At 63.6% G+C, this 86,324-nt stretch carries 73 protein-coding genes and 3 pseudogenes; 24 read left to right on the top strand and 52 right to left on the bottom strand.

Annotated features, from left to right (window positions below; all coding sequences use genetic code 11):
- Positions 1–164: 164 nt before the first annotated feature.
- Positions 165–899 carry a hypothetical protein gene (locus tag BLW05_RS32010; protein ID WP_143044981.1) on the bottom strand — a complete coding sequence of 245 codons (735 nt, stop codon included), beginning with the start codon at positions 897–899 and terminating at the stop codon, positions 165–167.
- A gap of 333 nt (positions 900–1,232) precedes the next feature.
- On the opposite strand from BLW05_RS32010, the gene BLW05_RS32005 reads away from it, so the two are divergent.
- The 3 genes from BLW05_RS32005 to BLW05_RS31995 all read left to right on the top strand — a co-directional run bounded on the left by BLW05_RS32005 (position 1,233) and on the right by BLW05_RS31995 (position 9,914).
- Positions 1,233–2,480 carry a hypothetical protein gene (locus tag BLW05_RS32005; protein ID WP_143044980.1) on the top strand — a complete coding sequence of 416 codons (1,248 nt, stop codon included), beginning with the start codon at positions 1,233–1,235 and terminating at the stop codon, positions 2,478–2,480.
- A 316-nt stretch (positions 2,481–2,796) separates the two neighbouring features.
- Positions 2,797–9,306 (top strand): hypothetical protein, encoded by a 6,510-nt coding sequence (locus BLW05_RS32000; RefSeq protein WP_218135260.1) that lies wholly within the window; start codon positions 2,797–2,799, stop codon positions 9,304–9,306.
- A 179-nt stretch (positions 9,307–9,485) separates the two neighbouring features.
- Positions 9,486–9,914 (top strand): helix-turn-helix domain-containing protein, encoded by a 429-nt coding sequence (locus tag BLW05_RS31995; protein WP_093168380.1) that lies wholly within the window; start codon positions 9,486–9,488, stop codon positions 9,912–9,914.
- Between the two features lie 648 nt (positions 9,915–10,562).
- Here the strand turns inward: BLW05_RS31995 and BLW05_RS31990 are convergent.
- The 5 genes and pseudogenes from BLW05_RS31990 to BLW05_RS31970 all read right to left on the bottom strand — a co-directional run.
- Positions 10,563–11,585: pseudogene (locus BLW05_RS31990) on the bottom strand (maleylacetate reductase); the annotation flags it as partial.
- A gap of 48 nt (positions 11,586–11,633) precedes the next feature.
- Positions 11,634–12,653 carry a Bug family tripartite tricarboxylate transporter substrate binding protein gene (locus BLW05_RS31985; protein WP_093168377.1) on the bottom strand — a complete coding sequence of 340 codons (1,020 nt, stop codon included), beginning with the start codon at positions 12,651–12,653 and terminating at the stop codon, positions 11,634–11,636.
- Complete coding sequence (locus tag BLW05_RS31980) at positions 12,650–13,660, bottom strand: dihydrodipicolinate synthase family protein (RefSeq protein WP_093168375.1); 1,011 nt, start codon at positions 13,658–13,660, stop codon at positions 12,650–12,652. Before BLW05_RS31980 ends, BLW05_RS31985 begins: the two co-directional genes overlap by 4 nt.
- A 34-nt stretch (positions 13,661–13,694) precedes the next feature.
- The gene (locus BLW05_RS31975; RefSeq protein ID WP_093168373.1) at positions 13,695–14,699 is read right to left on the bottom strand and encodes an ornithine cyclodeaminase family protein; all 1,005 of its coding nucleotides are present in this window, start codon (positions 14,697–14,699) and stop codon (positions 13,695–13,697) included.
- A gap of 21 nt (positions 14,700–14,720) precedes the next feature.
- On the bottom strand, positions 14,721–16,199 hold the full coding sequence (locus BLW05_RS31970) for an NAD-dependent succinate-semialdehyde dehydrogenase (protein WP_093168371.1): 1,479 nt from the start codon (positions 16,197–16,199) through the stop codon (positions 14,721–14,723).
- Positions 16,200–16,499: 300 nt separating this feature from the next.
- Here BLW05_RS31970 and BLW05_RS31965 point away from each other — a divergent pair, with 300 nt between their 5' ends.
- The 3 genes from BLW05_RS31965 to BLW05_RS31955 are packed head-to-tail and all read left to right on the top strand — an operon-like array spanning position 16,500 to position 19,039.
- Positions 16,500–17,672 carry an MFS transporter gene (locus BLW05_RS31965; protein WP_256330592.1) on the top strand — a complete coding sequence of 391 codons (1,173 nt, stop codon included), beginning with the start codon at positions 16,500–16,502 and terminating at the stop codon, positions 17,670–17,672.
- A gap of 57 nt (positions 17,673–17,729) precedes the next feature.
- A complete protein-coding gene (locus tag BLW05_RS31960) occupies positions 17,730–18,668 on the top strand; it encodes a VOC family protein (RefSeq protein ID WP_093168370.1) in 939 nt (312 codons plus the stop codon).
- Between the two features lie 2 nt (positions 18,669–18,670).
- Positions 18,671–19,039, top strand: a complete 369-nt coding sequence (locus BLW05_RS31955) for a Rieske (2Fe-2S) protein (protein WP_093168368.1) — start codon at positions 18,671–18,673, stop codon at positions 19,037–19,039.
- Positions 19,040–19,061: 22 nt separating this feature from the next.
- Here BLW05_RS31955 and BLW05_RS31950 read toward each other — a convergent pair whose 3' ends face one another.
- The 6 genes from BLW05_RS31950 to BLW05_RS31925 form a co-directional block, all read right to left on the bottom strand.
- Positions 19,062–19,637: a TetR/AcrR family transcriptional regulator gene (locus tag BLW05_RS31950; protein WP_256330594.1), complete on the bottom strand. Its 576-nt coding sequence runs from the start codon at positions 19,635–19,637 to the stop codon at positions 19,062–19,064.
- A gap of 261 nt (positions 19,638–19,898) precedes the next feature.
- Complete coding sequence (locus tag BLW05_RS31945) at positions 19,899–20,840, bottom strand: MBL fold metallo-hydrolase (protein ID WP_093168365.1); 942 nt, start codon at positions 20,838–20,840, stop codon at positions 19,899–19,901.
- Positions 20,841–20,895: 55 nt separating this feature from the next.
- Complete coding sequence (locus BLW05_RS31940; protein WP_256330593.1) at positions 20,896–21,375, bottom strand: PaaI family thioesterase; 480 nt, start codon at positions 21,373–21,375, stop codon at positions 20,896–20,898.
- Between the two features lie 17 nt (positions 21,376–21,392).
- Complete coding sequence (locus tag BLW05_RS31935) at positions 21,393–22,280, bottom strand: beta-keto acid cleavage family enzyme (RefSeq protein ID WP_093168363.1); 888 nt, start codon at positions 22,278–22,280, stop codon at positions 21,393–21,395.
- Complete coding sequence (locus BLW05_RS31930; protein ID WP_093168362.1) at positions 22,277–24,679, bottom strand: efflux RND transporter permease subunit; 2,403 nt, start codon at positions 24,677–24,679, stop codon at positions 22,277–22,279. The genes BLW05_RS31935 and BLW05_RS31930 overlap by 4 nt, the downstream gene beginning before the upstream one ends.
- Positions 24,680–24,687: 8 nt before the next feature.
- Positions 24,688–26,043 carry a YCF48-related protein gene (locus BLW05_RS31925; RefSeq protein WP_256330591.1) on the bottom strand — a complete coding sequence of 452 codons (1,356 nt, stop codon included), beginning with the start codon at positions 26,041–26,043 and terminating at the stop codon, positions 24,688–24,690.
- A 60-nt stretch (positions 26,044–26,103) separates the two neighbouring features.
- Here BLW05_RS31925 and BLW05_RS31920 point away from each other — a divergent pair, with 60 nt between their 5' ends.
- The 6 genes from BLW05_RS31920 (at position 26,104) to BLW05_RS31895 (ending at position 32,898) form a co-directional block, all read left to right on the top strand.
- The gene (locus tag BLW05_RS31920; RefSeq protein ID WP_256330590.1) at positions 26,104–26,922 is read left to right on the top strand and encodes a fumarylacetoacetate hydrolase family protein; all 819 of its coding nucleotides are present in this window, start codon (positions 26,104–26,106) and stop codon (positions 26,920–26,922) included.
- 10 nt (positions 26,923–26,932) lie between these two features.
- Positions 26,933–27,934: a fumarylacetoacetate hydrolase family protein gene (locus BLW05_RS31915; RefSeq protein WP_093168358.1), complete on the top strand. Its 1,002-nt coding sequence runs from the start codon at positions 26,933–26,935 to the stop codon at positions 27,932–27,934.
- Between the two features lie 29 nt (positions 27,935–27,963).
- Positions 27,964–29,076 carry an FAD-dependent monooxygenase gene (locus BLW05_RS31910; RefSeq protein ID WP_093168356.1) on the top strand — a complete coding sequence of 371 codons (1,113 nt, stop codon included), beginning with the start codon at positions 27,964–27,966 and terminating at the stop codon, positions 29,074–29,076.
- Between the two features lie 120 nt (positions 29,077–29,196).
- Positions 29,197–30,876, top strand: coding sequence for a DUF1302 domain-containing protein (locus tag BLW05_RS31905; RefSeq protein WP_093168354.1), 1,680 nt, complete (start codon positions 29,197–29,199; stop codon positions 30,874–30,876).
- Between the two features lie 25 nt (positions 30,877–30,901).
- Positions 30,902–32,275 carry a DUF1329 domain-containing protein gene (locus tag BLW05_RS31900; RefSeq protein WP_093168352.1) on the top strand — a complete coding sequence of 458 codons (1,374 nt, stop codon included), beginning with the start codon at positions 30,902–30,904 and terminating at the stop codon, positions 32,273–32,275.
- Between the two features lie 62 nt (positions 32,276–32,337).
- Positions 32,338–32,898: a cupin domain-containing protein gene (locus tag BLW05_RS31895; protein ID WP_218135259.1), complete on the top strand. Its 561-nt coding sequence runs from the start codon at positions 32,338–32,340 to the stop codon at positions 32,896–32,898.
- A gap of 39 nt (positions 32,899–32,937) precedes the next feature.
- Here BLW05_RS31895 and BLW05_RS31890 read toward each other — a convergent pair whose 3' ends face one another.
- The 3 genes from BLW05_RS31890 to BLW05_RS31880 form a co-directional block, all read right to left on the bottom strand.
- Entirely contained in the window at positions 32,938–33,711 is a 774-nt protein-coding gene (locus BLW05_RS31890) for an ABC transporter substrate-binding protein (protein WP_256330589.1), read from the bottom strand.
- 127 nt (positions 33,712–33,838) lie between these two features.
- Positions 33,839–34,774, bottom strand: coding sequence for a PDR/VanB family oxidoreductase (locus tag BLW05_RS31885; RefSeq protein ID WP_371127001.1), 936 nt, complete (start codon positions 34,772–34,774; stop codon positions 33,839–33,841).
- 17 nt (positions 34,775–34,791) lie between these two features.
- Entirely contained in the window at positions 34,792–35,877 is a 1,086-nt protein-coding gene (locus tag BLW05_RS31880; RefSeq protein WP_093168346.1) for an aromatic ring-hydroxylating dioxygenase subunit alpha, read from the bottom strand.
- 134 nt (positions 35,878–36,011) lie between these two features.
- Between BLW05_RS31880 and BLW05_RS31875 the strand changes: the two genes are divergently transcribed.
- Entirely contained in the window at positions 36,012–36,953 is a 942-nt protein-coding gene (locus BLW05_RS31875; protein WP_093168345.1) for a LysR family transcriptional regulator, read from the top strand.
- Positions 36,954–37,015: 62 nt separating this feature from the next.
- On the opposite strand, the gene BLW05_RS31870 is transcribed toward BLW05_RS31875, so the two are convergent.
- From BLW05_RS31870 to BLW05_RS31855, 4 genes are all read right to left on the bottom strand, one after another.
- Positions 37,016–37,999 carry a Bug family tripartite tricarboxylate transporter substrate binding protein gene (locus tag BLW05_RS31870; RefSeq protein ID WP_093168343.1) on the bottom strand — a complete coding sequence of 328 codons (984 nt, stop codon included), beginning with the start codon at positions 37,997–37,999 and terminating at the stop codon, positions 37,016–37,018.
- A 191-nt stretch (positions 38,000–38,190) separates the two neighbouring features.
- Positions 38,191–38,673: a MarR family winged helix-turn-helix transcriptional regulator gene (locus tag BLW05_RS31865; RefSeq protein ID WP_177142899.1), complete on the bottom strand. Its 483-nt coding sequence runs from the start codon at positions 38,671–38,673 to the stop codon at positions 38,191–38,193.
- Between the two features lie 325 nt (positions 38,674–38,998).
- Entirely contained in the window at positions 38,999–39,742 is a 744-nt protein-coding gene (locus BLW05_RS31860; protein WP_371127000.1) for a LysR family transcriptional regulator, read from the bottom strand.
- A gap of 561 nt (positions 39,743–40,303) precedes the next feature.
- Positions 40,304–41,323 (bottom strand): LacI family DNA-binding transcriptional regulator, encoded by a 1,020-nt coding sequence (locus tag BLW05_RS31855; RefSeq protein WP_093168339.1) that lies wholly within the window; start codon positions 41,321–41,323, stop codon positions 40,304–40,306.
- 229 nt (positions 41,324–41,552) lie between these two features.
- Here BLW05_RS31855 and BLW05_RS31850 point away from each other — a divergent pair, with 229 nt between their 5' ends.
- The 4 genes from BLW05_RS31850 to BLW05_RS31835 all read left to right on the top strand — a co-directional run bounded on the left by BLW05_RS31850 (position 41,553) and on the right by BLW05_RS31835 (position 45,823).
- Complete coding sequence (locus tag BLW05_RS31850) at positions 41,553–42,527, top strand: Bug family tripartite tricarboxylate transporter substrate binding protein (protein WP_093168337.1); 975 nt, start codon at positions 41,553–41,555, stop codon at positions 42,525–42,527.
- A 47-nt stretch (positions 42,528–42,574) separates the two neighbouring features.
- The gene (locus tag BLW05_RS31845; RefSeq protein ID WP_093168335.1) at positions 42,575–43,768 is read left to right on the top strand and encodes an L-talarate/galactarate dehydratase; all 1,194 of its coding nucleotides are present in this window, start codon (positions 42,575–42,577) and stop codon (positions 43,766–43,768) included.
- 115 nt (positions 43,769–43,883) lie between these two features.
- Positions 43,884–44,738, top strand: a complete 855-nt coding sequence (locus BLW05_RS31840) for an NAD-dependent epimerase/dehydratase family protein (protein WP_093168333.1) — start codon at positions 43,884–43,886, stop codon at positions 44,736–44,738.
- Positions 44,735–45,823, top strand: coding sequence for a mandelate racemase/muconate lactonizing enzyme family protein (locus BLW05_RS31835; protein ID WP_177142898.1), 1,089 nt, complete (start codon positions 44,735–44,737; stop codon positions 45,821–45,823). Before BLW05_RS31840 ends, BLW05_RS31835 begins: the two co-directional genes overlap by 4 nt.
- Positions 45,824–45,906: 83 nt before the next feature.
- Here the strand turns inward: BLW05_RS31835 and BLW05_RS31830 are convergent, their stop codons facing one another.
- The 12 genes from BLW05_RS31830 to BLW05_RS31775 all read right to left on the bottom strand — a co-directional run bounded on the left by BLW05_RS31830 (position 45,907) and on the right by BLW05_RS31775 (position 55,918).
- A complete protein-coding gene (locus BLW05_RS31830; RefSeq protein WP_256330587.1) occupies positions 45,907–46,755 on the bottom strand; it encodes a transporter substrate-binding domain-containing protein in 849 nt (282 codons plus the stop codon).
- Complete coding sequence (locus BLW05_RS31825; RefSeq protein ID WP_093168327.1) at positions 46,748–47,476, bottom strand: amino acid ABC transporter ATP-binding protein; 729 nt, start codon at positions 47,474–47,476, stop codon at positions 46,748–46,750. The genes BLW05_RS31830 and BLW05_RS31825 overlap by 8 nt, the downstream gene beginning before the upstream one ends.
- Complete coding sequence (locus tag BLW05_RS31820; protein ID WP_093168326.1) at positions 47,460–48,107, bottom strand: amino acid ABC transporter permease; 648 nt, start codon at positions 48,105–48,107, stop codon at positions 47,460–47,462. The genes BLW05_RS31825 and BLW05_RS31820 overlap by 17 nt, the downstream gene beginning before the upstream one ends.
- Before the next feature lie 18 nt (positions 48,108–48,125).
- Complete coding sequence (locus BLW05_RS31815) at positions 48,126–48,809, bottom strand: amino acid ABC transporter permease (protein ID WP_093168324.1); 684 nt, start codon at positions 48,807–48,809, stop codon at positions 48,126–48,128.
- Between the two features lie 279 nt (positions 48,810–49,088).
- Positions 49,089–49,904, bottom strand: a complete 816-nt coding sequence (locus BLW05_RS31810) for a transporter substrate-binding domain-containing protein (protein WP_256330586.1) — start codon at positions 49,902–49,904, stop codon at positions 49,089–49,091.
- Positions 49,905–49,919: 15 nt separating this feature from the next.
- The gene (locus BLW05_RS31805; protein ID WP_093168322.1) at positions 49,920–50,747 is read right to left on the bottom strand and encodes a transporter substrate-binding domain-containing protein; all 828 of its coding nucleotides are present in this window, start codon (positions 50,745–50,747) and stop codon (positions 49,920–49,922) included.
- A 52-nt stretch (positions 50,748–50,799) separates the two neighbouring features.
- On the bottom strand, positions 50,800–51,864 hold the full coding sequence (locus tag BLW05_RS31800; RefSeq protein WP_093168320.1) for an Ldh family oxidoreductase: 1,065 nt from the start codon (positions 51,862–51,864) through the stop codon (positions 50,800–50,802).
- Positions 51,861–52,904: an NAD-dependent epimerase/dehydratase family protein gene (locus tag BLW05_RS31795; protein WP_177142897.1), complete on the bottom strand. Its 1,044-nt coding sequence runs from the start codon at positions 52,902–52,904 to the stop codon at positions 51,861–51,863. Before BLW05_RS31795 ends, BLW05_RS31800 begins: the two co-directional genes overlap by 4 nt.
- 34 nt (positions 52,905–52,938) lie before the next feature.
- Entirely contained in the window at positions 52,939–53,235 is a 297-nt protein-coding gene (locus BLW05_RS31790; RefSeq protein ID WP_093168316.1) for a Dabb family protein, read from the bottom strand.
- Positions 53,229–54,647: an aldehyde dehydrogenase (NADP(+)) gene (locus BLW05_RS31785; RefSeq protein ID WP_093168314.1), complete on the bottom strand. Its 1,419-nt coding sequence runs from the start codon at positions 54,645–54,647 to the stop codon at positions 53,229–53,231. Before BLW05_RS31785 ends, BLW05_RS31790 begins: the two co-directional genes overlap by 7 nt.
- A gap of 3 nt (positions 54,648–54,650) precedes the next feature.
- Positions 54,651–55,100, bottom strand: coding sequence for a nuclear transport factor 2 family protein (locus BLW05_RS31780; protein ID WP_093168312.1), 450 nt, complete (start codon positions 55,098–55,100; stop codon positions 54,651–54,653).
- A 14-nt stretch (positions 55,101–55,114) separates the two neighbouring features.
- On the bottom strand, positions 55,115–55,918 hold the full coding sequence (locus BLW05_RS31775; protein WP_256330585.1) for an RraA family protein: 804 nt from the start codon (positions 55,916–55,918) through the stop codon (positions 55,115–55,117).
- Between the two features lie 148 nt (positions 55,919–56,066).
- Here BLW05_RS31775 and BLW05_RS31770 point away from each other — a divergent pair, with 148 nt between their 5' ends.
- Positions 56,067–57,689, top strand: coding sequence for an IclR family transcriptional regulator domain-containing protein (locus tag BLW05_RS31770; RefSeq protein WP_093168310.1), 1,623 nt, complete (start codon positions 56,067–56,069; stop codon positions 57,687–57,689).
- Positions 57,690–57,770: 81 nt separating this feature from the next.
- On the opposite strand, the gene BLW05_RS36200 is transcribed toward BLW05_RS31770, so the two are convergent.
- The 15 genes from BLW05_RS36200 to BLW05_RS31705 all read right to left on the bottom strand — a co-directional run bounded on the left by BLW05_RS36200 (position 57,771) and on the right by BLW05_RS31705 (position 72,974).
- Positions 57,771–57,935 (bottom strand): hypothetical protein, encoded by a 165-nt coding sequence (locus BLW05_RS36200; RefSeq protein WP_177142896.1) that lies wholly within the window; start codon positions 57,933–57,935, stop codon positions 57,771–57,773.
- A 277-nt stretch (positions 57,936–58,212) separates the two neighbouring features.
- Positions 58,213–58,971 carry a hypothetical protein gene (locus BLW05_RS31765; protein ID WP_093168308.1) on the bottom strand — a complete coding sequence of 253 codons (759 nt, stop codon included), beginning with the start codon at positions 58,969–58,971 and terminating at the stop codon, positions 58,213–58,215.
- Between the two features lie 75 nt (positions 58,972–59,046).
- Positions 59,047–59,373 (bottom strand): hypothetical protein, encoded by a 327-nt coding sequence (locus tag BLW05_RS31760; protein ID WP_093168306.1) that lies wholly within the window; start codon positions 59,371–59,373, stop codon positions 59,047–59,049.
- Positions 59,374–59,737: 364 nt separating this feature from the next.
- Positions 59,738–59,902 carry a DUF6693 family protein gene (locus BLW05_RS36195; protein ID WP_177142895.1) on the bottom strand — a complete coding sequence of 55 codons (165 nt, stop codon included), beginning with the start codon at positions 59,900–59,902 and terminating at the stop codon, positions 59,738–59,740.
- A 101-nt stretch (positions 59,903–60,003) separates the two neighbouring features.
- Complete coding sequence (locus BLW05_RS31755) at positions 60,004–61,059, bottom strand: DNA-binding protein (protein WP_093168304.1); 1,056 nt, start codon at positions 61,057–61,059, stop codon at positions 60,004–60,006.
- Positions 61,060–61,390: 331 nt separating this feature from the next.
- Entirely contained in the window at positions 61,391–64,573 is a 3,183-nt protein-coding gene (locus BLW05_RS31750) for an error-prone DNA polymerase (protein WP_093168302.1), read from the bottom strand.
- A gap of 74 nt (positions 64,574–64,647) precedes the next feature.
- Positions 64,648–65,646 carry an IS1595 family transposase gene (locus BLW05_RS31745; RefSeq protein ID WP_093168300.1) on the bottom strand — a complete coding sequence of 333 codons (999 nt, stop codon included), beginning with the start codon at positions 65,644–65,646 and terminating at the stop codon, positions 64,648–64,650.
- Between the two features lie 284 nt (positions 65,647–65,930).
- Positions 65,931–66,926 (bottom strand): tyrosine-type recombinase/integrase, encoded by a 996-nt coding sequence (locus tag BLW05_RS31740; protein WP_093168298.1) that lies wholly within the window; start codon positions 66,924–66,926, stop codon positions 65,931–65,933.
- Positions 66,919–67,635, bottom strand: a complete 717-nt coding sequence (locus tag BLW05_RS31735) for a tyrosine-type recombinase/integrase (RefSeq protein ID WP_093168296.1) — start codon at positions 67,633–67,635, stop codon at positions 66,919–66,921. The genes BLW05_RS31740 and BLW05_RS31735 overlap by 8 nt, the downstream gene beginning before the upstream one ends.
- A gap of 379 nt (positions 67,636–68,014) precedes the next feature.
- On the bottom strand, positions 68,015–68,680 hold the full coding sequence (locus BLW05_RS31730; protein ID WP_093168295.1) for an RraA family protein: 666 nt from the start codon (positions 68,678–68,680) through the stop codon (positions 68,015–68,017).
- A gap of 13 nt (positions 68,681–68,693) precedes the next feature.
- Complete coding sequence (locus BLW05_RS31725; RefSeq protein WP_093168390.1) at positions 68,694–69,422, bottom strand: amino acid ABC transporter ATP-binding protein; 729 nt, start codon at positions 69,420–69,422, stop codon at positions 68,694–68,696.
- Positions 69,423–69,447: 25 nt separating this feature from the next.
- Entirely contained in the window at positions 69,448–70,200 is a 753-nt protein-coding gene (locus tag BLW05_RS31720; protein ID WP_093168292.1) for an amino acid ABC transporter permease, read from the bottom strand.
- Positions 70,201–70,202: 2 nt separating this feature from the next.
- Complete coding sequence (locus tag BLW05_RS31715) at positions 70,203–70,898, bottom strand: amino acid ABC transporter permease (protein ID WP_093168290.1); 696 nt, start codon at positions 70,896–70,898, stop codon at positions 70,203–70,205.
- A gap of 20 nt (positions 70,899–70,918) precedes the next feature.
- Positions 70,919–71,740, bottom strand: coding sequence for an ABC transporter substrate-binding protein (locus tag BLW05_RS31710; protein WP_093168288.1), 822 nt, complete (start codon positions 71,738–71,740; stop codon positions 70,919–70,921).
- Positions 71,733–72,974, bottom strand: coding sequence for a pyridoxal phosphate-dependent aminotransferase (locus BLW05_RS31705; RefSeq protein WP_093168286.1), 1,242 nt, complete (start codon positions 72,972–72,974; stop codon positions 71,733–71,735). Before BLW05_RS31705 ends, BLW05_RS31710 begins: the two co-directional genes overlap by 8 nt.
- A 67-nt stretch (positions 72,975–73,041) precedes the next feature.
- Here BLW05_RS31705 and BLW05_RS31700 point away from each other — a divergent pair, with 67 nt between their 5' ends.
- On the top strand, positions 73,042–74,022 hold the full coding sequence (locus tag BLW05_RS31700) for a LysR family transcriptional regulator (protein WP_371126998.1): 981 nt from the start codon (positions 73,042–73,044) through the stop codon (positions 74,020–74,022).
- Between the two features lie 105 nt (positions 74,023–74,127).
- Here the strand turns inward: BLW05_RS31700 and BLW05_RS36655 are convergent.
- The 5 genes and pseudogenes from BLW05_RS36655 to BLW05_RS31675 all read right to left on the bottom strand — a co-directional run.
- Positions 74,128–74,223 (bottom strand): annotated as a pseudogene (locus BLW05_RS36655) (acyl-CoA thioesterase); the annotation flags it as partial.
- Positions 74,211–76,979, bottom strand: coding sequence for an aconitate hydratase AcnA (gene acnA, locus BLW05_RS31690; protein ID WP_093168284.1), 2,769 nt, complete (start codon positions 76,977–76,979; stop codon positions 74,211–74,213). The pseudogene BLW05_RS36655 and the gene acnA, both read right to left, overlap by 13 nt.
- A gap of 165 nt (positions 76,980–77,144) precedes the next feature.
- The gene (locus BLW05_RS31685; protein WP_256330584.1) at positions 77,145–78,089 is read right to left on the bottom strand and encodes a tripartite tricarboxylate transporter substrate binding protein; all 945 of its coding nucleotides are present in this window, start codon (positions 78,087–78,089) and stop codon (positions 77,145–77,147) included.
- Positions 78,090–78,353: 264 nt separating this feature from the next.
- Positions 78,354–79,271: a GntR family transcriptional regulator gene (locus BLW05_RS31680; RefSeq protein ID WP_256330583.1), complete on the bottom strand. Its 918-nt coding sequence runs from the start codon at positions 79,269–79,271 to the stop codon at positions 78,354–78,356.
- Between the two features lie 23 nt (positions 79,272–79,294).
- Positions 79,295–80,278, bottom strand: a complete 984-nt coding sequence (locus tag BLW05_RS31675; protein ID WP_177142894.1) for a Bug family tripartite tricarboxylate transporter substrate binding protein — start codon at positions 80,276–80,278, stop codon at positions 79,295–79,297.
- Between the two features lie 91 nt (positions 80,279–80,369).
- Between BLW05_RS31675 and BLW05_RS31670 the strand changes: the two genes are divergently transcribed.
- From BLW05_RS31670 to BLW05_RS31660, 3 genes are read left to right on the top strand one after another with little or no spacing between them, the layout of a single operon-like run.
- Positions 80,370–81,455 (top strand): lactonase family protein, encoded by a 1,086-nt coding sequence (locus tag BLW05_RS31670; RefSeq protein ID WP_093168198.1) that lies wholly within the window; start codon positions 80,370–80,372, stop codon positions 81,453–81,455.
- Positions 81,452–82,648 (top strand): 2-methylaconitate cis-trans isomerase PrpF, encoded by a 1,197-nt coding sequence (gene prpF / locus BLW05_RS31665; protein WP_093168196.1) that lies wholly within the window; start codon positions 81,452–81,454, stop codon positions 82,646–82,648. The genes BLW05_RS31670 and prpF overlap by 4 nt, the downstream gene beginning before the upstream one ends.
- A 9-nt stretch (positions 82,649–82,657) precedes the next feature.
- Positions 82,658–83,395, top strand: a complete 738-nt coding sequence (locus tag BLW05_RS31660) for an ABC transporter substrate-binding protein (RefSeq protein ID WP_093168386.1) — start codon at positions 82,658–82,660, stop codon at positions 83,393–83,395.
- Positions 83,396–83,939: 544 nt separating this feature from the next.
- Here BLW05_RS31660 and BLW05_RS31655 read toward each other — a convergent pair.
- Positions 83,940–84,164 (bottom strand): annotated as a pseudogene (locus tag BLW05_RS31655) (nuclear transport factor 2 family protein); the annotation flags it as partial.
- A gap of 564 nt (positions 84,165–84,728) precedes the next feature.
- Here BLW05_RS31655 and BLW05_RS31650 point away from each other — a divergent pair.
- Both BLW05_RS31650 and BLW05_RS31645 read left to right on the top strand, forming a co-directional pair.
- On the top strand, positions 84,729–85,352 hold the full coding sequence (locus BLW05_RS31650; protein ID WP_093168194.1) for a hypothetical protein: 624 nt from the start codon (positions 84,729–84,731) through the stop codon (positions 85,350–85,352).
- Positions 85,345–86,004 carry an RES family NAD+ phosphorylase gene (locus BLW05_RS31645; protein ID WP_093168192.1) on the top strand — a complete coding sequence of 220 codons (660 nt, stop codon included), beginning with the start codon at positions 85,345–85,347 and terminating at the stop codon, positions 86,002–86,004. The genes BLW05_RS31650 and BLW05_RS31645 overlap by 8 nt, the downstream gene beginning before the upstream one ends.
- Positions 86,005–86,324 lie beyond the last annotated feature (320 nt).

Below are 86,324 nucleotides of genomic sequence, written 5' to 3'. Positions count from 1 at the left end.
GTGCTCGCGCTCGGTCAAAACTGCCCCGGGCATGCGGTAGGTCGTACTCATGGCTCGCATTAGAACCCGAACGTACGCCCGCCTCCGGCGCGACCGGATTGCCTGCGGCGGCCCATTCTCGATTCGGGTAGCGCTGAAAGTGCGGCGCGGCCGGCTGCGCAGCGCTAGTCGAGAATCTGCTTTAGTGCGCGACTCGGTTGACTGGTTTCAATCTTGTCCAATGCCATCTTGGCGACGCGATACGCGGCGCTGATGTCGCTATCGGCAGCTCGTCGGCGCTGCCTTTCCGCAAAGTTAAACTGCCCGAGTTCCTTGCGTCCCGCGGCGGCGAGTGCCGCGGCTTCCAACGCCTGTTGCATTTCCATGTAGCCCTGAACAAGCGCGTAGCTGCCAAGCTCATGCAATGGAATGGCAGCAAGAGCTTTCAGGCAGGTGCGAAAGGAACTCTCGCTGTAGGTTATCTGGTAATAGGAATCACAGGGTTCGCGTTCAAGATCCTGTACGAGCTCGAAGGCTCGGGCAGCGATCGGGAAGAGTGCGCGAACTCGCTCAACGTGTTCCCGATCCCGCAGTTGTAGTGCGTGCTCGAGCGCGGACTTGGATTGAGCTCGCCCGATGATCCATGCGCCCACGATGGCACCAATAGATCCAAAAGCCTGTACCCACGAGGCCCAGTCGGCCGCCTTCAAGTCTTCGCGGATGCCCCATCTGATGAGGCACCCCACCAAGACGAGCGTTAGCGCGGACATCGCCGTGCGTTTAGAAAGTCGCCACCCGAAGGGAAATTGCCTGAAGTGCGGATAGCGGCGATAGAGCCAATCTAAAGAGGAGTTCTGCATATGGCTGCTCACCTTAGCAGACCGCGACGCCGTCCGATATTGGCGAAGGGCGCCGAACATGCTCCAACTCTAGTCCATCGGGGCGCTGGCGGCTTGGGCACTACGTGGTAGTAGAAGTAGCCGAGCGACTTCCAGGGCGCCAAACTATCGCCGTCTGGAAGATGCCAGCGTTGGGTTGAGCCCGACTGAGTATGGGCGTCGGGGTGTGAGCTGCACGCGATTGCCGGGTCACGGCCGGCCCGTGCCCTAACGATGACGCTACGGTGTGTTCATGCGGACGTCACATACGCGCAATACGGACAAGAATCAAGCGTGTTAAGCAGTAGGCACAATCTGGTAGTGCTGCACCGATGCTGGTTCCCCAACATTGCAGTACACGTAGAGGAGCAGTGAATGTCCAAAGATGGTCAATCGACCCGAAAGAAGGGATTTGTCGCGGCCCATTGGCTGCGTCAGTCTGCCGAAGATTTTTTGCAATGGACGGTGACATCCGGTGAGGCGCGAAGCAGGGCGTCCACCATGGGCGATGCGATTGCTCGTGTAGTTCACCCGTCTTGGTATTCCGACATTCCCGGTTCGGTGGCACGCAACCTTCCGGAAGCCCTTAAAAACTGTGATGCGTTGTCCTTCTCCCAGGTCCCGGAGGCCGCCGCCTATGCTGGCCTGCATCTGCTCGACCGCTACGGGCGCGTAATGCAGGTGCTGGAGCACCTGATGCGCGCAGGGAGACTCCCCCTCAGAAAGGGGGGAATAAAGGTGTTGGAGGTGGGCTCCGGGCCCGCGCCAGCGCTCTACGCCTCGCGGGATTTCTATGCGATGTTGCGAGTCTGGCCCGGGCGAGGAGACACTGAGGTAGCACATGTTGAATTCGCTCACTCCCTCGAGCGTGGCCAGGCCTGGGACCGTGTTCTCCACCACCTGTCGGAGCATTTGATGATTGCACGAGGTGGCGACGGGGATGTGAACGGTTTGCCGTTTTCGCGAGCAATCGATGAGTTCACGGGCTTTAACGCTACTGCGCGACACCACCAATCAGTCGCTCAGCGCACCCAAAGAATCCTCCAGGAATTCAGCGCGGCAGACGAGCACATTACTCGAAAGGCTGCCTCCAGAATGGCATATCAGGAGGGAGGGTCGCCACCATCTGCATATGACCTAGTCTTCATGTGCAACTTCTTAACCCAGCCATCGATGACAGACGGTTTCCGTTCAGAACTACACGGACTTGCGCGTGCGTTGACTCCTGGGGGCGTGCTGGTAGTTATGGGAGGCACCGGCGTGCAATATCCAGCAATCTACGAGGCAGTGCGAAGCATCGCCTTGAAGGCGGGGTTGACCGAAATTAGCCCGACCGATGTTATTGATGCGAACCTCGGCCCCCATAGGGACATTGTGTGTGCACATGTGCGGGAAAACGTGGAATCAGCGCTTGCTGATTGCGACGAAGAAGAACGAGCCGACATCCGCTCAAAGCTGCCCACTGATCTCCGAAATCCAAAAGCAGAATTCGTGCTTCCAAAGTATCAGGCACTAATCTTCGTCAATCAAAGGAAGCCAAGTTTGGCAAAGAACTCTGGGGCCCCATTTCCCCCGGCGCGTAAGACCCAGGTAGCGCCCGATTCGGCATCGATGATGTGTTGAACCATCGCGCTCCCTACACGCTGACCCCGCTGAGTCTCGGCCACCACGACCATTGGACTTGGACTTGACCCTGTTGCGCGGACGGATTGGGACTTGATTCTCAAGTCGACGCCTTCTTCCGTAAGAATCGGGTGTCCGCGAAATCGGGTGAACTTCAAGACTAGCGAAAGCGAACGACTGCAATACTCTGCGTCTGGGCCATTCAAGCCGTCCAATGTCGCCATTGAGATGCTTTGAGCGACGGGAGGACACCTATAGTGGCGACGTCCTGACGCCATAACGTACAACCACTTAGACCAAAATTGTCAACCCGATCATGAGTGACGCCGCCACCGGTTCGCCGCCGATAGAAATCGACAAAGTTCGAGCATCAAAGGCGGGCCATGCCTTTCATGAGGCTTGGGCCGCGCGCACCGCCCTTGAACTCCTGCCCCCGTCAACCGACCTTACTGCTATCACGCTCGAGGGTTTCGATGAACGAGACGAACAGAGCTTGGGAACCGGTGCGGTCGAGATTGCCGATCTTGTCCGGTACCACGGCGGCACCGATGTTGCCCGGGCGCATCGAGTCACGGTCGTTCAGTTCAAATACTCGATCGCAAGCGCCGACACGGCAGTTCGAGCTGCCGACCTGGCATCAACTCTTGCCAAGTTTGCCGCGACCGATGCCGAGCTTCGGGCAACGCATGGCGATGATCATGTTCTCGACGTGGTCCGGTATGAATTTGCTACAAACAGGCCCATCCACGAGAACCTATGGAAGGCGATCGCAGCGGTTGTCGCGGGCACGCGAGAAACCGGTGATATTGCCCGCCAAGCGGGCCAGATCGCAGAAGCTCTGAAAGAGTATCCCCATCCCTCTGGGGACCTGCTGCGTCGATTGGAAATAGTCGGCAGCAAGGGAAGCCTGACCGAGGCTGAGCGTGCGATTTCAACAACGCTCGCCGCATGGAGCGAACCTGGGGATCCGGATGCGGAGAAACGCCTCCTTAAGTTGCGGAATCTCATCAGGATCAAGGCCGGTCCCGGTAGTGAGACGGACAAACGAATTGATCGGGTAGCGGTTTTGGCTGAACTGGAGGTGGAGCACGAGGACCGTCTGTATCCCACGCCCGATGCGTTCCCCGAGGTTGAGGTAGTCATTCAGCGTGACGTCCTTGGCGACATTGCAACCCTCGCCCGCGAAGCTGGTCTTCCTCTCGTAGTCCATGCTGCGGGCGGGATGGGCAAGACTGTCTTGATGCAAGGCCTCGCCGACCGATTGCGCGCCGATGGCCCCGTGGTGCTCTTCGATGGCTTCGGCGCCGGTCGCTGGCGGGATCCTGCCGACGGTCGGCATCTCCCAGAAAGGACACTTGTCCACCTTGCCAATCTCATGGCTGGGCAAGGCCTGTGCGACATTCTGTTGCCAGTGGCGGACGCAACGGGCTTGCTGAGGGCGTTCCGCCGACGGCTCGCCCAATCGGTGGAGACGGCTCGGAGAACTCGCAGCGATGCATGTGTTTCACTGGTGCTCGATGCGATCGATCACGCCGGGCTTGCCGCGCGGGAAACCGCGACATCGTCGTTCGCACACCTTCTCATGCGCAGCATCAGCGTCGATCCAATCGATGGCGTTCGCATCGTCGCATCGTGCCGGACTGAACGGCTCGCGCTGGCGACCGGCGATGCCTCGCACCGTCTTTTTACGGTTCCACTGTTCACTGACGCGGAAGTACGTGCCCTCGTTGAGCGGCGCGTGCCGGATGCTTCGGCCGCCGAGATCGCCGCTCTGCTGACGCGGTCAGGTCGCAATCCACGCTGTCTCGACAACCTGATTACGACCGGACGGCCGTTTGATCCCGTGTCTTTCCCTGGCGCCCCGGGAGAGCCGCAAGATCTGCTCGACGTGCTGCTTCTCAAGCGTCTCACCGAAGCGCGCGAAACTGCACGCGCTCGCGGTGCAAGCGATGCGGACATTGACCTCCTGCTCACAGGCATCGCCTTGCTGGCGCCCCCAGTGCCCATTGCAGAGCTTGCTGCGGCTCACGGCTTGATCGCGGAGCAGGTTGAAAGCTTCGCGGCCGACCTCACCCCCTTGCTTGAGCGAACGCCACACGGCCTGATGTTCCGCGATGAACCGACCGAGACTCTCATCCGATCGAGCTACGGCGCGAGGCAGGTCGGTCGAGATCGCGTTATCGCTGCACTCCAAGAACGCCAGCTCACCTCAAACTATGCAGCCCGGGCACTGCCAGCGTTGCTCACCTCGCTACGCGACGCCAATCAACTCATCCAACTGGCCTACGATCAGCGTGTTCCTCGAGGCGCTTCACAGGTAAGCGCACGCGACATCCGTCTATCGCGGATCACTGCCGCGATAGCACTGGTGGGAGAGCTGAACCGGCGCGACGATCTTCTGCGCCTGCTGCTGGAAGCATCGCTCGTTGCCGCGGGCCATGAGCGATCCGACCGCTTCCTATACGAGCATCCTGATCTCACCGCAGTGGCAGGAGACCCCGAAGCCTTGCGACGGCTTTCCGCGACCAATGTGGGCTGGCCTGGAGGGAAACACGCCGCGCTTGCACTTGCGAACGTCTTCGCAGGTGACCGAGACGAGGCCCGTCGCCACGCTCGGCGATCGATCGATTGGCACAATTGGGCCGCGAGTTCCAAAGGCAGCGCGCACTTGAGCGAATCGAGCGCCTCGAGGGAGTGGGACGATATTGGCTTCGCCTATGTCGAGATGCTGGCGGGCAATGACGTGCGCGTTGCAGAGTTCTTCGCTCGTCGAGACGAGGGTGTGGCCTTCGCCAAGTTTCGGGACTTGTTCGATCTTCTGGATCGACACCAGCGTTCGGCGCATCCGCCCAAGACGCGCATCGCAACGCGGTTGTTGCATTGCCGACTGCCATCTCGCGCACTCTACGCCGCCGCACTTCCATTCGTCGGCCGTGACCCATCTCACGCCAGAGGACTTGTCGCGGCACTTGCTGCTGCATCTTCTGCGAATGGCAAAAGCGAAGGCTTGGCGATAGCCAGCGTGCTGGCGTCGGCACTGGCGATAGACCTCGGCATGGAGAAAGAGGCAACAAGCATCCTCGCTGGAACTGCACTTAAATCGCCTAGCGTTTATGACTATTCCAGTCAGTATCCCAGCGACCGCGCGATCCACGTGGCACTACTGGCCGCCGGTGTTCGAGTTGCCCTGAGCAAGAAGCGCGCCGCCTTGATTGACATAGTGCCGGCTGAATTCATCGGATTGGTGCCTGCAAGTGCTCGATCACGGGGCGCAGCGACCTTCAGTCGGGTGCTCAACCAGAAGCTAGCGCCTCGGAAGTTCGATGGAACTCGGCGCCGACGGAAGAGGCGCGATGAACTCGACGAGGAAAAGCGATCGAACTATTCGCGTGCGCTTGGCAGCCGGATATTGCCGATGCTGAACTATGCGCAGGCTGTCGCCGACATCATTCGTCCGCCGAATGGAAAGGCGCGGGACGAGATGGTGACCGCTGCCTTTGACCGACTTGTCCATGATGTCGAGCAGTCATCCGACTATCCGTATCCGGACGGGAAGGCGTATCTCGCGCGAAACGGTTTCCGAGTGATTTTCGACCTTGCCGATGCGTTGGGTGGGCTCAATGCCGCGATTGCGAATCGCATGGCCGAGTGGGCACCGAGCGCGCCGGGCCTGTTCACACCGGAACTTACCAATGCGGTCGCTCGACTCTCACGTATCCCCCAGTGCCATGATGCTGCGCTCCTCCTTGCCGGCCATATCGAGCGCAAGATCCAACTCGATACCGATGTCGGAACCAGAATTTCATCCTATGGTGACCTCGCTCGCGCAGCATGGCGAGTGAGCACTGAAGAAACTGCGGCCTATTTTCGCCGTGCGCTCGATCTTGCCGAGGCAATTGGATCGGATGACTTTGATCGTACCAATCACCTGCTGGAACTGACTGGCCACTATTCGGGTCCCGAACTTTCGCCGGCGGCGACGCACACCCTGGCGCGCATCCTCGAACTGAATCAGAACGAGGATGGCAAATTCCCTTGGACTGAATACGCGAAAACGATGGTGCCGATTGCTGGTCGGGCGACGTTGGCTACGTTGGCACGGCTGGATGATCGTGACACTGCTCGGCTCGGACTGTCACTCGGCCCAGCGTTAACGGTCCTCGTTCGTGATTCGAAGCTTTCTGTTGAAGCCGCCGTCGCTCTGTTTGGCCTGGCTGCTCCAATCGAAACTTGGACATGGCGTATCTCGGGCTTCGCGTCAGAGGTCATTGACCGCCTACCTCAAGAGCGACGGGAATGGTTCTTCGATCTGCTTCTGGTCGAGATTGATCGCGAGGATCAACTGTCTCCCGCACGGGAGACGATCGAACGGCTACTTGACCTCGCTGAGCGTAGCCTTCCTGCCGCTTCTCATGCTCGAACACGAATCGAGGGCCTGCTCGTTCGCCTTGGACCAAAATCAGAATCGCGAACGGTCATGTCTGCGTCAACCGCGACGGAGCCGCCACCCGCCTTTCCGGTGGACCTCACAGACTCCGACGTCATTGACCGTCAAATACTCGACCAGGAGACTGATCGGTCGGGGCGGCGCTGGCCGGTTCGGACACTGACCGATCTGGCGAAGCGAGCAAACTCCCCTGCCGAGCGCCTCGGATTCGTCCGAGCGGTCGTCGAAGCAACGGCTGCCACGCTTGCCGACAAAATCCATGCGCTGGAGGATTACTTGGAGGCGTGGGGTAAGTCGTCGGCGGCAATGCGCGATGCTCTGCCTGACTTGGGGTTGCGCCTGGCGACCAAGCACGCCGCCGAACTCGCAGCTTCAAGCACCGATGCGTGGGGAGGCTGGCGAGGGTTGGAACAGCATTTTCACGCCGGCCGCGCGACCCTTGTCGAGCACGTAGTCGCAGCGCTCCGGAGCACTGCGGATAGCCTTGGCGGCAACGCTTGGCTTGCACTCGCTGCGAAGCTGGCGCCCGACGTCAGTGCCGATGCAATTGCGGAGGGCCTCGAACGGTTTCTGGCGAATACAGGTGAAAAACTGCCGTCCGAAGTTGGGGATGGACCGTGGGACGCTCGTTTTGCGGTCCCCGGCGACGAGGCGATATTCGTCGCAGGGCTCGTGTGGGCGAGGCTTGGCCATCCAATCGCAGCAATGCGCTGGCGCGCTGCCCATGCGGTGAGGCGCTTGGTGGTTGCCGGACACCCCGAAGTGGTTGAACGACTGATCGAGCGCTTTGGGTCTGCTCCGAGCTTGCCTTTCGGCGATGCGAAGCTGCCTTTCTACGTAATGCATGCGCAGCTCTGGCTGTTGATAGCGCTCGCTCGCGTAGCGAAAGACGCTGCCGCCGCATTGGCCCCTCATCGTGCGTTCTTCGAGCGAATCGCCTTTTCCGTTGAATTTCCGCACGTCGTCATGCGTGCGTTCGCGATAGACATACTTCGCGAGCTTGCGGATGCACTCGCACCCGAAGAGCGCGAAGCTCTTATCGCCAAGCTCGGCCCCGCAAATCAGTCGCCCTTCCCATCGGTCCCCCGAACCCGCTATCGCGAGTTCCGGTATGCCCCCAGGCCAGACGCCTCGCCGCGACCAGAGGATGGCTTCCATCTCGACTACGACTTCAACAAATATCATGTCGAGCGCTTGTGCCGGGTCTTCGCTTGTCCAGGCTGGGAGGTGGAAGACCGCATCAGCGCATGGGTGCGGCGTTGGGACACAACCGTTCGAGGAATGCACGATTGCCCACGTAGCAGAAACCATGACGCACCTTGGTCTTCGGGATATGTTCCGGGCCGAGATGGGTACGGGGGATACCTCGGATGGCACGCGCTCATGCTTGTGGCTGGTGAGTTGCTGGCGACACGGGCGGTTGTCGGCGAGGACTGGAACGGTGATGCCTGGGCCGCGTTCCTGAGGGAATACACGCTGTCAAGAAACGACGGTCTCTGGCTTGCCGATCTCACCGATCCGTTTCCGCTCGACCTGACCAAGGAGGCGGAGATGCCTATGCCGGAAAGCGGTGAGAGAAGCACGGTCCGCGAAGACAGCAATCTGTTGGCACCGTTGCTCGGCTTGCTGGACGGCAAGGTGGCGGCGGGTTGGCTTCCGGTCGCAGGACGTTGGTCGATCGGGCGAGACACAACTGTCATGCTTCAAAGCGTACTGGCGAACGCCGGCGATGCGCGAGCGGTGGTCATGGCCGTGCTGTCAGCTGAAGCATTCTTTAGATGGTTGCCTGACGATGAAGATGAGATTGCCCGTCACTTCGGCGACGACGGTCACACCGTTCAGCCTTGGGTTGCAAAGACACCGAACACAGAGCGCCAGCTCGATCGGCATGATCCTTATGGTGCCGCCACCGCACTCGACAGGCCTTTCCCATCGGATTGGACGCGAGACTTGTTGGGGACTGTCGCGGATGATGAGGTGGTCCGCTGCTGGTCAGTCGACGGTAAAGCAGCCTATCGCGCCGAAGCCTGGGGTGCTGAAGGCGGGCGGGGTGAGTACGCCTGGAGCGATACTGGATACCGCTTGTTCGTCAGTCGTGGCGCATTGCTTTCCCTGCTCAAGGTGTCCGAGCGGAGTCTTGTCGTTGCGCTCACGCTTCAGAAATATCATAGAGGGAAGTCGAGCGGACGTGTCGGGGACAATAGCGCCTTCACCCATCGGTCACTGGTGGTCGTCATTGACGAACGCGGCCAGAGTTTGTCGCCGCGAGGCCTCTCTCGACAAGCCAAGGAAGCCCTGGCGACGCTCGACCCCGATCGGAGACGCGATTTCTATTCGCGATTCCGCGCGATCGCATGCCTGCCCGATGAATCGCTATAGCGGCGCATTAGTCCATCAGGACCGATCGGAATTTGAACCAATCATCAACTGACTGACAGCCCGGTTTGTGGCATCAAGGAGACGGCTGAGCCGATCGCGCGGAACTTCTGCAACCAGTCTAGGTCAGTCTTCCAAGATGGGTTCGTAGCTGTCCTCGTCCGAGTGCAGAATGCCCCTCCATGACGAACATCGCATCAGTACTCAAGTCGGAAATCTCTCGCATCGCTCGTAAGGAGATCCGCGCCGAAATCGACGGCCTGAAGAAGGCGAACGCCCAGTGCCGCACCGCCATCGCCCAGTTGCGGCGGCAGGTCTCGGAACTGGACAAGAAACTCAAGCAGGCCGGCCGCGTTGCCCAGGCGTCTTCTCGCGCAGCAGAGCGCCAGGCCAGCGACACCTCGCGTCGATTCAGTGCTGCCAGACTGGCGGCGCATCGCGCCAAACTGGGATTGTCTGCCGCCGCCTACGGCAAGCTCGTGGGCATGAGCGGCGCCACGATCTACCTCTGGGAGCAAGGCAAGTCGCGGCCTAACGCCGAACAACTGCTTCGACTTGTGGAGGCCCGGTCCCTGAGCAGGAGCACAGCACTTCAGAAAATCGCCGGCTAACCCACGCCACCGATTGCTCGACCGGCGCATCGCGCGTTCGATCCGCCCTCGCTTACCAGAACTTCCAGAACGGCCGCCGGTTCACCGGATGCTCTAAAGGGGCCCCGATGGTCGTGCCGCTTCCAAAGCGCCGTCTTACCTCTCGCTCATGCTCGTGGGCGGGACCGCGCGAATCGGCATGCCCCCGCAACGCCAGCAACCGAAGTTGGTGAGCTCTGTCGAGCAGATCCTCGTCTGACAGTTGTGCGGGTTCGGTCATCATGTCAATCACATTGTGCCGCAGGCGACCTTCACTCTCTTCGAGCGGCTGAAGGGCGTCTGCTTTGAAAGGTGGCCGCCCTCCTCCACCCTCTTCTCGGCGATCGCCGCCATGGATTGGGGTCCATAAGCGCGCCTTATCGCGCCGCGTGATTCCCTGCCCCCTCCCCATGGCCGGTGCACTCCGCCGCACGAGCTTCGGAGAGGATTTGGCCAACGACCGTGGTGGCGGGCATAGCACTTTGTCGAAATCGCGCGTTCGAATGACGCGCTCCCTTCCTGTCTGAGGCGGAAATATGCGTCCCAAGGCGAGACGCTCCGGACTCTCGTGCCCGAACCAGGCTGCCAGTCAAACCGGTTCCTGGCGGCCACGCACACTCTGGCCAGTTCCTAGTAGGGGCGAATGCCTTCAAAGGACCTCTGCAGCAGCTCTCGGATCTCGGCGCGGTGCGCGGGTCCTATGGGGCGTGGATTCCAGTACGGATTGCCGACGGCGATCTCGGCTGCGGTCGAGGTCGCCCGCCTGCATGCCGATCTCGCGCAGTGCCACCGGCGCACCGTTGGCTTGCGCGAGGTCGAACATTCCCGACGCGGCGCTTGCCTTCGCTGGACGCCGAGTGCCCGCTCGATCCGCTGCATGGCCTGCGGTGCAGCCGCGGCATTGAAGGCGATCGCCTGCGGCAGGACCACTGTGTGCACTTCCGCATGCGGCAGGTTGAAACTGCCGCCCAGCGTGTGGCAGAGCTTGTGGTGCAGCGCCATGCCGACGTTGCCCAGCACCGTGCCGCAGAGCCACGCGCCGTAGAGCGCATCGCTGCGTCCAGCCAGGTCGCGCGGCTGCCGCCGCACGAGCGGGAGCGCCTGCGCCAGTGCGCGGATGCCCTCTTCGGCCATCAGGTCCATGATCGGATTGCTGTCCTCTGCATAGAGCCCCTCGGCGGCATGCGCGATGGCATTCATGCCGCTGGTGACGCTGAGCCCGACGGGTAGGGCGACGCTCAGCTCGGGGTCGTAGATCACGGTGCGCGGAAGCACCCGCGGATCGCGGCCCGTCTTCTTGAGGCCTGCGTCTGTGATGCCGTAGATCGGCGTCATCTCGCTGCCGGCGTAGGTCGTCGGGACGGCCAGCACCGGCAATCCGGACTCCAGCGCAATGGCCTTGCCCAGGCCGACGGTCGAGCCGCCGCCGATGGCAATGGCGCAATCGGCATCGAGTCGGCGGGCCTCCTCGCGGGCCTCGCGGGCGGTTTCGATCGGCACGTGCATCACGGCACGCGCGAAGACGCCCGCGGCGCGCGCCCCGAGGCGATCGGCCACCATCGTGGCCTGGCCCGCCTGGCCGGGCGTCGACAGCACCAGCGCGCGCTTCGACCCCAAGAGGTCGATCTCGCGTTCCAGATGGGCGAGCGAGCCTTCGCGTCCTGCCTCGACATCAAGGCCGTGCTGCTGCGTGACGCGTGACTACTCGGCACGAATGTGCCGGGCGCGGATCACCTCTGCCCAGCGATGCTGCTCCGATTGCCATAGCGCTTCGAACGAGCCGGGATCGGTGAATGCCGGTTCGGTGGCAGTCTTCTGGAAGAACTGCTTCATCTCGGGGCTCTGGACCGCCTTTGCGAGCACGTGGTTCAGCTGCTTCACAAGGCCGGCTGGCATGCGCGGCGGGCCCGCCAATCCCATCCAGAAATCGGCCGGCGCATCGAAGATCTTGTCCTCGACGAGCGACGGCACGTCCGGCAGCAAGGGCGAACGCTTTGCGGAAACGATCCCCAGTGGCGTGAGACGGCCGGACTGGATCCACGGCATCGAGGTGCTGATCTCGCCGAACAGAAGCTGCACCTCGTTGCCGACCGCTGCCTGCAGCATCGCCGCGCCACCCTTATAGGGGACGTGAACGATGTCCATGCCGGTTCGCAGCTTGACCAGTTCCATCACGAGGTGCGGATTGCTGCCGATGCCCGTGGAGCTGTAGTTCAGCTTCCCTGGCCGCTGCTTGGCGTAGCTCACCAGGCCTTCAAAATCACGAACCGGCACCGACTTGTTCACCAGCAGAACGGCCGATGTCCGCAGGAACTGGCCGATGGCCGTGAAGTCCTTTGCGCCATCGAAAGGCGGCTTGTCCAGCATCAGCGGCGCAGTGATCTGTGCCGACGGCAGGGACAGCAGCAAGGTATAGCCGTCGGGCGGCGACTGCAACACGTTGGCTGTGCCCAGTGTTCCTGCGGCGCCTGCGCGGTTGTCCACCACGACCGGCTGACCCAGTTCCTCGCGCAAACGCTCGGCGATGGCGCGCCCGGCCAGGTCCGCCGGACCGCCCGGCGGCACGGGAACGACCAGGCGGATCGGCCGAGAGGGATAGGCGTCCCGAGATTGCGCCAGTGCGAGAGCCGGGAGCGAGGCCATCGCTGCGAGCAGCCGGCGACGCGCAAGCGATGGCCGCGGCAAGGCGGCCGGGCCGTGGACGCCGCGCAGCGTCTTCATTGTGGATTCCGTCCGATGAAGAAGGCCTCGTCGGGATCCGAGGTTGGCGCGAGACCGGCGGCCTCGAGACCGCGCCGCAGGACCGCCATGTCGCGACCATGCAGTCGCGGCGTCGGCTGCGGGATCGGGCCGCCGTTGTAGCCCTGGAGCCAGGCCTGGTACTTCCAGATCGTCCGGTTGATGAGACCGCCCATCGCCATCGGGACAGTGCCGAACGCCTTGCGCGCCGGGTCGACCTGGTACCAGGCCTGTGTGGCTTCATCGAACTTGCCGGCCTGGATCAGCTTGTGAACGCGGGGCAGCCACGGTCCGTAGTAGGCCGAGTAGTTGGTGCCGCAGAAAGGAATGGGGATCACCTGCGCCAGTGGCACGAATTCGTATTCCAGCGGCGAGGAAATCACGACCTCCTTGTGGAACTCGCGATGCACCTCGATGGCCGACATGATGTGCGGCATGCCGCCTTCAGCCTTGATCGACACCACGTTCGGGCAGTCGTCCACGAGACGGCGCAGCAGCGGCAGCGGAATGTCCGCGGGGTGCAGCCGTCCGAATCCCCAGGCCGGGACCGGAAACAGGATCACACCGAGCCGGGTCGAGTCGCAGAACGCCTTGGTGTAGGCGTAGACGTCGTCAAGCGACTTCGGATGAAAGAACGGCGGATAGCCCAGCAGGACGAGGTCCGCGCCCGCTTCCTCGGCCAGCTTCACCGCCTCGATGCTCTCTTCGAGCGAGTTGAACACGGCATGGTGGATCACCATGATGCGGCCTGCGGCTTGCTCCACCATGGCCCGCGTGAATTCCGCGTACTGCGCCACGGTGATCGCGTGCTCCGAGCAGGCGAGCGTGCCGACGAAGCCGTGGCCGATCGCGGTCTCGACGTCGTGCCGTGCGGCCTTCGTGTTGATGCGCTTGAAGTCGGAGGTCATGGTCGGAATCGTCACGTTCGCGACGCCGTTCATGTGCTCACGCGCCCATTCGCGCGCTTCGTTGCGGTGGTATCGGGCCATCAGGTACTCCTTGGGGTGTGTCAGGGATTGCGCATCAGCGCTTGGATTCGAAATGGATGGGAAGCGTTGTGGCCAAGCCGGCCTCCAACGCCTTGCGTACGATGAGTTCGGCGACGACGATGTCCTGGAGGCCGCCGCCGACCGACTTGAACATGCGGATGTCGGCCGAACGCACACGTTCGTCGCAAGCGCCGCTCACCAGGTCATTGAGGCTGAACGACTTGTCCCGGAACGCCAGGCCTGCCGCCTTGGCAGCGATCATGTCGCCGGTCTCGGTCAGCACTTCTTCCAGGCTGTCGCAGACGATCAGGTCGCTGCGTTCGACGACGCTGGCGTCGATCTCTCGCTGCTGGGGAATGGTCGAGCCGATGGAGACGACCGTGGCGCGGGGCTTCAGCCAGGAGCCGAAAAGGATCGGCTTCTCCCCCTGGGAACGCGCAGCCGCCAGCACGATGTCGGCGCCATCCACGGCCGCCTCTGCATTGATCGCCGCGCGTGCAGGCACCCCGAGGTCGCGCGTGAGGGCCTGCGCGAAGGCGTCCCGGCGCTCCGGAGTCGGGCTGTACACCACCACTTCGGTCAGGGCGCGTACCGCCGCGAAAGCCCTCGCGTGATGGGAGGCTTCCAGGCCGCTGCCGAGCACCGCAAGGCGGGCCGGCGTGGCAGGCGCCAGTCCGTCCAGCGCGAGCGCCGACGTCGCCGCCGTGCGGAAGGCCGTGATGGCGTTGGCGTCCAGGAAGGCCGCGATGCGGCTCGTCTCCCGATCGAACAGCACGATCACATACTCGATGCCGGCGGCCACGCCCTGCACGCCCGCAGCCATCAACTTGGCTCCGAAGTAGCGGCCCGCCGGCGGAAAGGCCGGCAGCGTGCGAAGCCACGCCTTGCCCACGGTGGCAACCGTTCGAGGCGGCGTCGCCCCCGCCTGCTCGGGCAGGCGGTACGAGGCGCGCAGGGATTCGATGGCCTCGTTCCAGGTGAACACCTGGCGGGCAGCTTCGCCGGACACGAATACGGGACTGTCTGGATGTGTGCTCATGGTTTGTGTTTCAGTGGTCTGTCAGGCGAACGAAGGATGAAGGCCGTCCCAGCACAGGTACTTCAGTTCGAGAAACTCCTCGATGCCGTAGTGCGAACCTTCCCGGCCCAGGCCGCTTTGCTTGATGCCGCCAAAGGGGGCCAGCTCGTTGGAGATCAGGCCCGTGTTGATGCCGACCATGCCCGATTCGATCGCTTCGGCCGCGCGCCAGATGCGCGCCGCGTCCTTGCTGAATAGATAGGAAGCGAGCCCGAACTCGGTGTCGTTGGCCATCGCGATGGCATCTTCGTCGCGCTCGAAGCGCACGAGCGGCATCACGGGGCCGAAGGTCTCTTCCACCGCAACGGCCATGCCGGCCGCAACATCCGCCAGCACGGTGGGCTCATAGAAGCAACCGCCGAGCGCGTGGCGCCGGCCGCCAGCCAACACGCGCGCACCGCCGGCCACGGCGTTGTCGACGTGTTGCTCGACCTTGCTCACCGCGCCGGCGTCGATCATCGGGCCGATCTGCACACCGGGCTCCAGGCCGTTGCCGACCTTGAGTTGCTTCACGCGCTCTGCCAGCCGCGCGGCCAGCACATCGTAGATGCCAGCCTGGACCATCACGCGGTTGGCGGCGATGCACGACTGGCCGGTGTTGCGGAACTTTGCGACAAGGATGCCCTCGACGGCGGTGTCGATGTCGGCGTCATCGAACACGATGCAGGGCGCGTTGCCGCCCAGTTCCATCGAGCACTTCTTGATCGTCGAAGCTGACTGCTGCAACAGAACCCGGCCGACTTCGGTCGAACCAGTGAAGGTCACCTTGCGTACCAAGGGGTGCGAGGTCAATACGCCCCCGATGGCCCGCGTGTCGCTACCCGTGACGACGTTGAAGATGCCAGGGGGAATGCCCGCGCGCAGCGCGAGCTCACCGAGGGCCAGTGCGGTGAGCGGCGTCTGGCTCGCCGGCTTGACCACCATCGCGCACCCGGCGGCGAGCGCCGGACCGGCCTTGCGCGTGATCATGGCTGCCGGGAAGTTCCACGGCGTGATGGCCGCGCACACGCCGATCGGCTGCTTGAGCGTGACGATGCGCTGCGTCTCCCGGGGTGCCGGGATCACGTCGCCGCGCACGCGCTTGGCTTCCTCGGCGAACCACTGCACGAAGCCGGCGGCGTAGTCGATCTCGCCGAGTGCTTCGCTCAGGGGCTTTCCCTCTTCCAGCGTGATCAGCCTCGCAAGGTCTTCCCTGTTCTCGACGATCAAGGACCACCAGCGGCTCAGCACCTGCGAACGGTGCCTGGCCGTGGTCTGGCGCCACGCGCGAAAGGCCTTGTCGGCCGCCACGATGGCGCGCGTGGTCTCCTCTTCCTTGCAGCGCGGCAGTTTGGCGAGAACCTCGCCCGTGGCGGGGTTGCGCAGCTCCGCATGACCATGGGCTGTCTCGGTAATCCATTGCCCATCGATCAAGGCCGCTTCGCGCAGCAGATCGGGGTTTTTGAGAAGGTGGCGAGTCACGGCACTCCTTTGGGGTTCTCGTCCATGCGACCGGGCCTCGATTCGACCGCTCCGGACGGAAAGTCGACCTAGTCTTATTTCGATACGGGCCGTATTGTATAACTGCACGACGAACAAAAAGATCAAGGGAAAACCCGCCCCGGAAGGGGCTTTTCCTCCTTGAGTGAGTGATCGTTCATACGCCCTCCAGCGTTCGGGTTTGCCCCCATATCGAAACGATGCGATCAACTTACCATGAACATTAGTGAGACTAGTCGTATCGTATTTAAACGCGAGCGATTCCTTCAACAAGGGGACACCATGGACAGATCGATCGATGGCCTGAAAGGCCGCACCTCTCTCGTGCTCGGCCACTGCGCCGGCATGATCGACATCGTTGCGCTGCCCGTGTGGGTGGGCATCGTGCTGATCGGGCAGTTCGGCCTGGATCCGCAGCGCGCAGGCTCGCTGGTCACGCTCTTCCTGGCCGCGGTCGTCATATGCAGCCTGTTCGTTTCCCCGCGCGTCGGTCGCATTCGCGGAGCGATCGCGGTCCCTGCAGCCTTCGGCGTCGCCTCGGCGGCTTTCTTCGCGTTGTCCACCACGAAGGACTATGGAGCGATGGCAATGCTGCACTTCATCGGCGGCCTGGCCGTCGGATGCGGTCTGTCGATCACCCACTCGACCATCGGCGCCAGCGCGAATCCTCACCGGCTGATCGCCATCGCCTTCACCGCGCTGAGCGTGCTGTCGTTTGGCTTCCTGGGTGGTGTTCCGCAGCTCGTGAGCTTGAAGGGCGGGGCCGTCCTGTTCGTCGTGCTCGGCTCGATCATGCTCGCGGCCGCCCTGGCCGCAGCCATCGGCTTTCCCGCGCGGGCGAGCACGCCTTCGCTGGCCCACAAACCGGCCGTGCGCACGCCGCTGGCCCGCGGCGTCTGGTTCGCCATGGTCGGCACCAGCTTGATGACGCTGAGCCACTCGATGATGCTCAGCTACATGGAGCGCATCGGCGACGCGCACGGCTTCAGCAAGCAGATGGTGATGAGCGTGCTGCTCGCCGTAGGCGTCGTGAACCTGTTCCCAGGCGTGCTCGCCGCGGTGTTCGAGCGCAAGTTGTCCTCGCAGGCCGTGATGGTTGCCGGCCCCCTGCTGCAGGTCGTTCTGGGCCTGACGCTCACCCAGTCATCCCAGTTCGGCCCCTATGCCTTCGCGGCCGCGATCTTCCCGGCGGTGATGATCTTCACCCACACGTTCGTGTTCGCCTTCCTCGCTCGCAACGACGCCTCCACGCGCGCGGTTGCAGCAACGCCCGTCATCACGATGACCGGCTCCGCCCTGGGCCCGATCGTCGGCGGTGTGGTGGCCCAGAGCCTGGGCTACTCGAGCATCGGCTGGGCCGTGGCGGTGGTGGCGACGATCGGTGCGTTGTGCTTCCTGCAGGCCGGCCGGGGAACGGCGCGCGACGTGTCTGCTGCGGAAGCGGCCGCCACATGAGCGACACCGCCGGTCGCGCAGCACCTTCTTCTCATTTCCTCACTGAAAGTTGACCTCATGAACATCATCGGCCCCGACGAGCTCATCTTCGGCGTCACCGACGCCGCCGCCGCCGAACAATTCATTGCCGACTACGGCCTCCTGCCTCGGGGGCAAGGCCGTTTCGAGGCCCTTGACGGCACGGCCGTCATCATCAAGGCGGCCGACGATCCTTCCCTGCCCCCAAAGACCCTGGATACGGCGAACATGCTGCGAAAGACGGTCTACGGCGTCGCCGACGAAGAGGCGCTTCGCGCGATCGCCGAGGAACTTGGGCGCGACCGCGAGGTGAAGCGTCTGCCTGATGGCTCCCTCGAATGCATCGATGACGTCAGCTTCGTCCTGGGCTTCAAGGTGTCCGATCGACGGCCTGTCAACCTGCCCGCGGAGCGGGTGAATGCACCCGGCGACCTGAACCGGCCAGTCAACACGCCCGTCTCGCCCTCGTCGGGGCCCGGCCAACAACCGCGCCCGCGCACCCTGTCCCACGTCGTCTACTTCGTTCCCGATGTTGAGCGGGCCGAAGCCTTCTACACCCGGCGACTGGGCTTTCGCGTGAGCGACCGCTTCATCGGCATGGGCCCCTTCCTGCGACCTGCCGGGACGATCGAGCATCACACCCTCTTCATGATCAAGACGCCGCCCCACATGCAGGGTTGCGAGCATTTCACTTTCCACATGGGCGGTCCGGGCGAACTCCTGACGGCGGGCTGGAACCTGGCGCACAAGGGCTATCAGTCGTACTGGGGGCCAGGTCGCCACCGCTTCGGCTCCAACTGGTTCTGGTACTTCAACTCCCCGCTGGGCTGCCACATCGAGTACGACGCCGACATGGATCTTCACGACGACCAGTGGGTCCCGCGCGAAGTGCCCGCCGAGACCGACATGTCGCAGATCTTCCTCTTCGACTGGCGGGAGAAGTGGGCACCGGGCGGCCCGCCGCCCAAGGCTGAGTAGGTATGCCCGCGCGGCCTCTTTGCCACATCGACGGGTTGGAGGAAGGTTCCGCCCGGGGCTTCGCGCTCGATCACCAGGGCCGGGACTCCTTGTTCCTTGTGAGGCACGAGGGGTCGGTCTACGGCTGGCGCAATGACTGCCCGCACTGGCCCGGCAGCCCGATGGCGTGGCGGCGCGACGGCTATTTGAATCGCGACGCCAGCCGCATCGTCTGCAGCGGGCACGGCGCAGAGTTCGAGATCACGACGGGTCGCTGCACACTGGGCCCCTGCCTGGGCAGTTCGCTCTCGCCCGTGGAGCTGGAGATCGACGCGCGCGGGTGGATTCTTGCCGCGATCGATGTCGACACCCCCGTCTCGCCGCGGGACTGAGCATCAAGCTCCCTGGCGCAGATCAGGCGGTCTTGCGTCGCTGCGCCGGCGGCGCGACGGTCCCCGCCTGCGGCGGCACCAGCATCTGCATGACCGCGGCGCAATGCGTGTCCGCGAACTTCTTGTCCAACGGAAGGTGCCTCACGAGGAGCCGGAAATAGATAGGCGCGTAGAGCATGTCCATCTGCAGCTCGGCGTCCATGTCGCTCCGGATCTCGCCGAGCCGGCGCGCATCTTCGAGCACCTCCCGCACGACCGCGCGCCGCCCGTACCAGAAGCGCTCGCGGAACTCGCGCAACACCTCCGGATCGCCTTGTCCCTCGGCCAGGACCTGCGCCACGACTCGCCCCGACCAGCCGCTGTACTCGTCGATCAGCAGGTGGATGTGGCGGATCAGCGCCTCGCGCGGGCTGCCGACCCGCGGCATTGGCGTGTGGCTGAGGTGCGTGTGCAGGAACGCCTCGATGACCACCGCGGCCTTCGAGTTCCACCAGCGGTAGATCGTGGCCTTGCCTACCCCTGCTTCGCGAGCGATCGACTCGATCGAGATCTGCTGCAGCGGAGTCGTTCCCAGCAACTTGAGAGTCGCGTCCAGGATGGCGACGCGCGAGGCATCGCTGCGCGCACGTCCGGGCGAACGCGGAGGCGGGGCCCCAACTCCCGCCGTTTCGGGGCGGGCAGATGAGCGGCTGGAGGAACGGGTGCCGGTCTTGGCGGCCGTTCCTTTGGGAGAAGTCTTGGTAGGCAAGGTAGTGCGTAATCTAGAACGACACGTTCATTATCTGGGACTCACCTGCCTGACACCATATCTGTGACGGGCGATGCCCTTTGACGTTGCCGGGTACGGCCCTCGGTGCATTCAGAAGGCCATGAGGTCACGGGCCACTTTCACCGGACCCTTGTAGTGCTTTCGAACCCCGTCGACGAAGAGCGACTCCGGTTCTTCGCGGCCGGGGATCAGGTGAGTCAGGACAAGTTCCTTGACCCCGGCAGCCTGGGCCAGCCGCCCGACGTCCTCAGCGGTCGTGTGCTCCTGGACCATGTGCTGGTAAAGCCCCTCGGCAAGCTGCGGCGGAAGCTCCTGCTTCAGCAGTCGTTGAATGGAGGGCAGGTCGACCACTTCGTGCAAGAGCAGGTCCGCGCCGCGCGCGAAATCCACCATCGCCGCACATTGGCCCGTATCACCGCTGAAGACGATGGTCTTGTCAGGCGTCTGGATCCGGAAGGCATAGGACTTGTCGTCGCTGCGTGCGCCGCCCGCGGAAGCCGCATGGAAGTGGCAGTTCTCCACGGCCGTGACCGTGACGAGGTCATCCTTGAACACGAGCCCGGGGCCGACGATGTCGTGTGCCTTGAACATGTCGTTGGGGCGGCGCAGCCCCTTGGCGTCCGCCATGCGGATGCGCGCATTGGGCGCAAAGTACTGCAGGAAGCCCTGCAGCATGGATTCGGTGCCGGCGGGTCCCCAGACGTGAATGTCTCCGCGCCGGCCCGTGCTCCATGCCAACCCCATGACCGTGCCCCAATCGGCGTTGTGGTCGTCATGGTTGTGGGTGATGAAGATGTGCTCGACCTTGCGAAGGTCCAATCCGGCAGCCAGCAACTGCCGGCCGACGCCATTGCCGGCATCGACGAGATACACACGATCTCGAACGACCAGCGCATTGGCGGGTTGGGAACGCTCCAGCGACAAGACCGGCCCGCCCGCTGTGCCAAGTGTGACGACACGCGTTTGGGCACCCGCAAGCGCGCTGGTCAAGGCAAGAGTGGCGGCGACGAAGAGGGAAACGGGTCTTTTCATACGGAGATCAGAAAACGAAGGAAGGGGCAGGACGCTTGCAGGGGTCTGGGGGAACTTACGCCCTCTCGGCAAAGACGGCGAGCGACGACGTCGCACTCGCGATGAGGCGGGTGCCCTCCGCGTCGTAGAGCCTGGCATGGGCGAAGGCAACTTGCCGCCCCACCTTGTCCACGCCCGCCACGGCCACGAAATCGCCCTGCGTTCCGGCCGCCTGCATGTTCACCGTCAGGCTGATGGTCGCGCAGGTCAGTCCTGGCTTCAGACGCGACAGCACCGACATCGCCATGGCCAGATCGAGCATGCTGGCGAGCGTGCCGCCTCCGACGACACCATTGCCCTGGGTGGCCGACTGCGGTGCGGTAAATCGCATGACGATCTCGTCATTGGCCCGCCTTTCCACCAGCGTGGCCGACAAGCTGGCCAAAGCCGGGTTGATGTCCAGGACGACGTTCCTGCGACCGGAGGCGACGGCGTCGGCCACGAACGCCCGGGTGGGGTTGTCCGCCTCTGGCATCGAAATCACTTTGGAGGACATCTCGCGCACGCCCCTGCTCAATGGGCCAGCAATGCGGCGCGCGCGTGGTCGGGCGTGGCAAGCTCATAGCCAAGATCCTCGATGATCCTCGCCGCCTTGGTGACCAGATCGGCGTTGTCGCGCGCCAGCTTGCCCGGTGCGACATAGAGGTTGTCCTCGAGCCCCACGCGCACGTGTCCCCCGAGGATGGCCGCAATGGCAACCATGGGGAACTGGTCGGGACCGATGCCGAATGCGCTCCATGTCGAGCCGGTGGGCAACAATCGCTGCATTTCCGCGACCACGCCCGGCGTGGCCGGCGCTCCCCATGGCACCGACATGCAGAGCTGGAAGTAGGCGTTCTTGGGAATGGCGCCGGTCGCGATCAGATGACTGGCGAGGCGCGCGTGACCCAAGTCGAAGACCTCCAGTTCCATGGTCACGCCGCTCGCCTGGATGGCCGTGGCCATCTCGCGCAGGTGGTTGGCCGGATTCACGAAGACGGCGTCTCCGAAGCTCATGGTGGCGACGTCGAGGCTGCAGATGTCGGGCTTGAGCTTCACGACGTGCGCCACCCGTTCCTGCGGCGTCATGAGTTCGGCGTCGGCGATCGGCGCGATGCGGAATGGCGCGTCCGTGGGCACCGTCAGCATCGTGCCGGGACCGGTCGTGAGGTTGATCAGGACATCGCAGCGTGAAGCGCGAATCCGGTGCACGACCTCCTCGTAGTACGCGAACTTCGTCGAGGACTTGCCCGTTTCAGGATCCCGGACGTGGATGTGGACGATCGATGCACCTGCGCGCGCCGCGTCGATGGCCTGGTCGGCGATCTCGCGCGGTGAAGCGGGCACCGCGGGATTCTTGGCCCGGGTGTCGCCGGCGCCGGTGACCGCGCAGGAAATGATGACGGGAAGACGCTTGCTCATGATGTTCCAAGGTTGCGAGTGGAGATGAATGGGCCGCCGCGCGGGGCGGCCTTCGGGAGGAGGAAATGGGCCAGCGCGGGCAGCAGCACGAGCGCGCCAAGCATGTTCCAGAGGAACATGAATGCGAGGAGCACGCCCATGTCGGCCTGGAACTTGATCGGGCTTCCGACCCACGTCACGACGCCCACCGCGAGCGTCAGTCCCGTGAGCATCACGACCTTGCCCGTGAAGAGCAGCGCCCGGTAGTAGGCCTCGGAGAGGGTCTTGCCTTCCCGCAGCTGGGCCAGCGTGACCGAGAGGATGTAGAGGGCATAGTCCACGCCGATTCCCACGCCCAGGGCGATCACCGGCAGCGTCGATACCTTGACGCCGATCCCCAGGCCCACCATCAGCGCCTCGGCCAGGATGGACGTCAGCACCAGAGGCAAAACCGCGACGACCACCGCCCGCCAGGAACGGAAGGTGACGAAGCAGAGCACGACGACCGCGCCGTAGACCAGGAAGAGCATCCGGCGCCATGCATCCTTCACGACGATGTTCGTGGCCGCCTCGATGCCTGCATTGCCCGCGGCGAGAAGGAAGCGCACGTCGGCGGTATCGTTCTGCAACGCGAAGGCCTCCACGTGCTCGCGCACCCGCGCCAGCGTGTCCGCCCGGTGGTCCCGAAGGAAGACGTACATCGTCAGCAGGTTGCAGGCGTCGTTGTAGAGGCCTCGCGGGGCCCCGGCAGTCACCGTGTTGAGCATGTCCTGGTTCGGAAGGAACTCAAACCACTTCGGATTGCCTTCGTTGAGGCCGATGAGTACGCGCCGGTTCAGCAAGGCCAGGGTGTTCGTGCTCTCCACGCCGGGCAATTGGCGCAGCTGCCACTCCAGTGCGTCGACCTTGTTCAAGGTCGCATAGGACGAGCATTCGCCATCCGGCGTCTTCACCATGACCGCGAGCACGTCGCTCGACGCGCCATAGGCTTGGTTCATGAATGCGACGTCACGGTTGTAGCGGCTGCCGGGCCGCAGTTCGGGCGCACCGGGGTCGAGATCGCCGATGCGAAGCTGGCTGCCGGCCAGCAGTCCCGCCGCACCCAGCACTGCAGCGACTGCGACGGCCAAGGTCGCGAAGCGTCCTTGCGTAAACAGGTCGAGAAAGGCCCACAACCGGCTCTTCGAGCCCGCCGCATGCTCGGCCCGCAGGCTGCGCTGCGCGGCCTGCGCGCTCACGCCGGTGTAGCTCAGCAGGACTGGCAACAGGATGAGATTGGTGAAGATCAGGACACCGACGCCGAGGCTCGCGGCAATCGCCAGCTCTCGAATGGCCTGGATGTCGATGACCAGCAGGACGGCAAACCCCACGACGTCAGCCAGCAGTGCAGTCAGCCCGGCAAGAAACAGGCGCCGGAACGTCAACCTCGCGGCCACCTGCTTGTCGATGCCCCGGCCGATGTCCTGCATGATGCCGTTCATCTTCTGGGCGCCATGGCTCATCCCGATGGCGAAGACGAGAAACGGAACCAGGATCGAGTACGGATCGAGCGCGAATCCGAGCAAAGGCAGCAAGCCCAATCCCCAGAGGACCGCCACCAGGGAAGCGAAGAGAACCAGCGTGGTCGAACGCGCGCACCGCGTGTACCAGAACACCATCGCCGCGGCGATCAGCACGGCGATGCTGAAGAACAGCAGGACGGAGCGCACGCCCTCGATCAGGTCACCGACGATCTTCGCGAATCCGGTGACATGGATGGTGACGCCCTCCCCTTCGTATTTCTGGCGAAGCGACTCGAGCCGTTCGGCCAGGACGCCGTAGTCCAACGGCTGCCCCTTCGCGTCCTTCGCGAGCAGCGGGACGTAGATCACGCTGGAACGGGCGTCCACCGCGACCAGCTGGCCGATCTCGCCGGAGCGGGCGATGTTGGCCTGCAGCATGCCAAGACTGCGGGCCGAACCGTCGTAGCCGTCCGGGATGACGGGGCCGCCTTCGAGTCCATCCTCCGTCACGCCCACCCACCGCGTGGTGGGGGTCCACAGCGATTTCATCTGGTTGCGCGCGACGCCGGGAACCAGAAAGACCTCGTCACTCAGGCGCCGTACCGTGTCGAGATAGGGTGCCTCGTAGATGGTGCCCTTGGGATTCGCGATGGCGATGCGCACGGCGTTTCCGAGTCCGCTCAGGTCCGCCTGGAACCGGAGATAGTTCTGGATGTAAGGATGGTGGACCGGGATCGTCTTTTCGAAGCTGGCATTGAGCTGCAGCCTCGTGGCCTGCCAGCCCAGCACGAGCGTCACGACGACACAAAGCCACACGATCACTCCGCGGTGATTGAAGATGGCCCGCTCGAGCAAGGATCCGGTGGCCCGGTCGAATTCAGCGCTCGCGAGAGGAGCGGCGCTCGCCGTAGGGTGCATGGGAAGGCTCAGTTCGATTTGTTGATGGAAACGAGGTGCACGCCTTCGACGCTGAGCGCGAGAAGCGCCTGCCCGCTCACGGGGACCACGCCCGTCAGGGGCGGCAGCGGGGGAACTTGCAGGGCTGCGAGCGAGTCGCCGGCGCCCGCCAGCAACTGCCCGGCCTGACTGGCGAGCACGTAGCCGCCATCGGGACGCAAGGCCGATCCCGTGATCGCTGCCGGCGAAGGGACTCGCACCTGGTGCCAGCTCCCGCCCGCATCGGTGGAATGCCAGACATTTCCCCGCATGCCCGCAAGGACGATCTCTTTCGGGCCAGGCAGTTCGAGCGCGAAGAAGCTGCCCTGGTAAGGCACCGCCACCCGGTGAAAGCTGGCTCCGGCATCGTCCGACCACAGGAGCAGCCCTTGCTCACCCGCGATGGCCACCGCGCGGCCGCGGCGCCGGGCCGCATACAGATGGAGATTCCCCGGGTTGTCGAGCTGGCCTGAGCGCAGGGACCAGGTCTTGCCACCATCGATCGTGTTCAGGGCCAGGCCGAACGCTCCTGCGACGAACACCTCCGAGGGACTCGCAACGATCAGATCCAGCAAGGGCTTGTCGGGGCCGTCCGCGACCAGTCTCTGCGCAGCCTTCTGCAGATTGGCGTCCGAGCCACGCATCGCATCCTGCTGGACCAAAGCTGCGATGGCTCGCCCATCCAGTCGGTGCGCCCATGTCGATCCACCGTCCTCGGTGGCGAGGACCGTCCCGCCATGCCCGGTCGCGAACCCGTGACGATCATCCGCGAACGCGACAGCGGTGAGCGTGACGCTGACAGGCACCTGCGCCTGCTTCCAGCTGCGGCCGGCGTCGTCCGACAGGACAACGAGTCCGCGCTCGCCAACGGCGACCCAGCGCGCGCCCGCGAGCGCTGCTCCGAGAAACACAGAACGCGAAGGCGACTGGACCGCCACCGCCGGTCGGTCCAAGGCAGAGCCCACCGGCGCGGCCCACGCCGTTCCGAAGCTGGCGAGTGTTGCAAGTAGAGCGCGTCGATGCATCGAATCCGGGTCTCCGTGGTCGTTGGTCTTGACCGTCTTACGAGACGGTTCGTATCGTTGCCTATCGTAGGCGGACGGACGCAACCAGTCAATGGTGATGCGAAGCTTTCTGCACACCTGCCCTAGGGGTAAATACCGACGAATACAAATCAAATCGAGACGTACAGTTTCATAAGCAAAACAGCCGTTATTGGAGTCAAAGTGAAGCTCGGAAGATTTCTGGTTCAAGGCCTCGACGGCCTCGTCCACCGCATTTGCCTCGTGCAGCCTGAACAGTCGCGCGTCATCGATCTGCGTGCCGCGGAAGTTCTCCGCCAACAAGCCCGCGGCGCCAGCCGGGAGGCTGCACTTCGCTATGCCTCGACCGTCTTTCCCGAAAGCATGTCCGCGGCGATCGCGCTCGGGGAGGAGTTCCTGGAGACGGCAACGGAGGCCGCCCACCGGTTTGGCGACGACGCCTCCCTCCCCTTTGAAGGCCTGCGCTGGGCCGCGGCCTGCGATCCGTCGATCGTGCGTGACGGTCTCACCTTCGTGAAGCACATCCGCCAGTTCCACGAGCGCATGAAGCTGACGCCGGCGCCCGCCCTGCTGCAGGTGCCTGGCTACTTCAAGGGCTCGCCCTGGACCGTGATCGGGCACGACGCCGAAGTGCCGTGGCCCGCGCGCGCCGAGAAGATGGACTACGAACTGGAGATCGGATGGGTTGTGGGCCGCACGGCTCACAACATCACGCCCGATACCGCCCGTTCGCATCTGTTCGGCGTCACGATCTTCAACGACTTCTCGGCCCGCGATCTGCAGGCCAACGAGTTCGCGATCGGCATGGGCCCCACCAAGAGCAAGGACTTCGCCTACGGGATCGGTCCGTGGATCACGACCATCGACGAGTTCCCGCGGCTGGACAACATCCGGATGGCCGTGCGGGTCAACAACGAAACCTGGGGCGAAGGCGATTCCTCGGAACTGCTTTGGAGCGTCGAGGAACTGATTGCGTACGTGTCGCTCGGTGACCATGTTCAGCCTGGTGACGTGATCGGCTCCGGCACCATGGGCAACGGGTCGGCACTCGAGTTGGGGCGCAGCTTGAACCCCGGTGATGTCGTGGAGCTCGAAGTCTCCGGCGTCGGCGTCCTGCGCAACCGCATGGGCCAGCGCGAGACAGGTACGTGGTGGCCGGCGCCGCGCAAGCCCTTCATGTGAGCGACTGCAAATGAAGTTCTCTCTTGGAACCTTCTCCAGGGATGGCAGCGACAAGTTCGCCGCCATCTGCTTCGACGAGCGCGTGATCGCTCTGCGCGAAGTTCACGGACAAGCTGTACGCGGCGGGGCGACCTGGGCCGAAGGCGCGAGCGTCCTCGACCTTCTCCAGTCCTGGGATCGCCATCTGCCGCAGCTGCTCGCACTGGCCCAGGAGCTCGGCGCGCAGCCCGATGCCGGCGTGGCCATGAGCAGCTTGCGTGTGCATCCTCCCGTGGACCTTCCGCGCCAGGTGCTCTGTACGGGAGCCAACTATCGCAAGCACGTGGTCGACCTGACCCTGGACATGGGCGTGGGTCCGGAGGGTCTCCAGGGCGAAGCATTGCGACAGTGGGCCGAAGACATGATGGATGAGCGGGCAGCCAAGGGCGAGCCCTACGTGTTCCCCAAGCTGCCGTCCGCGATCACCGGCGCCTTCGACCCGGTCGTGCTGCCGGCCACGACGCAGAAGTCGGACTGGGAGCTGGAGCTGGCCGTGATCATCGGGCGGCCGGCGCGCAATGTCCGACGCGAAGAGGCCCTGGACTACGTCGCAGGCTATTCGATCGTGAACGACGTTTCCGCGCGGGACCTGATCGCCCGTACCGACTACAAGATGCTGGGAACGGACTGGCTGCGGTCGAAATCTCCGCCGAGCTTCATGCCCTTCGGCCCCGTGCTCGTGCCCGCCTGCTTCGTCGACGACCCGCAGGACTTGCGCATCACGTTGAAGCTGAACGGCCAGACGATGCAGGACGAGACCTCGGCCGACATGCTGTTTGATGTGGCACGGCAGATCGAATACATCAGCTCGCATGTGCAGCTTTGGCCAGGAGACCTCATCGCCACGGGATCGCCCGCCGGCAACGGCACTCACTACAACCGCTTTCTGCGCGATGGCGACGTGATGGATGCGGAGATCGAAGGCTTGGGCAGGCAGCGCAACGCCTGCATTGCCGAGCCCGGCGCCCACTGATGGCCGGGGAAATCACAAGGAGACACTGAATGACGAACACGAAACGCGTCCTGGTCGTCGGAAGCGGCATCGGTGGTGCGACCGCCGCATACGCCTTGCGCAGGATCGGCATGGATGTGCATTGCATCGACACCAAGCCCGAGACCCCGACTGCCGGTGCGGGAATCTGCCTGCTGCACAACACCATGCGAGCTCTCGGCACCATTGGCCTCGCCGAACCATGCCTGGACAGCGGCCTAGCCTTCCAGGTGTTCAAGCAGCATGACGCCACTGGCAAGCTGCTGATGTCCAATCCCGCACCGCCCGGCTGCGGCATGCGCCGGCCGGAACTCGCACGCATCCTTGAAGGAGCGGCGGAGTCCGCAGGTGCCGTGCTCGAAAAGTCCATGACGGTCAGCGACCTCATCGATCGCGGCGAGAAGGTTGAAGTGACACTTTCCGACGGCCGCGAGGAAATCTACGACCTCGTCGTGGCCGCGGATGGCGCGTACTCCGGGCTTCGCGACAGGGTCTTCGGAAAAGAGCACGCGGTCCGGTTTGCGGGCCAGAGCGCCTGGCGATTCAATGCTCCGCGGCCGAGCGAGGTGGATGGCTTCTGCCTCTACCGCTCCGCGGACGGAAAGCGCACCGTCGGGGCACTGCCGACCTCGAAGGAAACTTGCTACCTGTTCTTTCTCGAGAGCAGTGCCGAGCACCTGCACATGCCCGACGACCAACTGCACCTGCTGCTGCATGAAAGACTCGAAGCGTTCAGTGCACCGGTGATCCGGGATGCGCTGGCCCAGGTGACAGGACCCGCGCAGGTGACCTTCCGCCCCTTCGACATCACGCTGGTTCCGGCCCCATGGCATCGCGGCCGTGTGCTGCTGCTTGGCGATGCCGCGCACTCCCCCACGCCGCAGATGACCTCGGGCGGTGGCATGGCGATCGAGGATGCGGTGGTTCTCGCCGAGTGCATCGCCGCGCAGCCGACCATCCCCGACGCCTTGCAGGCCCATTCGAAGAGGCGCTTCGATCGCGTGAAGACGGTGTGCGACGCCTCCCTGCAGCTTTGCAGATACGAGCAGGATCCCATTCCCGATCCGCAGCGCTCCGCGGCCCTGCTACTGCAGACCTACCAGTTCCTGGGCCAGCCCATGTGAATCGCCGCGGGTAGCAAGCAAGCCTCTCTGTCCTGCGCGAGGTGCGTCGCACGCACCCGAGGGGGGCCCCTGCGCCCAAAGCCTTGATAACAAACGACCACCATCCACGAGGAGACACATTTGAAAAGAACCCATCGAAAGATTTCCGCGGCCCGGCAGGTCGCGTTGGCGGCCCTCGCGTCCCTTTCGGGCGTGCACGCATCCGCCTTCGAGTTCGACACGGGCAACCCCGATCTGAGCGTGCGTTGGGACAACACCTTCAAGTACAGCGCCGGATGGAGATTGAAGGACCAGGATCCTGCCCTGTTGCGAGGGCCGAACACGGACGATGGGGACAGAAACTTCAACAAGGGCCTCATCTCGAATCGTCTGGACGTCCTGACCGAGCTCGATGCCGTCTACGCCAGGCGCTACGGATTTCGCTACAGCGCCGCCGGCTGGTACGACTCCGTCTACAACCACACCAACGACAACCCGGGATTCGCAGGCGGCGCCTTTCCCAACCAGATCTCGGTGCCCTACAACGAATTCACAGGCGCCACCCGGGATATTCACGGACGCAAGGCTGAAACCCTCGATGCCTTCGCGTTCGCGGGCTTCGACCTCGGGAGCACCAGCGGGACGGTGCGCCTGGGACAGCACAGCCTCGTGTGGGGCGAGAGCCTGTTCTTCGGTGCAAACGCCATCGCCGGCGGAATGAACTCCGTCGATGTGATCAAGCTCACTTCGGTCCCGAACACCCAGTTCAAGGAGGCCATCCGGCCGATCCCGCAGTTGTCGGGACAGTTGCAGTTCACACCCAATGTCTCGGTGGGCGCCTACTACCAGTTCAAGTGGCAGGCCAATCGCCTGCCGGCCGTGGGCAGCTATTTCTCCGGCATCGACACGAATCCCGAAGGCGGGGAACGCCTCCTGCTGGCGGGACCGGGAAGTCCGTTTGCATTCAACGCGCCACGTTTGGCCGATCAGTTGGCGAAAGACAGCGGCCAGGGCGGCTTGCAGCTTCGGCTTCGCTCCGACGAAACCGACTACGGCGTCTACCTGATCCGCTTCCACGAGAAGACGCAGCAGCAAGTCATCGCCGTCGGCCTCGTTCCCTCCGCTTTCGGAGGCGTGATTCCCGGGCCGTACGGCTATCGCCTCGTCTACCCCGAAGACATCACCGCGCTCGGTGCCAGCGCATCGCGCACTTTCGGCGATGTCAACGTCGCCATCGAGGGCTCGATCCGCCACAACCAGGATCTGGCGAGCACCAGCGGCGCAGTGGACACGTCCTTCTTCGGCGGGCCGCCGAACAACAACAGCAGCAATCCGGCCTACGCGGTGGGTCGAACCGCGCACGTCAACCTGAACGCCATCTGGACGGTGCCTCGCACCGCGCTCTTCAACGAAGCGAGCTTCATGGGCGAAGTCGCCTGGAATCGCGTGCTGTCGGTCACGAAGAACCCTGGCGCGGTGGATGCGAACTCGACGCGCGACGCGGTCTCCCTGCGCATGCAGTTCGAGCCGCAGTACCGGCAGGTCCTCTCGGGCCTGGATCTCGGTGTTCCGATCGGGGTCGGCTACACCCCGAACGGCTCGCGATCGCGCGCGTTGGGCATTGCCATGCCGCCGGACGGCGGCGGGGACTTCACCCTGGGAGTGAACGGCACCTACCTGGGAGTTTGGAAGTTCACCGCCGCCTATACGCACTACTTCGGCCCCAAGGACACCCTGCTGGACGCCAACAACAACTTCTCTTACCGACAGTACCTGAGCGACCGGGACTTCTTCGCGTTGTCCGTGAGCCGCACGTTCTGAGATCCGACATCCAGGAGATTTCGACATGACGATGAAGACCATCCAGTACAGCGCGATCGTGCTTGCCGCGCTTGTTGCTTGCGGCGCTGCACACGCTGGCGTCAGCGCAGCGGAGGCCGCCAGGCTCAAAGGGGACGAGCTGACGCCGCTCGGCGCCGAGAAAGCGGGCAATCAAGCGGGAACCATCCCGGCATGGAACGGCGGCTTGACCACGCCCACACCGGGCTTCCAGAACGGAGGACGCCGGCCCGATCCCTTCGCATCCGAGAAGCCAACCCTTCAGATCACTGCGAAGAACATGGACCAATATGCCGACAAGCTGACGGACGGCACCAAGGCCATGCTGAAGAAGTATCCGGACAGCTACCGCATCGATGTCTATCCGACGCATCGGACCGCGGCCGCGCCGCAGTGGGTCTACGACAACACGTTCCAGAACGCCACCCGCGCGTCCGTTCAGGAAACACCTGCAGGGCCGATCACGAAGGGCGCGTATGGCGGGATTCCGTTCCCCATTCCCAAGAACGGGGACGAAGTCATGCTCAACACGCAAGTGCGGTGGCGCGGCTCCGCGTGGAACCAGCAGAGTACCGGCTACCAGGTCACGGCCGACGGAAGGCCGGTGCTCGTGCACCAGGTCAACGTGGACAACGTCGCCCCGTATTACTTCCGCGACGGCAAGGCCGAGAACTTCGATGGGGCCTACTGGATGGTCCGGGTGAGCACCTCCGCCCCGGCCATCCGGGCGGGCGAGGCGATTCTCGGGCACCTGCTCATCGACGAGAGCAAGACTGCGACATGGGTGTATCTCACCGGCCAGAGGCGCGTGCGCAAGCTGCCCAATTCCTGCTGCGACACGCCCCACCCCACCTCCGCCGGCATCGTGACGTTCGACGAGATCGAGACGTTCGCAACCCGGCTGGAGCGCTACGACTGGAAGCTGGTCGGCAAGAAGGAGATGTACATCCCGTACAACTCCAACCGGATTCTTCTTCCGACGAAGGACACCGACGTGTTGGGGCCGAATCATCTCCAGCCTGATCACGTCCGCTGGGAACTGCATCGCGTGTGGGTCGTCGAGGCGGCATTGAAGCCAGGCCAGCGACATACCTCGCCGAAGAGTCGCTACTACGTGGATGAGGACAGCTGGTGGCCCGTGCTCGCGGATCGCTGGGATGCCAATGGACAGCTCTGGCGCATGCCGTTCTCGATCCCGGTCGCGATGCCGGATCTCCCCGGCGTCGTCGGCACTGCCTGGGGGACCTACGACTTGCTCTCCGGCACCTACTTCGTCGCGGAGCTCATGAATTCCGCGAAGGAACAGTACCGGCTGCTGCCCGATGGCTTGCCGGAGAAGCACTTTTCACCCGATGCACTGGCAGGCGACGGCGTGCGCTAGGCATTGACGCGACAATCAATACGAACCGACTCGAAATCAAGGCAAATGAAAGGAATCCAGGCGTGACTACCGAAGCAACCATTGAACAGCGGCCCGAGAAGCCTCGCACGCTTCATCGGCCCGTGAGGCGTATCGTCACCGGCGAGAACGCGCAGGGCAAGTCCGTGTTCGTCTCCGACGGGCCCACGCCGAATCACACCACGGACCCTGGCTCCCCTGTGGCCCAGGTGGTCTGGGTGTCCGGAGAGGCAGCCGCGGCCGGAGACGATCCCGCACCTGCGGGCAAGGCATTCGGCTTTCACTCCAAGGGAGGGTCCCTGCTGCGCGTCGTCGACTTTCCACCGGACGAGTCCTACGACACGAAGGAGTTGGCGCGCTTCCTGGACGACCACGGCGTGCGCGACAAGAGCGACGCGCGGCACTTCTGGTTTCACAAGACCGAGTCGCTGGACTACGCCATCGTCCTCGAAGGCGAGATCTACGCGATGATGGACGAGGGAGAGACGCTGATGCGTCCCGGGGACATCCTCATTCAACGCGCAACCAACCATAGCTGGTCGAATCGTTCAGGAAAGCCCTGCAGAATGGCCTTTGTCCTGCTCGATCTGGAACTGGGCGCCTGAAGGCAGAGCGGCTTGCTGCCGAAGCCGCTCGGTGCATCTTCAGCCGGCGGGCAGCAAGGTACCGTCCACCAGCGCGTCGTAGTCGGTGTCGGCCCCGGGCAGACCGACCCGGCGGCGCTGCTCGATCAGCAGCTTCACTCCCGCCACGTCCGGACGCAGCGTCGAAGGGGTGGCACGCAGCATCGCTTCAACGGCCGGCGGCGGAAAGCCGGCCTGCGTCAGGGCCTCCCGCGCAGAACCGGGGTCGTTGCCCATCCGCTCGCGAGCGCCATCGAGTCCGTCCAGCCAAATCGTCAACGTCGGCCGCAAGCGCTCCAGCGAACCGGCACGTGCAACGAGACCTTGCCCGGGGAACGCCGGATAGCGTTCCTGCACGCTGGCGATTCGGCGAAGGCCTGCCTGCAGTGCCATGACGTCGAACGGCGGGCCGAGAAGCGTGGCATCGCCCCGCCCCGCAACCAATGCGTCGAAGCGCTCCTTGACGCCGCCCACGGGTTGCAGTGCGTAGTCTTCCGGACCGACGCCTTCTTCAGCAAGCATGGCCCGCAACGCCACGATGAAGCCGTTGCGGGGCGCGTCGACCAGGATGGTGGAGCCGCGCAGCGCCTCGAGATTCCGGCGGCCTGTTTGGCCGACCAGTGTCAGCGTTGTGGTCTGCTCCATCTGAGCGACGATCCGGAAGTCACCGGGCCCCTGCCGCAGGTTCCAGTCCATCACGTTGTCCATGGCGGTCACCACCGCATCGACGCGGCCAGTGGCGAGCGCTTCGAACTGGGCGTCGGACGAAGGGTTGCGCTCGGCTTGGAGTTCCACGCCCGGCGCGAGCCTCAGCGACTCCGCGACGACCGCGACGGGGGATGGAACGAACCAGAGAACTCGAAGTGTGTGCATTTTGAAGAGGGAGAAAGGGTGATGGAGTGCGGGTTTGTTCGATCTCGTCTCAGATGTCCAGCACGAGCTCGTCATCGAGAGCGCGCGAGACGCAAGGAATGATGGAGGAGTTGCCTGCTCTCTCTTCATCACTCAGGACGAAGTCACGATGATCGGCCCTGCCCCCGATCAGCGGGGTCTCACACGTACGGCACAAGCCCTCACGGCAGGAGCAGGGCAATGCGATCCCGTTGTCTTCCAGCGTCTGAAGGATCGAGCGCCCGCCCGGCACCATGAAGGTGCCGCCTGTGCGCTTGAGAGTGACTCGGAACGCTCCATCTGCATTTGCGTTCGCGCGTGCGCCCTCGGCCGAGAAGCGTTCGAAGTGCACTGCTTTCGAGGGATGTTCCGCGGCGGAGGCGGCGGCCTCCACTGCGTTCATCAGAGGTGCAGGGCCGCAGCAGTAGATGTGTGCGGTGCGCGAGACCGAGCGAATAAAGCCGGAGACGTCGGCGGGGCCACCCTGCTCTTCGTCGACATGCAACTGCACCTGGGCATGATGCTCCGCCAGCCGCCAGAGGTAGGCAGCACGCGCACGAGTGCGCACGCAATAGAGAAGCCGCCAACGCTCCCCCTTGGACCTGCATGCCTCGATCATGCTCATGATCGGGGTGATCCCGATACCTCCGGCAATGAAGACGTGCTCGTCAGCTTCGGCATTCAGACTGAAAAGAGAGCGTGGCGCACTGATCTGTATCTGGTCGCCTGCGCGCAACTGCTGATGTACATGGCGTGAGCCTCCGCGCGATTCAGGTGCAAGTCCCACGCCAAGGCAGTACCGCTCTTGCTCGCTCGGAGCATTGGTAAGGGAGTACTGTCGGCACAAGCCACCCGGCAGATGCAAATCGATGTGCGAACCTGCCGTGAAGGCAGGAAGCGTCCCATCCGCAGCGGCACGCAATTCAATGCCGAGTACCCCCTCCGCCTCATGCGTGAGGCGGGACACAACCACATTCAACATGGTCAGGCGGGCTGTCGATGTACTGCAATCGGCTGTGCGACGTCACCCGCCGCCGCGGCCGCCGTCTCTGCCGCTTCCTGTTCGAGTCGTCGGGCCACGACCCATCGAAACTGAGACAGCGCTGCGTCCATCGCAAACGGTGTCATCTTGAATTCAGGGTCCAGCGAGAGGTTCTTGTGCTGCGCCGTAATGATGGCTCGGTCTTCCTCGAACGCGGTCACGACGTTCTGGTGGATCGACTTCGTCACTTCGGGCTTGTCGATCGAGAAATTGTGCGGATGGGAGAAGAAGTAGTGCGTGGAATTTTCCGTCTCAGGCGTGATCGCCTGGCAGCCGCGAAACTCCACCGCATCGACACGCCGCCCTTCGGGAGCACCGGTCCCCGCCGGCGCGTTGCCTGAGTCCATGAGAAGGACGGCCGGAATCGTGAAGTTGTAGATGTTCCAGCGATCCACCTTGCCGGTCCAATCCTTTACCGCCTTCACGAACGGAGGTGGTTCGGTGTTCAAGGCCCAGCGCGTGATCCGCACGCCGTCCTCGAGTCGCTCGACCTTCGGTGGGTGCTCGGCATAGTCCGCGCCGCCACCCAAAGTCGTTGGATGCACGAACGGCAGATGCGAGAAGTCCAGCAGGTTGTCGCAGATCAGAAGGTAGTTGACGTCGTAGTGGATGTAGCCATCCAGACCTCGCCAGTCAGGATGGTCGAGCCATGGCGTTTCCGGGATCAGCGTGGGATCAGCTTTCGCGGGATCACCCATCCAGATCCAAATCCAACGGTGCTGCTCGACTACCGGATAGGTTCGAACCTTGGCCTGTGGCGAGATTCGGGTCTGTGCAGGCGCCTCGATGCACTGGCCGGCAGCGTCGAACTTAAGACCGTGGTACATGCAGCGCACGCAGTCGCCTTCACGCCTACCGACCGAAAGAGGCGCGCCTCGGTGGCAGCACCGGTCGGCCATGGCAACCAATTTGCCGTCGGCCGTGCGATACATGAGGATGGGCACGCCGATGATCGTGCGCGCGAAGAGTCCGTCGGTTGTGACTTCGTGGTCCCAGGCAGCTACGTACCAGGTGTTCTTGATAAACATTGCTTGTCTCCTACGGTGCGCCACATTTGCGCACGCGTGGGATAACGATACGATCGGACTCGAAATAAGTCAACCTCATGTCACTCATACCAAGAATGAGCGATACTCATGAAGATCAACGGGCAACCCTCCCTATGAGCAACGAAACGCGCCTCAGGCAACTGGACCTCAACTTGCTCACAATCTTCGACGCACTGCTGCGCGAAAAGAGCGTGACGCGCGCAGCCGAAGGCGTCGGCGTCACCCAAAGCGCCCTGAGCCACGCCTTGAATCGACTGCGCGATTTCTTCGATGACCCGCTGTTCGTCAAGGGGCCGGAAGGGATGGTCCCCACTCGCAAGGCAGAAGCACTGAAGCCTGCCGTGGTCGATGTCGTGGCTGCCATCAGGCAGCGCATCTTGTCCGAGGCGGCATTCGATCCGGCAGCGTCGCGCCGGATCTTTACGCTTTGCATGACGGACATGGGCGAGCTCGTGTTCCTGCCCCCATTGCTCAACCAGTTCAGAGCGCTCGCTCCGAATTGCCGAGTACGCACGTTACAGGTTCCGTCCGAGCAGATTGAAGGCCTTCTCTCCTCGGGCGAGGCGGACCTGGCGCTCGGATCCATTCGAACCGCGCCAGAGGGGCTGTATCGACAGCGGCTGTTCATGCACTCGCTCGTCACGATCGTGAGCGCCCAAAACCGCCAAGTCGGGCAGCGACTGACGCTCAAACAATTCGAGCAAATGCCACACGTCGCAGTGTCGCTCTCCGGCCGACCTGGAGACGCGTACGACAGCGCCCTCGAGGAGCAAGGCATCAAGCGAACAATCTTCTTGGCCACGCCCCACTTCCTGACGGTGCCACATTTGTTGGAGCAGCAACCGGATCTAATCGCGACGGTGCCTCTCGAATTGGCCAACGTCTTTCAACGCTACGGCACCGTTCGCGTCGTGCAGCCGCCAGTGGAACTTGCCCCATACGCTCTAAACCAGCATTGGCATCCACGCTTCCACCATGATCCCGCAGTCGTGTGGATTCGTGAGTTGGTCAAGCGTACCTTCGAGGGCTACCCGGAACACGGACGTAGCCGATAGGACAGGTCGGCTCGAATCGGCTCGCGCCTCGAGACGAGCCGATGCGCACCAGTGGCAAAACGTCAGGAAGTGAGTTCCAGCTTGATCCCGGAGCGCTTCACCACCGGAATCCACTTTGAGCGCTCGGATTGAATGTACGCGGTGAATTGCGCCGGTGTGCTCCCGACCGGCTCGCCGCCATAGTCGCGGTACCGCTCGGCCACTTCCGGCCTGTGCGCCACGGTGGCACAGGCAGAGGCCAACTTCTCAATGATCGGCTTCGGCGTCCCAGCCGGCGCGAGCAGGCCGAACCAGGTCGATGCATCGTAGTCGGCAATGCCGAGTTCCTGAAACGTGGGAACGTTCGGCAGTAGCGGATGTCGGCTGGTCCCCGTAACAGCCAGCGCTTTCAGCTTTCCCGCCCTAATGTTGCTCATAGAGGCGGCAAGTGCATCAAACATCACCTGCGTCTCCCCTCCCAACAGTGCGGTGTAGGGACTGGTCGTGTTGTACGGAACGAACTTGTACGTCGTACCCGTCAGTGCTCCAAACCACTCACCCAGCAGGTGCTGGAATGTCCCGATTCCGACCGTCCCTGCATTAATGGACCCTGGCTTGGCCTTGGCCAAGGCAATGAGTTCTGCGGCATTCGACGCTGGCAGGCTCGGGTGCGCAACCACAACGCTGCGAAGTGTCGTTAGCTGGCTAATCGCATCGAAATCCGTGGGCTTGTAGGGGATGTGCGTGTACAGCTCGGACATGTAGCAGAGCGAGCTAGGAATCCCCATGAGCAAGGTGTAGCCATCGGGGGCAGCCTTCGCGGCCAACGAGGTGCCGATCGTCGTCGCACCACCAGGACGGTTGTCTACGATGACGCTCTGACCAAGAACGCCCGTCAAGCCGGCGGCCCAAAATCGGGTATCAGCATCCAAGCCCGACCCCGGCGGATTCGCAACGATGATGCGAATCGGCTTGGTGGGATAGTCTTGGGCAAGCGCGCTCTTGGCCAGCCCCGCCGTCAACATGGCAGCGCCAGCACCCAACGCCTGCCTTCTCGTAATCGCCATGACCTCGTCTCCGTTTGCGGGCTCTCGGTGAACCTCGCAGTTTGAAATATTCAATACTAGACGACCCGTATTGCAATTAACCTATGGAAAGCCCCAATGGTGGATGGATAGCGCGATTGGGAGTTGGATTGACCCGTAGGCCGAGGAGGCCGGTTGCCGATAGCCCGGCACGCCCTCGCTGCTGCAGCGCACTAGCCTGGATCACCCCCGAGCGTTTGGCCGTTGTCGAGGATTCGTTCCAGGAACCCGCGCAGTTCCCCGACCTCTGAGTCGTCGAAACCTCGAAGGAGTTCCGCCTGAATTTGCTGAAGTTCGGGAGCGAGCCGCTTGGCGGATTCCCTCCCGCGCTCTGTAAGCATGACATTGACCACCCGACGGTCCGCAGGTGCACGAAGACGTTGGCAGAGACCCTGTCGCACTAGGCGATCGAGCATTCGGGTCATGCCAGCAGGGTCGGTCTCGCATAGCCTGGCCAGTTCCGCGACCTGGAGCGGCCCGCGAAGAAACAGATAGTGCAGGAGACGCCATTGCGTTCCAGTCGGCCCGCCCGCTTGCCGCAGGCGCGCGTCAAGGGTGGTGCGGGTGAGCACGAGGATCCGCCGGATCAGGTATGCAAAGCTATCGTCGATCCGGTATTCCGATGGCTGGTAGATCGAGCCCAACGAGCTGTTCAAGATGTTTAACCTCACTTTTGGCAATTGAGCGCACCGGCTTGAGAACGATCCGCGGAGCGCAACCGTTCCCACGATGGGAACGCCTGCTTCGAAGGCGATTCTGGAGCGCCGGTGGCCAAGCCTAGGACGATCGCATTTTGCCGCACTGCACAAGATCCTTGAGAACGAGTGGCTTCAACGCCGAGCATGGTCGCCGAGCCGCGTCTGCAGGAAGTCGAGCAAGGCCTTTTGCGCAGCACTGTTGTGGCGCCGTTGTGCGTAAGCGGCCGACAACCACATGTCCTTTCGGCTGAACATTTCGAGTGCCGGCACCAGTTCTCCTCGTTCAAGCTGCAGCTGAACAAGCAAGGACTGGAGCGTAGATCACACCAAATCCCCGCAAGGCGACCTGAATCAACGGGTGCACCTCCGTGGCCTCCATCACACTGCGAACTGACACATTCACAGTTTCACCCTCACTCTCAAATCGCCAGACCGAACTCAAGCCTTGGCGCAGGAGAGTCAGCGCATCGTGCTTGCGCAGATCGTCAGGAACTAGAGGCATGCCGCGCTTCTTCCAGTACCCAGGCGACGCGCACACAACCATCGGCATCTGCAACAGGCGACGAACGATGACGTTCTCGTCCAGTATGGGACCGAAGCGCAGTTGAACGTCGATCGCATCGCCGACCAAGTCAACCTCGTTGACCAGGTGCAATGAAAGGCTCACCTCAGGGTAGTAGCCCATGAAATCGGCCAATAGGTTCGGGAACGTGCCATTCGCCATTGCATATGGAGCTGCGATTCGCAGGCGCCCTTTTGGCTTGTTGGCGCGAGCAGTCAATTCCGCCTGCGTGAGCTCAATCAGCTCCCGCATGGGAGCACTTCGTTCCAAAAGAACCTGTCCCGCATCAGTGAGACTGACTGATCGGGTCGACCTATTGAGCAGGCGCACGCCCAAGCGAGCCTCCAACTCGGCCACATACTTGCTGACCGTAGCCTTGGATACCCCAAGCTTCTTTGCGGCACTCGAAAAACTGCCTCGAACCGCAATCTCCCGAAATACCCGTATCAACTCGAGGCTGTCCACACGTCCTCGCTCTTCAATCTGACCGTCCTTGCCGTTGCCAAGCGGATGCCTCCCACCGCAGTGCGCGATCGTCTTGCTCCAACGAGAGGCGACATCCGGCTTAGGAATCGCCTCGACGCGTCGTCAACGCTGCAGAGCACCGTGCAATCTCGGCGTTTCCCCCTAGCGCGGGCGTGCCACCACTCCATTGATGTCTGTAGTCGTCATACGTTTCGATACGACTCGTCTCCTAACTATTCTACCGAAGCCGATTTGCTTCGGTCTACCCAAAGGAGCACCAGCGCTTCGCGAATGCGCCAAAGCGCCAAAGCGCCAAAGCACCGACTATCGTCTCGAGGCTCAAACAAGGATTCTCTGTTTCGTCTCCCATGGACTCGAATGTGTTCCTGCGCCTAGCGAAGGATGCGGCGGTGGAAGATGCGAACATGTACCGCGCCGCCGGCATCCGGATGGACTGACCATCAGCAAGAGCGGGGGATCTCTCTCCATTTAGATCAGCGGTCTTGTCGCGCGTCACGAGCCGCGCTTCCGGCGCGAACTCGGGCGGCAGGCCACAACGGTCTACGCGCTTCCGCGAGTGACGATTTCAAAGCCCAGGTCGACGCATCGAGACTCCGGCTCGCGATCCGAAAGCCGTGTAAGAAGCATCTGCCCAGCCCGCTCCCCCATCTCGGCGCGACGGATTCGAATCGAGGACAACTGAGGCGCGGCGGCTCTCGCCATGGGCTGATCCCCGAAGCCAAGGACCGCGAGCTTGTTTGGCACCGGCCAACCCAGACGGTGACATTCGAAGAGCACAGCGGCAGCAAGATGGTCGTTGTTGCAGAACACGCCATCGAGGTCCGACTGACGAGCGACAAGCTGCTGGAGTCTTGCCGCCGCCTGATCCATCTGAGCCGGCGGCCGGATCAATTCGGCGGCGACGCTCAAAACACCCAATTTCGTAGCTTCGTCCTTGAAGCCTTCAAGGCGGCGGCGGGAGCGATCCTCCTCAGCACCGATAAAGCCAAGCGAGGTGCAGCCACGCTCGATGAGATGTCGCGCCGCATGCCGGCCGGCGTCGCGGTTGGAAAAGCCTACCACCATGTCAATGAGAGCTCCGCCGGCATCCGGTAGGTCCCAGGTCTGCACGACTGGAATGGCGGTGCGCTTCAGGCGCGCGATAAGCGCGGCGTTCTGGTTGCATCCGGTCAGCACCAGTCCGTCGACGCGGCGACCCAGGAACGCGTCGACCAGCGCGGCTTCGTCGGCGGCACGGTAGGCGCTCTGGCCGATCAGCAGTTGGTGGCCGGCTTCGGCCAGCGTCTGCGCGAGCGCCTCGATGGTTTCCGAGAACACTGCATTGGAAATCGTCGGCACCACCGCGGCGACGATGCGCGATCGGCTCGACGCCAGGCTGCCCGCGGTGAGGTTGGGCACATAGCCGAGCCGTTCGATCGCGGCTCGGACCACCGCCAGCGTTTCAGGCGCGAGCTTGTCCGGCGCGTTGACCGCCCGCGACACCGTGACCAGCGACACCCCCGCGGCCTGCGCGACGTCGATCATGCGCGCGCGGGAGATGGAGGCGGAAGCGTCGGTCATCGAAACGGGAATATAGCTCGATCGGAGGTGTTCCAGCCGACTCAAATGGAAGCGTTTTCATTCGCATTCATCGGGTTTTGGTGGAAACCCTAAGCCGCTTCGACATCCGGATTCCCATTCGTCGGGACGAATGACCTGTGCCCGGACCACAGGTGAATAGCAACCTCGTGCAAGAAACTGAAAATGGAAGCGCTTTCATCGCTTGCCATTCGAACAGGAGACTTCAACCATGAACCGACGACTGCTCTGCGCCGCCGCCCTTTTGCCTGCCCTCTTTGCGCTGGGGGCATCCGCGCAGAGCGCGAGCGACTATCCGACCCGGCCGGTGAAGATCATCGTGCCCTTCCCCGCCGGCGGCACCAGCGACATCATGGGGCGGCTCATCGCCGACGAACTCGGCAAGCAGCTCAAGCAGCCTTTCATCGTCGACAACCGGGGAGGTGCCGGCGGCGCGATCGGCACGGATCTGGCCGCCAAGGCGGCGCCCGACGGCTACACGCTGCTGCTCTCAGGCATCGGGACCAACGCGGTCATCCACGGCTTCCCGGCACCCAAGCCTGGCTATGCGGAGTCCGACTTCGTCCACATCTCGCAGCTGGCGGCGGGGCCGAACGTGCTCGTTGTAAATCCGAACTTCCCGGCGAAGAACTTCAAGGAGTTCATCGCGTGGGTGAAGGCCAATCCAGGCAAGTTCAGCTTCGGGCAAGTGACCGCGTCGTCGGGCCATCTCACCACCGAATACCTCAAGCAGAGCGCGGGACTGGACATGGTCGGCATACCGTACAAAGGTGGAGCCCCTGCTCTCAATGATGTGCTGGCCAACCAGATTCCAGGCATGTTCACAAACCAGGATGTCGTGTTGCCCCACGTCAAGGCCGGCAAGCTCCGCGCCCTGGTCGTGACAAGTCCGCAGCGCAACCCGCTGTACCCCGACGTGCCCACGGTGGCCGAGTCAGGGTACCCGGGCTTCAGTGCGGTGTCCTGGACCGGCCTCTCCGCGCCCAAGGGCACGCCGCAGGCGGTCATCGACAAGCTGCAGGCAGCGATGACCAAGGCGTTTGCCGAACCTGCCGCGCGCGCCAGGCTGGAGAGCACCGGATTCGTCGTCACCATCTCCAATCCGCCGGACTACACCCGCTTCGTGAACAGCGAATTGGCACGCTGGTCCGAGGTCATCCGCGTGGGCGGCCTCAAGGCTGAATGAGCCGCGCCACGTCATCCTCACTCACTTCATCTACAAGGACATTCCAAATGCAAGCCGTCGAATCGAACATCGTCTCCTACGCCAAGGTGGGTGCAGACGCCCGCACCGCTGCCGACACCGGCGACCGCATCGAGTGGATCAAGCTGTCGCTGACCTACCTGCCGCTGGCCACGCCGGTCAGCGACGCCAAGGTGCTCACCGGCCGCCAGAAGCCGCTGACCGAGATCGCCTTCATCTTCGCGGAGATCCGCACGCGCGACGGCCACGAAGGCATCGGCTTCGGCTATTCGAAGCGCGCCGGCGGCCCGGGCATGTACGCGCACGCGAAGGAGCTCGCGCCGAACCTGATCGGCGAAGACCCCAACGACATCTCGCGCCTCTTCACCAAGCTGCTGTGGGCCGGCGCGAGCATGGGCCGCAGCGGCCTCACCACGCAGGCCATTGCGCCCTTCGACATCGCGCTGTGGGACATGAAGGCCAAGCGCGCTGGCCTGCCGCTCGCAAAGCTGCTGGGCGCGCAGCGCGATTCTGTGCAGTGCTACAACACCTCGGGCGGCTACCTGCACACACCGCTGGACCAGGTGCTCAAGAACGTCGCGATCTCGCGCGAAAGCGGCATCGGCGGCATCAAGCTCAAGGTGGGCCAGCCGGACCTGTCGATCGACATCGAACGCGTGCGTGCAGTGCGCAAGCTGCTCGGCGACGGTTTCCCGCTGATGGTCGATGCGAACCAGCAGTGGGACCGGCAGAAGGCCACGCGCGCCTGCCGCGCCTTCGAGGAGTTCGACCTCACCTGGATCGAGGAGCCGCTCGACGCGCATGACTTCGAAGGCCACGGCCAGCTCGCCGAGCGCTTCGACACCGCGATCGCGACCGGGGAGATGCTCACCTCCTTCGACGAGCACGCGCAGCTCATCCTCGCAGGCACCGACTTCATCCAGCCCGATGCGCCGCGCGTCGGCGGCATCACGCCCTTCCTGAAGATCATGGCGCTCGGCGAGTTCAAGCAGCGCAAGCTCGCGCCGCACTTCGCGATGGAGATCCACCTGCACCTCGCGGCCGCCTACGGCATCGAACCGTGGCTCGAGCATTTCGAATGGCTCGGGCCGCTGTTCAACGAGCAGATGCACCTCAAGGACGGGCGCATGTACGTATCGGACCGTCCCGGCCTCGGCTTCACACTGAGTGAACAAGCCCGGCGCTGGACGCCCGACACCGAAGAGTTCGGCAAGCGGCCCTGAATGCTCAGACAGTCCCGCCATCTGGTACGGATCGGCGACGCTTGCCGCGAAGTGACGACCTGCGAGACGAGGGATTTCCGACAATTCTTCCAGCCATCGCAAGGAGACACTTTCCATGAAACGCATTGCCATCACCGGCGCAGCCGGTCTCGTCGGGACCGGGCTGCGCCGGCAACTTCTGGAACAGGGCTACGCGGTCGTTTCGCTCGACCTGCAGCCGATCAGCAACCCCGCGCCCAATGAAACCACGGCCGTGGTCGACATCACCGATCAGGCGGCTCTGACGCAGCACCTGGAAGGATGCGACGCAGTCGTGCATCTGGCCGCGTGCACGACCGACGCACCTTGGAAGGATCAGGTGTACCTCAGCGTCGAGGGCACGATCAGCCTCTTCGACGCCGCGCGCGCCGCAGGCGTGAAGCGCGTGGTCTATGCAAGCTCGCATCACGTCGTCGGACTTCAGCCGCGCAGTCCGCACGGCCCGCTGATGGGCGACACCGCGATCCTGCGTCCGGACAGCCGCTACGCGGTGGGCAAGGCCTTCGGCGAATCGCTCGGCGCGCTCTATGCCTACAAGTACGGGCTGCCGGTGCTCGCGATTCGCATCGGCAACGTCAACACCCAACCCATCGATCGCCGGCGCCTCGGCAGCTGGATCAGCTTCCGGGATCTCGCGCAACTGGTGAGCATCGGAATCGAGCAGCCCGACTTGGTCTTCGAGATCGTGTACGGAATCTCCGATGCAAGCGGCCGGCACTACGACAACGCCTCGGCCCATCGGCTCGGGTACCGCCCGAAGGACAGTTCCGAGGGATGGGACGAGCGCGTGCTCGCGGAAGACCCGCCGCCAGCACCCGGCTCGGACGCTGCGCGCAAGCCGTCGGAGGTCACACTCGGCGGGATGTTCTCGGAGTCCGAGTACGTCGGCGACACGCAGCGCCTGCTGCCCCGGCGGGAAGCGCGAACATGAAGATCACGAAGATCGATGTGATCGAGGCAGTCGTCCCCTTCGACGATGGCAGCGGGACCCCGATCCACACCTCGGGCAAGTGGACCACGCTCGATATGGTGCTGGTTCGGCTCGAAACCGACACCGGCCTCGTAGGCTGGGGCGAATGCTTCGCCTATTCATGCCGCACCGCGGTGGCTGCCGCTGCACGCGACATGGTCGCGCCACTGGTTCAAGGGCGAGACCTGCCCGAGCAGCCCGAGGCGTTGACCCTGGAGCTGCAGCAGCGGTTGCACATCTTCGGGCGCTACGGCATCGCGATGTTCGCGATCTCGGGCTTTGACATCGCGCTGTGGGATCTCGCGGCGCAAGTGCGCAGCGTCCCGCTGCATGCCCTGCTCGGCTCGGCGCGCGAGAGCCTCACGGCCTACGCGAGCCTCGTGCGTTATGGCGATGTGTCGCTCGTCGACAAGCACTGCCGCGATGCAGTCCGCGAGGGCTACCGCTACGTCAAGCTGCACGAGATCGACCCCGAGGTGATTCGCGCAGGACGCGCAGCCTGCGGTCCTGACATCGGCATCTCCGTCGACGTCAATTGCGCATGGACACCCGAAGTCGCCCGCGCGCGGATCGGCGTGCTGCGTGAAGTCAACGCGCAGTGGGTGGAAGAGCCGGTGTTCCCGCCCGAGGACATCCGCAACCAGGCTGCGCTCAATTGTGACTTTCCTGTCGGTGCGGGCGAGAACGCCTGCACCCGTCACGAGTTCGCCCGCATGGTCGAGGCAAAGGCGGTGACCTTCGCGCAGCCCTCTGTGATCAAGGTGGGCGGCATCAGCGAATTCATGGCGGCGGCGCAAGTCGCGCAATCGCATGGGGTCGCCGTGATGCCGCACTCACCCTACTTTGGCCCTGGCTACTTCGCCACGCTGCATGTCTCGTCGGTGCTGACCGGCGAGCCGCTGTTTGAACACCTCTACGTGCGCCCGCACGCCGACATCGCTTTGGGCGGGACGCCCCTGCCGAAGGAAGGCCGCGTTCGCGTGCCGCAGGCCGTTGGCCTTGGGTTCTCGCTCGACATGCAGGCGATCAAGCCCTTCCGCGTCTAGCGCCCACCGGAAAAGCCCCCGCACCGCAGCACGGTGGGGGGCGCCTGCACCGGGCCTGGGGCCCGACAGTCAGCTGGCTGAACTCAACTACCCGGCTTGACAATCTCCGCCGGCAGATCCGTTCCGTGGTACTTGCGATAGATGGCATTCAGCTTGCCGTCGGCCATGCGCGTCTTGACCCACTGGTCAAGGTAGCTTTTGAGCGCAGGATCGTTCTTGCGCAAACCAATTCCCACCGGAAACTGCGTGAAGATGAACTTCGGCTCCAACTGCCGCTGAGGATTGCGTGCCGCCACTGCGGTGAGCGTCGCAGGCTCCTGGATCACGATGTCGACCTGCCCGCTGGCAAGCGCAGTCATGTTGGTCGATTCATCGTCGAAACGCACCACTTCCACGCCGAGGTCCTTGGCTTTCTTGGTGAGCTCCACGTCGCCAGTGGTCGCGCGCGTCACGCCGACCCGCTTGCCCTTCAAATCCCCTTCCGACTTCAGTGCCAGCGACTTGGGCGCACCGACGATCTGCACCGCGCTCGCATAGGGCGCCGAGAAGTCGATGACTTTCAGGCGTTCCGGCGTGATCGAGAACGTGGACAGCACCACATCGGCCTTCTTCGTCTGCAGGAAGGGAATGCGATTCGGGCCAGTCACTTCCACGATCTCAAGCTTGACGCCGAGGTCGGAAGCCAGCAGTTCCGCTGCCTCCATGTCCGAGCCGGACATCTTCAGCTTGTCGTCCTTGAAGCCCCATGGCGGCCGGCCGAATTCAAGCGCGACGCGAATAGTCTTGGCTTCGCGGATGGCCGCAAGGGTGTCCTGGTCGGCTGCATGCGCGACGCCCATGGACAGAAGGCAGGCTGCGCTTGCCGCAGCAGCTAGCAGGGAGCGACGTCTCATTTCAGTGTTCCTCGTTAAGGCAATTGAAGATTCAGGCATCCGCGTGGATGAAGGCCGACAGCTCGGGGGTGGACGGGTGACGCAGGATGTCGGCCGACCCCCTCTCGTGCACCTTGCCGTCGCGCATGTAGATCACCTGGTGAGCGACATTGCGTGCAAAAGCCATCTCGTGTGTCACGAGAACCATGGTCATGCCGTCGGCCGCGAGTTGCTCCATCACGCGGAGCACCTCACCCGTGAGCTGCGGATCAAGCGCAGAGGTAACCTCGTCGAACAGCATCAGCTTGGGCTCCATCGCAAGACTGCGGGCGATGGCCACGCGTTGCTGCTGGCCACCTGATAGCTGCTCGGGGTAGGCACCCATCTTTTCTTTCAGGCCCACCTTGGCCAGCACGGCGGCCGCGATCTCCTGCGCATCCGAGGCCTTCATGCCCTTGACGGTGCGCGGCGCGAGCGTCACGTTCTGTTCCACCGTGAGATGCGGAAAGAGGTTGTAGCTCTGAAAGACGATGCCCACGTCGCGGCGCAGGGGCTTCAAGTCCACGTTTGGGTCGTGCAGCGAATGGCCACACACGTTGAGTTCACCGCTGTCGATGGTCTCCAGACGGTCCATGCAGCGCAGCGCCGTACTCTTGCCCGAGCCGCTCTGGCCGATGATCGCGGCGACCTGGCCGCGCTGCACCTCGAAGGTCACACCCCGCAGGACGTGGTTCGTGCCAAAGGTCTTGTGAATATTCTTGAGTTCAACGACGGCTGACATTGAGTTTCCTTTCGAGCTTGCGTGCCTGACGCGACAGCGGATAACAGACAGAGAAGTACAGGAGGCCGGCGAGGCCGAAGTAGATGAACGGCTGGAAGGTGGTGTTGTTGAGCACCTTGGCGTTGTAGGAAAGCTCGGCGAAGCCAACGACCAGCGAGGCCACCGAGGTGTTCTTGACGATCTGCACCATGAAGCCCACGGTGGGCGGCGTGGCGATGCGCAGGCCCTGCGGCAGCACCACCAGGCGCATGCGCTGCCAGCGCGAGAAGCCGAGGCACTCGGCCGCCTCCCACTGCGCCTTTGGCACCGACTGCAGGCAGCCGCGCCAGATCTCGCCGAGGTAGGACGCGGCATAGAGCGTCATGGCCAGCGTGGCGGCGACCAGCGGATTCACCGACTGAAAGCCCAACAGGCTGGGGCCGTAGAAGCACAGGCCCATCAGCACCAGCAGCGGCATGCCCTGCATGAATTGGATGTAGAGGCTAGTGGCACCGGCCACGCGGGCGCTGGGCGAGATGCGACACAGCGCAATCAACAGTCCCAGCAGGCCGCCAAAGAGGAAAGTGAGCACGCTCAGCAGCACTGTGTTCCACAGGCCCTGCATCAGCGAGCCGAGATATTGCATATTCATGGCTTGGCTTCCTGGGGTTCAGATCGGCGTTCCCAGCTTGCGCCGGCGGGTGAAGAGCGCGAGGTTGAGCAGCCAGAAGCCGCCGCGCATGATCAACGAGAGGCCCAGGTAGACGGCGCCCAGCACCACGAATACCTCGAAGTTGCGGAAGGTGTCGCTCTGCACGCGATTGGAGATGCCAAAGAGTTCTTCCACGCCCACCGAGGACAGGATGCTGGAGGCCAGCATCAGCAGCACGTACTGACTGGCGAGCGAGGGGTACACGCGCTCCATCGCGGGGCGAAGCACCACGTGCAGGTAGACCTGCGCGCGCGACAGGCCGAGGCACTCGGCCGCTTCGAGTTGGCCGGGCTGGATCGAGTCGATGCCGGCTCGCATGATCTCGGTGGTGTAGGCGCCGATGTTGACCACGAGCGCGATCACCGCGCCCACCAGGATAGGCAGCTTCAGGCCGATGCTGGCCATGCCGAAGATGAGGAAGTAGCTCTGAATGAGCAGCGGCGTGTTGCGGATCAGCTCCACGTAACCGGCCACCAGGTTGCGCAGCCACGCTGGGCCACTGGTCCGCGCGATGGCGCACAGCGTGCCGAGCACGAAGCCGAGCACCGTGGCGAAGAAGGCCAACTTCAGCGAGACCCACGCTCCCTCGACGAAGAGGGGCCAGTAGGACAGCACAGCGGCGAAGTCAAACTCGTAATTCATGGCGAAGATTGCAGGTGGTTGTCTCTCAGTTCCCGGTGGCGGCCGAGGCATCCATGCGATGCTGGTCAGTCCCACAATCCGGACAGCGTTGTCGTTCGCTGTGACTGGAATTCTCAGGAAATCACGGTGTTCAGAGTTGGTGCGGGTAAACCCGAGTCGGGCAAATTCGTCCCATCAGCTGGTACGCACATCTCGCATTTGCCACCCTCATACGGCGCCGTGACTCAAAAGAAAAAGAGGCGTTGGATGCGCCTCTTTTTCGTGGCGGCATGGCGGGACTCAGGTGCCCGACTTCAACACTTCCGCAGGGATGTCCGCGCCCTGGTGCTTCTTGTAGATGGCCTGAAGGTCGCCGCTCTTCAGGCGTTGTTCGACCCACTGGTTGACCCACTCCTTCAGGGCCGTCTCGTTCTTGCGCATGCCCACGCCGAACAGCGAGTTCTGCAGCAGCAGCTTGGGCTCCAAATCCTTGCCCGGACTGCGCTGGTTGATGACGGTGATGAGCGTCGTGGCCAAGGCCGTGACCTCGGTCTGGCCGCTCACCACCGCGGTCATGGTGGTGGACTCGTCCTCGAAGCGCACGATCTCCGCACCGGGCGGCGCCATGCGGGTGACGTCGGCGTCATTGGTGGTGCCACGGGTCACCGCGATCTTCTTGCCCACCAGGTCGGCCGGCGTCTTGATCACCATCGACTTGGGTGCGGCCACAAAGGTGGAGATACCCGAGTAGGGCTTGGAGAAATCGATGGTCTTGAGCCGCTCGGGGGTGATGGTCATCGCGGAGATCACCACGTCCGTGCGGTTGGTCATCAGGAGCGGAATGCGGTTGGCGCTGTTGGTGGGCACCACTTCCAGTTCCACGCCGAGGTCCTTGGCGAGCAGCTTGGCGGTGTCCACCTCTGAGCCCTTCATCTCCAGCTTGTCGTCCTTGTAGGACCACGGGGGCACACTCAGGTCGATGGCGATGCGGATCTTGCGCTCCGCGCGGATGCGCTCCAGCGTGTTCGTCTGGGCGGTGGCGGCCTGTCCCGTGAGGCCCAACGCCAGGGCGGCGCCGGCCAGCTTCATCGTCGCGGCAAGTAAGAGCTTGTTCATGTCTTTCTCCTGCTTTCAGGCCGTTGCGGCGCGCATCACTTCCGGCGACATTTCCGCGCCGTGATGCTTCTTGTAGATGGCATTGAGCTTGCCGTTGCGCAGGTTCTCGCGCACCCAGTCGTCGAGCTTTGACTTGAGCTGGATCTCGCCCTTGTGCAGACCGATGCCGGTGAGGTTGGTCTTGACGACCACCTTCGGCTCCATTGCGAGTTCTGGCTTGCGTTGATTCACTGGCGCGAGCAGGGCCGGCGCGGTGCAATAGCAGTCCGCCTGCCCGCTGATGATGGCGGTGATTGCGGTCGCGTCGTCGTCGAAGCGGACGATCTGCGTCCCGGACGGCGCGGCACGGGTCAGCTCGGTGTCGTTGGTGCTGCCGCGCACCACAGCGACCCGCTTGCCCGCCAGGTCCTCCAGCGAGCGCAGCGCGACGGCCTTGGGCGCGCCGACGACCACCTGGATGCCCGAGTAAGGCACCGAGAAGTCGATGACCTTCGCACGCTCCGGCGTGATCGACAGGGTCGAAATCACGAGATCGGTCTTGTCTGTCAGCAGATAGGGAATGCGGCTCGCCGGGTTGGTCGGAACGATCTCCAGTTCGAGCTTCCAGTCGCTGGCCAGCAGCCGCGCCACATCCACTTCGGAGCCCGCATATTCGAGGTGTGCATCCTTGGTCGAGTAAGGCGGCGCGGCCGGGTCGATCGAGATGCGAATCTTCCCGTTCTTGTCGATGTTGGAGAGCGCGTCCGCGAGCGCCGGAGGGCTCGCCGCCGCGAGGGCGATGAAGCCGGCCATGCCGGCAACGGCGGTGCGGCGGCTGATGGCGCCGGGTGGAAGGGTCTGCATGTCGTTGTCTCCTGCTGTGGTTGTCTTGATGATTGGGTTGCTACGACTGCCGCTATTGCCGCATCGGCCCGGGCCAATCCAGTCCGTGCGCCGCCATCGCAGGCGACAGCGCATCGACGATGACGTCCGCAAGCGGAACGCCCTGCGCCGTCGCTTCGCGCCCCCGGGTCAGCGCCTGATCGCCGGGCACGCGCACCTGCTGCACGCCGGGCCTCGGCGTGTTCGCATGGCATGCGCGCACGAGCCAGTCGGTCTCGTCCAGCATGGCCTTCCGGCCGCCGAAAGCCTCGGGGTCGAGGATCTGAAGAAAGGTGTTCATCACGATGCCTGTGGGCGCATCGCGCCGGCCGTAGCCTGAAAGGCCTTGCGTCAACGCCTCCACGAGTAGCGCCATGCCGTAGCCCTTGTGGCCGTGATCGAGTCCCCCGACGGGCAGCAGGCTGCCGCCCTGCTCCAGCAGCACACGCGGATCGTCCGTTGGCTGGCCGTCCGCATCCATGGCCCACAGGCCGGGGTAGCGTTCGCCGGCTTCGGCGAGCTGTATCGAGCGCTTGATAGTGGTGATGGAGCAACTGATGTCCAGCATCACCGGATCGCCATGGCTAGGGATGCCCGCTGCCAGTGGGTTCGGCGTGAACAGCCCCTTCAGGCCGCCGTAAGGCGCGACCCCCTGCGATGCCGGCCCCGAGCAGGCGATGACTGCCATGAACCCAAGCTGGGTGATGCGTGGCAAGTAGGTCGCCAGTGCACCGGTGTGATGCCCGTTCGCAATCGTGCAAGTCACCACGCCGTGGGCGGACACGCGTTCGAGCGCGACATCGATCGCCTGATCGATGAGCCACGCGCCCGGCAACCGTTGGCCGTCCCAGGCCAGGCAGGCGCCGCGGTCGGATATGACCTGCACCTCGCCGGCCGCCCGCATACCGCCAGAGCCCAGCTCTTCGAGGTACCACGGTGCGATCGCGAGGCCGTGGGTCGAATGGCCGAGCATGTCTGCTGTAACGAGGCTGGTCGCGACGCTGCTGGCTTTGCCCTTCTCCAGGCCGCGATGCTCGAACAGCCGCTGCACGACGGCGAGCAGATGTTCGACCGAGTACCGGCGCACGGAGAGGCTCATGCTGCCGCCTTTTCCTTGTGCTTCGCTGCCACGGCTTCGTCGACCATGTCGAACAGGCTGTAGCGTGGCTGGTAGCCGAGCAATGCGCGCGCCTTGGCAGCGCTTCCGTGCGTGCGGCCCAGCTCCACCGGAATTTTCGCTTCCACATACCGACGGCCGGTGGCCTTCGCGAGATACGGAATGAACTCCGCGAGGCTCACCGGCGTGGCCGGCGCGAGGTTGAAGGTCTCGCCGATCGCCTCGGATTTGTCGTGGATCAGCAGCAGTCCGTCCACGATGTCGCGCACGTCCACGAGCTCCTGCGTGTGCGGCTTGCCGTGTTGGTCGTAGGCCAGCAGCAGCGGCTCGTCTTCTGCGGTCAGGGGTTCGAGGATGTCGAGGATCTCGCGCAGTTCATTCTGGCTGGTCGCGCCCGCGTGATGCGTACTCGCGGCCTTGAGGCTGCGCACGCGGCCGTTGACGTAGAACGCGGCGCTCGAATACTCGCCATTGGGATCGATCAGCTCATGTGCGGCCTCGATGTGCGAGAACACCGCGATGCTGGTCGAGAGGTTCTTCTCGGACCGTCCATAGAACTTCACCATGTCCTCGCCAATCACCTTGCTCAATCCATAGAAGGTGTAGGGCTCGCGCGGATGAAGCTCGTCGGTCGGGCGATAGCGCGCGAAACGAGTCGGATAGACCTGGTCGCTCGACGCGAACACCAGGCGCACTGGCTTGGACTGCGAGATTTCCGCGGCCACGCGAAGGACGTTATAGGTGCCCATCACGTTGGCGTCCCAAATGAGGTCACGCGCCTGCGGCTGGAACGAGATCACCGCCGCCATGTGGAAGACCGAGTCACAGTCGCGCATGGCCTCGCGCACCGCGGCGAGATCGGCGAGGTTGCCGGTTACGCATTCGATGCCGGCCTGGCGCGTGGCTTCGAGCTGACGATCGTTGGGCAGGGCCAGGGTGCGTACCTTCCAGCCGCGCTCCATCAGCGCGCGGGCCAGAGTGCCGCCCACCCGCCCGGTCGCGCCCGAGACAAAAACTTGCATTGCAGAACTCCTTGTGTATTTCGAACAGAAGCAATCAGACCGTGTAGTCCACTGCGGCCCACTCGTAGTAGGTGCGCAGGTCCTGAACCAGAGCCTGGTGCAGGGGATGGAAGAGGTAGGCATCGAGCGCCTCGACATCGGTCACCTCGGATTCGAGGATCAGGTCCCAGGTGATCGGGGGACGCTGGAGCTCGTTCGCAGCCACGCGCCATGATTGGATGGCCGCGATCTGTGAACCGAGCCCGCGCATGCGCGCGAAGAGAGACCGTTCGAGCACCTTGTCGCGCTCGACGTCGGGCTTGCGCCTGAAAAGGACGACGTGCCTCAGCATGGCACCCCCTGGCGTTCGAGGAGCCACGCGGGCGCGTCCTGCAAGGCCACCGGCCGCAGGAAGCGATCCATCGCCGCATAGCCCACGGAAGTGCTCCAGGGTTGCGTCGAGGCCGGATACGGCCCGCCATGCTGCTGCGCGCCCGTCACGGCCACGCCGGTGGGAACGCCGGCGAAAAGCACACGACCCGCGATCTGCGAAGCCGCGCGCACCAGCGCCCTCGCCTCTTCGTTCTCGCCTTCCGCACCCCACAGCGTCACGGTCAGCGACCCGCCGATGGCTTGCAGCACTTCGATGGCCTGGTTGTTTGATGCGACCCGAACGACGAGTGCGCCGGGACCGAAGGCCTCCTCATGCAGGGACGCATCAGCGATGAAATCACGCGCCGCGACCTCGCCGAGGAACGGGCCGGGTGCGACCGCATCGCGGCGTGCCGGCGCGAGCAGCCCGCGCACCGCGGGCGATTCCGCCCACGCCGAGACGCCGCGATCGAAGGCGCTGCGAATGCCTTCTGTCAGCATCCCGTGCGGCGACTGCGTGGAGAGCGCCTTCGACAGCGCACTCACGAAGGCATCGCCATCGTCGCCAACCGGCACGACGATGACCCCGGGGCTGGTGCAGAACTGCCCGCTGCCCTGGCAGATGGATTGAGCGAGCGCGGCGGCTGGTGCTTCCACACCGCGTTGCAGCATAGCTGGCAGGACGATCACCGGATTGATCGATCCCAGTTCACCGAAGAACGGGATCGGGCGCGGACGCCGTGATGCGACATCGGCAAGCGCGGTTCCCCCGCGAAACGATCCGGTAAAGGCCACTGCGGCAATCGCAGGCGCCTGTACCAGCCGCACGCCGGTCTCGACCGAAGCGCCGTCGACGAACTGGAATACGCCTTCGGTCCAACCTTGCTGCTCGATAACGCGATGGGCGATTTGCGCCGTCTTGCGCGACAGCATCGGATGGCCTGGGTGCGCCTTGACAACGACGGGGCAGCCGGCCGCGAGCGCCGATGCGGTATCACCGCCCAGCACGGAGAAGGCAAACGGAAAGTTGCTCGCCGCAAACATCGCGACCGGCCCGAGCGGCACGCGCACCCGCGTCAGCCGAGGCCGGCCTGCAGGCGGTGCGCCAGCGACCGCAGGATCGTCTTCGACGCGATGCGCCGCGCCACGCTCCAGTTCGGTGGCGAAGCCGCGCAGTTGGAAGGCCGTTCGATCCAGCTCACCGTTCAGCCGCGGCAGACCGAGTCCGGTTTCCTGGTCGGCCAGCGGCACCAGCGATTCGCGCTCGGCTTCGAGCGCTTCAGCCAACGCACGCAGCAATCGCGCACGCGCTGCGGCTGAACTTGCCGCGAAGTCGCCCGCTGCCTGACCTGCTGCAAGGGCTGCAGCATCGATGGACACAAGATGCGACATCGCTCAGGCGCTCTTCAGGTGGTAGCCGCGCGCGGCGTAGTTGAAGCCCTCGAGCTCGTTGATGCGCACCTCTTTATCCGCGGGAGACGCGTAGTAGGCGCGGATCTCCTTGATCCGGTCGCCTTCGAAGATGTACCACTCGGCGCCGCGCAGCGCGGTGCCGCTTTTGTTCTTCCAGTGGGTCCACTCGATCATGGCCTCCGGCTTGTCGTGGCTGATCAGGATGCGGTCGATGGTCCACTGCGAGCCCAGCGTCTCGACGCACCAGATCCACTTGCGGCTGATGGTATCGGCGCTGCGCCAGGGCACTTCCGGCAGGCCCGAAGGAAAGTAGTGAACGGCGTCAGGCGTGAAGCACGACATCAGCGCGTGGTAGTCCGCGGCGTTGCAGGCGTCGAAGTAGCGCCGGATCAGCGCGTCGTAGAACTCGGGCGAGTGAGTCTGCTGGTTCATCTTCTCCTCCAGCTTCAGCGCGCGGGCGCAACGGGGTGGATCGGGGGACGGCCATCGGCCACCCATTGCTTGTGCGCAGCGCGCGTCTGCTCGCTCGGCGGATAGAGGCCCCACAGCGGCTCCCCGGCCTTGACCCGCAGCGCGAGATAGGCCTCGATGTCGTCGCGGCGCTCGCACAGGTCGGCCATTTCTTCAGCCAGATGCGCCGGGATGACGGTGATGTTGTCGCCATCGCCGTGGATCACGTCGCCCGGGTAGACCGCAACGCCCGCGCACCCGATGGGCACCTGCAGGTCCGCCACGTGGTGATAGGAAAGGCGTGTGGTCGCGGTGACGCCGGTACTCCATACCGGGAAGTCCATCTCCGACAGTTCAGTGCCGTCGCGGAAGCTCCCGTCGGTGATTACCGCTCGGGCGCCGCGCATCATCATGCGGGTGATGAGCATGTTGCCCATCGAGGCGGCACGGCCGTCGCGGTTGCTGTCGATTACCAGCACATGGCCGGGCTCGATCTGCTCGACGCCGACCCACTGCAGGTTGTCCGCGTTCGGGGTGGTCGTGAGGTTCTCGTAGAGATCGACATCCTCGCGCGCCGGAATGAAGCGCATCGTGTACGCGCGGCCGGCGAATGGCTTCACCTTGCGATTGAGCGGCGTGAGGCCGTGCAGGACGGGCTGGCGGAAGCCCTTGATGTAGAGCTGCGTCGTGAGCGATCCGCTGGTCACTTTGGCGAGCCTGTCAAGCACGCTGTCGGAGACATGAGGCACCGGGGGACGTTGAGGGATCGCGGTCAAGGGTGGAGGGGTCATGAATGACATGGTTGTCTCAAAATATGGGAATCGGTGGGCTTCGGAAGTGAGGTCTCTGTGACATCGATGCTAGTGACGAGGTCCCCAAAATAGAATCACTAGATGCCGACTCGGCGTCCCTGTCATGGCTTCGCGTACCACCAGTTGAGACAAACAAATGACAACCCGATCCACAGCGCCTCCCGCGCCCAAATCCACGCGCAGCGCGCAGTCGGGCGACGGCACCGGCGCGCTCGAGAAGGCGCTCGATGTGCTCGATGCGGTTGGCTCTTCTCCGCAGGGACTTAGCCAGAGCGAGGTAGCGGACCGGCTCGACCTCCCACGTACAACGGTCTATCGGCTGCTCGCCACCCTTATCAACCGAGGACTGCTCCGACGTGATCCGCTGCGCAAGGTCTACTGCCTGGGCTTTCGCTGCTTCGAGATGGCGAAGCAGGCGTATGCGATGCCCGACCTCGTGGCTGCTGCCGCCGCAGAACTGCGTGCGCTGCGCGACCTGACCGGCGAGACCAGCTACCTTGCAACGCTCGATGGCCGCGAGGTGATCTCCCTCGAGCGATGCGACGGCGCGCACAGTCAGCGGTCGGCCGCTGCACTCGGCGAAAGAAAGCCGCTGCATTGCACGAGCCAAGGCAAGGCCATTCTTTCGGCGATGACAGACGAGGAGCGCGATGCGATCGTGCGCGAGTTGACCCTCAAGCCGTTGACGCCGCTCACCATCACGGACCGCCGCCGGCTGCACGCAGAGCTGCGCATCGCGCGCGCACGCGGCTACGCGATCGACGACGAGGAGATCGTGCTCGGCGTGCGCTGCGTCGGCGCGCCGGTTAAGGACTCGTCTGGCGAAGTGCGCGGCGCGATCAGCGTCGCCGGTCCGGCATGGCGGTTGACCCGCGAACGACTCGAGCTTCTCGGCCCCGAAGTGGCGGAGGCGGCGCGGCGCATCGGCGCACAGCTCTCGTCCTCCGCCGCCCTTTCGGGCAACGATTCCGAATCGACAGTACGCGCAATCCCCGGGCCGTGGGCATTCCATGGCGCACACCCGGTGGTGATGGAACACGGGCTCGTTTATTGGGCTGACGTCCTCGCACCCAGCGTGCGGCTTTGGGACGGACACACCGACCGCGAAGTCTATGCGGCGCAGGCACCGATCACAGGCCTTGTGCGTACCCCCGATGGGTTGGCCGTCATTTGCGAGTCCGGCGCGGTTGAGCTTCGACCGGGACAGGAGCCCGCGGCATACCCGTGGCCTGAGGGCAAGTGCCTCGGCGCATGCGCCGGCGTCGACGGGACCATCTGGGTGGCCATAGGCTTACCGGAGGCCGGCTCCGCCATCGGACAGTTGATGCCCGATGGTCGGCTCAAGATCTTCTGGCGCATCGGCGAACAGGTTGCAGCGATGTGTTGCTGGGGCGACGACGGCGCCGTGTTCGCCACCATTCCGAGCTCCGGCACGATCCTGATGATGACGCCGGGACAGGGTGGCGTAAAGCGACTGGCGACCGTACCTCGAGGGTCCGGACGAGTCGGCGGCCTCACGTTCGACGATCAAGGGGGCGTATGGACTGCGCTGTGCGACGGCTGGTCAGTGGTTCGCTTCACCCTCGAGGGGCAGTTGGATCGGGTAGTCGGCCTGCCGGTACCTTGTGCAACCGACGTGGCTTTTCGACGCGAAGGAGATTGTCGCGAACTGGTGATCACCACGCAGCGCCAGAGTGTCCCGCTCGATACCTTGTCGACTGCACCACAGTCCGGCCGCCTCTTGGTCGCGACGCTGTAGTGCGAATCGGGTTTCCCGATGACCTCGAACGGAAGCTACTGACCGACCGTACAGCGCGTGGCGCCGACAAGCCCGCGCGCTTCAAGCCCTTGCCGACAAGCCGCTTGCGCGAACCAGGTTGACGTTCAGCCCATGCGCAAGCGACACCGCCGCGACCGAGACGCAGGGCTGCTGGCACTCGACGATGACCGTCGACTTGAACTCCGGGGCGTGCCTGCGCCGAAGCTGCTGTGAATTGGGATTCATTAAGTGCCCACCAAATCAAGAGGTGGGCACCATCCTCACGACACTCTCACCGCGAAGCAAGATGGGATGGCCAGCCGCTCACGAAGGATTGGTCGCCACGCTCGAACGCGCCCTCCAGTGGGTTGCACAGCAACAGATCGCGGGCGTGGGATTTGCTTCCATCGAGCATGTGTACTAGGGCGTCGCGTACAAGGAACCTTCTGCTTGACCACGTCGCGCAGGCTTTACAGCCGTCTCCTCGGTCGCTCCTGCCGTCTGTTGCATAGGGCGCGGCGCACTACTTGAGGTTGGGATAATTGTTGAAGGTGGCCTCTGGCGATCCCGGATCGGCGGCGACGCATGACGTGTGCCAGTTCGGCCCCTCGTTCCAGCCGTTGTTCAGGCGCATGCCGACGTGCGCTTGAGCGGAGAGGCTCCCGGTGAAGGCGGCGCATGTGGCGGGCGTAAAGGCCGCTCTCCCACTGGCGCTGTACTCGTCGAAGTCGCGAGTCCAGAAGATATGACCGTCGGTGGCGTAGGCGACGAAGACGACGACCTTGTCTTTCGGTATCGGCTCGGTCGCCGCGATCGGATAGGCAGGGCCGGGCACCAGATCAGCGAACGCACCGCGCTTCGGTGCGGGCGCGGGCTCTGGTGTGTCGAGCGGCGACCATTGGGTTTTTGTCTCGCACTTCACGGAGCGGATCTCCCGCTGGCTGGTCGATTCCCGCCAAATCTCGCTCGGGCCGTGCTCGCTCACGGTCGTGCCGGCAGGGGCTGGCGCAGCCAATTCCAGCGAATGCACCCTCGAGAGTTCGGCCTTGCAGGCCGCCATGTTGGGGAAAGTGCGAAAGTACGGCTGCGTGGGTGCCACGCCGATACCGGAGGAGGAAAGCGAGAACTGCGCCGGCTCAGTGGCCTCCTGATATTTGTTGTACAGGAACAAGCCACCAGCGACCAGGACGAGCACAAATCCGACGATCAGGGCGAGCGAGGCGAACACTCGCCAGAAGACCGCGACGATGACGATGCAGATGATCGCGATGAGGTAGGCCATGGCAGGTTCCTTTAGAGCCTCAGCACCAATACGGTGAGCAAATCTTCGCCTGTGGAGTCCGGGAATTGCTACGCCTCACCGCAGCCTCGGCTCCTGCGCGCGCGCGACATCGCCGTACCAGGTTTTTTGCGCCGAATGAATCGCCGCGTCGCTTAGGTCAGCGAGCATCATCGCCGCTTCCTTCCCAACGCGGCCGCTTAGAAGAATGAGGAGACCCATGAGCACAGCGCCTATTGCTGAAGCAACATTACCGCCCTTCCAAAACAGAGCCAGCACCGCGCCGGCAAACGAGACCACGGCAAGAAGGATCGAGAACCAGTAGACCAGGTCCACCACAAGGCGGAATGTTGGATAGTTGCTGTTGGCGCGAAGCTCATGAATGAAATTGAGTCTCTGTCTCACTGCGCTGTCCTCCCGTAGCTACTAGGTAATTGCATGTCTTGTAGTTTCGGTCGGCTCGTGGTCACGCATCCCCTCCTATGGGGAGGGGTGCGGACGCCCAGTCTGTGAACTATTGCCGCTTTCGTAGTCTCGCTCCGCCGTTGGGCCGGTAATACAGCTACCTCTCGATCCATGCGCGCTGGTACCGCGGCCGGACTCTGCTGTCGCCAGCCACCGACATTCGACAGGCCGAGGGCGACCGGCGGCCGCCAGTCTTCATGCGGAGTTCACGGACGTCGCCCTTGCTGGACCTGCCGGACGGTCGGTGGTGCGTTCCGCTCCTACAGCTTCGTGCCCCGTGCAGTGATCACCACAGGCCACCAAACTACATCTCGTGAATTTCTGTCCTGTTGATGATCAGCTTCAGGAAGTAGTACGCAAAGAACGGCGTGGCGATCCCAAAGGTCAGCACGATCAGCACCACCCAGATGAGGGCCTGCACGAAAATCTCGCCAAAACCGAGCGTGTTCACCAGCCTGTACTTCGCCATCGCCACCTCCTAGTCGTGACATAGAAAACCAGACTCTCTTTGGAGCCCTCGAACACCTGTGCGCCCGCACAGCCCGCCGTCTCGGCCCTGCAAGGTCGCAGTCAATCGGCCCGCGAGCCTCGTTTCGGTGGTCGTTTACCGACCTTCTGACCCACCGCAGCGATGGCTTGCGCGAGCGCCACTCGCGCGGCCGCGTGTGCAGCCTTCTCGTCAACCAATTGCTGATCGGCTGCCTCTAGCCTGGCTTCAAGTCCCTGACGAAGCGCCTGCGCTCTCAAAAGCTCCTCGCCCTTCCCCTGCAGCTCCTTTCGCAGCTCACGCTCCACGCTCCGCGCCTCCTGCAACGCAGCGCCCAGGGACGCCCGCTCTGACGCCGATGCATCTTCCAACTGCACGCGCCGCTTCTTCTCTTTGGCCATCTCCGCCTCAAGGGCCTTTGCGCCTTGGCGTGCGCGATCCACCTCGGCCAGAAAGCGCTTCTCATGCGCCGCCTCGCGCGCCTGCAGGCGCTCGCGCTCTTCGCGCCAGGCCGCCTCTCGCGCCTCCAATGCGTGAGCGTGCTCATTTCGCAAGGCGTCGTGGGCGCGGCTGGCCGTGGCCAACTCGCCGCGCAACTGGTCGATCTGTTGCCCGGTGCGCCCGCGCAGATCGGCGAGTTCTCTCTGAACAACCGCCAGTTCTGCGCGAAGCGCTTCGGAGGCCTCTTGCGTTTCGCTCAACGCCCTCTCGAGTGCGGCCTTGCTGCCAAGCCATTCCTCGTTTCGCGTCGCCAACGCCTCCTGATCTGACGCGAGCTGGGCCCTGCCCTGCTGCAGCGCCGCACGCTCTTCCTGCAAGGCCGCGTTCGCAAAGGCGCGCGCCTCGTGCTTGGCGTGGTTCCAGGCGCTGCGCAGATCCGTCGGCAGATCGTCCTCCGCGGGCAGCGGCACACCCGCGACACGCGCGGAGAGTCCCACGTACCAGTCATCGAGCAAAGGACTGATGGTGTTGGGCGAGCCGCCACCAAGGTGCTGGCGCACGCGCTCGATGGTGGGTTTCAGCCCTCGCGCGAGCAGCGCATCGGCTGCTTCACAAACTTCTTCGAGCTGCACGCCGCGTGGCCCCCGCCGCTTGGGGGTTGGAACGGGCGCCTGGACGCCATTGGGGTGGAGTTGCATCGAACACCTCCGTTTCGGGGTCGATAAGCGCGGATTACCGGCACCTATCTGCTCAATTGCATGCGATACCGTACATGCAATGCATAAAGCATACGAATTGCCCGCCCGCGCGTCCACTTTTGGCCAGGGCGCGGTCCCTCAGGGGTCGGGTGCGACGGGACGTACGGGTCGCCGTTCACAGCGCATTCGAGGGGTCCTTGCGCCGAACCACCAGATCGGCGCCGCCACCTTCTGGGCGCACATCCTTGCAATGCAAATGCGCAGCCCGGGCGCGCTGCGTGCCCGTTGGGGTGCCAAGCCCGAGCGGGCCGTGCGCCAAGCCCAAGGCTGCTCACCGGAAATCGCGGCTTCCGACCCGCAGCGTTCCGAGCAGCCTGGAGTGATCCACCAGCTTCATGGCCACGAGCGACTGGACGCCCTTCTCGCTCTGCCAGGTGCCTTCGACGCTCAGGAGCTTGGCCCCGAGCAGTACGGTGCGCTGCGCTTCGGCCACCTGCGGCCACACGATGATGTTCACGGTTCCGGTCTCGTCCTCGAGCGTCGCAAAAATCACGCCCTTGGCGGTGCCCGGGCGCTGCCGGTGCGTCACGATGCCGCTCGCGCGCACCGTCTGCCGGTCACGGGCTTTGCTGCGCAGTTGCTCGGAGGTCTGAATCCCCATTGCTGACAACTGCGACCGCAGCAGCGCAAGCGGATGCCGGCGCAGGCTCAAGCCGAGGGTTCCATAGTCGTCCGCAATCTCCGCGCCCTCCTCCGGGACCGCAAACGCGATCGGATCCTCATGCGTTCGCGCTTCGCGCAGCAGCTTGGTCGGCCGAGTGTCCACGCCTCTTGCAGCCCAGACGGCATCGGGCCGCCTCCCTGCCAACCCAAGCAAAGCATCCGCTCCAGAGAGACACCCGAGGTCATGGGCATCGAGTTCAGCGCGCATGGCCAGGTCCTCCACGCTTGCAAAGGGTCCGTGCGATCGCGCCGCCACGATCCGCTTGACCGCTTCCTCGCGCATGCCATTGATTCGCGAGAACCCCAGCCGCACCGCGCGCAACGGCTGCTCATACGTCGCATCCCACCGGGGCGATGCCTCGGCCTGGGCGGGCTCCTCCAATGATGTCTCCCAGTCGCTCACGGTCACATCGACCTGCCGGACCACGACGCCATGCTCCCTCGCATCGCGCACCAACTGTGCGGGTGCATAGAACCCCATCGGCTGGCTGTTCAGGAGTGCCGCCAACATCGCATCGGGATGGTGGCGCTTGAGCCAGCAGCTCACGTAGACGATCAACGCAAAGCTCGCCGCGTGCGATTCCGGAAACCCGTAGCTGCCGAAGCCCTCGACCTGCTTGGCGATCCTCAGCGCGAACTCCTCGCTATAGCCTTTCCTGAGCATCCGCTCGATGAGCTTGCGCTGATGGACTTCGAGCCCGCCACGCTTGCGCCAGGCGCCCATAGCGCGGCGCAACTGGTCAGCTTCGCCTGCGGTGAAATCCGCCGCCGCCATGGCGATCTGCATCACCTGCTCCTGGAACAGCGGCACGCCGAGCGTGCGCTCGGTGGCCTTGCGAATCTCGTCGCTCGGATACTCGATCGCCTCCTCGCCCGCGCGCCGGCGCAGGTACGGGTGCACCATGCCGCCCTGGATCGGGCCGGGCCGCACGATCGCGACCTGGATCACGAGGTCGTAGAAGCACCGGGGCTGCATGCGCGGCAGCATGCTCATCTGCGCGCGGCTCTCGATCTGGAAGACCCCCACGGTGTCCGCCTTGCAGATCATGTCGTAGGTCGCCGGGTCTTCCGCGGGCACGTCCTGCAGGCGCATCGGCGGGCCGCCGGCCTTCTCGCCGGCCAGGTCGAGCGCACGATGAACGGCCGTGAGCATCCCGAGCGCCAGGATGTCGACCTTGATGAGACCCGTCGAATCCAGATCGTCCTTGTCCCACTGGATGATCGACCGGTTCTCCATGGCGGCGTTCTCGACCGGCACGAGCCGGCTCAACCGGTCGCGCCCAATCACGAAGCCGCCCGGATGCTGGCTCAGGTGCCGCGGAAAGCCGCGGATCGTGTCGGCGATCGTGAGCCACTGAATGACTTTCAAATCGTTGGGATCGATCTCGTTCTCGAGCAGACACGCCTCGCTGATCCATTTTTCATCCGTGCCATAGGCGGTCTTGGCCAGGCGCTCGATCGTGTCGAGTGGGATCCCCATCGCCTTGCCCACATCGCGCAGCGCGGACTTGGTCCGGTAGGTGATCGCCACCGCGGTGAGCGCGGCGCGGTGCCGGCCGTACTTCTCGTAGACATACTGCATCGCCTCCTCGCGCCGCTGGTGCTCGAAGTCGATGTCGATGTCGGGCGGCTCCAATCGCTCCTCGGAGATGAAACGCTCGAAGAGCACGTTCATGCGTTCCGGATCGACCGAGGTGACGCCGAGGCAGTAGCACACGGCACTGTTGGCCGCCGAGCCGCGGCCCTGACACAGGATGTTGCGGCTGCGCGCCCAGTGCACGATGTCGGCGACGGTGAGGAAGTACGGCTCGTACTCGAGCCGCGCAATGATGGCCAGCTCGTATTCGATCTGCGCGCGCACCTTGGCCGGCAAGCCTCCTGGGTAGCGCTGCCCGGCCCCCTCGTAGGTCAGCTTGCGCAGGTGCGATGCGGGCGTCTCCCCTGCCGGCACCACCTCGCGCGGGTATTCGTACTTGAGTTCTTCGAGCGAGAAGGTGCACAGGCTCGCGATCCGTACGCTCTCTTCGATCCATTGGGCTGGAAACAGCTTCGGCAGGATCGCGCGCCCTCGCAGGTAGCCTTCTGCGTTGGCACGCAACGCGAAACCCGCCTCGGCCACGGTCGTTCCGATCCGCACCGCGGTCAGCACGTCCTGAACCGGCTTGCGCTTGCGCGTGTGCATGATCGGGCCCGAGCTCGCCACGATCGGCAGCTTCGTTCGCTCAGCCACCTGAATGGCCGTGCAGATCCTGATGTCGTCATCCAGCAGCAGCGGACTGGTCGCCACGATCCACGCGCGCTCCGGAAACCAGGTCTTGCACCACATGGCCTGCGCGAAGAGGGATTCGACGGTCGCGTCGTCTTCGGGCAGCAGGAGGACCAGGCACCCGGGCATGCCCGCCAGCTGCGGCGCCTGGATGTTCTTGCCCTCGACGTCGGTGACGAGCGCGCTGTAGCTCCCCTTCGCGGCGCGCCGGCGCGCAAGCGTGATGCACTCGCAAAGATTGGCCCACCCGAGCTTGTTCTGGGCGAGGAACACGACACGCGCGTGCGCGCGGCCGCGCTGGGTGGTCAGCAGGATCTCGCTACCGCAGATGAAATGCAGGCCCGCATCGCGCGCGGCAAGGTGCCCGCGCACGACGCCCGAGACCGAGCATTCGTCGGTGAGCGCCAGCGCCGAATAGAGCTTGGCCGCGGCCCGCTCCACCAGTTCCTCGGGGCTGGAGGCTCCGACCAGAAAGGTGAAGTTCGAGCGGCAGTGCAGCTCGGCGAACGGGGGTGGCTCATCCATTGAATACTGTACATAAAAACGGGGTATCCATTTAGCTCCAGCGAACGGAGGTATATGGATGTACATCCAGTAATCTACGCCACTTCTGCGGATTTGGGGATGTTGTCCACGACATCGCGATAGGTCAGCGGATCTGTGACGACGGCCTGCTCCAACAAGCGGTAGAACAGAAGCCCTCGCGAGCGCGAGGCGCGGCGATTGAAGCGAAAGACGAATTCGTCGAGATAGGCATCCAGATGCGCTGGTTGCACGGCGCCTTGGTGCGTGCCGAGCACCCAGCGCTTGACCAGCGCGGCCACGCGGTGAACGCCGACCATGGAGACGTGCGCGGGAACGTCGGAGCCCGTGTGAACGGTGCGCTGGTGCAAATAGCCCAGATCCTCGAGATCGCGGTAGACGGCCGAGCCGTCGGTACGCACCTGTGAGCCAAGCTCGATGTTGGCCAGCACGAAGGGGATGACCTGCTCGGTCGAGCCACGAAGGATGCGCTCGAGCCGCAGTCGGCCGAAGCCCTTGGGCTCATGCAGCTCTACGGCGATCGCCACGGGTATCTGATGCGTCTGACTTGTTCGACCCTTGCCCCGCCCGCGGGCGACAGGCTGCTCGCGATCGGTGATCGAAAGATACATCTCGTCGACCTCCACGATGCCGCCGAGCCGTTCGCGCTCGGGGCGCACCATCGCCCGGCGCAGACGGTGCAGCATCGTCCAAGCCGTTTGGTAGCTGCCCAGGCCGAGCACGCGCTGCAGTCCGAGCGCACTGACGCCATGCTTCTGGTTGGTGACGTACCAGGCGGCGGCTAGCCACACCCGCAGCGGCGTGCGGGTCTTCTCGAAGATGGTGCCCGCGGTCACCGTGCTCTGGGTCGAGCAGCTTCTGCACATCAGCCGAGCGCGGCTGGAGCGATAGGGCTCAGCGGCCACCCCGCAGCGCGGACACACGAAACCTTGCGGCCAGCGCAGCCGCTCCAGGTAGCCAAGACAGGCCTCTTCGGTGGCGAACCAGTCCAGGAACTGGTTCCAGTTCACGGGGTAGTCCTCTCCCGCCTTGGGGATTAACATATGGATGTCCATCCAGTGATGCTAGTTCAACTGGAGCTAAATGGATACCCCGTACATAAAACCAGTTACTCTACGCGCCTGAATCCCATCTGGAGCAGCTGTTACAGTTTTCTCGTACCGACCTTCAGGACCGCGCGCCCGCGCAGATGTCCATGTGCTATTCCGCCCAAGTTCGAGCCGAGTACAAGAATGATGTTGCGGCCCAAGATATGTGTTCCCGGCCTCCGTCCTGTCGTGTCTGGCCGACTGTGGGGAGCCGGCCACGCCGCACATAAGTTCCGGCAATCGTCACCCTTCTAAAGCTGCCTCAGGAAGTCCATGACCGCCGGCGCTTGTCGTCGCCGCGGCGAGGTGGGAAGCCCGGTGATGTCGACGCTGGCCAGTGCCCTGGCCTTCATTTCGAGGTCGACTTCGGCATAGACGTTGGTCGTATCGAGTGATACATGTCCGAGCCATGCCCGGATCGTATTGATGTCGACGCCAGCACGCAGCAGATGCACCGCGGTCGTGTGCCGGATGATGTGAGGACTGACGCGTTTCCCGATCAACGAGGGCAAGCGGTTCACCGCAAGTGCCGCGCAGGTCGTCACAACGCGGTGTACACCGAAGCGTGTCATCGGATCGCCTGTTCGACCTTTGAACACAGATTCTTCGGGGCCACGATCCCTTGCCAAGGGGCGCAGGACAGCGGTGGTCTGGGGCCAAAGCGGGCACACCCTCCACTTGCTTCCTTTGCCGAGGATGCGAACCGCCGGTGAGCTACCGAGCAGAAGATTGCCCACCCTCAAGGTCGCGGCTTCATCTGCCCGTGCTCCAGTGTTGTAGAGGAAAAGCAAGAGCGCATAGTCTCGTGCTCCGATCGAAGTGCGCCGGTCGGGCACCTGAAGCAACGCATCCAGCTCCGGCTTTTCGAGGTACCCGACCATCGACTTGGTCGTCTTTTTGAAGGGAACCGATCGAACCTCAGCGCACCACGCAGCATGCTCAGGCGAGCGCGCGCCGATGAAGCGCGCCATTGAGTGAAGCGCAGCGAGACGCTGGTTGCGTGTGAGCACGGTACAGGCGCGATCATGCTCGACGTGTTCCAGGAAGGCGCGCACCCGCTCGGCAGATACGTCCTCGACCAGCAGGCGATCAACATCCTTGCGTACGATCTTGGCCACGAAGGGCAGCAACTGGGCCAAAGAATCCCGATAGTTCACCTGTGTGTTACGCGCAAGATTACGCTCGGCCACCAGGTGTTCGAGGAGGAAGCGGCGCACCCAAGGCGCCAGCATCGCGTGATCAGGCATCGTCGTTCTCCTCGCAGGCGTCGAGTGCGGCATATTGGGCGAAGCGCACGCTGGCCTCATGCAGCAATTCAGGCGTCATGTGCAAATAGCGTTGCGTCGAAACGATGTTCACGTGTCCCAGGTATGTCGCAAGCCGAGGCAGCAGTTGTTGCACATCCTTGCCCTCTTGATACCAACTGATCACGCGGTGAACAGCCGCGGTATGTCGCAGGTCATGCAATCGGGGCGGACGGTGCTCGCCGGGCGGGCAGCCTATCCCGGCTTCGGCGCGGACCAAATGGAACACCGTGAGCACCCGCCGGTAACTCAGCGGACGCCCTGAACGTGACGCGAACAGCGCAGACGACGCTCCGTGCGGCATTGGCAGCTCGCGGCACCGGCGATCAACATAGCGGCTCAGGACCTGGAAGGCGTCTTCGCCGATCGGCACCAGCCTCGTCTTGTAGAACTTGGATTCGCGAACGGTGAGCATTCGCTGTGCCCGATCCATGTCCGCCAAGCAAAGCCCAAGTGCCTCGCTCACGCGAAGCCCAGTGGCGTAAAGCAATAACAGGAGTGAACGGTACGTTAAGCCTTGAAGGCGATTTGACCGCGACGTGAACCAGTCCGTGGCGTCCAGCAGCCGCTGCAGTTCGTCGCGCGAGTACACGTATGGGGTAATCTGGGGAGGTAGCTTGGGGCAGCCGATGAGCGCAAGCAACTGCTGCATCTCCTCTCGAAGATTGCCCCAACGGAGTCTTGACGCCTAAGCGGCTTCGACGATCCGCGCCTTTCCCCCTGGATTCCCGGCAACGCTTCGATCGCTGAACGTGATCAAGCGCGGCCGATGTCGGCTTGGGGGAAGAGCGGGCATCGACTACGGCGGCACGAGCGTCCGAAGATGGCCGAGGGCTCTAGTTCGACAAGTTCACGCAGAGGTCTGCAATGGGCACGTACCCGCCCATCCACCCTGCCCTCCCGAAGGACGCTTCACGCTGCACAACGGTATTCGACGGCTTTCAATCAGTGAAGCTTCGGTGTGCCGGCGCGTCATCGCAAATTGCTCGGAGCGGCTCATGGATCCACTTGAGAAAGCACTCGGCCACCCTTTATTCCAGGCCATGCGCCGCGAACATCTTGTCCATCCACGACTGGCGAACGTTCCCTGTCAGGATCTCCTCGCGGATGGCGCGCTCCGCAGCCGCCGTGCGCTCCGCGGCACTGATCAGGCGATCCGCTTCGGAAGGCGCGAAGACGACGAGACCATCTTCGTCGCCCACGATCACGTCGCCAGGCTGTACCACCTGCCCCCCGATGCTCACCGGAACGTTGATGGCGCCCGGACCCGTCTTGAACGGGCCGCGATGCGTCGCCTCCCGCGCGTAACACGGAAAGTCGGCCGCCGCGAACTCGGCGGAATCGCGAACGGCACCGTCGACAACGAAGCCGGCGCAACCCCGCTGCTGCGCGTAGGTCATCAACAACTCGCCGACGATCGCGTTGCTCGTGTTGCCACCTGCGTCCACCACCAGCACATGCCCGGGCGACATCATCGACAGCGCCTTGTACGTCAGCAGGTTGTCGCCTGCGCGTACCTTGACGGTCACGGCGGTGCCGATCAGCTTTCGTGACCGATGGAATCGTCGCAAGCCCAGGATGCCCTCCAGGCGCCTGAGGTTGTCGCTGATGTGGGAGGTGGGGACGCCGAGGAAAGCATCGAGCCATTCTTTGCGGGGACCCGGGGGAACCTCGTTGATCGTGAAGTTTTCGTTCATGGCGGTGCGGGTGTCAATGTGATCTGAGGTCAGAGAGGAACTTGCGGGCGCGATCCGTCTGTGGCGCAGAAAAGAAGCGCTCGGGCGCGGCGGTTTCGACGATGCGCCCCTGGTCCATGAACCACACGCGGTCGGCAACCTCGCGTGCGAAGTTCATCTCGTGGGTCACGCACATCATGGTCATCCCATCACGCGCGAGCGACTTCATGACCTGGAGCACCTCGCCGACCATTTCGGGATCGAGCGCACTGGTGGGCTCGTCGAACAGCATGGCCGGAGGATCCATGGCCAGCGCTCGCGCGATCGCGACGCGCTGCTGCTGACCGCCGGACAACTGGGTGGGAAAGGCATCGATCTTGGCCGCGAGGCCGACACGCGCGAGAAGTTGCTCCGCCCGCTCCCTCGCCTGCGCCTTGCTGCGCTTCAGGACGATGGTCGGCGCAAGCATGATGTTCTCGGCCACCGACAGATGAGGGAACAGATTGAAGCTCTGGAATACGAAGCCGACGTGGCTGCGGAACTTGTTGAGATCCAGCGACCGCGCATGGATGTCCTGCCCGTCGAAAGTGATCCGCCCCTTCTGGATTTCCTCGAGGCGATTGACGGTGCGAATGAGCGTCGACTTGCCCGAACCCGAAGGCCCGCAAACCACCACCACCTCGCCTTTGCCGATCTCGGCATCGATGTCGTTGAGAGCGTGGTAGTCCGAATACCACTTGTTGACGCGTTCGAAACGGATCATGGAAGAAACCGATGTCATGGCAAGCTCACTCCGCCGTTGCGGGAACGGCAATTGGCAGGGATGGCGCTGCCGCGGCTGCCGGCGCTCCCGCGCGGCGGCGGGCCACCCGTCGCTCGAGGTAGCGGGCGAGCTGGGTCAGCGTGAAGCACAGCACGAAATAGATCGCAGCCAGGATTACGAAAACTTGGAAGGGCTTGGTCATCAGGGAACTGTTGATCTGGTTCGCCGCGAAGGTCAGCTCGTTGACGCTGATGACGTAGCCCAGCGACGTTTCCTTGATGGTCGAGACGAACTGGCTCAGCATCGAGGGGACCATGTTGTAGAGCGCCTGCGGCAGGACGACCCTGCGCATCGCCTGCATGTAGCTCAGACCCACGGCCCGCGCGGCTTCGGTCTGGCCCTTCGGAAGAGACTCGATACCGGCACGCACGACCTCGGCGATGTAGGCGGCCTGATAGACCACCAGCGTCACGAGCATCGTGCTGAAGCCGCTGACCGGGCGGCCCAGCAAGGCCGGCAGGAAGAAATACACCCAGAAGATCAGCATGAGGAGCGGCACGCCGCGCATCACGTAGACAAGAGCGGTGGCGGGCCAGTACAGCCACCTGAACGGGCTGATCCGGGCGAGCGCCAGGACGACGCCGAGCGGAAACGCCAGGGCGACGCCCAGCACGGAGAGGATGAAGGTGATCGCGAGGCCGCCCAGCGGCCCGTTGGGGTACTGCCCCACGAGCAACAGGAGCCCATGGTCACGCAGGATGCTCAGGATGTCGTTCATGACTATCTCGCCGCGAGGGCCCAGCGACGCTCGGCCAGATTGCCGGCGAACATGATCAGAAGCGAGAAACCCAGATAGACGACCGTGGTGAAGAGATAGATCTCCACCGTCTTGAAGGTCTGCGTCTCGATCTCTCGCGTGGCATAGGTCAGTTCGGCGACGCCGATGGTCATGGCCAGCGCCGTGCCCTTGAACAGCAGCACGGTGTGGTTGACGAGCGTCGGCAGTGCGATCCGAAGCGCCTGCGGCAGGACGACGAGGCGGAAGGACTGCAGGTAGCTCAAGCCCAGTGCACGCGCGGCCTCCAGTTGCGATCTGGGGATTGCGCGAATTCCGCCGCGCAGGTCTTCGGAGACGTAGGCCGACATGGCGAGCGAGATGGAGATCGTGGCGAAGATGAACTCGCCTCCGTGGCGATTGATCCAGACCTGCAGCTCAGCGGGAAGCAACGCGGCAACGCCGAAGTACCACAGGAAGACCTGCACTAGCATCGGCACGTTCTGGTGGTACTCCACCCATGCGGCCACCAGGCCGCGTGCCACGCGGCTCGTGGTCATGCGCGCAAGGGCGAGCAAGGTCCCGATGAGCATGGCCAGCAACCACGCGAGAGCCGTCAGCTCCAGCATCGTGACCAGTCCGTTCGCGATCATCCGCGGGTAGTCGCCGCGCAGAAGGACCGAGAAATCGATGGGATTCATGGGGACGGTCTCGCCCGGCGCTAGCCTTTGATCGGCTCGATCTTGAAGCCGCGGCGCATCCCGTACGTCGTCCCGGTGCCCAGCCACTTGTCGAAGATCCTCGCGGCTTCACCTGACTTCTCCATGGACTCCAGCACGTCATTGACCTGCTTGAGCATCGCCGGTTCGCTCTTGCGAACGCCGATGCCCCACGGTTCGCTGAACAGCTCCGGCTCGAGGATGTCGATCGGGGCCGTCGCCTGGACTTCCTTCTGCCACTTGACGAGCACCAGTTCCGAGACCGCGATGCCGTCGGCCTTGCCCTGCTGCAGGGCCAGGAAGACCGCGGGCGGATCCTGGTAGGTGACCGTCGTGACGTTGGGGATCGCCTTGCGGGCGCCTGCTTCCGAGGTGGAGCCCTTGGTGGCGGCGACGCGCTTTCCGGAAAGATCGGTCGGCTTCTTGTAGCCGTCGGCCCGCCGTGTCGCCACCTTTGTCAAGCTCACGTAGTAGCCGTCGCTGAATGCGATCTCCTGTGCCCGTTCCGGCGTCCAGCCCAGATTGGCTGCGAGGACATCCACGCGACCCTGCTGCAACTCGGGAATCCGCGCGGGCACGGCCACCATCTTCACTTCGAGCTTCACGCCCAGGCTCTTGGCTAGAGCGGCGCAGAAATCGACGTCGTAGCCCTGAATTTCGCGCGTCTGCGGATTCGGGAAGCTGAACGGCTCGGCGATGCCCAAGGTGCCGCAAACCAGCGTGCCTCTTTGCTTGATGTCGGCCAGTTGGTCGGCATGAGCCAATCCAGCGGAAAGTGCGGCCATTCCGGCAAGAGCAAGCGATGGGATGGAAAACTTATGCATGGTCGGTTTCCTTCAAGGTTGATGGAACGGTCACGAGGGAAGAAACAGCTTCGGCGAGCGCGGCACAGCCCGCTTCGATCTGCTCGATCGAAGTTGCGAAGGACATTCGCACGTAGCCAGGCGCACCGTAGGAGCTGCCGTCGATGGCGGCCACACCGGCTTCATCGAGGAAGAACATGACCACGTCCAAGTCGTCGCGGAGCGTTTTTCCTGATGGCGTCTTTGCCCCGATGAGGCCAGCTACGGACACAAAGACGTAGAAAGCGCCGTCCGGTCGAGGGCAATGAATGCCAGGGATCTTGTTGAGCAACTCAACCATCCGGTCACGCCTGGCCTGGAACAAGGCCTTGGCGTCGGCCACGCAATCCTGCGGCCCTTGCAGTGCGGTGACGGCCGCCACCTGGCTGACCGTCGCGGCGCACGAGACGCTCTGTGTGAGCAAGAGCGTGATGGCCTTGATCAGCGGCACCGGCCCAGCGCCGTAGCCGATTCGCCATCCAGTCATCGCATAGGCCTTCGACACGCCGTTCACGATGAGAGCCTGATCCTTCAGCTTGGGTTCGATCGCCACGATCGATAGGTGACGCACGTCCCCGTACGCGAAATGCTCGTAGATCTCGTCGGTCATCACCCAAACATGGGGGTGCCGCAACAGAACGTCCGCCAGCGCCCTCAACTCTTCGGGCGAGTAGATCGCGCCGGTGGGATTGTTCGGGGAATTCAGGACCAGCCACCGCGTGCGCGCTGTGATCGCCTGGTCCAGCGCATCGGCAGACAGCTTGAATCCCGCGCTTTCGTCGCATCGCACGATGACCGGCGTGCCCCCATGCAACGCAACCATGTCCGGGTAGGAAACCCAATATGGAGCGGGAACGATGACTTCATCGCCCTCGTTCACCGTCGCTGCCAGCGCGCTGTAGATGATGTTCTTGGCACCGCACCCCACCACCAGTTGCTCGGGCCCGTAGGTCAGCCCGTTCTCCCGGTCGAGCTTCTCGGCGATGGCCCAACGAAGCGCCGGAATACCGGCCGAAGCCGTGTATCGAGTTTGTCCCGAGGTCAGGGCGCACACCCCTGCCTCCACGATGTGCGAGGGTGTGGGGAAGTCCGGCTCTCCGATGCTGAAGTCGATGATGGTGCGGCCAGCGGCGCGCAGTTGATCCACGCGGAGTTTGGCGCCCATGCTTGGAGATGGCTTCACGAAGTCGAGGCGGCTTGCGATCGGATAGGTCATGGGAAGGCTTTTGCGTTCGGTGTGAGCGCATTCTTCATGGACATCCGATTCGAAAAAAGCGATATTTTTGAATTCATTGTTATCACTTTTTTCGATTCATATCGGGTTAGCCCGAGGACCACGCACCATGATGACGTTCAAGCAACTGGAGGCGATCTACTGGGTGGTGAGGCTTGGAGGATTTGCCAAGGCGGCCGAGAAGCTGCACACCACGCAGTCGGCGGTTTCCAAGCGCATCCAGGAGCTCGAGGCCTTGTTCGATACGCCCCTGTTTGACCGCAGCTTGAGGACTTCGCGGTTGACGGAGAAAGGCGAGGAAATGTTGGCCGTGGCCAAGCGGCTGCTCGAGCAGCGCGATCTGGCCGTCGAGCAGTTCCAGAAACCCGAGGTCGTGGAACGCCAGTTCAGGCTCGGGATCACCGAACTGACGGCCATGACATGGCTGCCCAAGCTGGTGGCGCGGATCCGGGCCTTCTATCCCAAGGTCACCATACGACCCGCGGTAGACGCCAGTTTCGCGCTGCGAGACAAGCTCCTGGCTGACGAACTGGACCTCGCGATCGTCCCCGATGCGTTCCGGGAGCCGCGCTTTGCCGTTCACCCGGTCGGCACTGTGGAAGTGGTCTGGATGTGCAAGCCGGGCTTCGTGCAAACACGAAGGCCGCTGAGGCTGCACGAACTGGGCAAGTACCCCTTGCTCTTGCAGACCCAATCGGCCACGAACATGGTGCTCGATCGCTGGCTCGAATCGCAGGGCGTCAGGCTCACGAGTTCGATCAGCAGCAACAACATGCTCGCGCAGATCGGGATGACCGTCTCGGGCCTCGGCATCACCTACTTGCCGCTTCAATGCCTCAAACCGATGATCGAAAGCGGCATGCTTGCAACCATCAAGGTGACGCCTTCCGCGCCGGACATGTCGTACGTTGCGATGTACCGTTCAGAGCAGCGAAGCACGCTGGTCAAGTCGATCGCGATGCTGGCGCAGGAATGCTGTGACTTCTCCAGCATGTTTCAAAGAGAGGAAGCGATTGATCAAGGGAAATAGCCTGACTGGCGCCGACATTCGGCTATCAGGCGAGTTGAACGGGCTTAGCGAACGACGCTTCTGTCCGGGATGAGTGGCCTTCCCTAACTGCGGGAAGGCCTCTTACGTCCGGATGTTTTCAGCGACCACCTTGATACCGACCTCCATCGACGGGGTCCCCGTGTGATTGATGGACGCGAGGAAAATCACTAACCCAAGGACACGCCCTGGCCGGCACTTCCAGGCATGGCATCAGGCAGTTCGTGCAGTGGGCCGCCCGCCTCCGGTTCGATGCGTTGGGCCGAGTGCGACACATGCTCCTCGGACTTCCCTGAGACGTAGTCACGCCATACCAGCGGCAGGATACCGCCATGGCGCCAGTAGTCCACGTCTTCCTGCGTGTCGAGGCGGATGACGAGAGGAACGACCGTTATCGACCCATCGGTACGTCGCACGATGGCGTCGATGCGACCGGACACCTTCAGGTGTTGGGCGAGCGCAGGCACATCGATGGTTTCGCTGCCATCGAGGCCAAGCGATTCCGCCGTGGTGCCCGCTTCGAATTGCAGCGGCAGTACGCCCATGCCCACGAGATTGGTTCGATGGATGCGCTCGAAGCTCTCCGCAATCACCGCCTTGACGCCGAGCAGGGCTACGCCTTTGGCTGCCCAGTCGCGCGAGGAGCCACAACCGTAGTTCTTGCCAGCAATGACGGCGAGGGGCACATCGCGGCGCAAGTATTCCCCGGCGGCTTCGAACACGCGCATCTGCTTGCCTTCGGGCATCAGCTTCGTCTCGCCTCCTTCGACGCCAGGCACGATGCGGTTGCGCAGGCGAATGTTGGCGAAGGTCGCGCGGACCGCCACGTCGTGATTGCCGCGACGCGTCGTGTAGTTGTTGAAGTCGCGGCGCTCGACCCCCTTCGAGAGAAGGAAGTCGGCGGCGGGTGTCCCGAGGCTGATGGCACCCGACGGAGAGATGTGGTCAGTCGTCACGGAATCGCCGAGGATGACCAGCGGCCGCATGCCAGTGATGTCCTGGACCGGAGCAGCTTCGCGCGAGAGGCCTTCGAAATACGGGGGCTGAAGGATATAGGTGCTGCCGTCATTCCACGGGAACCGTTCGCTGCGCTCTCCAGCCAGGGCGTCCCATGGTTCACCCCCTTCGAACAGGTCGGCGTACTTCTGACGGAAGATTTCCGGCTCGTAGGCGCCGTCAACTGCCTTGGCGATTTCGACCGAAGTCGGCCAGATGTCGCGCAGGTACACCGGTTGGCCGTTGCTGCCGGTTCCGATGGGCTCCTTGGTCACATCGACCGACAACGTTCCGGTGAGCGCGTAGACCACGACCAACGCAGGCGAGCCGAGATAGGCGGCGCGCACGTTGGGATGAATGCGGCCTTCGAAGTTGCGGTTGCCAGAGAGCACTGCGGTACCTACCAGCTTTTCCGCTTCGATGGCCTCGACCACCGCATCGGGAAGAGGACCCGAACCGCCGTTGCAGGTTGTGCAACCAAAGCCGGCGACATGGAAGCCGAGCGCGTCCAGCGACTGCTGCAGCCCCGCCTTCTCGAGCACGGCAGCTGTCACATGGCTCCCTGGCACCAGGGAAGTCTTGACCCACGGCTTTGCCTTGAGGCCCAGGGCTACCGCCTTCTTTGCAACGAGGCCGGCGGCCATCATGTTCACGGGGTTGGCAGTGTTCGTGCAGCTGGTGATGGCTGCGATGAGCACGTCGCCGTCGTGCAGGGAGAACTGCTCGGCCTTCACGGGAGCAACGTGCTGTGGATCAAGAGGCCGGCCGGCAATCTCCTGGTAGTGCTTCACGAAGGCGCTTGGCACCGTCTCCAGGGGCAGATGGTCCTCGGGGTTGCGGGGACCAGCCAGGCACGGGCGGATTTCGTCGAGGTCAATGGTCACGACGGTGTCGAAGACGGGTGCGGGCGTTTGCGCGCTGCGCCAGAGCTTTTGCGCCTTGGCATACGCCTCCACGAGTTCGACCTGAGCGGCATCGCGGCCCGTCATCCGCAGATAGTCCATCGTGCGCTCGTCGATGGGGAAGTAGACCGCGGTGGCCCCGTACTCGGGCGCCATATTGGCGATCATCCCGCGGTCCCCCAGCGACAGGGCCTCCAGGCCGTTGCCGAAGAACTCGACAAACTTGCCGACCACGCCGAGCGCACGCATTCGCTGCGTAATGGCGAGGACAAGGTCGGTAGGGAGCACGCCTTCGCGCAGCTTGCCCTTCACCTCGATGCCGACCACTTCAGGCAACGCGAGCGCAACAGGCTTGCCGACCATCACGGCCTCCGCCTCGATACCGCCGACGCCCCAACCTAGAACGCCCAGGCCGTTGATCATCGGGGTGTGGCTGTCGCTGCCGACGCAGGTATCAGGAATTGCAAGTTCGCCTTGGCCATCCTTGTCCGCCCAGACCACCTTGCCGATGTACTCGAGGTGAATCTGATGCATGATGCCCTTGCCCGGAGGGACGATGCGCACGCCCTCGAAGCTGCTGCTGCACCACCTCAGGAACGCAAAGCGCTCGCCGTTGCGCTGATATTCGCGTTCGAGGTTGAGCTTGCGAGCCATTGGAGACGCCCAGCTGTCGACCTGAAGCGAGTGGTCGATGATGACGTCGACTGGGACCTTGGGTCTCACCTTGGACGCATCGCCTCCCGCATCTGCTACAGCGTCGCGCATGGCGGCCATATCCACCAGCATCACCTGACCCAGAATGTCCTGCCCATACACGCGCGTCGGATAGAAGGTGAGCCCTGCCCCCACCTTGCGGCCGAGAAGCGCATCGATCTCGGCCTGGGTGTCCACGTCACGGGTCGCCGCCTGGCGCATCAGGTTTTCCAGCAGGATGCGCAGGGAGAAGGGAAGCTGGTCGACGCCGTTTACGTCCGCGATAGAGACATAGCGCACCGTCCGGTTGGCCACGGGAAGTTGCTTAATCTGAGGTTCGGTTTTCATCTGATTTCCTTGAGTGGGGAGACGGGGCTGCGTCTAACGAACGTGGCAACGGTGCGGACCCCTGTGGGATTCATTAATGGGGCCTTGCATCGCTCAGTGCGTTCGAGTGCGCTGAACGACTCGATGCGGCGCGCTCGCAAGGCCTTGAGCGCGCCGGGAGCCTTCTTATTCGACCTTGATGTCCCGCTTCGTGACGAGCGCCTGCCAGCGCGCGGTCTCATCCGCGAGCAATTTGCCGAACTCAGCCGGGGTTCCGCCGGCCGGCGTCAAGCCGTCAGACGACATGCCCTTGGTCATTTCCGCACCGTGGATTGATTCGTTGATGGCCTTGTTGAGCTTGGCGACGATGTCCTGCGGGATGCCCTTGGGGCCGATGATTCCGTGCCAGTTCGTCACAGAGTAGTTGGGGAAGCCAGCCTCGGCAGTCGTGGGCACATCGGGAAGTGCTGCCAGCCGGTTGGGCGTCGTCACGGCCAGTGCTCTGAGCTTGTCAGCCTTGGCGAATGGGAGGGTGGAAGCGACGGTGCCGAAGACCACCTGGGTCTGGCCCGAGATGGTGTCGGTCAGTGCGGGGGCCGTGCCCTTGTACGGCACATGCATCATTTGTGCGCCCGTGACATCAAGGAAGTACTCGGTCGCGATGTGGACGATGCTGCCGGTGCCCGCCGAGGCGTAGCTCAGCTTGTTGGGCTCTTTTTTAGCCAAGGCCACCAGGTCCTTGAGGTTCTTGGCTGGCACTTCGGGGTTCACCGCGATGATGAATGGTCCTCGAGCCAACTGCGCGATGGGAGTGATGTCCTTGATGGGGTCAAACGTGAGCTTGTAGAGCGCAGGGTTCACGGTGTAACTGGCAGCAGCCAGGAACAACGTGTAGCCGTCTGCCGGCGACTTGAGCGCGGTGGTCGCGCCCAGGTTGCCGCCAGCGCCGGGGCGGTTTTCGACGATGACTGGTTGGCCCAGCTTTTCGCCAAGTCTCACCGCGACAAGGCGCGCGATGAAGTCGGAGCCACCACCCGGAGCGAAGGCCACGACGAGCTTGATGGGACGGTTCGGATACGGCGCTTCGGCCCAAGCGGGGTCAAAGAAGGCGCCCACCGCGGCGGTCGCCAACAGCGTGCGTCGCACTGCGCGAAAAAATAGCTTCTTTGTCTCGTTGGTTTGCATGGATGTTTCCTTCACTGCTCGTTGTGGAGACGGCGCGAAACGAGTGAATCTCGTCAGCGCCTTGTTATGTATTTTATGATCACTTTAGGCAATCTTGGCCGAGGGCATACCCTTTGAATGAGTAACGAGTTGCTCCAACCCCTGGCGCGACCGGGCATCCGGCGGGCGACGAGCCCGAGGGCTCAGTGGTTCAAGGAAGGAGCGGCCTGCTCAGGCCGCTTGGGAGAAAACGCTGGAGTCCTGCAGCTTGCCGCGGCGCGCGCCATTCAGGTGTGCACGCATCAAGTTGGCAGCTTGCATGAAGTCCTGGCGCTCGATGGCATCCAGGATGGCCAGATGCTCTGCAGCCTGGGTGTGCCGGGGGCCTCGCTTGGTGGCCTGCCGGTATTCCACCAACCGGCGCAGTTGATTGATTCGCCGCACCGACTGCAAGACGAATCGGTTGTGTCCCCACTGGGCAATCGTCTCGTGGAAGTGGCTGTTCGCCTCGAAGAGCTCGATGGGCGTCATCGTCTGGAATCCCCCGTCGACGATGCGCTGCTGCTCGCGCCTGAGCTGCTTGAGCTCGGCCGGCACGAAGCTGAAGGACGGTCCCAGGATGGACCCCGGCTCGATGGACTGCCGGAACAGGTAGCTCTCCTCGTACGCGTCCGGAGAGTCAATCAAGGACAGGAATCGCCATCCGTGCCCCATGCTCTGCTCAATCCAGCCCTCCTCGGAAATCCGGGACAGAACCTTCCGTAGGGTGCTTCGCGCCACCCCATATCGACGCATCAACTCGGCCTCGGTCACCTCGTCGGGCAAGATTTCGGACTGACGGTCCTCCGCAATACGAAGATAAAGAGGATCGTCCGTAGCCAGGAGACTGGACACAGAAGCGTCCCAGTCCTTGGCATCGACACTCAGAAAGAAGCCGCGGTTGGCGTCCTGCTGCAGGACGCCGAGATGAGCCAGGTGCCTCAGGGCGACCTGAATCGGCGAGCGGGAAGTCCCAATGTGCTGGGCGAGCTGAATCTCCGGCAGATGGTCCCCCGCGACACGGTTGTCCCTGCGCACCAAAGCAACGATCTCCCGGGCAACACGTTGCTGCAGGGAGGTCAGTTCCGGGGCAGAGGCAACTTCTTTCACAGGGGCCATGCTCGTAGTCTAGGTCAGTCAATCCTTATCCCATATTGCTTGATGAGCTTGGACCAGCGCTCGTTCTCACGCTGAATGAGTTCGGCGAACTCCTTGGGGCCCGCGCCAACGGGCTCGGTCATGCCCGCCGACAACTTCTCGGCGATGTCTTTTTCCTTCACCGCAGCCGAAGCGGCAGCGTGGATCTTCTGGACCATCGCGTCCGGAGTGCCCTTCGGCACGGTCAGCCCCATCCAGGAAGCAAACTCATAGCCGCTCACACCACTCTCGGCCACCGTCGGGACGTCCGGCAGCGCCTTCGAGCGGTTCTTGCCGGTGACGGCCAGCGCCTTGAGCTTGCCCGCCTTGATGTGAGGGAGAGCGGCCAGCGGGAATGCCACGACGGTGCTGATTTCACCGCCCAGCAGCGCGACGATGGCCGGCGCACCGCCCTTGTATGGCACATGGGTGATGTCCACCTTGGCCATCGACTTGAGCATCTCGCCGGCGATGTGGTTGGCGCTGCCATTGCCCGCCGTCCCGTACGTGAATTTCCCTGGGTCCTTCTTGGCCAGCTCCAGGAATTCCTTCATGTTCTTCGCCGGCACGGAGGGGTTCGCGACGATGACCAGGTCGATGGAGGTCAGCCATGTAACGGGAGCGAGGCTCTCAGTCTTGTAGCCAGGGTTCGGATAGAGCCAAGGGTTCAGGGACATGGTGCCCTGATTCACGAATGTCACGGTGTACCCGTCGGGAGCGGCCTTGGCGCCAAGGGCCGTGCCGATGTTGCCGCCCGCACCGGCGCGGTTCTCGATGACGACCGCTTGGCCCAGCACTTCTTGCATCTTCCTCTGGATGCTCCGGCACACCACGTCGGCGTCGCCTCCGGCGGGCTGGGGAACGATGAGCGTGACCGGCTTGGTTGGGAATTTGTCCTGGGAAAAGCTACGGCCGGCAAAGCCGAGGGGAAGGACAGCGGCGCCTGCCTGCAGCAGCGCGCGACGAGAAATGCGGGTCATGAGGTTGTCTCCAAAGAGTGGGCGGAAGGGCGTCGAGAATTGTTGATTGTCTAAACTAATCATATAATGCAATTTAAAGACAGGTCAAACCATGGAGACAATCCCGAACATCGACCATCCCGACGTCGCGTATCGCGCGTATGTCGGGTGCAGGACGACCGCGCTTCGGAACGCCCGGGGCCGCGGCATAGAGGTTTTCGATGTGTCGAGAGCCGGCCGATGGACCCACAGATGGACCGTTCCCGCCGGCGACAACCCGTCCTACCTCCTGCTGGATGAGCAGCGCCGCGCGTTGCACTGCGTTCATGGCGACGGCGGCGAAATCAGCAGCTTCAAAGTCGACGTTGATGGCCACCTTCACGGGCTGGGAACGCAGTCCACTCGAGGAACGAATCCCGTCCACCTGGCGATGAGTGCCGGCAAGCACTGGGTCGTCGCAGCCAACTACGCCTCGGGCAGCGTCGTGAGCGTGCCGATTCAAGAAGATGGCTCGCTTGGCCCAGTGGCACATCTGCTTGAGCTCCCAGCAAAGGCCGGCCCCCACAGGACCCAGCAGCGCGGCGCACACCCACACCAGGTCGTCCTCGACCCGTCGGGTCAGTGGTTCCTCGTACCGGACAAGGGCGCCGATGGCATCCATACCGTTGCCATCAACGAGGCAACAGGCGAACTGCGCCTGGTATCGACCCTCGAAGTCGCACCAGGGAGCGGCCCCCGGCATCTGGTCTTCCGTACGGACGGCGTGATTGCCTGGGTGGTGTTGGAACTGTCCAGCCAAGTCCTGCGGACGCGGTTCGACGCATCGACGGGTCGGTTGGAGCCCATCGCTCGCACCACGACAGTCCCCGACTGCTTCACTGGCGAGAACACAGGCGCTGGCATCAGCCTATCCCGAGACGAACGCCACCTGCTGGTGAGCAATCGCGGCCACGGCAGCGTGGTGCGCTACGACGTCAGTCCAACAGGCGGTGCACTGTCCTCTCCAACCTGGACCCGAGTCGAAGGCACCGTTCCCCGCTTCATCTCTCCCCTCCCCGACAGCGATGCCCTGTGTGTCGCGAACGAAGACGCCGACTCCATCGTCTGCGTCGCGGGTCCGTCTCTTGTTGAACTGCTGACCACAACCGGCAGCCCGGTGTGCGTCGCGTTCACCCATCCATCGAAAGGAAACCCATGACAAAGCAAGCTTCACAGATTGGCATTCGCGCGATGTACATGCGCGGCGGAACCAGCAAGGGAGTGTTCTTCACGCCGGACGACCTCCCGGACGCCGCTCGCCGACCTGGCGCGGCACGAGACGCCCTCATGCTGCGTGTCACGGGGAGCCCGGACCCTTATGGCAAGCAGATTGATGGCATGGGCGGAGCGACTTCCAGCACGAGCAAGGTTGTCATCGTGGGCCCGAGCTCTCGCCCAGACTGTGACGTTGACTACCTGTTCGGCGCGGTCGCCATCGAATCGCCCGTCGTCGACTGGAGCGGCAACTGCGGCAACCTGACCTCGGCCGTCGGTCCGTTTGCCATCGAGCGAGGCCTGGTAACGGCGCCGGAGCACGGCGTCGCAGTCGTGCGCATCTGGCAAGCCAACATCCAGAAGAAAATCATTGCGCACGTCCCCATGAGCGATGGTCAAGTCCAAGAAACTGGCGATTTCGAACTCGACGGGGTGACCTTCCCTGCAGCTGAAATCAAGCTGGAGTTCCTGGACCCCGGGGCGGACGAAGACGGCGAAGGGGGCGCGATGTTCCCCACGGGGAACATGATTGACAAGGTGGATGTGCCCGGAGTGGGCGTCGTCGAGGCGACTCTCATCAATGCCGGCAACCCCACCATCTTCGTCGACGCTGTCACGCTGGGTCTGAGCGGTTCCGAGTTGCAGCCTCGCGTCAACACGGACGCTGAACTGCTGGCAAAGGCTGAAGCCATTCGCGCGAACGCGACTGTCGCCATGGGCCTCGCGGCCACGGCCGCAGAGGCAACCGAAAAGCGACCGCACACGCCGAAGCTGGCATTCGTTGCCCAACCCACTGGGTACACAGCGTCCAGCGGCAAGGCGGTCAGCTCTGACGACATGGACCTGTGCGCCCGGATCTTCTCAATGGGGAAACTTCACCACGCCATGACCGGCACCGGAGCCGTCGCGATTGCGGTTGCCGCAGCAATCCCTGGCACCTTGGTTTCCCGCGTTCTCGGTGGGGGCCGTCACGACGAAATCCGCTTCGGTCATCCATCAGGTACGTTGAAAGTGGGGGCCGACGCGGCCGAGCAGGACGAAACCTGGTCAGTGACCAAGGCCCTCATGAGCCGCAGTGCTCGCCGCCTGATGGACGGGCAAGTCTTCGTCCCCTCCAACTGGTCCCCAGCGCAGTGAGGTTTCGTGGTGCACTACTCTGCGCATGACGCTGAAGCGCTCGCCCCGACCGGGGTGCTCCGAGCCACCATCAATCTTGGCAATCCTATATTGGCACGCCAGGAAGCAGGCAAAGAGCCTACGGGCGTGTCCGTGGACCTGGCTCGAGCGCTCGCCACACGCTTGGAGCTTCCGCTTGAACTCTCGGTCTTCGACGGTGCGGCCAAGGCCGTCGATGCCGTCTCGAATGACCGTGCGGACGTGGGCTTTTTCGCCGTCGACCCGCTGCGTGCTCAGGGCGTCCAGTTCACGTCGCCGTATGTGCTCATTGAAGGCTACTACCTCGTGCGCGAAAACGCACACTTCCAGACCCACGAAGACGTCGAGCAGCCCGGCGTCAGCGTCGTTGTGGGGAAAGGCAGCGCCTACGACCTGTACCTGACGCGTGCACTGCAGAAGGCCGAGCTCGTACGGAGCGCAACGTCCCCAGGCGTCATAGACCTGTTCATCGAAGGCGGTTACGACGTTGCGGCAGGTGTCAAGCAACAGCTCGAATCGGATGCCCAACGAGTCGGCGGGCTGCGCCTTCTGCCCGAGCGTTTCATGGTCATCCAGCAGGCGATGGGACTTCCTTCCACACGAAGCGCGCTGGCGGCATCGCTGCTTCAGCAGTTCATCGAGAACTGCAAGTCTTCCGGCTTCGTGCAAGAAGCGCTCAAACGCCACCGCATCGACGGCGCAGCGGTGGCGCCTGAGGCGACGCCATAGGATTGTTTGCACCGGCTGGTACACCGGTACACCCAAGCCCATCATTGACCGCCTGTGGACCGAAGTCATCGCCGCACCGAGGTCACACTTGGCAATCGAGCGCGTGAAGAATGGTGGCCGAAGGTGTCCGCCACGTGCGGGTGGCAGGTCGCCTTCGAGCAACGCCGTCATCACCTGCACGTCTGTCAGACCCTGAACCTGCTCAGGCCTGGCTAGGCCCGCATGTCCACCGCCGCGCTCGCGCCAGCGCCGCCGGACCTGCTCCACCTGCTGCTGCCAGGCTTGCAAAGGTGGCTTCGACCGTGTCGTCGTGTTTCATGTCGATTCCGATGACGGAGAAATTAGGCTGAGTGAGCCATCAGTTCTGGCTTCACTTCGGCGCCAGCACTCGGAACGGGCGTGTCCCGATCTCGGCGCCCGTCTGCCTTCGCGTGGACACGCGCCCGGCGGTGCGGCGCTGATGACCGCTACAGCGCCGGCGCGGCGGCCAAGCGCTTGCCCGCCTCGGCCGCCAGCGCAAGCACCACGCTGGCGGGCCGCATCATCACCATGAAATCGGTGATCCGGCCATGCGCTCGAGCATGTAGCCGGTGCCGCGCCCGAAGTGGCTGTGATAGGTGAAGTCCTGCATCACGCCGAACACCGCGCGCAGGATGGCCCCCATCGGGGCCTTGCCGTGATGCGGCGCGAAGGCCGCGGGGTTTCGGAGAACGACATTTTCGACCAGCAGGTCGGGCAACCGTTCCCAGTCGCGCGCGGCGACGATGCGGTGCCATTCCTCGAGGCCGGCATGCGCTGCCGCGTGTGGCTACCCCGGCTGCAGGTCGGTCGTTGTGACTGAAACGGTGTCGCTTATGGTTTTCACGCCAGCGCCTGGCCGAGGGCTCTAGTTCGACAAGCTCAAGCAGATGTCTGCAATGGGCACGTACCCGCCCATCCACCCTGCCCTCCCGAAGGACGCTTCACGCTGCACAGCCGCCGTAACACTGGGGCCGATGCGGCTATTACGAAGTGGCTGCCAGTTCGAAGCCCCGCGACCCGTCTGAATCTGGCCTTTCAGCTTGTGACTCGCGCGGTCGAACATCTAAATGCGTTTTTGACCATGGGTTTCAGCCCGCATAGGAAACTGAAAAGATGAACGCGGCCAACGGCTGAAATGATGCGCGCGCGGAGCCGGTGAAGCTGAGGCAGCTACTGAAAACTTCAACGCTTCCCTACACCGGCGACGCGAGCAGGCTAAAAGCGGCCAGCCGGCTATTTGAGTTCCCAAAAGGCTTGTTGCTCCGGAGAAGCGCGAGGCGTACAATTGCCTCACGAATCTCACGAAGGCGCCATGAACACTGCAGCCAAGGAATCGTCGAACGATGCCATGCAGGCACTCGTGACGCGCATCGACAGCATGCGGGAGGCCAGTCGCCTCGTCATCGACCGTGTGGCCCTGCTCCTCGGCGGAAGCGAGGACAAGGTGCTCACCCTGCAAGTTCGGGAGGCAATCAGCGATCTCGAGCGGCAATCGATGCAGGCGCTGGTCGACGGCGTTGAGCCCAAGCGAGCGCCAGCCACTCGGATCGAGCTCGAGAAGCGTGCCATCGACGCCGTGCTTCAAGGCACGGAGTGGAGCTCGGCCGCCGAAATCGGTCAGCGCCTGCACGCCAAGGCGGCGAATCCGCATGCGGCCGTCAGCCGCTGGAGTCAGAGCGGGCGGATCTTCGGGATTGACCACCGCGGCAAGAAGATCTACCCGGCGTACATTTTCGACACCACTTGGCAGCCGCTACCGGCAGTCAAGCGGGTGCTGGAGATCCTGGATGACTATTCACCGTTTCGGGTGGCGGCGTGGTTCGAGTCCACCAATTCGTTCCTGGGCGGGAAGCGCCCACGCGAGGTGATTTCGAGCAAGCCCTCTGCCGTCATTGCCGCCGCAGAGGATCACAAGGTGGGTGCGGTGCATGGCTAGTCCGGCGCCGCTTCTTCCTCCTCCTCCCAAAGCCCTCCGGATCCTGCCGCACAAGGCGGCGACTTGGTTTCGGGTGCATCCGTTCGATGCTGCGACCGGGAAGTACGCGCCGGCCGCCTTCAACGGCTCCGGACTCGGAAACGCACGATTCAGCCCCCTCTTCGATCCCGTCACGGGGAAGCCGATCCCGACGATCTACGCGGCAGAGAGCGAGCGCGGTGCTATCGCGGAGATCGTTTTGCATGACGTTCCCAACCCGTCAGCCGGCTACCAGCACGACCTGGAGCGCGACTACCGCGCCAATCTCCATCTAAGCCGCATTCGGGCGCCGGCGGCCAGGCTCGTCAACATGACCACGATGGGCCTCCAGGCCGCCGGCTTGGCGCCAGCCCACCTCTTCGAGGGCGACAAGGACGACTACGCCAGGACCAGAGAATGGGCCCAGTGGATCTGGCAGGACATGCCAGAGGCCCAGGGTCTGCGTTGGATGTCCAAGCGGGATAACCAGAGCGAGGTGATCATGCTCTTCGGCGATCGCGTAGACACGTCTGATGTCGACGACGACGGCAGCTCCCACCCGATGCAGGTGTACGAGAGCCTGGTCATCGAGCTGCTGGACGAGCTCGGCGCAGGCGTCTTTCCGTCGATCTGATGCTCCGCGCGGTCGGTCACGTGCTGAGGGAGCATTGTTCTTTGCAGCTCAGCGAAGGGAGCACCATAGAGCAGATTCCACGGATCTGGATCGCTGACGCTTGCATTGGCCGCTCCTTGACCTCAACGGCTGCTTCCGCCAGAAGCGGTCGTGGAGCGCAACTACGCGACCGACCGGATGTGGCGGGTTGCTCCAGTTCAACAAGCTCACGCGGATGCCCGCAATGGTTTAGGGTTGTCCGATACCTGCCCGTGCGACACGACAGCGCCGAGCGCGACAGCGGCCTGAGGGCAGGTGTTGGACAAGCCTCCATGGAGGAA

The sequence above is a fragment of the Variovorax sp. YR216 genome, assembly GCF_900107745.1.
Classification (GTDB): Bacteria; Pseudomonadota; Gammaproteobacteria; order Burkholderiales; family Burkholderiaceae_C; genus Variovorax.
The sequence above is the reverse complement of the archived record's forward strand: the minus strand, read 5'-3'. Positions and strand labels throughout refer to the sequence as shown.

Coding starts and splice junctions, on each gene's coding strand:
- BLW05_RS32010 (WP_143044981.1), bottom strand. CDS start 899: ATGTTCGGCGCCCTTCGCCAATATCGGACGGCGTCGCGGTCTGCTAAG.
- BLW05_RS32005 (WP_143044980.1), top strand. CDS start 1,233: ATGTCCAAAGATGGTCAATCGACCCGAAAGAAGGGATTTGTCGCGGCC.
- BLW05_RS32000 (WP_218135260.1), top strand. CDS start 2,797: ATGAGTGACGCCGCCACCGGTTCGCCGCCGATAGAAATCGACAAAGTT.
- BLW05_RS31995 (WP_093168380.1), top strand. CDS start 9,486: ATGACGAACATCGCATCAGTACTCAAGTCGGAAATCTCTCGCATCGCT.
- BLW05_RS31985 (WP_093168377.1), bottom strand. CDS start 12,653: ATGAAGACGCTGCGCGGCGTCCACGGCCCGGCCGCCTTGCCGCGGCCA.
- BLW05_RS31980 (WP_093168375.1), bottom strand. CDS start 13,660: ATGGCCCGATACCACCGCAACGAAGCGCGCGAATGGGCGCGTGAGCAC.
- BLW05_RS31975 (WP_093168373.1), bottom strand. CDS start 14,699: ATGAGCACACATCCAGACAGTCCCGTATTCGTGTCCGGCGAAGCTGCC.
- BLW05_RS31965 (WP_256330592.1), top strand. CDS start 16,500: ATGGACAGATCGATCGATGGCCTGAAAGGCCGCACCTCTCTCGTGCTC.
- BLW05_RS31960 (WP_093168370.1), top strand. CDS start 17,730: ATGAACATCATCGGCCCCGACGAGCTCATCTTCGGCGTCACCGACGCC.
- BLW05_RS31955 (WP_093168368.1), top strand. CDS start 18,671: ATGCCCGCGCGGCCTCTTTGCCACATCGACGGGTTGGAGGAAGGTTCC.
- BLW05_RS31945 (WP_093168365.1), bottom strand. CDS start 20,840: ATGAAAAGACCCGTTTCCCTCTTCGTCGCCGCCACTCTTGCCTTGACC.
- BLW05_RS31940 (WP_256330593.1), bottom strand. CDS start 21,375: ATGTCCTCCAAAGTGATTTCGATGCCAGAGGCGGACAACCCCACCCGG.
- BLW05_RS31935 (WP_093168363.1), bottom strand. CDS start 22,280: ATGAGCAAGCGTCTTCCCGTCATCATTTCCTGCGCGGTCACCGGCGCC.
- BLW05_RS31930 (WP_093168362.1), bottom strand. CDS start 24,679: ATGCACCCTACGGCGAGCGCCGCTCCTCTCGCGAGCGCTGAATTCGAC.
- BLW05_RS31920 (WP_256330590.1), top strand. CDS start 26,104: ATGTCCGCGGCGATCGCGCTCGGGGAGGAGTTCCTGGAGACGGCAACG.
- BLW05_RS31915 (WP_093168358.1), top strand. CDS start 26,933: ATGAAGTTCTCTCTTGGAACCTTCTCCAGGGATGGCAGCGACAAGTTC.
- BLW05_RS31910 (WP_093168356.1), top strand. CDS start 27,964: ATGACGAACACGAAACGCGTCCTGGTCGTCGGAAGCGGCATCGGTGGT.
- BLW05_RS31900 (WP_093168352.1), top strand. CDS start 30,902: ATGACGATGAAGACCATCCAGTACAGCGCGATCGTGCTTGCCGCGCTT.
- BLW05_RS31880 (WP_093168346.1), bottom strand. CDS start 35,877: ATGTTTATCAAGAACACCTGGTACGTAGCTGCCTGGGACCACGAAGTC.
- BLW05_RS31875 (WP_093168345.1), top strand. CDS start 36,012: ATGAGCAACGAAACGCGCCTCAGGCAACTGGACCTCAACTTGCTCACA.
- BLW05_RS31870 (WP_093168343.1), bottom strand. CDS start 37,999: ATGGCGATTACGAGAAGGCAGGCGTTGGGTGCTGGCGCTGCCATGTTG.
- BLW05_RS31855 (WP_093168339.1), bottom strand. CDS start 41,323: ATGACCGACGCTTCCGCCTCCATCTCCCGCGCGCGCATGATCGACGTC.
- BLW05_RS31850 (WP_093168337.1), top strand. CDS start 41,553: ATGAACCGACGACTGCTCTGCGCCGCCGCCCTTTTGCCTGCCCTCTTT.
- BLW05_RS31845 (WP_093168335.1), top strand. CDS start 42,575: ATGCAAGCCGTCGAATCGAACATCGTCTCCTACGCCAAGGTGGGTGCA.
- BLW05_RS31840 (WP_093168333.1), top strand. CDS start 43,884: ATGAAACGCATTGCCATCACCGGCGCAGCCGGTCTCGTCGGGACCGGG.
- BLW05_RS31835 (WP_177142898.1), top strand. CDS start 44,735: ATGAAGATCACGAAGATCGATGTGATCGAGGCAGTCGTCCCCTTCGAC.
- BLW05_RS31830 (WP_256330587.1), bottom strand. CDS start 46,755: ATGCCTGAATCTTCAATTGCCTTAACGAGGAACACTGAAATGAGACGT.
- BLW05_RS31825 (WP_093168327.1), bottom strand. CDS start 47,476: ATGTCAGCCGTCGTTGAACTCAAGAATATTCACAAGACCTTTGGCACG.
- BLW05_RS31820 (WP_093168326.1), bottom strand. CDS start 48,107: ATGAATATGCAATATCTCGGCTCGCTGATGCAGGGCCTGTGGAACACA.
- BLW05_RS31815 (WP_093168324.1), bottom strand. CDS start 48,809: ATGAATTACGAGTTTGACTTCGCCGCTGTGCTGTCCTACTGGCCCCTC.
- BLW05_RS31810 (WP_256330586.1), bottom strand. CDS start 49,904: ATGAACAAGCTCTTACTTGCCGCGACGATGAAGCTGGCCGGCGCCGCC.
- BLW05_RS31805 (WP_093168322.1), bottom strand. CDS start 50,747: ATGCAGACCCTTCCACCCGGCGCCATCAGCCGCCGCACCGCCGTTGCC.
- BLW05_RS31800 (WP_093168320.1), bottom strand. CDS start 51,864: ATGAGCCTCTCCGTGCGCCGGTACTCGGTCGAACATCTGCTCGCCGTC.
- BLW05_RS31795 (WP_177142897.1), bottom strand. CDS start 52,904: ATGCAAGTTTTTGTCTCGGGCGCGACCGGGCGGGTGGGCGGCACTCTG.
- BLW05_RS31790 (WP_093168316.1), bottom strand. CDS start 53,235: ATGCTGAGGCACGTCGTCCTTTTCAGGCGCAAGCCCGACGTCGAGCGC.
- BLW05_RS31785 (WP_093168314.1), bottom strand. CDS start 54,647: ATGTCGCATCTTGTGTCCATCGATGCTGCAGCCCTTGCAGCAGGTCAG.
- BLW05_RS31780 (WP_093168312.1), bottom strand. CDS start 55,100: ATGAACCAGCAGACTCACTCGCCCGAGTTCTACGACGCGCTGATCCGG.
- BLW05_RS31775 (WP_256330585.1), bottom strand. CDS start 55,918: ATGTCATTCATGACCCCTCCACCCTTGACCGCGATCCCTCAACGTCCC.
- BLW05_RS31770 (WP_093168310.1), top strand. CDS start 56,067: ATGACAACCCGATCCACAGCGCCTCCCGCGCCCAAATCCACGCGCAGC.
- BLW05_RS36200 (WP_177142896.1), bottom strand. CDS start 57,935: ATGAATCCCAATTCACAGCAGCTTCGGCGCAGGCACGCCCCGGAGTTC.
- BLW05_RS31765 (WP_093168308.1), bottom strand. CDS start 58,971: ATGGCCTACCTCATCGCGATCATCTGCATCGTCATCGTCGCGGTCTTC.
- BLW05_RS36195 (WP_177142895.1), bottom strand. CDS start 59,902: ATGGCGAAGTACAGGCTGGTGAACACGCTCGGTTTTGGCGAGATTTTC.
- BLW05_RS31755 (WP_093168304.1), bottom strand. CDS start 61,059: ATGCAACTCCACCCCAATGGCGTCCAGGCGCCCGTTCCAACCCCCAAG.
- BLW05_RS31750 (WP_093168302.1), bottom strand. CDS start 64,573: ATGGATGAGCCACCCCCGTTCGCCGAGCTGCACTGCCGCTCGAACTTC.
- BLW05_RS31745 (WP_093168300.1), bottom strand. CDS start 65,646: ATGGACATCCATATGTTAATCCCCAAGGCGGGAGAGGACTACCCCGTG.
- BLW05_RS31740 (WP_093168298.1), bottom strand. CDS start 66,926: ATGCCTGATCACGCGATGCTGGCGCCTTGGGTGCGCCGCTTCCTCCTC.
- BLW05_RS31735 (WP_093168296.1), bottom strand. CDS start 67,635: ATGCAGCAGTTGCTTGCGCTCATCGGCTGCCCCAAGCTACCTCCCCAG.
- BLW05_RS31730 (WP_093168295.1), bottom strand. CDS start 68,680: ATGAACGAAAACTTCACGATCAACGAGGTTCCCCCGGGTCCCCGCAAA.
- BLW05_RS31725 (WP_093168390.1), bottom strand. CDS start 69,422: ATGATCCGTTTCGAACGCGTCAACAAGTGGTATTCGGACTACCACGCT.
- BLW05_RS31720 (WP_093168292.1), bottom strand. CDS start 70,200: ATGAACGACATCCTGAGCATCCTGCGTGACCATGGGCTCCTGTTGCTC.
- BLW05_RS31715 (WP_093168290.1), bottom strand. CDS start 70,898: ATGAATCCCATCGATTTCTCGGTCCTTCTGCGCGGCGACTACCCGCGG.
- BLW05_RS31710 (WP_093168288.1), bottom strand. CDS start 71,740: ATGCATAAGTTTTCCATCCCATCGCTTGCTCTTGCCGGAATGGCCGCA.
- BLW05_RS31705 (WP_093168286.1), bottom strand. CDS start 72,974: ATGACCTATCCGATCGCAAGCCGCCTCGACTTCGTGAAGCCATCTCCA.
- acnA (WP_093168284.1), bottom strand. CDS start 76,979: ATGAAAACCGAACCTCAGATTAAGCAACTTCCCGTGGCCAACCGGACG.
- BLW05_RS31675 (WP_177142894.1), bottom strand. CDS start 80,278: ATGACCCGCATTTCTCGTCGCGCGCTGCTGCAGGCAGGCGCCGCTGTC.
- BLW05_RS31670 (WP_093168198.1), top strand. CDS start 80,370: ATGGAGACAATCCCGAACATCGACCATCCCGACGTCGCGTATCGCGCG.
- prpF (WP_093168196.1), top strand. CDS start 81,452: ATGACAAAGCAAGCTTCACAGATTGGCATTCGCGCGATGTACATGCGC.
- BLW05_RS31650 (WP_093168194.1), top strand. CDS start 84,729: ATGAACACTGCAGCCAAGGAATCGTCGAACGATGCCATGCAGGCACTC.
- BLW05_RS31645 (WP_093168192.1), top strand. CDS start 85,345: ATGGCTAGTCCGGCGCCGCTTCTTCCTCCTCCTCCCAAAGCCCTCCGG.